Origin of the sequence: Roseovarius sp. SK2, assembly GCF_028807495.1 — a bacterium.
GTDB classification, from domain to species: Bacteria; Pseudomonadota; Alphaproteobacteria; order Rhodobacterales; family Rhodobacteraceae; genus Roseovarius; species Roseovarius confluentis.
The window spans coordinates 55,482-164,608 of the sequence record NZ_JARAMK010000005.1 but is presented as its reverse complement, the minus strand read 5'-3'; the positions used below and the strand labels follow the sequence as shown (position 1 = coordinate 164,608).

Below are 109,127 nucleotides of genomic sequence, written 5' to 3'. Positions count from 1 at the left end.
GTCTCGCCCATGTACCGCAGTTTCTGAACGGCTTGGGTTTTCTGGATCTCCAGCGCCCCGCCGAAATCCTGATCGGCAGGCACGAAGGCGGCGTTGGCCGCCCCATCATACGTGTCGGACCCCGGCGTGCCGTTCCCGCTCGACCAGACGTCCAGCCCGTTCGCATAGGCCGGCGGCATGAAGGTGATGCCATCGGTAATTGCCTTGTTCATGAATTTCCCTTTCCGCGCCAGGGGGCCGTCCCCAAGGCGTCACATGTTTGCCAGCCATAGGCGCGAACCGGAGCGCACCCGGGCTTCGGGAAATATCAACGGGGAGTTAACGGGACCTCAGGACACCGTGACGGTGCCCGACCTTTGGCGGCCTATGCCAATGGCGGTGTGAATTGTACCTAAAGTGGGTAAAAACCCACTATATCAGGCATTCTCATAGGCCGAATTGGGCCTACGCCATTCCGCCCTGCACCAGCCGATCCGCCAACCGCGCATAAGCCTCCGACACCGGACCGTACTCCAGCGCCACGGGCCGCCCGGCGTCGCCGCCCAGCCGTGTGTCGAGGTCGATCGGCAAGGCCCCCAACAGCGGCAACTCCAGCCTCTCGGCCTCCTGCGCCACGCCGCCATGGCCGAAAATCGCCGCCTCGTATCCGCATTGCGGGCAATGGAACATCGACATGTTCTCGATCAGCCCCAGCACCCGCGTCTTCAGCGTGTTGAACATGTCGATCGCCTTGCGCGCATCCAGAAGCGCCACATCCTGCGGCGTCGAGACCACCAGTGCACCGGTGGGCGCCGCCCTTTGGCACAGGGTCAACTGCACATCCCCCGTTCCCGGCGGAAGGTCCACCAGCAGCACGTCCAGCTCGCCCCAGTCCACTTGGCTTATCATCTGCTGCAAAGCCCCCATCAGCATCGGCCCTCGCCAGACAACGGCGCGGTCCTCTTCGATCATCAGTCCGATGGACATCATCTTGACGCCATGTGCCTCCAGCGGAGTCAGGATCTTGCCGTCCGGGCTGCTCGCCCGCTCGGTCACGCCCATCATGCGCGGCAGGCTCGGCCCGTGTATATCGGCGTCCAGCAAGCCCACGCGCCGTCCCGCCCGGGCGAGTGCCACTGCAAGGTTCGACGCCACGGTCGACTTGCCCACGCCGCCCTTCCCGGACGCCACCGCCAGAATCGACTTCACCCCGCCTGGGCGGATCGACGCGCTTCCGCCCTCGGGGTGCCGGCCCACCTTCAGTGACGGGGTCGGGGCCTCGGGCGCCTGTGCGGTCAACGCCACCTGCGCCGAAGTCACTCCTTCGACCGACAGCGCCGCGCGCTCGGCGGCTGCTCTCAAGGGCTCCATGTGGCGGGCCATCTCGGCAGTGGGCGCCTCCAGCACGAATCGCACTTCGCTGCCTTCGAGTCGCATCGCACGCACCATGTCGCGTGAAATCACGGTACCACCGTCCGGCAGTTCAAGCCGTTCCAGCTCCTGGCGCACTTTGTCGAGTATTTCCGTCATGCCCTGCCTCCATGCATCTGCGCCGCCAAAAGTCGCATTTCTGAAAGCAGGCACAACCCCCGTTTCAATCCCGCACAAAAAACCGGCAAATAGATGATATTGCACGCAAAAAATGAACTATTCTTCTATGCGCTTCCTGCATAGCCGCGTTGCAGCAAAATCTATTGTGCACGCGCAGCATATCGCTATCTTTAACTCAACAGCGAACGAAACGGCCACCGCGCCAAACGCTCGCTAAAACAATCAGGTGCTTCTCCTCCCGTTTGGCACCTGTTCGGGATACCGCCTCTCCTCCCTTGTGCGGTCCCGGCAAGACCTGGGCTCAGAACGAGCCCAACTGTAACGAACGGTCCCTTCCTCCTCCCTGGGACCCGACGTAAAGAACGGCGGCGCCTCTCCTCCTCCCTGGCGTCGCCGTTTTTTTTGCGCGACACCATCCATTCCTCTTCCGGACACCTGAACCGGATGCGCCCCGCCGCATGTGACAACGGGGCCAAATTCCGTAAGCTCAGTGCATGACCCGAGCCGCGCGCCCGCGCCGTCCGCGGGCCATCGGCGCCGCATGCCGCGCCTCTTCCAGGAAATCGACGAAGGCACACGCCGCAGCACTGCCCGGGTTCTGCACAACTGGCTCGGCCAGCGCCTCGCGCAACACGCGCGCCGTGACGGTCCCCGGATAGGCGAAAACCCATTCCAGGAATCCCAGTCGCGCCACGGCCTCGGCCTCCGCGCCGGTGGCGCCGCTGCGCTCCAGTCCATCCATGATCGGTGTCAGGTTCATGTTTTCTGCTCTTCCTCCGGCCACACCCCGGGCCGGACTGGGGCGAAGGAAAGCCGCGCGAGAACCGCTTTTCGGTCCACCGCCCGTACCGCCCCCCGCGGTTCGACGTTCACCCCAAGGGCTGGTTTCCGGGCTTGGCGGGGGTGCGGATACGCGCGCCTTCCCGGGGCATCTTGCCCCAGTGGCCCTCTGCGGTATCCCCCATCCTTACCGTTGCGGGGGCAGCGCCGGACTTGCACCGGCTTCCCAATTCTCCACGGCTTTCGTGGCACCTTCGGGACCATCATCTTGCCGCCAACCGGCCTCTGGCGCAACACGCGATTGCGACCTTGAAGGGCCTCCCGACGACACATGCGTCAAACCAGCCCTCAGGCCAGAACGTCGGCCCATTCGGGATGCCGTCGAAACTGCGCCGCGGCAAAGGGGCAAAGCGGCGTGATCTTGCGGCCCGCCGCCCGGGCATCCTCCACCGCGCGCGTGACCAGCGCCAAGCCCACACCATCGCCACGATATTCGTCCGGCACGCCGGTATGGTCGATAATCATTCCCGAGCTTCCCAACTTGGAATAGGTCAGCTCGGCCTCCGGTCCGTCACCGATGCGGGTGACATAGCGCCCCTTGCTCTCGCCGTCCTCGTGTTCGATCTGCATGTCTGTCTCCCATGGCCGAGCGCAGGATGCCGCACCGCCGACGAAAGGTCCATCACACTGTACATCGCGTGCCGTATGCACGACGCCGAACCAAACGCAAAACGGCGCCCCGAGGGGACGCCGCTCCATGGTCCGGGCCGGCAGGATCACTCCGCCGCCAACTGCTCCATCACCTCATCGCTGGCCTCGAAATTCGTCGTGACGTTCTGCACGTCATCGTCATCCTCCAGCGCGTCGATCAGCTTCATCAGCTTCTGCATCGCTTCCAGGTCCAGCTCAGTCGTGGTCGTGGGCCGCCAGACCAGCTTGGTTTCGTCACTCTCGCCCAGCTCCGCCTCCAGCGCGGTGCTGACGTCGTTCAGATCGGTATCCGCACACCACACGGTATGCCCGTCCTCGCCCGATTCCACGTCCTCGGCCCCGGCCTCTATCGCGGCCATCATCACCGTATCGGCGTCGCCCGCGCCCGCCGGGTAGGTGACCTGCCCCTTGCGTTCGAACATGAACCCGACAGAACCAGTCTCGCCCAGGTTCCCGCCATGCTTGGTGAAGGTCGAGCGGACCGTGCTGGCGGTACGGTTGCGGTTGTCGGTCATCGCCTCGACAATCACCGCCACGCCGTTGGGACCATAGCCCTCATAGCGAATTTCCTCGTAATCCTCGCCGTCGCCCGCGACCGATTTCTTGATCGCCCGGTCGATATTGTCATTCGGCATCGACTGCGACTTGGCCTGCTTGATCGCAAGGCGCAGGCGCGGGTTCTTGTCGGGGTCCGGATCGCCCATTTTGGCGGCAATCGTTATCTCCTTGGAAAATTTGGAGAAAAGCTTTGCCCGCTGGGCATCCTGACGCCCCTTACGGTGCTGAATATTCGCCCATTTTGAGTGGCCGGCCATGACGCGCCTCCGATGACATGTGTAAAGTTCACGCCTCTATAAATCAGGCGCGGGCCGCTGTGCAATCCCGGCAATCGACTGTTGCGCCGCCGCCCGTTGCCTCTAGGCTGGCCGGACGGGCCGCGCCCGTCAGACCGCTCCGGAAAGACCTCGCCCAGATGACCCAGGACCAGATCATACTCTTCGCGCTTTTCGGCGGCGTGTTCGCGCTACTGCTCTGGGGCCGCTACCGCTACGATATCGTCGCGTTCGGCGCGCTGATGCTGGGCGTGGTGCTGGGTGTCGTGCCCACCGAGCAGGCCTTTACCGGCTTCGGTCACCCGGCAACGATCATCGTGGCCCTCGTCCTCGTTGTCTCCGCCGGTCTGGTACGCTCGGGCGCGGTCTTTCTCATCACCCGGACGCTGGTCGACAGCTCGCGCAGCCTCGGCGCGCATATCACCATCATGGGCGGCATCGGCGGCGTGCTCTCGGCCTTCATGAACAACGTCGCGGCACTGGCCCTGCTGATGCCCGTCGACGTCCAGACCGCGCGCAAGGCCAAGCGCCCTCCGGGACTCAGTCTCATGCCGCTTTCCTTTGCCACGATCCTTGGCGGCATGGTCACACTTATCGGCACGCCCCCAAACATCATCATCGCCGGCATCCGCGAGGACGCCTTGGGGCAATCCTACTCCATGTTCGACTTTGCCCCCGTCGGCGCCGTCACCGCGCTTGCCGGTCTTGTCTTCGTCGCCCTCATCGGCTGGCGGCTCATTCCGGCCCGCGACGACAGCGGTCTGCACGCCGCCGAACTGGCCGATTACCTGGCCGAACTCACCATCCCCGAGGACAGCGCCCAGATCGGCAAGCGCCTCGCAGAGTTGCAGGAGGATGCCGACAGCAACGACGTCGCGCTTCTCGGCGTGGTGCGCGACGGCAAACGCCGCTATGGCCGTGCCCGCAACACCATTCTGCAAGCCGGCGACGCGCTCGTGATCGAGGCCACGCCCGACGCGCTGGATGAGTTCCGCTCCGCGCTGTCTCTCGCCTTTTCGGACTCCAAGCGCGAGGACAAGGTCCGCGCCGCCGGCGACGGGCTCGACATGATCGAGGTCGTGGTCCCCCGCGATGCACGCATCGCCGGCCGCACGGCCCAGTCCGTGGGCCTGAATTGGCGTCAGCGCTCGGTACTGATGGGTATCTCCCGCCGCGGCCGCCAGATCCGCGAGCAAGTGCGCAAGACAACGATTCAGCCGGGCGATATCCTCCTTCTGCTGGTCCCGCACGAAACCGGCTCGGACGTGACCGAGTGGCTGGGCTGCCTGCCGCTGGCCGAACGCGGGCTGAAAGTGACGCAGGACCGCAAGACTTGGGCTGCCATCGGCATCTTCGGCGCCGCCGTCGCCGCGGCCAGCTTTGGCCTGCTCTATCTGCCCATCGCGCTCGGGCTGGTGGTCATGGCCTATGTGCTGACGCGCATCGTCCCGCCGTCGGAGCTCTACACCCATATCGAGTGGCCCGTGGTGGTGCTGCTCGGCTCGATGATCCCCCTGGGTGCCGCATTCGAAGAGGCCGGCGGCACCGCCCTGCTCGCGGGCGGCCTCGTCGACCTGACGGCAGGCTTCCCCGCCTGGGCGATCCTGACCGTGCTGATGGTGGTCACGATGACGCTCTCCGACGTGCTCAACAACACCGCGACCACCATTGTCGCCGCCCCCGTCGGCATCCAGATGGCCAGCACGCTCGACGTCTCGCCCGACCCGTTCCTGATGGCCGTCGCGGTGGCCGCGTCCTCGGCCTATCTCACGCCGATCGGGCACAAGAACAACACGCTGATCCTCGGCCCCGGCGGCTACGCCTTCGGGGATTACTGGCGCATGGGTCTGCCGCTCGAAATCATCGTGGTTGCCGTGTCCGTGCCGGCGATCCTGGTGTTCTGGCCGCTTTAGACGCCCGGCTTCAGCGGCAGTGCCGCGCGATCTCGCGCTCGCGCAGGCCCGTCTCGACCAGCAGGCACTTGTCCCGCGCAGCATAGTAATAGCCCCGCGCGTACCACATTACCGCATCGGGCTCGCTGCCATCTGATACCAGCCACGCGCCGCGCAGGTATTTCACCGCGTATTTCAGGTTGGTCTCAGGATTCAGCAGGTCGCTCGCCTGACCCTGGAACCCCATGCCCCGTGCCGTGGCGGGCAGGATCTGCATCATCCCCCAATACGGACCATTGCGCGCCTTGGGGCGGTAATCACTCTCGCGCTGCACCACCCGGTGCACCAGAGACCGCGGCACCTCGTAGTTGTCGGCATACTGGTTGATCAGCGCCCGGATCTGCGGCGTCTCGTTGGGATAAAGCGGCGGGTTGTGCCGCGCTGGCGGCTCCGACGCCTCTTTAGCGCTGCATCCCGCAACCACGCACACCAGCATCAAGGCCATCAAACGCCGCATCAGAGAATCCCCCGGTTTTTCGGTCTTTTTCCCCAAGCCCCGGTCTCTGGCAAGCTTGCAGAATTCCGACGGGCGAGAATCCGCCATTTATATTTGGGCCGTCCTCTTGCAAACCACGCGGCCCATCCCATTTCACCGCCATCCGGGTGCGAGGCTCCGCCCGGCGGCTACGAAAGCGCGGAGTCGCGCCGAGAGTGCTTTCCTCCCCTTGGACCAACCCCATGCGCATCATAACCGCTGCAGTCGCGATCGCCGTCGCAACCCTCCCCGCCTTCGCAGATGAAACCGAGGGCCACGTCCTCGCCTTCGACCGCATCGACGGCATCATCGTTCTTACCGACAAGACCGTCTGGGAAGTGCCCACCGAGATCACCCTGCCCGAGGACCTCGGTCGCGGCGATCGCGTCCTCTTCGAGTACGACACCGCCGGCGAAGACGGCATGACAAAGCTTAACGCCGTCACGCGCCTGGCCACCGCGCTGCCCGAAGGCACCGACGGCGGCAGCTAAGCCTGGCATCCCGGGGCCGGCCTCACCCGGCCCTGGCTTGCGCAGACCGCGGTGGCCTCACGCCCACCCCACGGCGGCGCGATAGAGATGCCAGGTCGCATGACCCAGCACCGGCAGCACGACGATCAGCCCCAGGAATAGCGGCACCGTCCCGATCAGCATCAGGACAGCCACGATGGCACCCCACCTGGCCACTGTTGCCGGGTTCTTCTGCATCACCCGCAACGAGGTGGCGACCGCCACAGCCAGCCCGACCCGGCGGTCGATCAGCATCGGAAATGTCGTCAGGCTGACCGCCAGCACCATCACCGCAAAGACCGCGCCAACCGCCATTCCGACCGCGATCATCGTCCAGCCCGGCCCGGTCGTCAGCACATCCGTCACGAAACCCGACAGGCTCTGCGGGGGCTGTGGCCCCAGCGTCCAGTCATAGATCTTCATCGCCGCCAGCATCCAGATGATGAACACCCCCAGCAGGTACACCGCCATCACCAGCACCGGCCCGATATTCTCCGCCCGGATCACCGACAGCGCGGCGCTCCATCCCACGTCGTCGCGCTGCTCCGCCTGTCGGCTCATCTCGTATAGGCCGATCGCCACGATCGGCCCCAACAGCAGGAACCCCGCCGCCAGCGGAAACAGCATCGGTAACATCGCCCGGTGAAAGGCGAAGAACGACAGGCACAGCCCGATCGCCGGATAGATCATCACCAGGAACATCACGTCACTTCGAAAGCGGCTGAAATCGGCATAGCCCTTGCGCAGCGCCTCGCTCAGATCTCCGTGTGACAGCGACCTGGCCTTCGGCGTGGCGCCTGCCTCGCCGCTCAGCGCGACGGTGGCATCGCCCACCGACCGGCTCACGCCGGACACGCCCTGAAAGAACCATGAAAGTGGATTTCCGATAGTCTTGACCATGAGACACTCCCTTCCTCCATTCGGCCGGGCATCCCGGTCGGATTAGGTTCGGCGGGTCTCGTCACTTGGCGGAACACCCGCCTGTCTGGTCATCCTACCACAACCAAGGCGTGCAGGTGATCACTATTTAGGGACAGCGCCCGTCAGCGACGGCGCCCCTGACCTTTCACTGTTCCAGGAACACCCGAAGGTCCGGCAACCGCCTCACAGCGGCCAGATGAACGGGATCAGCGCACTGGCCAACACCCCCACGCTCAGGTTCAACGGCACGCCCACCTTCAGGAAATCGGTAAACTTGTAGCCTCCTGGCCCATAGACCAGCGTGTTGGTCTGGTACCCGATGGGCGTGGCGAAACTGGCCGAGGCCGCGACCATCACCGCCACCACAAGCGCCCGCGCGTCGATCCCCATCGCATCCGCCAGCCCGATGGCAATGGGCGTCACCACCACCGCTACCGCGTTGTTGCTCACCAGTTCCGTCAGGATCGAGGTCAGAAGGTAGATCGCCCAGACGATCAGGAAGGGCGGTAATGACGACAGCGCCGGCGCCACCGCATTCACGATCAGCTGCACCGCCCCCGACGCATCCAGCGCCGCCCCGATGGCCAGCATCGAAAAGATCAGCGCCAACAGCCGCCCCTCGACAAAGGAAAACGCCTCCTCCGCATCGATGCAGCGCGACAACAGCACCACAGCCAGCGCGATCACCGTCAGCGCCAGGATCGGCGCCACGCCCAGGGCGGCCAGGATCACGATCCCCGCCAGGGCCGCCAGCGCCACCGGCGCGTGCCCCCGCCGGAACGCCTTGGCCGACGGATGGCTGACGTCAACCAAGTCCATTTCGCCCGCCAGCCGCTTGATGTCCTCCGGCGCGCCTTCCAGCAGCAGCGTGTCGCCCACCCGCACGATCAGGTCGTCCAGTTGCCGCCCGATATTCTGGTTCCGCCGGTGCACCGCAAGCGGATAGACCCCGAACCGCCGCCTCAAGCGTAGCGATCCCAGGCTGCGCGCCACCATCTTGCACCCCGGCGTGATCAGGACCTCTACCGTTGTCGTCTCCACCTGCGACACCTGGTCGACGCGCTTCAGCTCCTTGTTGCGCTGCAGGCTCAGCAGCTCGGTCATCTGCGTGCGCAGCACCACCCGGTCGCCCACCTGCAACTCCACTCCCTGCAAGTTCCGCCTCAGCGAGATATCGCCCCGCACCACGTCCACCAGCCGCACGCCCTCGCGCTTGAACAGCTGCACGCCGGTCACTTCCCGGCCAATCAGGTTGCTCTCCGGCGGGATCACCGCCTCGGTGAAGAACTTCATCTTCGAGCGGTCCGACAGCATGTCCGCCATGCTCTCGCGCTCCGGCAACAGGCGCGGCGCGATCAAATACAGGTACACCGCGCCCCAGGCCACCAGGCACAGCGCCAGCGGCGTCACCTCGAAAATCCCGAAAGGCTCCATACCCTGCGACCGCGCCACGCCGTCGACCAGCAGGTTGGTCGAGGTCCCGATCAGCGTCAGCGTCCCGCCCAGAATGGCCGCGTAACTCAACGGGATCAGCATCTTCGAGGCCGTCACCCCCAACGTCCGCGCCAGTTGCACGAAGATCGGGATCATAACCACGACCACCGGCGTATTGTTCATGAAGGCCGAGCCGAAGACCACGAAGACCATCAGCAACCCGATCGCCAGCTTGGGGTTCACCTTGGCCTGCCGGTCCGCCACCGTCGTGAACGCGTCCAGCGCGCCCGTGCGCACCAGCGCCCCCATCACCACGAACATCCCGGCGATGGTCCAGGGCGCGGGATTGGACAGCACGTCGAGGCCCGCATCATAAGGCAGCACCCCCAGCGCCAGCAGCACCGCCGCCCCGCTCAGCGCGACCACCTCTGTAGGATAGACCTCGCGTATGAACAGCACGAACATCACCGCGACCACACCCAGCGCGACCAGCGGCTGGGCGCCCTGCGAAAGTTCAATGAATTGCATCAGCTCTGCCTGTCCCGGTCCGATGTCATGCCAGCTTCGGCATTCTCATCTATCACGCGCCCCGGCACAAGAACCCGTGCGGCCCGGGGCTGCACCAGGAACATCCCAAGCATCATCACCCCCAGCGCCAGCCAGACCCAGATCGAATAGCTTTCGCCCAAGAGCGTCATCGACCACAGCACCCCCGCCGCCGTCACCATGTACGATGTCTGCGCCGAGAAGACCGACCCGGCATGGCCCACCATCCACACGTAAGAGGCATAGACCAGCGCGTGCAGCGCCGCCGCCCCCAACAGCGCCAGCTCCGGCATACCCACGCCCTTCAGCGGGTTGATCCACTGCCCCGTACCCACCGCGACGGGCAGCGCCACGACCGCCCCGATCATTGATGCACCGATGATCACCTGCATCGGGTCCAGGCCCTGCGTGCCCCATTTCGCCACCAGGTTGCCTTCGGTCGCGTAAAGTGCCGGCGCACACAGCGCCACCAGAACGAACAGCGCCGAGGTTCCCGTGGGCAAGCTCGCCTCCGGCCCCACCAACAGGACGATGCCCCCCAGCCCCAGCATCACGCCCCAAAGCCGCTGCCACTCGAAGGTCTCGTTGCCCATCAGCACAGCGATCGGCAACGAGAACATGGCGACCGAGGCGATCACGATCGACATCACCCCGCCCGACAGCTGGGCCGCCGCTGTGTAAAAGAAGATATCCGGCAAGACCGCCCCGCACAGCGCCACCATCAGGAACAGCCGCAGATAGGCCCGTGCGAAGACAGGCCTGCGCCCCCGCAAAAGCGTCACCGCGCCCAGGCAAACCACCACGATGATCAGCTGCCAGAAGATCAGGCCGAAGGGCTGGTGCCCGGTGCTCACCGCAATCTTGCTCAGCGGAATCGACAGGCCCCACCCCAGCCCCATGGCAACCAGAGCGGCATAAAGCCCGAGGGTCCGCCTCATGGACCGCTGGCCGCCAGCCGCCCGCCCTCGCGGACCATTTCAACCCGGACCGCTTTTCCGGTGGCGTCGTCCGTCTCCACGTACAGCCCGCACAAGGTCACCTCGCCCATGGCCGGCGTGAATCGCTCCTTGCCCATCCCGGTCACGAAGCGCCGCATCGGCTCGGTCTTGTCCATGCCGATCACGCTCAGGTAATCGCCGCACATGCCCGCATCCGACTGAAAGGCCGTGCCGCCCGGCAGGATCTGCGCATCGGCGGTGGGCACATGGGTGTGGCTGCCCACGACGATGCTTGCGCGCCCATCGCAGTAATGCCCCATGCCCATCTTCTCGCTGGTGGCCTCGCAATGGATGTCGATCAGGCTGGCCTGCACCGCGCCGCCCGGCACATGCGTCCGCATCACCGTGTCCACGGCGCTGAACGGGTCGTCAAAGGCCCGTTTCATGAATACTTGCCCCAGCACCTGCGCCACCAGCACCTTGCGCCCCCGCGCATCGGAAAAGACGGCCGAACCGCGCCCCGGCGCGCCCTTGGCAAAGTTCAGGGGCCGCACGATCCGCGGCTCGCCCTCGATATATTGCAGCATGTCCTTCTGGTCGAACGCGTGATCGCCCAGCGTCAGGCAATCCGCGCCCGCCTCCAGCAACGCCTTGGCATGTGCCCCGCTCAGCCCCATCCCGCCGGTGGCGTTCTCGCCGTTGACCACGACGAAATCCACCTTCCACGCCTCGCGCAGGCCCGGCAAACGCTCCGCGACGGCCTGCCGCCCGGCCCGGCCCATCACGTCTCCAAGATACAAAATCTTCATGGCAAAACTGGTAGAGACACCGCTTCCAAAGGGCAAGGGCCAGCGATGCCCGACCGCCGTCCCGGGCTTGACCCGGGACCTCGCACCTCCTCGCGCCGCCCGACCTCAGCCCGACACAACCTCGTAGCGCGTCTCAAAGACAATAGGAAACGCCACCGACCGCGCCACGAAACAGACCTCGTGAATGCGCCCATGGATCGCATCCGCCGCCTCAAGGTCGGTGCCCTCCGGCACCGTGATCACCGGGCGCAGCACGGCCCGCGTGAACCGCCCCTTGCCCGAGCGCTCGACTTCCGCCTCTCCCAGCGGATCGTCAACATATCCCTGCACCGCGATCCCCGCGTCGCTGGCGAAGTGCAGGTACCACAGCATGTGGCACGCACTCACCGTCGCCAGCAACAGGTCTTCGGGATTGTGCAGGTTTGGGTCTCCGCCCAGCATCGGATCATTCGAACACGCCACCACCGGCTTGCCCGGTGTCTCGATGTTCCACTTTCTGTCATAGCCCTTGTAAGTCCGGGTGCCATCGCCCCGGTTGCCGGTCCAGACCACCTTGGCGGTGTAGTCGTGGGTGTCCATGTTCATCTCCTTCCGGCAGGCGCGAGAGGTTTGCCGCGCGAGCACCAGACCGCGGGATGGCGACCCAACAGTTGGTCAGGGCACTTTATCTCAACAACTTCCGCAAAACCTCAAATCAAATCGCCAGCGTCCCCCAATCGCCAGCCCGTCGCACCAAAGGTGCGCCGTACATAGTCGGCACGCCTTCGGCGTGACGGGCGGTCCCCCTATCGGCGATTGCGTGCAATCGCCTTTCGGTCAGCGGACGATCGCGCGGCGGCGCAGCAAGCTGCGCTTTGCTTCCGCGACTTTAACAACATCGACCGCCGTGGTGGAAAAAGCCGCCCCCATCAGAACGAAATCACTTCTTTCTCCGTCACCACCATGTCCAGCGGCTGGTCCGTGGGCTCCAGCGGCAGCCCCTCGGCCTCCTGCGCCGCAAAGGCAAAGCCGATGGCCAGCGTCGCCCGCTTGCCCCTCAACAGCTCCAGCGTCCGGTCGTAGAAGCCCCCACCATAACCCAGCCGACCGCCATTCCGGTCGAACGCCACCAAAGGCACGATCAGGATCTCAGGCTCGAAGAAATTGTCGACCTCAGGCACCTTTGCCCCGAACGGCCCATCGCGTAGCGCCCCGCCCGGCTCCCAGCGCGAGAACTTCAACGGCATCCCCTCGCCTTCGATCACCGGCACGCCAACGGCGCCATGCGCCGTCGCCTCGCTCATCGCCGGCAACGGGTCGATCTCGGTGCGAATGGGCATGTATCCGGCCAGCGGCACGCCGCGATACCCGGCAAGAACGCCAGACAACAGGCCCGCCCCGGCGCCTTCTGCCGCGTAAAACGCAGCCTTGCGCCGCGCGAACGCCGCCTTTCGCGCCGCCGCTTTCACCTCCGCCAGGTCGCTCACAGCAGCACCACCGCAGCCAGGCCCAGGAAGGCGAAAAAGCCCACCACGTCCGTCACCGTCGTCACGAACGCGCCCGAGGCCAACGCCGGATCAACGCCCACCCGGTCCAGCACCACCGGAATGACCGTGCCCGCCAGCCCGGCCATCACCAGGTTGATCACCATCGCAGCGCCTATGACGTAGCCCAGCTCTGGCCCGCCGAACCACAGCACGCCCACGATCCCCATAACCACGGCAAAGATCAGGCCATTGACCAGCCCCACCAGCACCTCGCGCCGGATGAACCGCCACACGTTTGACCCTGTAAGGTCCTTCGTCGCAATCGCCCGCACCGCCACGGTCAGGCTCTGCGTGCCCGCGTTGCCGCCCATCGACGCCACGATCGGCATCAAGACCGCCAGCGCCACGATCTGCGCAATCGCCGCCTCGAACTGCGCGATCACAAGGGACGCCATGATCGCCGTTAAAAGGTTCACCGCCAACCAGGGAAACCGCCGCTTGGTGGTGCTGATGACCCGGTCGCTCAACGATCCTTCCTCGCTCACACCGGCCAGCCTCAGGATGTCCTCCTCGTGTTCCTCGTCCAGAACGGCCATGGCGTCGTCGATGGTGATCACCCCCACCAGCCGCTCGTCCTCGTCCACCACCGGGGCGGAAATCAGGTGATACTGGTTGAACGCATAGGCCACGTCGCCCTCGTATTGCTCGGCGGGAATGACATGAAACGTCTCTTCCACCAGCGAACTCAGCATCACCTCCCGGCGCGACGCCATCAGCTTGCCCAGCGTCACGTTGCCCACCGGCTTCAGCCGCGGGTCCACCAGCACGATATGATAGAACTGGTCCGGCAGATCATCCTGGTCGCGCAAGTAATCGATCGCCTCGCCCACGTTCCAGTGCTCCGGCGCCATCACCACCTCGCGCTGCATCAGGCGCCCGGCGGAATATTCAGGGTAACTCAGTGACTGCTGCACCAGCGTCCGGTCACTGTCCTCCAGAACCCCCAGGATCTCCGCAGCGCGGCTTTCCTCCATGTCCTCGACAAGGTCGACCACATCGTCCGACTCAAGGTCACGCACCGCGTTGGTCAGAACCTCCGGCGACAGGATCGAGATCACCTCCTCGCGGATCGTCTCGTCCAGTTCCGTCAGCACGTCGCCGTCGAACTCGTGTCCGTAAAGCTCGATCAGCCGGCGGCGGTCGAAGGAATTGATCTGCTCCAGAAGGTCGGCGATGTCGGCGGGGTGGAACGGCTCCAGCTCCTGCCACAGCATCGCCTGGTCCCCGATATCCACGGCATACATGATCCGGCCCACGGCCTTCTGATCCAGCACATAGGCGCTGTCCTCGCGCTCAGGCTCCCGCTCGGGTTCGGGCACCTGCGCGGGCTCGCGTTCTTCGGTCACGTCGTCCTGCTGGTTTTCGGTCATCGCGCGCTCCCAGGTTCTGCGGCACATGTAGGACGAAGCGCGGGGAAATCACAACGCGATATGCAGCATTTACGCCGCCGTTCACGACTTCTATCCTTCTCACGACCAGCCCCGAGGAAACCATCCCGCATGACCACCCAGCGCATCCTGACCGGGCAAGTCCTCTGCTTCACCCGCTCACCGTTCGAAGGCGATCCCGCCGGCGCCGCCTGCCTCGACGAGGCTGTCCTGATCGAAAACGGCCTCATCTCCCGTACAGGGCCTTTGGCAGACCTGCGCGCCGCCGCTCCGGACGCCCGTATCGAGCGCTACGACGACCACCTCATCTCGCCCGGCTTCATCGACGCCCACGCGCATTATCCCCAGACCGCCATCATCGCCAGCTGGGGCAAACGCCTGCGCGATTGGCTGGAAACCTACACCTTCCCCGAGGAAATGCGCCTTTCCGATCCAGCCTATGCACGCGAGACAGCAAACCGCTACCTCGACCTGACGCTGGCCAATGGCACCACCACCGTCGCCACGTTCTGCACCTCCCACGCCCACAGCGCCGACGCCTTCTTTCAGGCCGCGCATATCCGCAACCTCCGCGCTGTCGCCGGCAAAACCTGCATGGATCGCAACGCCCCCGCCGCGTTGCTGGACACAGCCCGATCCGCCTATGACGACAGCGCCGCACTCATTGCCCGGTGGCACGGCACCGACCGGCTGACCTACGCCATCAGCCCGCGCTTCTCGCCCACCTCGACGCCAGATCAGCTCTCCGCCCTCGGTGCGCTCTGGGCCGAACACCCCACCTGCCTGATGCAAACGCATCTTTCCGAGCAGATCGAGGAAATCGACTGGGTCAAATCCCTCTTTCCCACGGCGCGCGATTATCTCGACACCTACGAGACCCACGGCCTCCTCGGCGCGCGCGGACTCTACGGCCACGCCATCCACCTCACCCACTTGGAACGCGCCCGCCTGTCCGAGGTCGGCACGGCGCTCATCCACTGCCCCACCTCCAACACTTTCATCGGCTCCGGCCTTTTCGATATCGCCGCGCGCTTCAATGACGACCACCGCATCGGCCTTGCCACCGACACCGGCGGCGGCTCGTCCTTCTCAATGCTGCGCACCATGGCGGCGGCCTACGAGATCGGCCAACTCACCGGCACCGCCCTGCATCCTGCCCAGCTCTGGTGGCTGGCGACGGCAGGCAGCGCCGACGCCCTGCACGTGTCCGACTGCATCGGCACCATCGCCCCGGGGATGGAGGCTGACCTCATCGCCATCGACCTCGCCTCGACGCCGGCAATCACCCAACGCGCGAACACGGCGAACGACATCTGGCAAGCTGTCTTCCCCACGATCATGATGGGCGACGACCGTGCAATCGCGCAGGTCTGGGTGATGGGAGAGCCGCAATCGTAGGGTGGGGTTAACCCCCACCATTCGAACCCCGCCACTCTGAGGCCAGTCGGTAAAGGAAAATGCCTGGCGCTGAACTGCCCCGGTTTCAGCGCTCCGCGCTTTCGCATAAGGGAAAATGGTGCGGGTGAAGGGACTGTGCTTTGCCGTGATTCCAATGGCCTACGGCCAACGTGGGGGATTTTTGAGGGAATGACATGAATTTGCACGCCTACACAAGGGCCGATCAGCGCTACCTGGAAGACGAACGGTATGACAGCGCGACATGCCTCTACCGCTACTACGACCCGAACGATCATCTGCTGTATGTGGGGATTTCAAACCAGCCAAAACGACGCGAAGAGCGCCATTGGCAGGAAGACAGGCATTGGCGGCAGCATGCTTTTTACATGACGGTTGAAATGTATCCGACGCGCAAGCTGGCCGAAATTGCTGAAAAGAAGGCAATAAAAAATGAAGATCCGGAATTTAACAAGTGCAGGTTGTCAGACTGCGGCGCAGAGCATGCCCCTCGCCACGCTTGGTATATGGAAAAGTGCGGCGGCGAACTAAAGGGCGAAGACTCGGCCATCTTTGACCTGTGCGGGTATGAAGTGCCCGAAGGTTACGCCCATACGTTTTGGACCGAGCCGACACTCAGGTCGCACTGCTCCAGCGGACAAAGGGAAAACGTATCGTGAAACTTGGAAACGCCCCATGCCGCGAACGGATGGTGAAAGTGGGATCGGTCAGAAAGGAGAGAGTGAAATGGTCAAGCTTCTCGCAAGGCTCTGCAAGGGCGCAAAACCGACGAAAAGCGCACAAGAGGTTTTGGAAAGTGAAAAAGCCGCGTCATGGAAGCGGCGCTGTGCCCGGCTTGAGGGCGAAATATCCGCCATTGGCCGCACGAAAGTTTTTGCGCGGGCCAAAGCGCACGGGTGGTCGCAGTTTGATACGCCGCCAATTTGGGTCTGGGAAGGCATATGCCGGGAAATGCGCGCCGAAGAACAGAACGTAAATGAAATGTGAAAGTGGGTTCGCCCGGAAAGGACTACCAATGAAATACATTGCAACAGCTACATCTGACGAGTTCGCCTCGCCGCTGCGCGAGAAAATAGAAAGCGCGGGCGGGACGGTACTGCGCCAATCCCCTGCCATGCCCGAGATAATCATCTTTGACGGCGGGGATCGGCCTGACGAGTTTTGGATTTACCGCTTTAAATCTCCAGGACTAAAGCAGGTTGTGCGCGATCAGAAGGTGAAGGCCCTTGAAGCCGATATTGACCAGCCGGAACGGCCCGTCGAGCGGCCTATCTCTGCTGCGGCTGATGACCTTGCGCCCGCAGGCTGGCACCTTTCGGCAATTAACAAGGGCGAGATATTTCCTGACATCCCGCAAGATCCGGCCCACGTCTACATTCTTGACACAGGCATTGCCTCGCACCCTGACATCCCCGCCTTTGATACCATCTTTACGGCGTTCGAAACGACCGCCGACGCATATGGCCACGGCACCCATGTCGCCGGATTGGCTGTGTCTGAAAAATACGGCGTCAATGAGCCGTCCGACCTTATCCATCTGCACTCGGTCAAGGTCTTGGGGGATGATGGCTCTGGCACAATGGCCGGGATCACCGAGGGCCTAATCGCCACGCTGGAGCATTACCTTGGTCACGACCGCCCCGGCATTGTGAATATGTCTTTGTCAGCCCGTGGCCAAATCGGCTCCATGCCTGCGCTTGATGTACTGCAACGGATGATGGATCACGGGATGCTGATCGTGGCCGCTGCTGGCAACAAAGGTGAAAGCCTCGACCATCACGGCGAATTGCCAAATTGGGAGGCTGGCATTGACACGTTTCCGGCAGAGGTTCCGGGCGTTCTCTGCGTAAGCGCCGCAAGGGTGGATGCGCTCGGAGCGTTCGGTCTCGCAACATTCTCAAATTACGGCGGAAACTCCCGCATCAACGCGCCGGGTCAGGAGGTGACGTCCACGTATCTCGGTGGCCAGTATGCCGTTATCTCGGGTACATCTATGGCGTCTCCAATCGCCGCTGGCCTGCTTGCGCTGCGCATGACTGCCGCCAAGACCCGTCCGCAGAGCCGTCAAGCTGTGGATAAAATCATGGCGTCTTTCGTAGATGCGTTCTCATCGCAGACATGCTCAAGCGCCGAGTACAAAATGCACACCGACAGGATGCTGGACATGTCGTTTATCAACCGCCCTCAAATTTGGAGCGGACCTGATGCCGAACCGGAGGAACCAGCCCTACCACCCAAGGACGAGCCGTGGATTGACGATCCGCCGTATATTGAGCCGCCGAAGGACTATTCCAAGCCAATCATGTTTGCGGCGGTTGCAGTGGGGCTGGCTGTGCTGGCGTGGGTGCTGGCGTAAACAGGAGTGAGAGATGCTTAAAATGCTGATGCTAGGCACAGCAATGGGTGTCGCAATCGGGATTTGGACAGTTTCGGTATTTGAAAAGCGCACCTTTCGATCTGGCCTGCTGTCTTTGGCGTGTGGCGTCGAGGGGCGCGCGGGAGTCGTGCTATACGACTATGAAGCCGACGAGGAAGCTTGGGTTTGCGTTGACGTTCGGGATGCCTATCCGCAGAGCGACGCGCTGGACAGGGTGATAAGGCGCATTGAGGCCGCGCACCAAGAACAAGAAGGATGAACAAAAAACCCCGCCGCGGCAAAAACCGGGCGGGGCTCATGGGTCGGGACAGACCTTGCTGGATCATGGCCTTTCTTCTGTTGTGATACATGCGCCTGGACGCCGACGCCGCGACCGCGTGACCCTGCGGCGGGGATAGCGTTCAACCGGACTTGCTTTTTAGAAATGCAACCGTTTTGGCTTGCTTAGATCAGCCAGATCAGCGCCAGAAGCACCACCACGCCAATGCAGAGCCACAGGCCGCGCTCGTCGGCTTTACGGCGCAGACCCCCCGACAACGAACGGTTCAGATGGAAAGGCCTCTGGAATGGCCCTGTTGGGCGAAGGGTGCAGCCGATATTCCGTGGTCAACACATAGGCACCCTCGGTAATTTCCGGTGAGACCGCCAAGCCCGACCACCACCTCATCGGATGGTAGGGGCAATACGCCTTGCCGAGTCTGTAATGGTTCGTCTGTGACCACTCGGTGATCTCGTAGACATTCCGGCCTGCCGTGGTGTTGCGCAGCTTGGTCCGGTACTCGCCGTGCACGTCGGCCAAAAACCATACGTCGGGCGCGACGAACAGCTCGTCACCGGCTTCGATCACCGGCTTTTCCTGCGCCTCTATCACGCACCCGGCCCCGTCTCGGACGATCGACCACGGCTCCAGCGCGACAACTCGGATGGAGCGCACGTCGATCAGATCCTCGACTGCCGGCTTGGTCAGCCACGCATATGCCGACAGGAGCCCGATCACTCCAAGGAATATCGGAAAGCGCCAGTCGTGCGGGATGCTATAGTGGCTCATTTCACTTGCCCTTTCCGAACGGCCAAAGCCGCTCGATGGTTTCGCGGTTCACGAATGTTCGCAGTGCCCATTCCCCGGCCCCGGCCCAGGCCGCCACGACAGCCGGACGATATGTTTCCGGCTCTAACCCCAACGCGGCAAGCGTCGGGTCGGTCCCAATGAAGGCCAAAAATACCCCGGTAAGCACCGACAGGGTGGAAATGCCCTGCATCTCTTTGCCGCCGATCACACGACGCAGAAGGATCGAGGACAGAAGCGCCACGATCCAGAACATGACGGGTTGCCCGGTCACGTCGAGAACCACCTGGCTAAAAGTCGCTGCGGTGGCAACGGATGCCACCCCTTGCACTGTCTCTGCTGTTACGCCTGCCTTGACCATCAAGGATTCAAACCTCTCCATGCACCTCTCCGCTAACTGTCCCCGCGCGGTGCGGGCCGGCGCTCAGGTCCAAGCCATCTTGCCGCCGGAATTGCGCCCCACTACGCAGGGGCATTCTCCTTACGCCACCAGCGGCGATACGTGCCGCCCGCAAGATGCGCCAAGCCCCAGGCCATGACGCCCGCTGCCGCGTCGATCTGTCCCGAGATGCCGCCACCAGAAGGCTCTGCCGAGAAGGTCAGCATCGGAAGCGCGAAGCCGTACCCGAAAAAGGCCGTATCCTCGACGGTATCCCATCCGCGCCAGCCCTGTATCCACAACTCGATGACGCCGAGATAGAGGCCGAACCCGAGCACGATTAGCGCCCACTTGACCGGTATCTCCCCGATCAACGCCACGAAGGCGATGCACAACACGTAGACCGTAAACGTTCCGGCTGCCGCATGGCCTACCTGCGTCAGAAAAAAGCCGCGAGGGTCGCGCGAGTGATCGTCGGGAGTGATCACCGCAGCTCTCCAATCCGACCCGCGCTGGCCTTTGTGTGAACGTCGCAAAGGTCTTTGCCGTAGATGCCGGCGCCGCACAGCCCCGCGATAGCGCTGTCAATGCGGTCCTGATCCTTCAGGGTTTTGCCCTGCGCGCCGGGCAAGTCAGTCCCCACCACTCGCGTCAGGCTGTCCACATTTGCCGGTAGCGAAGTCGTACACGCCCCCAAGGTCACGACAGCGGCGCAGAGCATCGCGGGCGTCGATAGCGTTGCCTTCCAGTTCATCGTTCAAATCCTCGATCTCGTTGATGGTGTCCTGTGCGCCCTTGTCATAGACGCTTTGGTACGCGCGGAAGCCGATTGCACCGACCGCAGCAACCGCCGCCAAGATCAGCCAGAATTTCCATTGCGGGCCCAGAAGGGAGACAAGGAACCTCATACTGGCTCCCCCTCTTTCTCGGGCTTGCACAGCCATCCGACTTGCGCCGGAATGCCCTCCATTGCGAGCGCGCGAAGGGTGCGATGCATCTCGACGTTGCCCGCTACCATGCACTTGCGCTCCGTCTCGTAGAGGTCCGGCAAAATGCTTTCGTTGCAGCCCCCGCCCATGCAGATGATGATCCAGAGTTCGATCATCGGCCCATCGCCTCTTTCAACGCTTTGCGGCTGGTGCTGTACCAGTACCAAAGCAGGGTCAGGGCGCCGAGCACCGCGCCCGCCACGGCTTCGATGATGTACGGATCACGGGCGATCTCGTCGGCCAGCACTGGATCAAGCCATCCGCCACGGGCCGCCATGCCTGCGATGATCAGCAGTGCGTATCGGATGAAGGGTGTGAGTTTGTGCAGCGTCATGGTCAGTCTCCTATCCGCAGAACCATCCGAACCATTCGCAGCCCTTCGCGGCCACAGCAGCGCCGCCAGAGGCCACCAGAGCGGCAATTCCGCCCCACAGGCCACCCTTGCCGCGCGATGGGGCTGTGGCGGGCTGTGAGGGGGCGTCTGGACGCACGAAGCGCCGAGGTTCTTTCCACCCGCCCGCCTTCAATGCCGCCTCGAAATCCAGCGCGTATTCCTCGATGCGGTCGCCCATGTCCAAGCCATCGCCCACCGGTCGACGTTCGTCGCCGTTTACCATTGAGCGTGCATCATCGTGGTCAAACGAACCGTCTGCTTCGTCGTGATCGCCCAGTTTCTCACCCGTGAAAATGCCGAGTTCCAACCCCTTGATCGCGATGCGGGCCGCAATGACCGGATCGAGCGTCTGATCAGGATGCGCTACCAAATCGACGCCAACATGCGGGGACAGCTTTCGATAGTTGCGCTCATGGGTGATCTGAATGCCGCCGCGCCCAAACATGCCATCGCGCCAGTATGGGGTCTTGACCCACGGCAATTGGCCCTTGGCCCACGCCCGGTCCAGCCGCGCGATGACCGTCGCATCTGAGGGGTTCTTGTTCTTGCTGTACGAGTAGACGGTTTCCTTGACCGGATACATGCCGCCGCCCGTTTCATGGTACACTTCGGCCAGAACGTGCGCCATGTGAGACAGCGAAAGGTGCTTGCCCTCATCCAGATACGGTTCGATTCCTTCGACCTGGCGCTGCGAAAGCGACGTGCCGAAGATGCTGACGTCACGCCTGCGCAGATGCGCAAAGAATGCCTTGCGGTCCATGTTTAACCTCACGATGTGATTGATTTTTCAGGGTGCCGTTGCTGTCCGCGCAGATGGGCCCAGGCCAGAACGGCGCGGCGCTTTACTTGAGTGCGTCCAGTCTTTCCAGCGTGTACCGAGCCCGCTCGACTTCTTTCGCCCAGTCCTCGGCGCAGTGATCGTCCTGCCAGAAAAACAGCGCGTTGATGATCGCCCTGCCCCGTGCCCATGCTTTTGAGTGCGGCGCTTCAAGGTGCGCACGGGCCGATGTTGTCTGCGCGGTCGATCCGCCTAGAAAAGTGGCGTTGAAGCCGCGGGAAAAGAGGCCGACGAAATCACTCGCCAGCCGCCACGGGATGTAGAGTGCCCGGTTCACGGCCAGTGCGTGTCAGCGGTAAAGTCCGAAGGAATACCGCCACTAAAGTCCCCTGTGCCGTCCTTCATTGCCCAGCTTGTCGCGTAGATAGCCGACGCCGCCTCTTTGGCCTTGCGCACCATCTCCGCGACCTGTTCGGGCGTCAGGTCGTGCATGGTGTTGACAGCATCCCGGAAGGGCACAACCGCCGCTGTTACCCCAGCGCCGATCAGTTCCTGCGCCGTGGACCCCAAGGCCAGCATGTTGATCTGGTCGCCGGGTCCGCCCTGCACGGGGATATCGCCATAGCCCGTCACGTTTACCGTGACACCAGCATTCAGCCTGCGGTCGCGTTCGCGGTTAACGTCCCCGCTGGTCGGGACCGGCTCCAAAGCCCACTCATCCCGCAAAGCCTGTTCCTCGGCGGCGCTCATTTCGACGCGCTCGCCATTCACGTTTTTATAGAGTGTCATGCGTTCACCATGCCGTACATTGTGATTGTGCCAGATGCGATATTTCCGGATGAACAAAGGAAGCGTACTGCATCCACATCGGCCTCGGACTGCCTCAGGCCACTACCAGTAAGCATTACCAAGTTACCGCTCGGATCGTAGAAGCTGGTGTTCCAAAGGAACTGTGTTTTCTTTGCCAGATGCGGACCCGGTACAAAAAGCCGACCACTCAATCCCGGATACCCGGAAGTATTGCCGATGGTGAGCGCTCCGGTGCCGGTTAGGGCAATTGATGCGGCATTGCCGCTATCCGTATCAAAGACAGTGCCGGATCGTAGAATTATGCAGCCAAAATCGTAGTCACCAGATGTGTTGTCCCATGTAGACCCGCCGTCCGTGCTGCTCAGGAAAGTAAAATCCACATCGTCGGTGGCCGGGATTATGTTCTGAAAAACGAATTCATAAGCATCGTACAGCCCCGCATCAAAAGCGGTGAAGTCCGACGTAGCGTCAGACGAAAGGTCAGACGAGGCAAGAAAAACCAGCCCGCCGCTGCTTTCGACCAACTCAAGCCAATTTGCGCCATTGGCGGGAGTGACGCCCGTGTTTTCGGTTTTCGCAATGTACTGAGTGCCGTTGTAAGTAACGCTCTCACCGACGGAATAGGTCGTTCCAGCGTCGTAATCTCCCTTGTAATTTGCAGCACCAACAGCAACCGTTTCGGCGCTCTCCGCCGCAGCCTGACTTGCCGCCGCAGCCGTAGCTTTTGAGTTTACGTCATCTTGAAGGGCGTTTGCCTCGGTCGCAAAGTCCGGCAACGCAGCAAGAAAAGCATCCGCATTGGTGGTAAAGGTCTCGCTGTCCTGATCTCGGGACGGCGGCGTAGGAAGTGGAGTGATTGCCATCAGACAAGCCCTTCGATTTCGAGTGTCATTTCGGAAGTGGTTGGCCCTGTGCGAACCGTTGAAAAGTCCCGGTAAAAGCCGATGATCACCGTTTCCGGCCTATCATCGTCCCCGACGTAGACCGTCGGCGTGGCCCGCTGCGCGGAGAGGGTTCGGAAGGCTGGGCCGATTTGCGCATTGCGCAGGTAAATGTCGTATTCTGCCAGCTTGGCAAAGCGCCGCTCGACAATCGTGAAGCGCCCGAAGCTGTCGCGCTCCTTGCGACTGAAGTCTTCGATCCCGAATGAAAACTCCTGCAGTGTCTCGCCAATCCTGACTTGCTGGCCAAGGACCAGCTCACCAATAGCAGTGTCATTTGAGCCATCGTCAACGATGACCCGAACCGAGGCGCCGATATAGGACGGCAGGTCGAGAAATATCGCATCCGTATCGCGCGTGATGGGCTCGAAAAAATAGCTGTACCAGTCGCTCACGCCGGAATTGTCCGCCAGGTCTCTCGTGGTGTTGTAAACCTCGCCCTCAGTGTCATCCGTCACAATGACTTGCACGGAAGCGCCGATCACTTCGAACAGCGCCACTGCGTTGATCAGGCCATCGTCTTCGACCGTCACGTCGATATCGCCGCCAGTCTGCTCGGTCGCATCGCCGATCAGAAAATCGAACATTTTGAAACGGTTGATTTCGCCGATCTCGATCCACGTGGCCGGGTCTGCCAGAACACCGGCTTCCGGGTCATCATCGGTATTAGGGTCAGCCACCACCTCATACAGCGTCGTGCCGACATACCGCTGATCCCCGAGGTCATAGGTGCCGGCGGTCCATTCGGTTTCCGTGATCGCAACATTCGTGTTGGTCAGTTCAGTCGGCGTAACCGTCAGAGGCGGGATGATCTTCATGCCGTCTCCCCTTGCAGTTCGATTTCCCTGAGCGCGCGCTCTTGCTTATTGTTGATCTTCACAAGCTGCCGCGTGTACTCGATCAGTTGGCGCATTTCGGCCCCCAGCGTCGTGCTGGGCTGCATGATCTCGCGGGTCTGACGTGCGGAATAAATCCGGCTTGGACCCGTGGCCTCCAACTCTGGCCCATTCTCACCGACAATCCGCAAGCCGCCAGCGTGCATACCGCCCATCGCGAAGGCCGGTGTATCGCCGTTGGCAATCGCACCATCGCGGAATGCGTTGATCAAATCTTCGCCCTGTAGGCCGGTGCTTTCCCAGAAGGCCCGACCGGCGGCGTCGGCCTCCCGGCCCAGCATGGAGCTATACAGCGCGTCAATCGTGTTGACGGGCTGAGCCGAACCGATCTCGCCGAAACCGGGCGTTACACCTGATTGCGCCTCTTGGGACGTGGCAAGATCAAAGCCAATACGCGCGGCATTCGCTTGGCCAGACTGAAGAAGTCCGCCATAAAATTCCAGCCCCGCGGCGTCCACATTCCGCCCAAGCGTATCGCGGTAAAGCCTGTTGATCGTCTCCGCAACGCCCGTAAATGTGCTGGTGGCCGCGTCGGAAAGGATCGCATTTGTCCGGTTCTCATCAAACTGGTCTATCCCGGCCATGCCAAGACCAGCAGCACCACCAGCACCGGCGATGCCAGAAATTGCCCCAAGCATGGAATTGGCGAGGCTCAGCATGGCCTGCTCAACGCGCATGGTCGCGTCCCGCACCTCTTGCATCGTCAGGTCAAGCTGGGCGATGGCTTCATTCAAGGTGGTCACGCCCTCGTTGATGCCCAGAAGCTCGGCGTACTGATCCTCAATCGCGTCCCGCTGCTCTTCCAGCAGAACAATCTGCTGCTCTGCCTCAGTCAGTTGTTCCCTGGCGATGTCACGCTGGGCCGCCATAGCGCCGCTGGTGATCGCAAAGTCGCGTGCGTAGTCGATCGCATTGCCGAAATACTGCTCCGACGGTGCGTTGAGAGTGCGGACAACATCCCGCAAGCGGTCTGGATCATTAATCCCCGCACGCAGTTCGTTCAGGGCCGTTTCGCGGCGCATCATCTCAGCGCGTTCGCTAAGCAGGCCGCGTGAGGCCAGTGCGTCATCCAGAATATCGAAGACACGGCGAATTTCAGCCGCAGCTTGTTCGGCGGCCCGGATTTGCTCTCCGAACAGCCGCATGACGTTCTGATACTCCTGCACCGCGCGGGCGCGGGCCGCCTCTAGGGCATCCTCGGCGCTGAATGTCGCCTCAATCACTGCCGTCGACAGGCTCGCCACCGTGTAGCCAAGGCTGCCAAGGGCGTCTTCGAGGGCCACAAATTCACCGGATAGCTGAATAAGCGTGGCGGCCACTTCACGACCGCGCTCGGTTGTCAGGTCTTGCGCCTCGACCATTTCGCGGTATGCCTCGGACGTTGCGGGCAGACCCACGCCCACAGCGCTCAGCGCCTCGACAAGCCGACGCTGGCGAACGATAAGCTGGCCTTGCTCGGAGAACATCGCCTGGATGTATCCGTTCATCGCCGCCTGCATGTTCTCCACGCCGCCGAACATGTCGGCAAACTGCGCGGCATACACACCGCCCTGCACGCTGATATCGAACAGAGCGACATTCAGATCGCGCAGATTTCGGTTCGCAACCGAGATTGCATTGCCCATGCGGATGAAGCCATCGGAAAGTTCTTCGCCTTCCCGCAGGACTTCATCCCGAATGACGGCAAACATACCGACGCCGGATTTATCCAGGCCATATGCTACAATGTCACTCGCGTACTGTTGAAAGAACTCTGAAACTTTTTGCTGGATCTCGTCTTCGCTCAGGCCTTTTGTCGAGATGTCCATGTTGTAGCCATCCCAGACGCTCAGAAAGTTCTCGCCCGCAAGGCCGAGTTGCTCCGCTGCGCTGCCGAGCGCACCTGTTATGCCCGACAAGGTGTTATCCCACGCTCTCTGAAATTCCTCTGGCACCTCCGAGAAGTTTCGGCTGTTGCTTTTCGACAGGCCCCAGTATTTCTTCTTTTGGATATCCTGGAACTGCCGGATTGACGTGACCGAATCCTCAACCTCGACGCGTAGCCCCTCGTTCAGCAGCTTCGTCGTGGTCTTGAAGAAGCTGGAAATGAGGGCAATACCGCCAGCGACAAGACCAACGGCAGGGAGCGCTGCGCCAATCGTAGACGCCAGTGAGCCCGCCCCGGTCGCAGCGCTGGCGACGGCTGCATTCGCACCGATGTTGAAAATGCCGGCAGAAGAAAAACCGCCCAGCCCAAGGGCAGCCTGAGCGCCGCCCATGACGCCACCCAAAAGGCCGCCCGTGCCGCCCAGAAGGTTGCCAAGAAGACCACCACCGCCAAGCACGTTGCCGAGGATGCCCCCGCCCCCGGCAAGCCCTCCTACGCCGCCAGCCGCGCTTGCAGCAGTACCCGCCAATCCACCACCACCAGCAACCCCGAGACCGATCAGGATTTTGTTGCGGGCCGCCGTGGCGATCATCTGCGCGATCATGCTTTTGAAGCTGCCGAGAACGCTGTCCACGAAGCCCTTGAAGTCGTTAAACCCGTTTACGACGAAATCGGCCCATGCTTCCGAAATTCCCTCAACGCCACTGATTACAGCTTGCGCCTTTGCTTTGCCAAAGTCCTCGGCTGTATAAGCTGCATCAGCCATGGCTTTCTCAAAGGCCTCGGCCTCCGAGGTCACCTTTTCGACTTCTTTTCCCAGATCCTTGGCGGCCTTTCCTGCCGTTTTGGCTGACCCTCCCGCGCGGTCTATCTGATCCGCCAAGTCCTTGGCTTGATCTATTGCCGTTTTGGTTTGGCTGTTAACCACAGGCTGTGTCATGACGATCTGCTCTGAAACGACCTGACGATCACGCATCGCTTGCTCTAGGCCCCGCTCTGCCTCAGCAAGATCTTTAACAGCCTGTTCCGCTTGATAGCTTAAGCTTCGTTGAACAGGACCGGGAGCAAAATTTGCAGCGGCGCCCTCAGCCATAGCTTTTCGCTTTGCAAGCTCAGCCTTTGCGGCTTCATAGGCGCTCGATGCCAACTTTCGGTTGTCGTTTGCGAGGGCGATGACAGCCGCTTGAGCTGCGGGCCCCGCATCACTCGCAAGAGCATCAAGTTCGCCCATGAGCGCCGCCGTAGCAGCAGCGGCATCGTATTGCGGCTGTTCCGTCGTCTCTACGTTGTCGCGGTAGGTGATAAAGGCAGCCGCTGCTGCTGTTGTCAGCCCGAGAACGACCCCGATAGGCCCACCCAAGAAGGCTATCGCACCCCGCGCCACTGCAGCCGCGGCGGCCATCCCACGCGCCGCCACTGCTCCGGCGATGAATTGAGCCTGCATCAGGGTCAAGCCTGCCGTTGCGGCCCGCAGGGACAGCACCAAGGCAGGCAGTCGCGTTGCCGCAAGAGATGCCACAGCGATGCCGAAAACCTCAAGATTATCTGCCACCAGAAGCGCTACCGCCGCGGTCGCCTCAAGCGCCGGAACAGCGACTGTCAAAAGCATGTTGCCGACAGTCAGGCCGATATCGGCAAGCGCGGACATGGCTCGGTTAAGCCTTTGATCCAACGTGCTGGCCATCTTGTTGTAGGCGTCCGCGGTTGCCCCGCTCTTGTTCGCCATGTCGGTAAGGATTACGCCCAGAGAGTTGCCCGCCTCCCCAGCCAAAGCCAAGGCAACCGTGGTCGCCTCCACGCTGCTGAACAGGGTTTGCATCGCCTCTGACGATCCGCCGGTCTTGGCAACGACTTCCTCCATGAAGCCCGCAAAACCAAGCGCCTCCAACCCAGCCGCGTTGAAGTTGATGCCCAGTTGTTCGGCTAGGTCCTGCGCCTGTTTCGACGGCCCGAGAATGGCCGTCATTGCGGCGCGTAGGCCGGTCACGGATTCCGCTGTGGAGATACCGCCCTTGGTCAGGGCCGCAACTGCCGCCGCTGTCTCATCGAAAGTCACACCCAGATTACTTGCCAGGGGCAGCACCTTTCCGAGCGAACCAGCGAGTTCGTCGATCGTCGTCTTGCCCGCCTTCATTGCAACAAAAAGGGCGTCTGATGCGTCCTCTGCAGTCAGGCCGGAAGCAGCATAAACGTTTGTGGCGGTGGTCAGAATATCGACAGCCGTGGTGACGTTGGTCACGCCACCAATGGCCAGCTTATTCGATGCCTCAAGCACCCGCGTTGCCTCAGCCACGTCACCTGCACCCGCAGAGATCGCCTGATAAAAGGCCTCAACCTGAGCCTTGGCCCCGGTGCCAAAAGTCACGCCAAGGCGTCGGGCCTCGGTTTCCATGAGGTCCATTTCTTCGCGCGTGCCCTGTAGGAGGGTGGAGGCCTCGCCCATGGCTGCCCCAAACTGACGGGCCTGTTGGACGGCTGTTCCGAGCGATATCGCCGCAGTTGCGGCAGCGGCAATACCAGCCGCCGCCCGTGCCATCGCCGCGCCCATTGCGTTGGTGGACTTTTCGACACCACGCGCCGCGCCATCGACGTCCTTGCCCGCCTTAACAAACCGCTGCATCTCTTCGCGCGTGAATTTCAGCGGGCGTCCGTCAACGTCCATGCCGAGTTCAACAATATCCATGCGGCTTTCCTTGATTGGTCGGGGGAACGAGCTTAACCTTGCAGCCCGAAACCATTGGAGATTTTCAAATGATCAGATTTGCCTTTATGGCCATTTCCGCACTTGCCCTCGCAGCCTGTGCATCCACGCCGGCCAGCCCCATTCAAGACAGAGCCTTAATCAAGCGCGCTGAATCCGACATTCGGGAGAGGTTGCGTCAGCCTTCTGCCGGTAAGTTCCGAAGCCCAAATGCTTACCAACTGGCAAACGGGGAGAGGGCCGTTTGTTTTGATGTCAACACCACGAACGCCATGGGCGGCTGGACTGGCTTCTCACCCATGCTGGCAATTTATCCAACCACGGGACGCGCGCCACTTGTGTATGAGGGCGGCCCTGCGATCGCAGAATGCCGCGGACTGATGAGCGGCCAATCCATGAGGCTCTAAAAGGCCTCGCCCGCCTCCGCTTGCTCCATCGGCTCAATCCCGAACAGTTTGCAGCCGGTTTGATATCCAGCGAGATAGGCTGTTGCCATGTCGCGGATTTGCTCGACCTCCCAGGGCTCCGAGATACGCCGCGTGCCTTGAGCGAAGGCCATGATTTCCGGCCAGTCTACAGCGCGAACGCCGCCCATTCCCTCTGATCGTGTCGGCCCAAGGCGCTGCATCGCCTCAAAGAGGTATTCCCCGCGCGACAGGTCCGGCATTCGCGGGCGCTTGCCCTGCTTTTCCAGCGCTTGCATCCGCGTGCAGTTCCACTGGATTTTCCAGTCCACATGCTCCGGGACGCCGTGCCAAAAACCGTATTGCCGCGCGGCGAGCTTCAGTCTTTCGAGGTTTTGCCGAAAAAACGGCTACCGTCCTCCGCCGCCTTGATCATTTGCTGCGCGAACGGCTCGTTTGCCATTTCGAACTTCGGCACTTCAAGCTTTTCGCCGTCGTCGGTCTTCACTTCGTGCGTGACCGGGTTGCCGTCCGCATCCTTCACGACGCGCATTTCGGGGAACGTGCCGTCGAGAACCTTGCGGATCAGGTCTGGGTTGGCACCCACCGGCTCGCCGTTGATCGTCATGTCGTCGTCGGCCCGAATGATGTATTTCATGGCACCGTCGATCAGGCGCTCGTGCAGGCGCTCCATTGCGGCTTCTTGGCTTTCCTCGTCCTTCGCCGCGTCCTTGGCCTCTTTTTGCATCTCAGCAAGGCGGGATTGCACGCTACGGGCCGAGACCCCGCGAACGTAAAAGCCGGGGGCGCCTTCGCCCTTGGCAAAGGGCTTGCCGGTGTACGGGTGGCGCAAAGGCTCGAAGACGCCTTCTTCGGCTTGCTTGCGACCGTCGAATGCACTCATATCCATGTCTGGTGTTCCTTTGGTTTCCGGTTTCAAAATCGGGGCGGCAGGTGCGAAACCACCTCACCCACCGCCCCTAGCCCCAGAAGGGATTAGGCTCCGCCGTCCACCTTGGTAAACAGCGTGATCGAGCGGAATTCGAAGCTCTCGCCCTTGTAGGCGTCCGGTTCACGCGCGGCCTGCATCACAGAACCAATGACGCCCTGGATGTAATAAACATCCCCGTCCGGATCTGTGATTTCGAGCGTGCATTCGGTGGTGCCGTTTTCGTTTGCCCGCACAATTGCCTGGCCTGCGTCATCGAGGTCATAGACATACGGAATGGTGAAAGGCGCCACGACCTTCGATCCGTTGTAGTGCTGCGTCACGCCATTTTTCAGCAGCGTTACGGTGCCCGCGTTGCTGGTGTTGCCGGTCTCTGGGACGGACAGCACCTTGCCGATTTCGGTGGTGCTGATCGCGCCATAAGCACTGGCGTCTTCGGTTGCCGGGACGCTCGCCGCAATAGCGACGGTGACGCCCACGAGCGTGGTGGGTGCATCTGCCATAATGGCCTCCTATGCTTGGGGTTGTTGTCCGGGCCATAACCCTCAGCGGGGAAGGCAGCCGCCCGGAAGCCGCCTATTCTGGTGTCAGTCAGCCGTGGCGCGGTAAGAGACCACGACAGGCACGCGGTAATCCGCATTCGTGGGGTATCCGCCCCGGATTTCAGCAGGCCGACGAATGACGATCTCACCGCCCGTTATTGTGATCCGTTGCCCCTCGGGAAACAGTGCGTGCACGGCGTCGGCATAATCCAGTGCGTCATCTTCACCGCCGCCTTGATCGACCACGACAACGGCATTGAATTGCCCCGTCTCGGACAGGATTTCATTGCCCTTCAAGGTTCCGCCTTCCCGCACGATCCCGGCAAAAGAGGTATCGAAAAACGGCAGCGCGCCGGTATATTCGACGTTCGGCCATGCTCCGCTCGGGCCAATAGAACCACCGGCAAGGCGGGATTTCAGGGCGTTTCTTACGTCAGATGTTTTCATGTGGAATGTCAGGACGGGGCGGCATTTTCGCCGCCCCTGATCGGAAGCCTTAACAGGCCGCGCCTTACCCGGCGATGCCTCGACTTGCCGTGCCTTGACCCTTTCATATTTTCAGAACCGGACAGATAAATCAAGGCGCTTAAGGTATCTGCGCCTTCGCCCTGATCGTTGCCGCCCTGACATAACCTTGCCACTTCGCCGCGGCCTCATCGCGCCAGAAGGTGCCGGGGACGCCATTCGCGCCGTAGTGCACCTCTTGCGCATATGGGGCCAGCGTGCCGCCCCATGCGAACCGGGCCCGGTCCCCCGCCTGCAATTGCCCCACGACCATGACGTAGCTGTCTTCGCCGGTGAGTGCGGTAGACCCGAACAGCGTGGATTGCAGCGAGGATGCCAGTGCACCCAGGTCACGCGGGATTGTCCCTCGTCTCCGCGACCCGCCCCGGGTGATTCCCGGAACGATCCGAATATCCTTGAGCATGTCGTTTACCGACTGCTTTAAAATTGCGGTCTGGCGGCGCTCAACCTTTGCAGCCCATCTATCCAGCTGGGCGAAGGTGTACTTTGTCATGCGAAGGCCAGTTCATCCTGCGCCGCCTGTGCGATCCAGTCGATGTCAGGCCGCTTCACGCAACGGCACTGGATGATTTCGCTTGCAGGCGCCCCAAGCGATCGGTCACCGGGGTAGCGAAGCTGGTATCCGGCCCCTGTCACAAATGGTTCGCCCTGAGCCCTTACCTGCCCGTCCATCGCCCGATGGCTATCTCGGGTCGCGCTATCCTCTGAGGAATCCCATTCGGCCTTGACGTTCTGACGCGAAACCTTCCCGTCCTCGATAAGCTGTTCCATCCCCTCATCCTGCGCCGCGTGGACGCTGCCAAGCAATTCCGTTCGGGCGATCATCTGGCCACGCTGCCGCAAGAGCTTCTGGCGATACCGGGCCGTGATCTGCCGTGCTTCCGCCGCAGATACCGGCTTTTCGTCACGAATGGCCCGCTTAACGATGCTGTCAAACCGGCGATCCCTGGCCTTTCGGTCAAGGTAGTTTCGCATTTGGGCCGGGTCGCCGCTGGTCAGCTCATCGAAGGCACTTGCCGCCCACCTTTCCCGCTGACCGCCAAGGCCAATGATGCCGCCCTCGCGCCGCCCGGTTGCCCGATTGATGCGCCCCACGATGTCAAGCGCCGTTGTGCGTGGCGCGGTGCCCTTTTCCAAGTTGCGGGCCAAAAGGCTTTGCACCGCATCGCGCGCGTCGTCAGTGATTTCCCGAATGAGCCGCGACGACTGCGCCTTTAGCCATTCCTCGGCCCGTAGGTTGCGGGCGTCGAAAACCGCCCTGACCTGTGCGCCGGCAGCCTTGGCCTGCGCCATCCATTGCGCCATGACCGCCTCGCCAGCTTGGGCGTATGCGTCCGTCAGCCCTCTATCCAGTGGCGCGAAATACCCACGCTCCATATTCAGCAAGCGCAGCACGCGGGTCGTGTCGCGCGCCTCTATGGCCTCGATCAGAAGGCTTAGCTGCACGTCGCTGGTGAAGCGGTTGATGCTTTCGAGAAAAGCATCCCTGACACCGCCTTCCAGCCTGTCTGCGATTTGCAGCAGGGTTTCGCGTTTTGCCATGTCGGTTTGCCTATCGTTTCAGGCCGTTCGCCCATGCGGTCCAAGCCGCAAGCCAGATCAGCATGTGCCAAGCACCAAGGGCGTAAGCCCGATCCATCGCGGCGGCGCTTTCCTCGGGGTAGTCGTCAAGGATGGTTCGACTGGTCATCAGCGATCAAGCGTTACCGAAACTTCCGTGGCAGCATAAGTGCTCTTAAAGGCCATGGCTGCAATATGATCGTATTGACCATCTTCGGCCCTAAGGCAAATATCCGACGGCTGACCGAGGCCAATGGGCCAATGAAAAACCACGTGCGCCTTGTTGAACGCCCGTTGAATCTGCGTTGAGCCAGGAAAAGGCGTGGTTCGCCTGACAGTAACCCCGCAATCCTCGCCCTCAAAGATGGACGGGCCTCGCTCAATATCCAGCGCACGAATTTGAACCGGAGCCTTGTTGACGGTTAGCCTCGGACTGCTCATGTCACCAAATCCACTTCCCAAAATACGTCAACACCACCCGGAGACAATGGCCGCACCTCGTCAATCTCGTGGATCGCCTCGGATTGCTGTTGCTCAGTCAGTGCCGCCACCGCGTCTTTGTCCAGCCCCACGAATACCTTGTCGCCCTTTTCCGGGGCAATGCCCGCGCTTGTCGAAACGTAGAGCGTGCGCCGCGTCTGACCTACCAAGGTTCCGGAATTGTCGCGCACCTGCTCATTAAGGTCAACGGCGGTGATCGTCGTGTCCGTCTCGGTCTGCGTGGGTGCCCACTCTGTCCCGCTGTTCGTGATCTTGCGCAGGGTGGCGGATTGCCCGAAGCGAGCGATGAGGCGCTCGGCGGTCCGGCGTGACCTGGCGTAGTCGAAGGCCATATCAGAGGTCCGAGAACATCAGCCGCGCTGCGATGGTGCGCAAGCCGTCCTCGCCGTCTTTGTCTTCGACCGTGATGTCCTTGAAGTCATCTTCGGTCACGTCGTCTGGATAGTGCGCAAGAATGGCGTCCAGCAACTCGGCACGGTTCATCTTGGCCACGTCAGCGCGGGTCAGCCCCTTGGGTTCCGGCTCGTCATAGGCCACGGTCAGGGTTTCCGCGCGAATATGCCGGGCGATGAACGGCTCAGCCGAGATCCGCGCAAGGGTTGCCTGGGAAACACTCAGTTCGCCATTTGCGGGGATCGTGTGGCCGGTGGTGGCGGTGATGGGTTGGTCAGTTCGGTTCGTAAGTTTAGGCATGTTCGGTCTCCTTGGTTTCAATCTCGGGCTTCCCTAAAAGCACCGCCGTCCATCCGCTCATGGACCTCATGCGGTCCCGATATTCCTCTGGCAGGGCCAGCCATTGGCGGCGAAAATCACTCGCTGACCTCCACGGCTCGCGCTTGGCGTCCCAGAAATGCGGCGTCTGCGTCAGCGGCACACCGCAAAACACCACGCGATCAAAGCCCAAGTCGATTAGGGCTACCTTGGCGGCAAACAGGCCCGACGATCCGCTGTGCGTCTGGCCGGGGAAAGCGTATTCGGTGAACTCCACGTTTGCGGGCAGCCGTGCCCTGCGATGCGGTTGTGCGGCTGCCGGGTGCGCAATCAGCCGCTTGGCTGGAGGGCCTTGCCGTTTATCCAGCCAGCCTTTGCGGGTGAAGTGTTCAGGATGCAGAGACACCCATGCGTCCAGATCACCCGGCCACTCGATCCCGGCTTCGTTGCACGCGACAACACCGTCGCGCGGAAGGTTGCGGGCTGCGTGCACATCCTCGAAAAGACAATCAGCGCCGCCCAGAACGAGGCACGTCTTCACGCGATGATCTCCCGCACGATCCGCCAGGCATCATGATGCTCCTTCACCCACACCCGGAACGCCTCGGGCGCTGTCTCCATCTGCCATTCCGCGCTGGCAATCACGTCATCCAGTGACGGGCTCGCCTTGCCGCCCCTTCCCGAGTAGTTCTGTGGCATCTGTTCGGACAGCGAGCCGCCCAGCATCGGCGCCTGATACGTTGCCCGGTGGTCATAGATCACGACCCGTGCCCCGCAGGCCATTGCCTCCAAAGCGGCCCGGCCCGAGGCGAACACCAGCACAGCGCCCTGTAGCGCGTCACGGGCTGTCTCATAGTCCACGCCGCCCACTTGGCGGCAATCCATGCCCAACGCCTGCGCAGCGGCCTTACAGTGCGTCTCAGTTCGCCTGTAGGAGTATCGCACCGCCCCGATGCGCGTTCGCCCGGCGTCGTGCCAGAAATCAAGGTCAATCGGTTGGCGGATGATGTCGCCGTCCATGCCCCAGCGGTCCCGCGTGCTTTCGCTCACGAACACCAGCCGCCCGAGCGTGCCGTTGGGCTGATCGCCGGACAGGAACCCGTGACAGACCTCCGTGACGCAGACGCAGTGCCTTGCCACCGGCGCGGTTAGGCGCGCGTTGGCGATAATGCCGAGGTCGAAGGGTGCTCCTGCTAAGCGCATCCCCGGCTGCCATTCCGTGACCGTGTGGCCCAGCCGCTCAAGTTCGCGGCGGATCGTCCAGCACCACGAGACGACGCCACCCATGGGCTTCGGGCCGAACGGAACGCGCTCTGCGGCCAGAAGCACTCTCACAGCCGATGCCCTACGCCGATGCCGGGACGCCCCGGCCAGCCCTTGATGCCAGTCACGCCCCGCGGCTCTGGCCGGTAAAGGCGCTTGCTGCCGGTGAAGTCGCGCCACAGGCGCAAGTCAATGCCCTTGGGGCCCTGCTCACAGGCCCGGCGCAGCGCATCCACCGCAGGCCCTTTCATTGCTGTGCTGCACAGGCTGGCATGGTTGCCGTTGCCCATGTCCTGCGTCCGGCCAGAAACGCGGTTCTGGTAGAGGCTGTGGCTTTCCCCGATCAGGTCGGCCTCGTTCAACCGTTCCGCGCAGCGTGTCAGCCACCACGGGGCGTACTGATCATCATCCTCGACGATCACCACCCGATCCGTGCAGTGCGGCAGGCCCGCGAAGATGTTGCGCGCCAAGGTGTTCTGTCTCGGCTGCCAGAACGGTTCGGGGCGGATGTGCAACACACCGCGCATCCCTAAATTCGGGGTCGGCATAGCCTCGGGACCATCGTCCACCACGACCCAAAGCACCGCACCGATGTAATCCTGCGCCCGCATCATCTCGACGCAGGCCGCAAAAGCTTCAGGACGGGCGCCGGTGGGCGTCAGGACGGTAAGGGTCAAGACACCTTGCCAATGCTTTGAAGGTAAAGCTTCGGCCCCTTCAAGTCAGGAATAAGAATTGCGGCCAGAAGATCGCTGATCACTGTCAGCATCGGGCGGTAATCCCATGCCGTTCCGGTGCTGCCATCTTGGTAGGTCACCGACAAGGGGCCAACCTTTTCCTGCTTGATGACTTCGCTCGGCGTGATCTGCGAGTGCAGAGTTCCGGGATTGTTGAGTTCGTACCAAGCAGCCTCGGCAACTGCGTCCGCCACCGCTGCCGGTATGGTGGCGTCGTTTATTGCCAGACCATCAACGTCCTTGGCCCCCGACCGCGGCCACAGACGGCGCTGTGAGGCGCTCGCCTTCTTTCCGGGCCATTGGGTCGAAAGATCGGCGGTCGGGCCGCCCACGCCTTCCACAAATACCGTCCCGACGCGAATTGCGGGTTCGATCGCTGTCTCATCATCAAAGCTGGAATAATCCCAGTTCCGCGCATCAGCGTAAGACTTGAACGCAGCAAGCGTCAGCAGCGCATCATCGGACGCGCCGCCGGGGGTGACGGTGAGGGTCATCGGATCAGCCTTCCACCGCCTCGCGGCCCGCCTTCACGGCTTCGGCGATGCCCGGCCAAAGCTGATCCCGCTCGCCAGCCGAAAACTTTTTCGCACCCTCGGGCAAGTTCTCGTTGACCTTCCGCACGTCCGGCACGCCCTCGTCGTTAAAATCATCATCCCCCAGATCGTTCACGGATATTTCCCCGAGGATCTGCTGACGCTCCTGTGCGCTCGGCTCGGCCATGCTTTGTTGCACGGCATCCTTGGCCGGATTGGTGACGGCAGTCTTGCCGCCAACAGGCCGGCACTTACCGACAAGATACCCCGGCAGATCGCCCTCGATCTCAACTGTATCGCCCTTTTCGATCCGGCCCTCGGGGCCGTTGACGCCTTTTTCGGTGACTTCGTATTTCATGGTGGTTTCTCCTTGCTGCATGATCTCAGTAAACGGGCCGAGCCGGTTTCAATTCCCGGCCCGTCGCTCAGATCACGACGAGTGTGCGAGACCGCACTGGTCTTCTGCGTCGAATTTGATCTCCAGCGCAGCGGCTGCCATCGTGACGAAGTTGTAATCGTCCTCCGGGTTGGCGCGGAACTGGGCCCGGTTGGTCATCGGCATCGCGTTGAGCACCTGGACAACGCGGCGGTTTTTCACCACTGCGATGATCTCGTCGGCATTGACCTTGGACGACGGCACGACCTCCGCAACGCCTTCCATCTCCCGAACACGCTGCGCGATGGTCTTGTTCGGATACTGCGTCGAGAAATCAGTATTCCCGGCATAGTACCAGTCATCCCAGTTCACGTAGATCGTGGCCGGTACGCGGAAGTTGTTGTCGTGCAGCAGCTTCACAGTCGCGTTGATGTCGGCCAGCCACTCGGCACCAGTCGCGCCATTCAGCGTATTGGTGGTCGAGCGGGTTTCGCGCTTGGGATGGTTGCGCAGGCCATAAAGCTGATCGCCGCCCACGACAATCGAAGCATCGCCGTCGAGGGTCTGCGTTTCCAGCCGCTCCGCAACCTTGTACATCGCGTTGGCCCGACCGCCGGAATCCAGCGCGAAGCCTTCGGTGCGTGCCGCCTCCATTTGACGCCAGCCGTAGCTGAACGTGCTGTCGAGGATCGGAACCGGCGTGCCATGGTAGGCGATCGTCGGCTGATCGGTACGCGCCTTCGAGCGACCGTCGAGCGAGACGTTCACCGAGCCGCTGTCGCTGATCTGCTGGAAGTAGTGGATCAGCTTGCCGATCGGCATGGGCATGGCAACGGAAGCCGCCAGGTCGTTGAAGACCGAAAGCACTTCGCGCTGGATTTCCACCGCCTCGCGATCCCACTCGCCCCAAACGTCCTTGGGGAGGGTGGTCGCGTTCCCGGTCAGGGCCGGTGCGCCGTTGTTGAGGCCATGGGTTTCCGCCATGGCCGTTTGCCGTGCGTTGAACACACGACGGTTATGCAGGACTGCCGCCTGCTGGTCTTGAGTGAACCGAAGCATGGGGCCCTCCTTAGCTCGTCGGCATGGTGAATGCGGACGCCCAAATGACGTCAGCAAGATCGCCGGCGCTGAAGGCGCCAGCCGTGTCGTCGAAGTACGCATAAACGACGTCGCCGGCTGGGCTGTCGACCGCCTTGGCCAGATACCCGGAAGCATCCAGCGTCAGCTTGTCGCCCTTGGCGTAGGTATCGGCGGCAAGCCGAACCTGGAACACGTCGTTCGCCTGCGGCTCATATGCGATGCCGGTGTCACCGGACGCATAGGCCGTCTCGACGGGTGCGGTCGAAACAGACCAGTCACCGTAGAAGTCACGATCCGACAGTACATAGACCTTTTCGCCCATGTCAGATGCCGTCGAAACAGTGAGCGCGGAGCCATCGTCTGTCACGAGAACGCCGGGCAGGTAGGCCCCGGCCACGGTGCGGTCGCTGATCGTGCGCGGCGAGGGCCGCTGGTCGATCGGGCCGCGATAGATGCGGTTGCCAGCCATCAGTGCATCTCCTTGTTCTTGTCGGCGTCATTGATCGCCGAGTTCAGATCAACGTCCTGAAACTCGTCATCGTCGCCACCACCACCGAAAGCCCCATTCAGAGCCGCCGCTTTGCCGGGCTTGGATTTCTCCACCAGCTTATTCAGCGCCGCCATGGGCATTTCCTTCAGGTCGTCTTCGGACCAATGGCCGGTTTTCACCAAGGCATTGACCGCGGTAGCGCGCTTGGCGTCTTCCTCGGCCTTCTGGTTCGCGGCGATCTGATCGACGTGATCCTTGATCGGCTTCACCGCGTCCTGAATTGCGTTGGCGATGGTTTCCCCGATATTCTCGAGGGGTTTCATTTGCTCTCCGAGGGCGTTCACCTTCGCGGAAAGCGCGTCGAGCTGCTTATCATCAGCCATTTCTGCTTCTCCTTTTTCGTTTGCAGAGGTTTCCCGCCCTTCGGAACCCGAAACGGCCTCCTTGATTGCGGTTTTTATGCGGTCGATGAGTGGTTTGCGCTCTTTTGCGCGCTCCATCTCCTGCGCCGCACGCGCGGCCATATCGACCGCCCAGTCGAATTCATTCTCGGTCGCTTCGAGCGTCGAGTTGATGACTTCGATCTGTTCTTCTTCACCCTTGGAGTTGACCATCATGCCGACGCCTTGCTGAGGCGTGGCGGCACCTTCTTCGCCAATGAGAATGGCGTCGTGGTCAAACATCATGTTTCGGGCGATGTACTTGTAATCGACATTGCCATTCGCGGCCTCAAGATCCAGCAGGAGGCCGGTCGAAGTGTGGACCGGCTCGCCCTTCTCGACGGCTTCCAAAACGGCTTTGCCCTTCTCGGTCTGATTGGCGCGCTCAATGTCGATGATCTTGTCCAGCAGAACGCGACCGCCTTCACGGCGGCAGTTTTCATTCCAGGCGCCGATCCATCCGATGTTGATGCCCTCGGGGTCACGGGCGGAAATGAAATTGCCGTTGATCAGCGGGTGACCAGCCGGGGCGGGCGTGCGCTCGAGCGTCTTGTATGCGCTTTCGATCTCGTCGGACGGGTACATGATATCGTTCATGACAACGTTGTCCGGCAGCGTGGCGGACGGCACGATCATGACGTCTCGGCCATTACGGACCTCGCGGCGCGCAGCCTTCGTGTTGGCCAACGTGCGGACGTTGACCCTGACTTTCTTTGGCATGGGATGCCCCCTATTCGTCTTCGGATTGGTCCGGGTCGTCGTTCGGCTCGTCTTCGCCGAATGGGTCGTCTTCGCGGTACTTGTCCGCATTGCTCAAAGGCTCCAGATCGACTGCGGCGCGAATTTCTTCAGGTGTGAAAACCAATTCTCCGCCCTTCGCCATCTTCTGGTTGACGTCGGCCATCTTGCCGGCCCGCTCGATTTTCTCGCCCATGCCGCTCTCGGTCAGGTCCGTCCAGACCAGAAACCAATCCCGCTCGGGCAAGACACCGAAAGCCTCAAGACGGTTCACGAATGTCATGATGTTGGGGATCACCATATCGGAGCGGCGGCCATTGCAGGTTTGCGCCCACTCGTTCGCATCCTCGGTCGAAGCCCGTTCGCCTGTCTGCATTCCGACAAGGATTTTCTTTGGAATTTCCACTGAGGCGCAGAAATTTTCCAGGGCCCCGGCCCGGAAGTGCTCGGGGATGGGGAGTGTGACGCCGAGGGTCTTGGCCTCCATGCCTTGCAACATCAGCATCTTGTCGAAGCCTTTCTGCCAGTCTTCGACCTGCGTATTCATCGCATCGACAAGATCGTCTTTGGAAACGTCCATAGCCTGCGCCATGGCGTCAAGCTGCGCATCTTTATTAACCTCGATCACCGGCGCGCTCTTGGCGTTTTTCCAAAAGCCCTCGCCGCCTGCGCCCGTGATCTTTTCAAGCGTCAGGAGGTCGTTGTAACCGGCCTCTAGGGAGGGGCGATTGTGCACGGTCCCGTCTTCGGACCAGATGATGACGCGATCCGGGTGAACCTCGAAGCTTCGGTTCTTGCCTTGGTGCTCGTTCCCAACCTGCGCTTCGTTAAAATTGAACATCGTGGGCTGGCCATAGGTCTCTGACGTCTCGTCAGTGTCCCAGTCGGCCACCATCAATTGACCTTCCCATGCCGGGATAACCTCGACCAGTCCGTCAATGCCGCCCGGCACTGTGTCCACCGGCTCGCGGAAAAGCCTGCTGTCAGCAAACCGCAAGATCACACCAGAATAGCAGCCCACCATCGAGCGACGATCCGCCTCGGCAAAGCGCTGCCAAAGCCGGAGGTCAGAAAACTTCTGTCGGATCGCCTTTTCGATTTCGGTTTCATCGTGCTTTTCCTCTCGCTCAGCGAGAAACGGAATATCCTCCCAGCACTTCCGAACAGTTTTCCTGACCGCGGCGCGGGCCAGCCCGTTGCGGCAATAGGTTTGGTAATATTGGTCAAACGTCAGATTTTCCGGCCATCCGAAATCTGCGTAGTGGTTGTGCTTGTATCCCTCGAAGTAACCGGGAAACATGCTGGATACTCGACGCGTAGCGGCGTTTGCCATGTACGCCAAGGCGTTCACGATGCTGGCGCGGTCTATATTTTTTGTCGTCATGCGCGCCTCTTCTTGCGAAGGAACATCTGGGCTTGCGGGCCAACCTCTACTGGCGCGAACGCCATAACGAATGCGTCAGCCTTGTTCGGCGAAGCGATGTCCCGCTTTGCCAAATCTTTCTTGCTCTCAACCTTGGATCGTCCGCTGTTATCCACGTCCTTGCGCGGCGTAGACAGCTCGTCGATCAACGTGTCGAGATGCTCCATATCGCTGCTGATTGCGATCAGGTCGGTGTCGGCAAAGGCATCGCCCTTCTCGACTGCGTTGAAGGTGTTGCGGAAGCGCCGGGCAACCTCCCACCATGTCTGCGCCTTCAGATTTGCGTAGAAGTCCTTGTTCGTCGGCGACTTCGGATCGTTCGGGTCCACGCGACCGGTCGGGTTGAGCACCGCACCGCCAGCGTTGAAGCCGCGGTACACGATGGACGTCTCGTGCTCTTCGTTAAGAGCCTTGAAGTGCGCCCCCGCAAAAGCCCCTACCCCGATGCTGTCAAAATCCACCTCGGCACCAAGGGATCGGGCCAATGCGTGTGCCCTTCCCGCCGACTTGAGCAACTCATCCTCGCGCGCCTTCCACTCGTCGCAATGCGTGGCCTTGAAGCCATGAGCCGCCACAGTTGCACAGAGGTCGTCGCCTGTGTCTGCCACGTCGAACCCGACGCGTTTCTTGCCGGTGGCCTCGATCCCAAGCTTCTTGTCTGCGTCGATTGCGGCCTTGATCCACGACCGCTTGATGATAACGCTATCGTCGTCTTCGCGCGGCTCACCCAGGTAGATGTGCCGAAACTCGGCCTCGTCTTCTCGCTTCTTTCGCTCGATCACCTTGATGATCGTGTCGGACAGGAACGGGTTCTCGTCAAAATTGATCAGGCGCTTGATCGTGCCGCCGATTTCACCCTTGATCTTGCCTTCGATGACCTTCGACGGCGTTCCACTGATGAATTTCCGGTAAACGAAGTCAGTCACCAGCCTGGGGTTGAAGATCACCCAGAATTGCGAGCCTTCCCCGCGAAGCGTCGGCTCAAGGATCTCCCATTGCTCCTCGGTGAGGTTGTGCGCCTCTTCGATCCAGCAGATGTCGATGCCTTCGAGCGATTTGATCTCATCAATGTGCCGCCAGAGGCCGTAGAACATGAACTCCGAGCCGGTGACGCGATGCCGGATGGAATTTTCCGTGATGATGAAGTCGCCGCGCAGACCGAACCGCTCGATCTGTATTTTCAGCAGTGTGTAGACCGACTCCGCGATCTTATTCTGGAACTGGCGAGCGCACAGCACACGGATCTTGCATTGCGTGGCCAGGAATATCGCGAACCCTGCAGCGTCCCATGATTTCGAACTGGACCGACCGCCGTAAAGGATGCGCTCGCGTGCAGGTGTCAGCCAGAATTTCTTAAGCGCCGGGTTTAGGGTTGGCGCGTCAGTCTCCTGTGTCTGTTTCACCGTAGAACTGGGCAAGTGTCCTGACCTCGTGCTGCATGGGGCCGCCATTTGGTCCGGTTATTGCCTGCGGTGCTTTCCCGTACCCGCGATCAAGAATAGCGTTGGCCGCCGACACGCGGGCCGCTGCTGGCTCCTGATCGTTCGTCATGATCCTGCGCAGTGTCTCCAAGGCTTCCGGCGCATGGTCCTTGGCCATGTCCTGAAGCTCTCGCTTCGCCTTCCCGACCTTACCGGGCTTGCGACCGGCGCCGGGGCGTTTACCTCCGTGCCCGGTTGCCATCTTGAATTCCTCGATTGTTTTTCAATGCCGCGCCCACTCTCATTCCCCGCAATTCACACCCTGACGAGCCCACTGCACGGAGTTGACGCTTTCGCGCATGAGAGATGTTCCGAGCGGCGCGGTGCCCGTGAAAGGGATGCAGTGGATGAATTCTGGAAATGCTTACGCAGCCCACAGATCGCCGGTTTTGATGCCATCAATCACTGATGCAGGAACGCCTGTTTCCAAGGCGATGATCTTGCAAAGCCGCTTATCTTCTCTGATACGATCAAGCACGGACTGATCCATGCCCGACATGAATTTTCTCTGCTCGTTATGGCTTACCCTGTCTCGGGCGTTCGTGTGGGCGTTGCCCCAAGCTAAATGCTTTGGATTAACGCACGACATATGACCATTTCCGCAAGTGTGCGTTGCCATACTTTGCTCTGGATCGCCCGGCAGTCCTTGCGTCATCAACAGCATACACCGGGCCGCCGCCATGCTCTTGAAATTATACCTGACCTGTGTCGGCCTGCGGATCACGAAGCTCGGAAAGAATAGACATTCGTCTTGGTCGAAATTCGCTCGCGTCCTTAGCCATCCCGCCTTGTAGCAATGCGCCTTGCCGCGGTGGACCATTTCCGCCGCTTTCCTTTGGCGGCGATATTCCCTCGTATCCTTTTGGCACCTTACAAACGCTGCATCCATTAGAGCGATGTCAGACGGGTAGCATTCCTCGATAGACAATTCGTAATTCAGAACCGCCTGCTTGCTTTTGAACTGAAGTTTTCCATCTACCACCGCACCGTCTAGGCGCTCAAACCGAACGCGAGATTTACCCCTCCGGGATGACTTGGTTAGCGGAACGATTTCTTCAGACATAGGTATCCGTTTTTCACTTAGGGCTGGCTAAGTGACGCTGAGCGCCGCCAGCATATTGCTGTTCATCGGTCGCGCTCTTCCCGCCTATATGGCAGGATTGGGCCGAATGTACGACATGTTGACCTATCGCGCAAGGGTTGAGGTTCATTCCGCAGCCTTCAGATCTTCAAGCGGGATATCGACCGGAACAGGCCAGCCGTGGATGTTGATCCGTCCATATTCTCGACCTGCCCTGCGGATCACTCGCTGGAATGCCGCCAAGCGGTCCACGAACGCACCATCGAGAATATCGACGGTCTGCCCCGGCTCGTACGTGACAGCCGGTGCCCTCTGCCGTTCGATGCGGCGTTTCTCTGAATGAAGCTCGTCATCCAGGCGCGCAGCCGCTCTCAAAAGGATGCGCTTCTCAGTTGGGTGAAGCTGAAGCTTGGTCGGATGAAGTCCCTTGATGTTGCGAGCCTCGAAGAAGTGCTCTGCGCCAAGCTGTGCAAACACGTATCCCGGCCACATGGGACGCTCTGACCAGTCGCGCTTTCTGGACTTGCCCACGCGGATCGGCTCAAGCCGTTTGGCCACCCAGACCCAAGGCGCTATTTCCGCCAGTTCCTCTGCGACTTGCGTTTCCTGCCCGACGCGTGCGGCACACGCATAATACGGCAAATCGTCTGTCGCCATTTTCGCCTCGTTTTTCATTTCGCTCGCCTTCCCCATCTCTACCTCTCTAGCGTTGCTCTCTACTGCTCAGCGGCTTTCGTATCTGGCGTTGGATTGAAGTTGCGCGTACGCCATGGCATCGGGATAAAAGGACAGGCGCATCGACCCGCACTCGAAGCCGTAAAGCTGCGTGTCGCGGACTTTCCACGTGGTGATGCGAACCCAACGCTCGCCCTGGTCTTCGTCCTCCTCCTGATGGACGCTGAACCCGAGCGACGGCTTGTTGAAGAATGCCGCGCTATCGGCAATGTCATAACCCGTGGGGCTTCTCGGCTTGCCTTCCGTTCCCATCTTCCGGGGGTGCGCGATAAGGCAGATATGGCAGTCGTACCGCTCCGCCCATGTCCTGATTTGCTGTAGCGCCCAGTTGATGTAGGCAGTCATGGATTCACCCGGCTCCGGCAGGTGTTCCAACTCATTCCACGGATCCACGAGGATCAGCTTGCAATTATCCCTAACCGCCAGCGTGTAGATCATCTGGCGCAGCCATTCGATGTTGTGTTCGCGCTTCTCGAACGTGCGATGAACAATCCGAAACTGGCGGTCCAGGTTTGCGGCCAGTTCGGACCTCTGGTCGGCTGCCAGCCGATCCCAAGGCTGTTTTGCCCGCAGGCGGCTCAGATGGTCCCTGATGCGGTATGGGTGCGTCTCAAAGGCCAACATACCCACACGAGCATTCTCATGCTCTGCAACGTGGTGCGCCACGAATGTCGAGAATGTGGACTTCCCCGATCCCGGCGTGCCTGTCCCGACCGACATGGCTCCAACCTCGAACGCCAGCCCGTTATCGTAAGGCATAAGTCCCGTGCGCAGCACCCGGCGCTCCGGCATAGGCGGAAGGTCCGATATGCCGGTGATGAACCCTCCTTCAGGGTCAATCCGCTTGGCTTCCGTCAGGCACCGCGCCAGTTCGCCCTCGCCATAGGTGCAAAGAACCTCGTTAGCGTCCTTGCAACCATCTGGCCACGTCACGAACCGAACGTCATGACCGGCGAGAATATTTGCCACGACCTTCGGCAGGGATTGCCCGGCCTCGTCATTATCCCCCGCCACGATGACATACGGGCTTTCCCTAAGCCTCGCTTCCTCTTTCAGAAGGCAGTCACGCTTTTCGCCGTCCGCCGTCCACCCATCGGGGAGGGAGACAGCCCGAGAATGGCCGGCCTGCATGATCGAAAGGCAATCAATCTCGCCCTCGGTAATGACGATCGGTCCATCGCCAAGCTTCAGTGCATCCTCGTTGTATAGGCCACGAGACACATCCCGCGTTGACCGCCAGTCCTTTTTCTCGACGGATCTGAATTTAGCTGCGTAGGGCTTGCCGTCCTGACGATACGGGAATGCCGCGGTTGCGCCGAGGCCCGGAATATCCTTCTGCACGACGCCCATGTGATCCAGAACGGCGCGATCCAGCTTCCGTACCTCTTGCAGCCACTCCATCACGTCCTTGGTCAAAGTATTCTCCCCCGCTATACCCGCAGTGCCAGCAATGCCAAACGATCCCGTCCGGCTTGAACGTCACGCTCAGGCATGGGTCGCGCTTCTTCTTTCGATGTGGGCTGCATTCCGGGCATATCGTGCGCTGCGTCCCCGCCTGCCGCCTGACCTCGATCCCGTTGTCCGCCAGAATTTCGCTTGCTGATTTCATTGACTGCCTCCCATCTCTGGTAGCCTTGGCGGCGAGCGGCTTCCGTTTCCGCCTGGAACCGGCTCATGCCGTCGCAGTATTCGAGCCACGCCGCCGTGTTTTCGTATTGGTCGATATCAAGCATATTCCTGCACCCATCCGTCGTAGTGGTTAACGTAGACCTGCTTCCGCCCGTCCGGTGTGGTGCGGGTTTGTCCGATTTCCGGTCGCGCCTTCTTGGCTTGGAATTTCAGGCACCCTTCGATAAATGCCACTGGCTCAATCGCTCCTTCGCGCTGCGCTCTGCCCAGTGCGGTGATAACTGCCTCAGTCCCGTGGGCACCCCGCCACTTACCCAGCAAGCTGCGAGCCTGTTTTTCTGGAATGCCGGAGTGTGTGAGAATTTGAACGCCGCTCTGAAAAAGAACTTTGTCCGGATCGGGCGCATCAGCGCCCCCTACGGGAATATTGTTTACTTGTTCTTCTTTGTCGCTCTTTTGTTTCTCTCTTGTTTCCGTTTTGTCGCTCACCTGCTGATATTTGTCGTAATTACAAAGGTTTATTTGTGTCCGTTTTGTCTTCGTTCCTGTCCCGGTCTTTGCCACGCTGACTTGCACAATTCCGTGGGCTTCAAGTTGTGACAGGAACGTCTGAACCGCCTTGACGCTCCACCGCCATTTTTGAGCGAGAAAGCGAAGGGCGAAACACATGCCGCCGCGGGGAACCGTGTAGGGCTTTCCCCCGATGTCGATAGGCGTTTCTTTGTAGGCGGCGTTTTCAACGATCCAGACCCACGCCTCTCGCTTTGTGTAGGGCTGCTTGGACTCGAATATCTCGTGGTCCATCCATCCACGCTTCATGGCATACCATCCGCTCATTGGCGCGCCCTCCTGTTGAAATGCTCGACCTCGATCAGCCATGCGTGGTAGGCTTCCGCCACCTCGGACTGCCCGAAGTTCATTGCCTCGATGCACTTGGCCTTGAGGTAGTTTTCACTGATCGCCCGTATCTCGTTCACTTGCCCGATCCCCTCACCATATTCGCAACGATGCCGCCTACGTGCCGCCAGTTGTCGGCACCCTCCGCGCCTACCTCCACCAGCACAGCGCCGCCCTTGACCGGATCGCCCTTCTCGGACACCACAGGCCACCAGCGACCATCATCGACGCCTATGGCCTCTGCTACGGCGTCCCATCCCTGCTTTGCCCGGTTGGCTAGGTTGTCCCAATCCACGCGCCCCCGCGTCGGCGGGTGGTAGGTGATGCGAACCGGGATATTGCCCTCGGCCTCAATGGGGCGAACGCACTGCGCCATGCACTCCAAAGCGCAGGTCGCCTTGTAGGACTTTGCGGCCTTTGCCTTGCCTCGAAAGTCGCCTTGAGAACCGTTGGCGCTGGTTTTGGGTGGGGGCCAGGGAAGGCGGATAAGGACTTGCTTCGTCATGCAGCCTCCGGTTCTTGCGGAAGCCGGTTGCGGTGGTCTGTCACCGCGCCCATCATGGTGAAGTCGTCAGGTCGCTCACTGGCCGAGAAGCGATAGGCATTTGGCGTGGCAGACATATCGACCACGGACCCGGAAAACGGCTTGATGCACTCAATCAGGTCGGAGGTAAGGCACAGAAAGTCGATACATCCATCATCGCACCGAACCGTTGCCTTGGCGTCGATGTGCTGGGCCGGCCACTTCTCGCCTGTCAGCGTGGCGGCCCCTTCTGCGACTTGAATGAACAGGTGGTGCGCCCGCCCAAGGGATGCACGGTCAACAGCCGCCATCATTTCATCCGCGTCGAAGGAGCAAATGGGCTTCCGCTCGATCACAATCCGCCGCCACGGGGGAAACTTGGTCTCGACCAGCTTGCCGGCCAGCGCCATGTTTTCGGCCTCCACGCGCCATGTCCGCTCGCCCGCGAACAGACGCGCGCCTGGCTTCATGGCCTTGCATATCGCGGCGATAGCCATGCCAGGGATAACCTGACCTTTGCCGCCAGTGATGCCGAACCGGGCCAGCCGTTTGCCCGTGGTGGAAACCGCGTTACCATCGTCCAGACAGACGCCGCCCATGGCGTTTGTGTCGTCCTTCATCATGAACGGCGTCAGGCCACGAAAAGCCCGCTCTGCGCCCTCGATTTCCTCGTGGTCCTCGGGCTTCTTGAGGCGCGGAAACTCCTGATCGAGGATCGGCAAAGCCACGTTCGATCCGGTGGATTCGAGGCGAAGGTAGATATCGTCGATATGGGCGGAGATGACGCCGCTGGACGACTTGACCACGCGCGCCAAATCGGCGGCGTTGACGTTGCAGCTGCCTTCCTCGGAGACAGACGCTTCGCACGTCGCCTGCGCCTCCACGTCCATGTTGGTGCCGATGAAGCGCAAGCGCCCATTTTCGGCAATGACGTGCAGGCAATCGAGGATTGGCACATGCCCACGGCGGAGCGGGATTGATGCGGCCTCGACGGCAGCACGGATTTGCGGGGCTTCGACTTGGAGCCTCATGACAGGATTTCCTTGGCGCTGGCCGCGATCAGTTGATCAACCAGCCATTCCTTGGTCATGACCTCCGCATCATCGGTCAACTTCTCGATCCAACGGTCCAGTTCTTCTTCGCACCGGTCGAACTCTTCACTGATGGCATCATCGACTTCCGCCGCGCCCTCCTCGTAGCCTTCGTCGCGCTCATTCGACGCCCAGCCAGACATGGCGGAGATGGTCGCCCATATGCGATCCCGGTCGGGGTGCGCGTCGATCTCGCTTACGGTCATGGGGTCGTGGCGAAGGCTTCCGACTGACGGACTACATCCGATGATATCCAGCATGGTTCTCTCCTGTGGTTAGGGTTGCGAGTGGTGTGGGTCACTCCGCGGCAAGCGAAAGCAGGTCACCGGAACCATCCGAGATGAAATCAGATTTCGCTTTGGCGATGTTCTTTGCGGCCTGCCGGTAGTAGCTTTGCTTAAGCTCCACCCCGATGCCGCGGCGGCCAAGGTAGACCGGCGAATAGACTTCTGATCCGACACCCATAAATGGCGTAAGGACCGTCTCGCCGGGGTTGGTGTAAAGCTCGACACAGCGGTGAATGATATCGAGCATGAGCGGGTGAACGTGCTTCACGTCATCCGGTTCGCGCGCCTCACCATCATCGACCACAGCGCGCGCAGTCAGTCCGCACCCGGTCTTTTGCTTGTTGGACGCCCTGATATCCATCCAGGCGCTAGAGGCATATCGACGCCAGACAAAGTGCGAGAACTTGTTTTGCTTTTGGTCGCCATCAAAACCGCGATACTGGCGAACCTCGTCGGGCATGTGTTCCTCGCCAAAGTAGCGGGTGAAGCCGCGCTCATGTGTGACGGGGGCCTTGTTTTCACCCCTTTTGCGAAAGAAGAGGATGTAGTCTGCGTTCGCGATGCTCGACTTGGCGCTATCCTCACAAATGGTCTGGTGCGCGAGACCTCGAACCATCGTCCGAAGGCGCACAGAAAGCGGCTCATTCCACTTCAGCCGCCGGCCCATGAACTGAAACCCGGCTTGCTCATGCAGGCGAATGATGTTGCCCGGCAGGTCATGTACCGTGCCGATTGCATCCTCGCCGATATCCATGCAGTGAACGCAGTTGATCCGGCCCGGCTTTGTCACGCGGGCCATTTGCTGGACCAGAAACCCATACTGCTGATAGAACTCGTCGTAATTGTAGCAGTTGGACATATCCCGCTCGTCGCCGGAATATTGAAACAACCCGGCGAAAGGTGGCGAGTAGACCGACATGTCTACGATACCGTCCGGCAGGTCCGAAATGACCTCAACGCAATCGCCGTTGTAGATCGCGTAGTCGTCGGTAATGATCTGGTCAGAAACGGTCATTCTTATTCTCCTATCCATGCGGGAAATTCCGGCTTGTCGCCGTTCCCAAAAATCTTGCGGTGCGACTGAGCGTCGACCATGTGGCGCATCATTTCCTGGAACATCTTGTCCGCAGCCTCGGCCTTCCGCTTTCTGGATTTGGCGACATTGCTGAGGCTGGTCGTGCCGATTTGGTGAACGGTCACTGGGCGTTCTTGACCGAAGCGCCAGAAGCGGCGAACGGCCTGATAGTACTGCTCATAGCTGTAGTCATCGAAGTAGGTGCAGGCGGCGCAGTGCTGCCAGTTCACGCCAAGCGCCGCGATCTTCGGCTTCGTGACGAGGTACTTGATTTCACCATCACGGAACGCGCGGAATTTTTCTTCCTTGGCCTCATCCCTGTCGGACCCCGAAAGGTTAACAGCGCCCGGAACGATATCCGCCAGCAAGTCGGCTTCGGCGTTGAACTGACACCACATCACGCCGCTGTCGTGACCCTGGATCAATTCTGCCGCGAGTTCGCACCGCTCATTGATCGTGGCTTTTTTTTCTTCCCGCTCCATCGGAAGCCCTTTGACGGGCATGGCGAAAAGATTGCCGTCGAGAGGCTTGCTTTCGATCTCGTGATGGATTTCCTTGAGTTCCGGCAGAACCCATCCATCATCCGAATAGCCAATGTCCGAGGGCCTGCGAATGGCCCGCGCCCAGCTTGCGACCCAACGCCAGAAATGCGGCTCGGCGTGGCCTTTGAAGCGCCAATTCTGGCCAATGTGCGCCGGGTGAAGCGTGTCGTCGTTGCTTTTGAAGAAGGTCGCCAGCATGTCCATGTAGGCCATATCGCCCAAGGCTTCAGACGAGGTTCCGAGTTCGGTATAATCGTTCGGGCTTGGTGTCGCGGTGTACATGCCGCGATACTCAACCTTGCGCATCGCCCGTGTGATCGAGGCGCGTATTGCCCCGTCGAAGTTTTTAAGTATCGAGCTTTCATCACAGACAATGCCGGAAAAGTCCGACAAGTCGAAGTGATGTAGGCGCTCGTAGTTGGTAGTGATGATGCCCTTCCCTGATGGCCAAGTGCCGTCTGTCGATCGGTAGGCTTCGATATCGAACTTTGCGGCTTCCTCGACTGTCTGAGACGACACCGACAATGGCGCTAGGATCAGCACGGGCCGATTGGTCTTGCGATGGATATTCTCTGCCCACACAAGCTGCATAAGCGTCTTTCCAAGACCGCAATCTGCAAATGTCGCAGCGCGACCCTGCCGCAACGCCCATCCAATTAGATCCGACTGAAAGTCGAAGCAGTTCGGGTTTTCGTAAACGGGTTCAAATCCAAACTCACCGGCAAGGTGGGTCTTGCTTTCCACGAACGCGCGATAATCTTGCAGGCTCATCTACCTCACCTCCAGCCGCATAGCCGCGAGACGTGCGGCTCTGAGGGCTATCCATGCCGAATGCATGGCGCGGGTGTCCTTGCGGGCGCAGGCGGTGTTGTAGGTGTCCTGTGCTTCGTCTGCGGCTTGAAGGGCGCGGCGGTGGCGGAGGCGGCGGAATATGGTCATGACAGTTTCGCACCCTTGAGTGTCCGGGCTTCGCGCGACTTTGGCGCGACCACATGTGCGATAAGTTCAGAGTTGCGGAGACGGTCGATAACGCGGCGCGCGTAGTCGGCGCTGGCGATGCCTTGGACTTGCATGTCCTCGACGCCGAGGCCGTCTTTCAGGGCGTGGATTACAGCGACCGTGGTCTGATGGTCCTCGCCCGCGTGGGGTGATTCAGGTGCGTTCATACCGCCCCCTCTCCCGTTTTCGCCCGCAGGCGCTTGCCGTCAATTCGGCCGGCACGGTAGGCGTCGGAAATGAAATACGGGTCCATGCCAGCCAAATCGCAGACGAAGCGGAAGTTGCTGCCGCAGTCCCTGATCCAGGTGTCGGCCCGCTCACGTTCTCTGTTCAGTGTGTTGTGAAGAATGCGAGCGCTTTCGGTTTTCGCGCCTTTCTGAATGCCCTGAGTTGCGTCCATGAGGGCCTGCATCACCACGCCCTGCCAAAGCTTCTGCTGGCCTGTCATGGGCTGGGAAAAGTCCTCGTCAACCGCAAGAGAACCGGCGAATGACTTAGTGGTCAGGGAATTCCCGGCTTGGCCTGTGCGGCCTCCGGCTGGGAGGTGGATTGAACTTGTGCTGGTCATGACGCGGCACCCCGCATCTGGACGGTGTTGGTCTCGGGGCGCTGTTCGGCTGCTTTAATATCGGCATGAAGGCGATCGCGGAGCGCTTCCCACGCATTCACCGCTTCGTCCGCTTCGGCATAGGCTTTGGCGAGGTCTTGGTCGGACAGCGCCGCCTCTATACCCTCGCCGCTTTCCTTGGCGGCACGGGCCGCGAGAATGTGAACGCTATCGGCTGCGCCGGTGTTCTCACTGTCTCGGCTGTTGATGGCCTGCACGACGCGCTGCGAGCCAGTGATAGAGGTCAGTGCGAGAAAGTCGTTGATAGACCACTCGCGAGAGCCACGCATCTTGCGGGAAAATCCGCCGTAATCGACTTCGCTGTCTTCGAGGCCGCGCCCCGCCCAAAATTCGGCAATCTCACGAGCGGCACAATTCTGCTTGGGATAGTGCTTGACCACCATCCCGCGCATGAGGCTGTGGAAGTATGCTCTTTCGTCGGCCATCTAAGGCAACCTCATTGTTTTGCTTCTTGCGGTGGCCCCTGCCAATTTGCTGTCATGGCAGAGGGATGGATCAGTGTTGGACCAACTTCACGCAGTGCTGTCTGCGGTGCGGTTTGCCGTTTGCTTACCGCCGGAAGCCCCGTGCCACTTGAAAAGGTGGTCTGGCGCAGCAAAGCCTCGTGCGGCGCAGTAGTCGCGAACGGCGATGTACCAGCGCGGGGGCATGGCTTCGTCGGCAAGCGCACGGGTCACGACCTGCGTTTTGACGCCGATCTCTTTTTCAAAGGTTTGCCGGTCACTGAGACCGATCAAATCCGGGATCGTTTTGGGGGCGGGTTTCTGTTTCATGCCCGCCATACTACGCAATATGCTTAGCAATGCAATACGCAAAATGCGCAGTGCGCCCTGTGGAGAAATCTTTATTGTCTCCGATATGTTGGAAGAGCTTGAAGATAGCCGCGAAGCAGTGGCCGCACGACTGGAAGCCGCGCGAAAAGCGCTAGGGCTTGAAAAGAAAGAGTTTGCCGAGCGGGCTGGCCTGTCGATGCAGGTCTACGGCCCGTTTGAAAACGGCAAGCGCGACCTAACTCTGTCTGCTGCGAAAAAGCTACGCAAGACCTACAAGCTTCCGCTCGAATTTCTGTATTTCGGAAATATCGAAGACCTGCCCACCAGGATTTCGAGCAATCTCTGATCCATCCCGTCAGTGAACTCATCCCAAAAGTCCAGAGACATACCAGAATTCTTGCGCGCCTCTTTCAATAACTTGAGCCGAGTCTTCTCTTCCATATAACACCTCCACGAATCGTTTCAGCATAACGTGTTCCCGTTGCGTTCCAACTGCCGATTTTTAGGCACTACGCAATTTGTTTATTTTTGGGCTTGTCACTAAGCAAAACGCGTAGTAACTTCCTCCCATAGCCAAACACGGCGAAGGGAGTAAACGACATGACCACCACCATCCCCGAAGCACTTCCCCGCATCCGCGCTGCTATCGACGCGGGTATCCTGACCTCCGGCACATGGGGCGACGGTGATAGCGCCGTCTGCATGATGAGCGCCGCAGTACCACAGGCAAAATGCACCGCTGAATGCGTAACTGCCGGTTGGCCTGAATGGCTGGCGAAATTGAACGTCACATTGTTTGACGCTGACGTAGGTGCGGACGACGAAGAAAAGGCACGTCAACACTTTGCCCTGTCAGTGGCCGAAGCGGTCTCGAAGCCGGTCGATTTCGACAAGGCGCGCGACCTGTTCTTGATCCGTCAACTGGATACCGGAGAGTATTCCGCACTCAAGACGCTGCACAGCCTTGACGGTGAGTGGTCACAGCAAATCGAGGCGGTGCAAGGTGTTGTTGCGTTGCTGCACCGACGCGCGATTGGTGAGGACGTTGCGGGAGAAATGAACGCCGCCGCCTATGCCGCCGCCCGTGCCGCCGCCCGTGCCGCCGATACCGCCGATACCGCCGATACCGCCGCCCGTGCCGCCGCCCGTGCCGCCGCCCGTGCCGCCCGTGCCGCCGCCCGTGCCGCCCGTGCCGCCGCCCGTGCCGCCGATACCGCCGATACCGCCGCCCGTGCCGCCGCCCGTGCCGCCCGTGCCGCCGCCCGTGATGATTTGATCTCGGCGCTTAACGAGGCGGGAGAAACGACATGAACATGCCAGCCCACCAGATCGCAGCCTTCGAAGCTGCAACCGACGCCGGGGACATTCTTCCCGCACTTGGCAACACCCACGCTGACACCGTTCGCCGCATTCAAGCCGTCTGCACCGTGATCGACATGGCCAAGGCCATCTGGACCCGCCGTGGCCCGCATCACTGCGAGACCTTTGAGCAACTGGCCATGTACGGCACCCGCCCCCACCGCAACGCCATCGCATCGGACTGGTATCAGGCCGCGCTGGACTTTCTCGGGGCCTTCGTACCCGGCGGGCGTGAAGGCCGTGTTGACGCCATGACCGAGGCAGAGCGCCGCGCCGCAATGACGGCCTGCCGTGAAGCCGCAAAGCGGATGGAAGGGCGTTACCGCGCCCGCATCCTCGAAATTCGTCAGAAAGGAATTTGAACCCATGAAAACGATTACTGAAATTCAGGACGCGCTGGCCGATCTGGTCAAGGCCATGAGCGATAAGGGTGTTGTCGCGCCGAAAGCAGATCTTAAGGTGACGACTGGTCGGTTTGTGGCTTGCATTGAAAGCGACATAAAGGCGAGGTCGCTCTCCGGTGATTGGCTTAAGTCCTTTTACTGTGACGCGCCAGAAGAAGGCCTTTCCAAAGCCCGCGACTTCATTGCTAGCCTGCCCAGCCCCGAAGAGGCGGTAACGAACGAATACCTCAAGCGCGTTGCCAGCGCCGTGGACTACGCCACCGAGAACAGCATTGACGACGAGTACGTTGCCCCGCTGCGCGGCGTGACCTGCGCCATGACGGACAACCTTTTGACCAAAGTTGACGCATGATCCGCGAAATCCTCGAAGGCGTTATCGGCCTCACATCCTTCATCGCCGCCATATGGGGCGCTTGGGTAATCCTCCACGGTTTCGGCTTCTGAGCCGCCACTCACGGAAAGGAATGAAGCATGACTGCACAACAGAAGATCGACAAGGAAAAGGCCGCAACGGTCGAGAAGCCCAAGCAGGGCCTCGATCTGCTGCGCGAGCCCTTCCCGCCGCATCACATTTCCAAACTACCAAAGCCGACCAAACGCCAGACCGAAGAAGTCCGCAACGACTTCAAGAAGGGCATCCGCTGTCAGCAATGTGGCCAGTGGCACCACCCGCAAGTCGTTCACTTGGATTATGTGGGCCACGCCGCCCTGACCGATCGGCTGCTGGACTGCGACCCGAATTGGAACTGGGAGCCTGTGGCGTTCAGCGAGGTCGGAACGCCGCTCATGGACGACAACGGCGGCATGTGGATCAAGCTGACCGTCTGTGGCCAGACCCGCCTTGGCTATGGCCACCCGGACGGCAAGCGCGGCGGTGACGCCATCAAGGAAGTGATCGGGGATGCCCTGCGGAACGCTGCCATGCGCTTCGGTGCGGCCCTCGACCTTTGGCACAAGGGGGACCTGCACGGCCCCGAGGATGAGCCGGAGGACAAGGGCGACGAAGGCAGGAAGCAGAGCGACAACGCGCCTTCGCAAGATGCTGTAGACAACGCCAAGGACAGCTTGGCGAATGCCGACACGCTCGAACGCCTGCGCGCCATCTGGTCCGACCTGCCCAAGCCCGTTCAGCACGTCGCCTCAGTGATCGAGGCGAAGGACAAGCGCAAAGCCGCGCTGGAAAAGACTGCCGACGACACCGAAAGCGTCACCGACACAGTTGACGACGAAATTCCCCACCAGTGAGAGACACCATGGAAAAGACCGTATTCCTCGACATTGAAACCATCCCTTCGCAGTCAGACGAAGTGCGCGAGTTCTTCCGCGACGAAGTTAAGGCACCCGGCAACATCAAGAAGCCCGAGAGCATCGAGGCATGGCTTGCCGAGAACCGTGACGCCGCCGCCGCCGAGGCGCTGGCCAAAACCAGCTTTGACCCGGCACTTGGCCATATCTGCACCATCGGCTGGGCCATTGACGACGAAGACCCTGTGACCGCGCACGCCTACGAGGTCGAGCAAGAGGCCGACATTCTTCGCGCGTTCTTCGCCAGTTTCCACAGTTTCCACCGGCTGACCTTCGTCGGACACAACGTGGGCGCCTTTGACCTGCGCTTCATTCTGTGCCGGGCCGTTGTGCTTGGCGTGAAGGTGCCGGCATCCCTGCCCCGTGATCCGAAGCCGTGGGACAAAACGATCTTCGACACAATGCTGGCATGGGCCGGCACGCGCGGGACCGTCAGCATGGACAAGCTGTGCCAGGCGCTTGCCCTGCCCGGCAAGGACGGCTTCGACGGCTCAATGGTGGCCGAGGCATGGGCCAACGGCGAGCACGAGCGGATCGCGGAATACTGCGCCGATGATGTTCGGAAAACCCGCGAGGTCTGGAAGCGTTTTGAAGCAGTGGGGCTTGCAGCCTGATGCCCGCCGGACGCCCACGCAACCCGATATACGACACCGAGGAATTTACCCGCCTTTGGTACTCCCGCCTCACGCTCAAGGAGATAGCGCACCAGCTTGGCGTGTCTGCCAACAGCGTTCATTCCGCTGGTCGCCATCGCGGGCTGCCCAAGCGGTCCACGATGCGCCCCGGCGATGAGGTGGCGGCATGACCGAAGCTGAAAAATTCGCCGCTGAATACCTTCGCCGCGAACGCGCCGCCCACTCCACCAAGCAAGGCGCGGACTGCAAGGCTATCCTCGCTGACCTCGCCCAGGAATGGGAGTGGGACTACGAGGACGCCCGCGCCGCGGTTCTGGACCACACTGTCATTCTGGGGGCCGGGTGATGCGCAGCGACGTCGTAGATATCACCGTCCACCTTCACCACGAAACGGGAAAGGCCGTTCTGGTCAGCGACACGGGAGACAAAGCCGATGCGGTTTGGCTTCCTCTGTCGCAAGTCGAGATCGAGCCAGAGGGAGCGACGCACGTTGTCACGCTGCCGGAATGGCTTGCAATAGAACGAGGTCTCCTATGAAGACTTGTAGTGTTTCGGGCTGCAATGGGCCGCATTACGCAAAGGGATTTTGCAACAAGCACTGGAGCAGGATGCGGCGCAACGGTTGCCTGTCTCTAAAGGCAGACCCGGCGAAAACATGTCGCGTATCTAACTGCGGTGGAAAGCACTTAGCAAAGGGGCTGTGTCGAAAACACTACCTCAGAAAATACCGAACTGGATCACTGAACACTTCAGTTCTGTATGGTGAAACCGCCCTAAACAGGGTGCTGTCCAAGGTCGTCAAAACTCAATCTGGATGCTGGGAGTACACCGGCAAACTTACCCCTAAGGGGTATGCGCACGTAAAGTCAGACGATGGCAAAATGCGATTTGCGCACCGAATTGTATTTGAGGCCTATATCGGTCCAGTTCCAGAAGGAAAAGAAGTCGATCACCTTTGCAGGAACAGGTCTTGCTGCAATCCAGATCATCTTGAGGCCGTCACGCATCAAGAGAATTGCCGTCGCGGAAACGCCGGTCACGACCACGCCAAAAGGCCGCGAAACCACTTGGGCCAGTTTTCTTCCGAAAAGGGGCTGATCTGATGCAGACCAAACCGATACTTTTCAGCGCGCCGATGATCCGGGCTCTACTCGCCAGCCGCAAGACGCAGACGCGGCGGCTTATCAAAGATCGAGGCGTAATGCCGGAGTTCTGCGGCGGTCGATACGACGACCGAAACGACCCGTCATGCTGGGGCTGGCAAGACTTCGACCGGGGCGATTGGGTGACGCTGGACGAATTTCCGCACTATCGGTTTGTTCCCTACGCCGTCGGCGATCTGCTTTGGGTGCGGGAGGCGCACTATCTGACGGATGACGGCGAAAGCGAGTACGCAGTTTTTGCAGCGGACCAAAGCGACGTTGATGAGCATTTGGCCGACATGCAGGCCACTATGGCCAGCCACCCATCTATAGACTGGTCCAAGCATCTTCGCCTACGCCCCTCGATCCACATGCCCCGCTGGGCCAGCCGCCTGACGCTCCGGGTGACGGACGTGCGGGTGCAGCGGTTGCAGGAGATTAGCGATAGGGATGCTCTTGCAGAGGGCGTCGACTGCGCGGTTAATCCTGTGGCGGGACAAGACGTTTGCATTGACGGCGAGTTTTGGCCGGGTGGTCCATCCCGAATGTTTCGCAGCCTCTGGGACAGCCTCAACGCCGCTCGCGCGCCTTGGGCGGATAACCCGTGGGTGGCCGCTTACACCTTCGAGGTCCACCAGCGCAACGTCGACCAGATGGAGACGCAATAGTGGCTTCCCGCATTCTCCGCACCACCGAAGACGTTGACGCATTCGTGCGCCTGCTCTGCGAGGTCAAGCTGCCCGTCACCGTGACATGGCAGAAAGGCGCAGACCGGAGCCACGAGCAGAACCGTCTTGCTTGGCTCTGGGCGAACGAGGTTGCGGAGCAGCTGGGCGACCGAGAGGCGCCAGACGTGCACGCCGAATGGAAGCTGACCGTCGGCATTCCGATACTTCGGGGCGATGATCCCGAGTTTCGAGACACCTACGACGCCACGGTCAAGCACCTCACATACGAGGACAAGATCCGGGTGATGCGCGATCTGGACTTCCCCGTTACGCGTCTGATGCGGGTCCGCCAGATGTGCCGGTTTCTCGACCAGATTGAGCGGCGCTGCATGGAAATGGGGCTCAGCCTGACGCAGCCGCCCGACGATCTGGCCCGCTACAACGAGCGGTATGGGAGGGCAGCATGAGCCGTGCTGCATATTACAACGAGAACGACCCAAAGGCGGCCGCATGGCTGCGCGAACTCATCCTTCGCGGTCACCTGCCCGAGGGGGATGTCGATGACAGATCCATTGCAGATGTCGCTGTTTCAGATCTTAGAGGATACGGGCAATGCCACTTCTTCGCAGGAATCGGCGGGTGGCCACACGCCCTGCGCCTCGCCGGATGGCCAGACGAAAAGCCCGTCTGGACCGGAAGTGCTCCCTGCCAGCCATTCAGCCAGGCAGGACAGCGAAAAGGATACGACGACGAGCGACACCTCGCCCCTGTCTGGCTCGGTCTTATCGAACAGTGCCGGCCTGCAACGATCTTTGGCGAACAGGTTGCAAGCGCGGCTGGGCGAAATTGGCTCTCTGATCTACGGCTTGAAATGGAAAGATTGGGATACGCAGTCGGGGCCGCCGATCTGTGCGCTGCGGGCGCGGGCGCACCCCACATCCGTCAGCGTCTCTTTTTTGGCGCTGTGCTCGGCGCTGGGGCCTGCGTGGCCTCTCCCGCAGGTGGGGCAGTTGAGCGGTTGGCCGACGGCGCACACGTCAGCTTCGACCGGGGCCGGGACGCAGGGCCGAGCGGGCGGTCTGAACATTCAGACGGCTGCGGCAATGGCAGGCTGGCCGACGGCGACGACGCGGGACCACAAGGACGGGGCGTCGGAGGGCACGGCACCGATCAACGGACTGCTGGGGCGAACGGTGTGGCTGGCGGGCTGGCCGACGGCCAATGCGGGGCCACAGAACGACACGGACACGAAATGGCGGGAACGCCGGGAAGAGTGCAAGAAAAAGCACGGGAACAACGGATTTGGCCTGACGCTTGGGATGGCGGTGCAGGAAGTAGGCCCCATGCGCCTGACGAGTTCTGGCGAGACGCGGACTGGCTCTTTTGCCGAGATGCCAAGTGGAGGCCAGTTGAACCCGGCACATTCCCGTTGGATCATGGGATACCCGCCCGAGTGGGACGCCTGCGCGGTTACGGCAATGCCATCGTCCCGCAAATCGCGCAAGTTTTCATAGAGGAATTCAGCGGCGCAGTGATCGAGGCCGCAGCATGACACGCGCCGAATTCACCATGAAGACCAAGAGGGCTGCATGGGACCGCGCCGGCGGGGTTTGCGAATGCGGCTGCGGCCAGCCCTTCGGCAAGCATCCCAAAGAACGGCCCGAATACCATCACCGCGTTGAGGCGGCAATCGGCGGAGACAACAGCCTAGATAACTGCTGGTGCATCCGCTCCGACTGCCACCGCGCCATTACGTCGAATGTCAGCGCGCCGCGGGCCGCAAAGGTTCGGCGCGAGGACAAGCGCCAACGCGGGCTATCCAAGCCGAAACAAAAGATTTCTTACCGTCGCTTCGACGGAACGCCGGTGCGGAACAATGACTGAGGGAAAACCAATGACTGACCTGATTGAACAACTTCGCAAGCTTGAGGGGCAGACGACTGAGGGGCCTTGGCGCATCCACGACTGCGAAAGCTACGGGGATCGGTGCAAGACCTTTTACCAAGAAATCTGGAACGACGAAACAGACATTCTTGTGACCACCGAAGTGACCCGAGCGCAAAACGATGGCGGCACGTACAACATGCGCCTCATAGCACTAGCCCCGTCTATGGCGAAAAAGCTGCTGGCGGCGGAGGCGGTGGTGCGGGCGATGCACGACCTATCGGAGTGGCAATCCTACGACAGCGCCCGAGCCGTTTTCGACCCTCCGATGCCCGAGAAGTACGAATGCACCAACGATGCCAAGGCCGCGATGGTGTCTGCTCTGGATGCATACGAAGCACTTTGAACCCCGCGCACTCCTCCCGCGCGGACAGCGCCGGGGCCGATCCTCCTCCCCGGTCCCGGCGCACATTAACGAAAGGAATGAGAGATGCAGACTTACGACGCATGGAAACTCGCCTCACCGGATGACGAACGGCACGAGGTTGGCACCGAGGATGGTCAGCCGTGCCTGCGATACCACGAGCCGGACGAAGACGCACCACGCGGCTACAAGCCCAAGCCGTGCCCCGGCGTGATGGAGCCGCACCTTGACTGTCGAACCGGCGAAACATGGATCGAGTGCGACACCTGCGGGGAAACCCCATGATCGCCCGCGCCTTTCATCAACTCCCCCGCAGCCAGTGGACGTGGCGCACCCGCGTACCTGCGGTCACAGCAAAGGAACTTATGTGGAACAGCATGGCCGGGGCCTTGGGAACGCTGCCGGTCACACACAAGGAGATGAGAGATGAAAGGAATTGAGAGCATTGCCGCCGAACGTAAACGGCAGATCGAGCAAGAGGGTTGGACACCAGAGCATGACGACACGCACGTAGCCGGTGAAATGGCTGATGCTGCTGCGTGTTATGCCCGGAACAGCGTTGACCCAGAGGATTGCCCAAAACCAATTTGGCCTTGGTCAAAAGATTGGTGGAAGCCAAAGACGCCACGCGAAGATCTAGTTCGCGCAGGCGCTCTGATCGCCGCCGAGATTGATCGCATTGACCGGCGGAAGGACCAACCCCATGACCAGTAACACCGAAGCACCGGAAAAAGCAATCGCCAAGGCCGCACTCGGCGTCGAATGGGAAGACACAGAAAGTGCTGCCCGTCGAGTGGCAGAATACGCCGCCGACCTCGCCACCCGCCAGCAGGCCGAGGCCGTGGCAGCAGCGTATGAGGCGGCGGCATGGACGCTAGAGGAAAACGTCCCAGCTACAGCAGCGGAGTTCGGCCCCAAGTCTTTGGAGGTACGCCTTCTGGACGCTCAGGCCAAGGCCATCCGCGCCCTCACCCCCTCCGACGCCACCGCCGCGATGGAAGCCCGTGACGCGAGGGTGTGGAACGAGGCGATTGAGGCTGGAAAAGCTGCGATAGATGAGGACTGCAAGGACAAGTGCGGAAGACCTGATGACGACCGCTGTGTCAACTGTCTTGTTCACGTTCTTGATGCCCTCAAGAAGCCCGAAGGAGACAAAGTCGATGGATGATCTGACAAACCCGGAGCATGCGGAGCGGTTGGCGCTGACGCATGATCAGTTCACAATCGCAGACAACGGCGTGGACGGTGAAGCCTATCCAATGCGCATGGCAACCCACGAAAAGACCGCCGCCACCCTCCGCGCCCTCTCCGCAGCACTGGAACAGGCGCGGGCGGCCTTAGGGCTGTGCTTGAGCAACATGACCGCGCCGCACGCTTCTTTTGAAACCGGCTGCTGTATGTGCGGGACTGACATGGACGCAGGGGTGTGGGCGCATGGGGGGCATACGCCGACCGATAGCGGCTTGTATAACGCAGATCAGGCTATTGAGGACGCCCGCCGCGTCCTATCAATGCTGGATATGGGGGACGGGTGATGCGCTGCACCTATGAACAGCCGCAATGCTGGCACCGCGTGATGGAATGGGGCTGCACCTGCTCGCTGCCCAGGTCGCGCAAATGCCCGACTTGCGGCCAGCCGATGCCAAAGGACACCTAACTCATGCTCCTGGCCGTGAAAGACACGACTGCCGCCCGGATGGAGGTAAGCAATGACTGAACGAACCATGTTTCTGGTAGAACCCGAGGCGCTGGAAAGCCTGCTGGCCCGCCTTGACGCCATCGACGCCAAGCTGGACGCAGTGCAGATGCAGCCCGCGCCGGAATGGCTCACAGTGAAGGAGTACGCCAAGCGCGTTGGCCGGGATGTCTCGACCGTTCGTCGCTATGTCGCATCCGGCAAGCTGGAAACCCGCGAAGAATGCGGGGCCACCATGATCCGCGTTCAATCCAACCGCTGAGCCAGTTGCTCGGCGGTAGCATTGTAATAGGTCATAAGCTGAGAGATATTCCGATGCCCGACCATCCGCGCCAGATCCAGAACATCCAGCTTCCGCGCAAGCTGCGTAATAGCCGCGTGACGGCTGTCATGGTACGTCAGGTTGTCCACCCCTGCCCGGTTGCGCAGCTTGGCCCACAGGGCGCTGATAGACGCGCTGGTGAGGCCGAACACGGTATCCCCCATGTCGGGTAGCACTCGCAACAGCCGAACGGCCTCAGTGGACAGAGGAACGTCCCGAGACGTTCCGTTTTTCGTCATGGTCAGCCGCAACGTCCTGCGTTCTAGGTCAACATCGCCCCACGTCAGCCCCGCCACTTCACCGGCCCGCAACGCGGTTTCGATGGAAAACAACCACGCATGGAATACCCGCGCCGTCGCGTTGTTTAAATCCTCGCCAGCCGATAACCTCAGTCGCTCAATTTCATCCGCTGTCGGCAATCTGTCGCGCGATTTCCCCTGTGGGGGCCTGCGAACGTCCCGCAATGGGTTGTGCGAGATAACACCCCACTCCTTGCGGGCCACGGTCAGCACCGCCGATAGCTGCTCCATTTCCCGGCGTACGGACGATCCCTTGACCTCCTTCAAGCGTCGATCCCGCCAGTCTGCGAAATCCGCCGCCGTCAGTTCGCCAATCGGCACCTTGGCCACCTTGTCCCGCCGCAGCCGCTCAATGCGCACGATTTCCTCGCGCCCGCCACGCTTCTTTGACGAGACCTCGCGCCCGTATTTGTCCAGCAGATCCCCGAAGGGCATGGCCGAACGGGTTTCGTCCTCGTGCAAGATCAGGTATTCTTGCCGCGCGGCCCAGTTCTTCGCTTCGGTGCGGGTTTCGCAAACCTTGGACATGCGCTTGCCGCGCCGATCGACCTGCGCCCGCCACTTTTTCCCGTGCTTTGAGATGCTCGCCATAAATCCCCCACGCCTGCGGGCTGTATGGGGGATACCATGCACAAACATGCGCGATTCTGGCAAGTGGGGGAATTTTCGGGGGATAATCTTTCCCCATTTTTCACGCATTTTCGTGCATACGCGTGCAAAATATGCTATTCGTGGTGCGGGTGAAGGGACTTGAACCCCCACGCCTTGCGGCGCCAGAACCTAAATCTGGTGCGTCTACCAATTCCGCCACACCCGCATCGAGCCGCGTCTTAGCAAAGCCTTCGGATGGATGCGAGGACAATTTCCCCCGCAACACATCCACCAAATTTGCCCAGCCCTTGAACAAAACGCGCGACATTAACGAAATCTTGACGTATGGTGATAAAAAATCTGAGGCAGAAAACAGAGCGAGATAGCCCATGGAACCGAAAACGGTCGGGGGCACAGGCGGGATAAATCCGTCCGGGGCCAAAGCGCAGGCCAGCGGCTTTGCCGCCGGTGCAGTTATCATGACATTGGACGGCGAGAAAACGGTGGAAGATCTCCGCCCCGGGGACCGCGTGATCACGCGCGACACCGGCATGGCCATCCTGAAGGACATCCCGGTTCAAACCCTGCGCACCCGGGCGATCCGAGTTCAGGCTGGATCGCTCGGTCACACCCGCCCCGTGCGCGACGTCCTGCTTCCCGCAGGCCAATCCCTGCTGATCCGCGATTGGCGGGCAGAGGCGATGTTCGGCTCGAAGCGCGCCGTGGTACAGATCTCGCAGCTTGTCGACGGCGAATTCATCACCGACGAGGGCGAGGCGGACCTGACACTCTATACTCTCGATTTCGACACGCCCCACATCGTCTATGTCGACGGGCTCGAAGTGGCCAGCACCACCGATATCGAAGCGCTGTCCAAAGCCGCGTGACCCTGTCCCGGGCCTGACCCGGGACCTCACACACTCAATACGCGCAACACCTTCGGCAACTCTTCCGGCAGATCCTCGGCGATCAGGCCCGGACCGAAAGAGCGGGCGCATTCCACATGTAACCATGCCCCTGTCTCCGCGGCCTGCATCGGCGCAAAGCCTCGCGCCAACAGCCCGGCAATGAACCCGGCCAGCACGTCCCCTGCCCCCGCCGTCGCCAGCCAGGGTGCAGACCGTTCATACTGGGCAGAGGTGATCGAACAGCGACCATCGGGATCGGCGATCACCGTATCCGGCCCTTTGAACAACACGACACATCCTGCCCTGTTCGCCGCCGCGCGCGTCGCATCCACCTTGGAATAGGCCGGGCCACTGGTGGGCGCCGCGTTCAGCTTCTCGGCAATATCCGGGAACAGCCGCGCGAACTCTCCGGCATGCGGGGTCAGAACACTTTGCTCATGCAACATGCCGAACAGCGTTTCCGGCTGCTCTGCAAACGCCGTCAGCGCATCCGCATCCAGCACCACCGACCGTGTAGGGTGGGTTTCCAACCCACCCCCCGCAAGCGCCGCCGGCACCAACTCGCGCGCCCGCTCGACGCCCAGCCCCGGCCCCAGGCAGACCGCATTCAACCGCCCGTCCTCCAGCACCGCTGCCAGCCCGTCGCCACCCTCGACCCGACGCAGCATGATCGACGTCACGTGACACGCCACCTCCTGTTGCGCATTCGGCGGTACGCCCAGTGTTACCAGCCCCGCCCCGATCCTCAGCGCCCCGCGCGCCGCCAGCCGTGCGGCCCCGGTGCGCCCCGCGCCTCCTGACAGAACCAGCGCATGTCCGTGGCCATATTTGTGCGACGTCGCCGCCTTGCGCAGTCGCCCACCGGGCACCCGGTCCACCAACCGCACAACCCCGTCCGGCGCGGCATCTTGGGAGAGCCCGATGCTCTTGACCACCACCTTGCCCGCCTGTTGCGCCCCGCGTGACAGATAATGCCCCAGCTTGGCCTCATGGAAACTTACCGTCAGATCTGCGGTCGCAAAGGTACCCATTGCGCGACCGCTGTCGGCGCAAAGCCCTGAGGGTATGTCCACAGCCACGGTGCGAACATGTCTCGACTCTCGAAATCCATCGAACGCCACCAAAACCTGCGCAAGTCCCCCTTCCACGGGCCGGGAGAGTCCTGTTCCGAACACGGCATCCACGAAAAGGTCGGATTTTTCCCGATGCTCAATGTCGCGGCTCATGTCGCCAACCTTCCCCATCGCCGACCACCGCTGGTAATTCACACGTGCGTCCGGAGGCAGCTTGGCGGGGTCTCCATAGAGAATCACCTCCACGTCCCAGCCCCACTCCTTCAACAACCGCGCCACGACGAACCCATCGCCGCCATTGTTCCCCGGCCCGCACAGTACCACCGCCCGGTGCGGTGCCGCGGCCAACTCTGGCCACTCTTCGAATACTGCTGCGACCACGCCGCGCCCGGCGCGTTCCATCAGGTCCAGCCCGGTCGCCTCGCCCGACGCAATCGCGGCTTCTTCGATGGCGCGCATCTGGGCCGCGGTAAGCAATTCGGTCATTCCCGCTCCTTTTCGATTCAATTCCGCGCAAAAATAAGTCAACACGCCTAAATTTTAATCACTCAAAGGGTTCGCCCTGCCACAACTCCGCCCGAGCCTCCTATCCGATTGTGCCGCGTTAACAGAAATGATCTGCAAAGTCCGCAAGTCAGTCGGAGGAGTCGACCCATGAAAAAAATCGAGGCGATCATCAAGCCTTTCAAGCTCGATGAAGTGAAAGAAGCGCTTCAAGAGGTGGGTGTACAAGGCCTCTCGGTGATCGAAGTCAAGGGCTTCGGCCGCCAGAAGGGCCACACCGAGCTCTATCGCGGTGCGGAATATGTCGTCGATTTCCTGCCCAAAGTGAAAATCGACGTCGTGCTGGACGACGATCAGGTCGACGCCGCCATCGAGGCCATCGTCGATGCCGCCAAGACCGACAAGATCGGTGACGGCAAGATCTTCGTCAGCCCCGTCGAACAAGCCATCCGCATCCGCACCGGCGAGTCCGGTTCGGACGCGCTGTAAACTACACCTGGAACCACAACGAAGGGATCAATGGACATGAGCGCAAAAGATCTGCTCAAGACGATCAAGGACGAGGAAGTCGAGTATGTCGACATCCGTTTCACCGACCCGCGCGGCAAGCTGCAGCACGTGACGGTCATCGCCGACGAGGTCGACGAGGACTTCCTGGAGGAAGGCTTCATGTTCGACGGCTCGTCGATCGCCGGCTGGAAATCGATCGAAGCCTCGGACATGAAACTGATGCCCGACACCACCAGCGGCTACATCGACCCCTTCTATGCCGAGAAAACCATCTGCGTGCACTGCTCGATCGTCGAGCCGGACACCGGCGAAGCCTACGAGCGTGACCCGCGCGGCACCGCCGAAAAGGCCGAGGCCTACCTGAAGTCCAGCGGCATCGGCGACAGCGCTTTCATGGGCCCCGAAGCGGAATTCTTCCTCTTCGACGACGTACGCTTCTCCAACTCGATCAACAAGGTCTCCTACGAGGTCGACGCGATCGACGCGTCCTGGAATACCGACACCGAGTACGAGATGGGCAACATGGGCCACCGTCCGGGCGTCAAGGGCGGGTATTTCCCGGTCAACCCCACGGACGAATCCCAGGACATCCGCTCCGAGATGCTCTCGACCATGAAGCGCCTGGGCATGAAGGTCGACAAGCACCACCACGAGGTGGCCTCGTGCCAGCACGAGCTTGGCCTGATCTTCGGCACCGTCACCAAGCAGGCGGACGAGCTGCAGAAATACAAGTACGTCATCCACAACGTCGCCGCCGCCTACGGCAAGTCGGCCACGTTCATGCCCAAGCCCATCGCGGGCGACAACGGCACGGGCATGCACGTCAACATGTCGATCTGGAAAGACGGCAAGCCGCTTTTCGCCGGTGACAAGTATGCCGACCTTTCGGACGAGGCCCTGTGGTACATCGGCGGCATCCTGAAGCACGCCAAGTCGCTCAACGCCTTCACCAACCCGTCGACCAACAGCTACAAGCGCCTGATCCCGGGCTTTGAAGCTCCCGTGCTGCGCGCCTACTCGGCCCGCAACCGCTCGGGCTGCGTCCGGATCCCGTGGACCGAGTCGCCGAAAGCCAAGCGCGTCGAGGCCCGCTTCCCCGATCCGTCGGCAAACCCTTACCTGTGCTTTGCTGCGCTTCTGATGGCCGGTCTCGACGGCATCAAGAACAAGATCGACCCGGGCGAGGCGATGGACAAGAACCTCTACGACCTACCGGCCGAAGAGCTCGAAGGCATCCCGACCGTCTGCGGCAGCCTGCGCGAAGCCATGCAGGAGCTTCAGGCCGATCACGAGTACCTTCTGGCCGGTGACGTGTTCACCAAGGACCAGATCGAAGGCTATATCGAACTCAAGATGGAAGAGATCGAGACTTACGAACACACGCCGCACCCGGTGGAGTTCGGCCTGTACTACAGCTGCTGATCTCTCAGCCAATCTGAAACGACGCGGGCGCCTTTTCCGGAAGGCGCCCGTTTTTTTCATCCTGTCCTTCAAAAAACACGCGAGGCAGTTGCTGGAAAATGGCGGATTCCCGCTCGTCCGCGAACAGTGCCCAATTGTTTTCATATTTGAAACGCACTGTGTTCACTAACTTTTTGGATGATCTAAATTCGATCGCGAACAACCAGGACTTGAAAAATGGCTCATACCGATAAACGCGTCACGGCAGGTCTGATCTTCATGGAAGAAAAAACAATCGACCTTCTGGATGCGGTCACGCGCACCGCCGAGGCCTTGACCGGTCTCTGCGAGGACGGCCGGTCGCTCGGCTTCCTGTCCGACCTGGACGCCGGGGTAGAGACCGAACATTACCGGATCGGCCTGACACTCAGCGACAATGTCGTGCTGCCGGGTCTGGAGCTGAAGGTCGGCACCCTGCTGCAGATCGACGTCTCCCGACGGGACCAAGCGGCGGGCGAACCCGCCACCGCGATGGATGCCGTGCTGGCCCGCGTGGCAATTGCCCTCAGCGATCAGCTACGTCCAGAGCACCTGCAATGGGTCGAGCCAAAGGCGATCCTGTCAGCTGAAGACGTCATGATGGCGCGCAAGCCTGCCGAGCATGAAACGCCCGAAACCGACAGGTTGCCGGACCAGACCGTGCGCGCCCGCGCCGCCCTGACCGAGATCGACGAGCTGCACACCAAGCTGGACGAGCGGTTGGAAAACACGCCGCCTCCGGTTTTGCCGATCCTGCCCTCGAAGGCGTTCTTCGGCGTGTCCGAAGGCATCATCGAAGACACGCCGGACACGCTCGCTCCAGCCATCGAGAACATTGCCGAGGAGACCGATCGCCTGCGCCTGGCGGCCTGGCTTTTGTCCTTGGCGGTGGCCTGCATCGCGCTGCCGGTCGGGCTGGCGCTGGTGATCATCAACCTGATCAAAGGTGAAAACCTGCGCCTCGTCTCACAGGCGGCGGCCCTGTCGGGGCTCTTCGTCTCGTTGCAGGCCAACGGCGCCACCGCCACCGCTGTGGAGGTCGTCCAGAGCGTGTTGCTTTGAGCTCCGCCCGGCACTCCGGCAGTCATCGGGTCGGCGTCTTCTCCGGCCCCGAGAATTGACTTTGTTCCCCGTTCCCCCTCGGCTAAGCTTGGACGGTCTGACCTGGAGTTGCCAATGTACCCGAAACTGAAATCCCGCATTTTCACGCTCGCCCTTGCCCTTGCCGCCTCCGCCACAACCGGAACGGCCGCGCTCGCGCAATGTGGCAATAACGCCAACGGATTCGAACAATGGAAGGCCGGCTTCGCCCAGCAGGCCCAGGCTTCCGGTGTCGGTCAGCGTGGTCTTCAGGCGCTGGCCCAGACCCGCTACGCCTCCAGCACCATCGCCGCCGACCGCAACCAGAAGAGCTTTCGTTACTCGCTCGACAAGTTCATGCAGGTGCGCGGCGCCAACACGATCATCGCCCAGGGCCGCAAGCGCAAGGCGCAGAACCCTGGCTTCTACAACTGGATCGAACAGAACTACGGCGTGCCCGCCGGGGTCATCATCGCGATTCACGGCATGGAAACCGGCTTTGGCGGCTTCATGGGCGACAGCTCGGTCGTCTCGGCCATCGTGACCCTGACCTATGACTGCCGTCGCTCGGACTTCTTCCGTCCGCACGCCATCGGCGCGCTGAAACTGGTGGATCGCGGCTCGATCACCATCAACACACGCGGCGCCAAGCATGGCGAACTCGGCCATACCCAGTTCCTGCCGGGCAACGCGCTGACCTACGGCGTTGACGGCAACGGCGACGGCCGCGTGGATTTCTACAACCAGGCCGATGCGCTTGTGTCGACGGCGAATTTCCTGCGCCGCAAGGGGTGGCAGCCGGGCGCAGGTTACCAGCAGGGCCAGCCCAATTTCCGCGTCATCAAGCAATGGAACGCAGCCACAGTCTATCAACAGGCCATCGCCATCATGGGCGCCAAGATCGACGGCTGACGGCGCGGGGCTTGACGCAGAACCGCCGGCTGCCTATCTGCCGGACTTACGGGGCGTCAGGCCCCCGCCGCCCGCAAGCCGTTCGGCCATGGTGAAGCCCTGACAGTGACATTGCATCGACCCGGGGCACAGACCGGGCAGCAACGCGGGCCCTGCCGATCTATCTGCCCCTTATGGGATCACTGCAATGACACAGACCACGCTTCCCCCGCGCGACGTGCTGAAAGGTCACGCGCGCAATCTTCGCCAGACCCTCAGCTACGCCGGAACGCCCATCAGCCACTCCATGGCGCTCGAACATGTGGCTCATCAATGGGGCTACCGTGACTGGAACACCCTGTCCGACGCCATCGCGGCTCCGGCTCCCCGCGTCTGGGCGCTGGGTCAACGGGTGTCTGGGCACTATCTCGGCCATGCGTTCACCGGCACCATCCGCTCGGCTCGCCGTCGCGGACCGAACCACGTGGAACTGGGCATCGACTTCGACACGCCCGTCGACGTGGTTGCCTCGACCCGCTTCAGCGCACTGCGGAAACGGGTGACCTGCACGGTCGGCGCCACCGGGCGCACGGTCGAGAAAACCTCTGACGGACAGCCGCACGTTGCCCTTGACCTGACCTGACACCTCTGGCGTGTCGCACCTTCAAAAAGCGCGGCACGCCCCTTCAAATCAAGGCGCTCGGTCCGCTATCCGGGAGCGCCTTCTTGAACTTGCCACAATCTTTTCCAACGCCCGTCCCAGTTGCAGCATAGGTCTGGAAATTCCTAGACCCTTCGAAGGCAGAGTATGTACGACTCCCTACAGACCTCCATCGCGACTTTCGGATATCGCCGCGCGCCAGTGGCGCAGGCCGGCGATATCGTTCACGCGATCGACGAGATGCTGCAAAACTCCGACGCCCAGCCGCGCCGGATTCACTGGGTCAGCGACTCCATCGCGATGATAGACCGGATCGGCGTGCGAATCGCCGTCGCTCTTTTGCCTCCCAGCCACGAGGATCGTTACACGCATCTCGTGCTTGCCATCGGGCGCAGTCCCGACGAACCGAACGGCGACGACCTTCTGGATGTCTCCTTCGCGCATCTTGCCGACCGATTGATCTATCGCATCAAGGACGACATGCCCTATGACACGATCATGCGCGGCGAAACGCCCGAAATGGTTGACCACGACCTGATCCTGTCGCTCTACGATTTTTTGCGCCAGTCGCCCCCCGCGTCCGGCCCCTCCGCTCCGGCCAATCTCGACGCACAGCCCGCCGCACGCCAACGCCGGACCACCACTGTCTTAACTACCGAAGAGTATTTCGACGTGATCCTGTCCGAAGAGGTGCCCGATACCGTCACGGCCGTGCCAAGCTGGCTTGAAAAACGCGCCGTGCCTACGAAGCCGCTGCGCCTGACAGTGCACACGATGGCGCTGTCGATCATGTTGTACACTGCCCCGCTCGGTGCATTTCTCTTCACGTATTCGATGCTGCGCGACATCACGGGTGATCGTTGATCGTCTCCACAAGGTCCTTGCAAAGGTGAAACGGGCGACACCCCTGGGTGCCGCCCTGCCTGTATGAAGCCTGTTTTTGTCCGGCTTTTCTGTTTCTGCACCTGGGTCAGGGATCGCACCCGCCCGGCTTTCCTTTTGCTATTGTCTCTTATGGCGAAACAATTTGACCGAATTAAGGCGGGCTGTTCACCTCTCCCACCGAGGGGGCATAACGGCTGACCATTCGGTAGGCCTTGCGCGGCCCCGACACGGCCCAGGTTGCGCGCCACTGAGGCCAGCCCGCAAAATCGTACTGCACATCATACATATCCGGATCGCACCAGTGCTGCGCCTCGCCGTCCTCGGTAATGCTGTGAAAGAACCGGCCATCCTCGAACATCACATCGATCCCGCCGCTCTTTCCGGCCCGCCACAGATACGCCCGTTCGGCCCGCATCGGCGCCTGCCCGGCCACGGTCAGCACGCCCGCCTCGCGATAGACCAACCCGCCCTGCCCGGGATTAAGCCGCGCCTCACCCTCGAACCGCGCGGGCGGCGCGCCCTCGTGCACCACGTCGCGCTCCAGCCGCCACGTTCCCTCGAATTCTGCCAGTTCCGGTACCAATCGCCACGCCCGTCTTGCCGCCACCCGTTCCTCCGTCTAAACCGCGCCCGACAGCCATTCAATCCAAAGGTCCGTTCGCATGATCCCTCGCTATTCCCGCCCCGACATGGTCGCCATCTGGGAACCCGCCACCAAATTCCGCATCTGGTACGAGATCGAGGCCCATGCCTGCGACGCGATGGCCGACCTTGGCGTGATCCCGCGCGAAAATGCCGAGGCCGTCTGGAAAGCCAAGGATGTCGAATTCGACGTCGCCCGGATCGACGAGATCGAGGCCGTGACCAAGCATGATGTCATCGCCTTCCTCACCCACCTGGCCGAGCATGTGGGCTCCGAGGAAGCCCGCTTCGTCCACCAGGGCATGACCTCCTCGGACGTGCTGGATACCTGCCTCAACGTGCAGCTCGTCAGCGCCGCCGACCTGCTGATCGCAGACATGGAAGACCTTCTCGCCGCCCTCAAGCGCCGCGCGTTCGAGCACAAGATGACCCTGCGCGTTGGTCGCTCCCACGGCATCCACGCCGAACCCACCACCATGGGCCTCACCTTCGCGCGCTTCTATGCCGAGATGGACCGCAACCTTACCCGCCTGCGCACCGCCCGCGCCGAGGTCGCCACCGGCGCCATTTCCGGCGCCGTCGGCACCTTCGCCAATATCGACCCCCGCGTCGAAGAACATGTCTGCAAGCAACTGGGCCTCGAACCCGAGCCCATCAGCACGCAAGTCATCCCCCGCGACCGCCACGCCGCCTTCTTCGCAACGCTTGGCGTTATTGCCTCGTCCATCGAGAACGTCGCGATCGAAATCCGCCACATGCAGCGCACCGAGGTTCTGGAAGGCGCCGAGTTCTTCTCGATGGGCCAGAAGGGCTCCAGTGCCATGCCGCACAAGAAAAACCCGGTCCTGACCGAGAACCTCACCGGCCTCGCGCGCCTCGTGCGCATGTCGGTGATCCCGGCGATGGAAAACGTGGCCCTCTGGCACGAACGCGACATCTCGCACAGCTCGGTCGAGCGGATGATCGGCCCCGACGCCACCGTGACGCTCGATTTCGCCCTCGCCCGCCTGACCGGCGTGGTCGACAAGATGATAATCTTCCCCGAGAACATGCTGGGAAACATGAACAAGTTCCCGGGCCTCGTGATGTCCCAACGCGTCCTTCTGGCCCTGACGCAAGCGGGCGTCAGCCGCGAGGACGCCTACGCCATGGTCCAGCGCAACGCGCTCAAAGTCTGGGAGCAGCGCACGGATTTCAAAGAGGAATTGCTGGCCGATGCCGATGTCGTCGCCGCGTTGGGCACGGAACAGATCGAAGAGAAATTCGACATGGATTACCACACCAAGCATGTCGACACGATCTTCACCCGCGTCTTCGGGGAAAGCTGAATTTCCGGGCAGATCGGGCCACGAGCCGCGCAAGTTCGGGCTGAAACACTGGTCAGAGACCAATTCCGTGTTACCATCGGGGTCTTAGTGCAAAGGAGTTCAATCCATGAAGTCCAAGACCAAGACCATTCTGACGTCGTTCGCCCTCGTTCTGGGCACCACCGTTTCGGCCGCCGCGATGTGCCCCGGCAAATCGCAACAGGCCGCTTCCTGCGCCGAAGGCATGGTGTGGGACAAGAATACCGGCACCTGCGTCGAACAGACCATGAGCTGACCGGCGGGCCATATCCCGAAAAGAAGCGGCGCTCCCGGGTCCGGGCAGCGCCGTTTTCAAAGCGTTTCGTCTTTTACCTGAGCCATCAGCGAAAGGCGAAACGCGTGCAACGATTGTATGTTTTGCTGCGTTTCGCGGGTAAGCGGTGTGTCAGGTTTATCGCGAAACGCTTTAATCTTACCTTTAGCGGTTTCTTCACCACTCCCGCCCTAGTTTGCCGGAACGTCATCCGGGGACTGGAATGAGCAGCAGAAATTTTGGGCAACTGGCGCTTTCAGGGCCGTCCGCAAACGCGGCGGCCCAGCTGACTCGCCGGCAGAAGGCCGCGATCATCGTCCGTTTTCTCATCAACGAAGGCGCGGATGTTCCCTTGCAGGACCTGCCCGACGAATTGCAGCACCGCCTGACCCAGCAAATGGGCACGATGCGCTATGTCGACCGCGCGACCCTGGCCGATGTCGTGGCCGAATTCGCCTCCGAGGTCGAGGCGATGGGCCTGACCTTCCCGCGCGGCGTCGCCGGCGCGCTCACCGCGCTCGACGGGCGCATCAGCCCGCAAACCGCCTCGCGCCTGCGCAAGGAGGCCGGCGTGCGCCAGTTCGGCGAACCGTGGGAACAGGTGCGCACCGCCCAAACCGGCGACCTGCTCGATATCCTGCAATCCGAAAGCACCGAGGTCGCCGCTGTCCTGCTGTCCAAGCTCGAAGTGACCCGCGCCGCCGAACTCTTGGGAAAAATGCCGGGCGACGCCGCGCGACGCATCGCCGTCGCCATGTCCCAGACCGGCGCGGTCACCCCCGATGCCGTCGACCGGATTGGCCTGTCGCTTGCCGCACAACTGCACAGCGTGCCCGAAACGGCCTTTGCCGATGGCCCGGTCGAACGTGTCGGCGCCATCCTCAACTATTCCCCCGCCGCCACCCGCGACGACGTTCTCATGGGCCTCGACGAAAGCGACCAAGGCTTTGCGGCCAAAGTCCGCAAGGCCATCTTCACCTTCGTCAACATTTCCGAACGCCTCAATCCCATCGATGTGCCCAAGATCACCCGCGATGTCGAACAGGCCGCTCTGGTGCAGGCGCTGGCCCATGCCCAAACCAGCGAAGACACCAAGGAATCCGCCGATTTCATATTGGAAAACATGTCGAAACGCATGTCCGACGCCCTGCGAGAGGAAGTCGAGGCATTGGGCAAGTTCAAACCCAAGGACGGCGAGGCTGCCATGACCGACGTGATCAATGTCATCCGCACGCTGGAGGCCAGCGGCGAATTGCAGCTTATCGTGCCGGACGACGATGAAGAGGAAAACGCCTGAGGCTCAGCTTACCGGAAAGATGAAGCACTTGTCGCGCCGGATGGTCAGCCACATCGGCGTGCCGTTCCTGGGCAGGAACACCGCCGGCACCGTCACCTTGAAGCGTGGCCCGCCAAACGCCATTTCGAACTCGACCAGGCTTTCGCCCCCCATGAATCGCGCCCGACGCACTTCGCCGCGCACCGCCGTGCCGTCGCTGATCGTCGGCGCCGGGCCCTTGCCCGCGCGGTCGAAATCCAGCTTCACGTGCTGCGGGCGCACCACGATCTCCACCGCCTGCCCGTCCGGCACCCCCGGCGCCAGGAACTGGCCGAAAGGCGTCTGCGCCAGCGCGCCATGCACCTCTCCCTTCACCACGTTCACGTCGCTGAAGAAGGACACCGCCGCGCGGTCGGCGGGCGCGTTGTAGATGTTATACGGCGCGCCCTGCTGCACGATCCGCCCGTCGCGCATCAGCGCGATCGTGTCGGCCATGCGCATCGCCTCCTCGGGCTCGTGCGTGACCAGCAGCACCGCGGTGTCCTGCTCGCGCAGGATCTCCAGCGTCTCGTCCCGGATACCGTCGCGCAGCCGGTTGTCGAGCCCCGAAAACGGCTCGTCCATCAGCATGATCGAAGGCCGGGGAGCCAAGGCGCGGGCCAGCGCCACCCGCTGCTGCTCGCCCCCCGACAACTCGTGCGGAAAGTTGCGGTCATAGCCCTCCAGCCCCACGCGTTCCAGCAATTCGCCAACGCGTGCGGCCTTCTCATCGGCCGTTCCACCCAGCCCGAAGGCCACATTTTCGCCCACGCGCAGATGCGGGAACAGGGCGAAATCCTGGAACATAAGGCCGATATGCCGCCGTTCGGGCGGCACGCGAAACACCGTATCGCAGACCAGCTTGCCATCGACCCAGATCTCGCCCGCGTCCTGCATCTCGACGCCCGCGATCATCCGCAGCGTCGTCGACTTGCCACAGCCCGACGGCCCCAGAAGGCACGTCACCTGCCCGGGCAGCACCGACAGCGACACGTCATCCACCACGATGCGCCCGTCATAACGGCGCACGAGATTGCGTGTCTCAAGGCGCGGGGTGGTGTCCTGCACGTCAGCCTCTTCGCTTTTCCGATCGAATATGTCGGGCTTGCCGTCGCAGATAGCAATCCCGCCCGCCCCGCGCAAGATGCCGCCGCTCGCACGGGAAACACGCAAATGTGCGCCGAGGTCAGAATTTTCCGACTATCGCGACGCGACGGTTGTGCCTATCTGAATCGTACGAACGAGCAGCAAAAACAAAAACACGACGGAACCTATCGATGCGAAAATTCCTGATCTCCCTGCAGGTCGCCTTGATCGCCCTTCTGGCGATCACCGGCGCTCTGGCCAGCCCTGACACACCCCCAGCCTGCCCTCTCGGCGACACAGTGCACGTCGAAGAGTGCAAGAAATAACAGGTCTCAGCCGCCCCGCGCTTTCTCGATCGCGGGGCGGATCTGGCCTTCCAATACGCGCTCGGTGATCGGCCCCGGAAACCGCAGCACGACCCGCCCTTCGCCGTCGATGACATAGGTCTCCGGTACGCCGTAAAGCCCCCAGTCCAGCGCCATGCGCCCGTTCGGATCGGCCCCGATGGCCGTATAGGGATCACCCAGTTCCTCCAGGAAACCCAGCGCATTGCCCGGCTGATCCTTGTAGTTCACGCCGTAGATGGTGACGCCTTCCTCGGCCAGCGCCTCCAGGTGCGGATGCTCCACCCGGCACGGTGCGCACCAGCTGGCCCAGTAGTTCACCAGCTTCACGCCGCCACTGCGCAACTCCGCGTCGGTGAACGGCGTTTTACCCTCCAGTGGGGTCAGCGCCACGGCAGGCGCCGGCTTGCCCTTAATGGCCGACGGCAGCGCATCGGGGTCCTCGCGCTGCATCCCGATATAGAACACCGCGGCCAGTGCGGCGAAGATCACCGGCGGCAGCACCATGAGGAACGAGGTCTTAGGCATCCGATTTCCGCTTTTTTTCAATATCTTTCAGCGCGTTCTTCACCCGCACCGATCGCCGCCAGCTGAACAGTACCAGCGCGATCAACAGCACCAGCGACACCGCATAGGACGACAGCACCGCCTCGGCGTATTTTCCAAGCTCCGGCATCACGCCTCCATCCTGTCACGTGCCAGGAGCGCCCGCATGCGCCGCGCCCGGATCTCGGTTTGCGTGCGCAGGAAGACCAGCGCGATGAACAGGAACACGAATCCCGCGATACACACCAACAGCGGGAAATAGAACACGTCCGCCACGTTCTCCTCCTTGTCGAGGCTCAGCGACGCCCCTTGGTGCAGCCCCTGGTTCCAGAACAGCACCGCATAGCGGCTCAGCAGGGCAAAGACCGACCCCACGATGCACAGGATCGAAGTGAGATCGGCCGCCGTGTCGTCATTCTCGATGGCTTCCCATAGGGCGATGTAGCCGAGGTAGAACAGGAACAGGATCAGGAACGACGTCAGCCGCGGATCCCACGCCCACCACGTTCCCCACATTGGCTGGCCCCAGATCGCCCCGGTCGCCAGCGCTATCACCGTCATCACCACGCCCACGGGTGCGGCCGCGCGGGCCGCCAGCGCGCTGACGTGGTGCCGCCGCACCACCCAGATCAAGGACGCCAGCAGCATCATGATCCACGCGTTGATCGCCATCAGCGCGCTCGGCACGTGCAGATATATGATCTTGACTGTCGAGCCTTGCCGGAAATCGTCCGGCGTGAAGAAAAAGCCCCAGATGAGCCCGGTCGCCAGGCAAAACACGGCCAGCACCGACACCCACGGCAGAACCTTGTCCGTCGTGTCGATGAACTTCTTCGGGTTGGCGTATTCCCACAATGATGCCACGCGTGTGACTCCTCCGTTAACGCAGGTTGACCCTCAATACCGCAGCCGACGCGAAAGGCAAAAGCGCGATGGTGCCGCAGGTGATCCCCGCCAGCATCAGCATCGGCGTCGTGTAGTCCTGCCCGTCCACGCCCCGCCGCGCCATCTCGGCGCCAAAGATCAATGTTGGCACGTAAAGTGGCAGCACAAGCAGGCTCAGCAGCAGCCCGCCCCGGCGCAGCCCCACTGTCAGCGCCGCGCCGAACGCACCGATCATGCTTAAGCCAGGCGTGCCCAGGAGCAGCGACAGCACCAATGGCCCATAGCCCTGCGCCGGCAGGCTCAACAGCACGCCCAGCACAGGGGCGGCCAGCACCAGCGGCAATCCCGTCGTGATCCAGTGCGCCAGCCCCTTGATGGCGGCCACCGCCTCCATCGGCAGCGGCGCCGTGGCCAGCAAATCAAGGCTGCCATCTTCCCAGTCCAGCGCGAAGATCCGGTCGAGCGACACAAGACAGGCCAGCAGCGCGCCGATCCAAACGATCCCCGCCGCGATCCGCGACAACAGTTCTGATTGCGGCCCCACGCCGAACGGAACCAGCACCACGACGATCAGGAAGAACGCCAGCCCAAGGCCGAACCCACCCCCGGCCCGCACGGCCAGCCGTATGTCCCGCAGCAGAAGCGCCTTCACAGGAAGGCCTCGTCGAAATCATCCAGTTCCTGCCGCACCGCGCGAAAGGGCGCCACGTCCAGCACGGTCGCTTCGTCAAGGCCAAGGTCGATATGCGTGGCCAGCACCGCGATCCCACCTTCGGCCAGATGCGCCCGCACCACGGCGGCGAACATCGCAACCGCACGGGCGTCCAGCGACACGGTCGGCTCGTCCAGGATCCAGATCGCGCGGCCCGTCACCAACAGCCGCGCCAGCCCCAGCCGCCGCTTCTGCCCGGCAGACAGAAACCCTGCCGGCCGATCCGCCAAACTTTCCAGTTCATAAGCTGCCAAGGCGTGAGAAATCTCTTTGCGGCCAAAGACCTGCGCCCAGAAGCTCAGGTTCTCGACCACGCTCAGCGCGGGCTTGATCCCGTCCGCGTGTCCCGCGTAAACCACGCTGTCGGCGGGATAGTCCACCGTGCCCGAGACCGGCGGCTGCAACCCCGCCAACGTGCGCAAAAGGGTCGTCTTGCCCGCCCCGTTCGGCCCGCGCAGCACCAGCGCCTCGCCCGCCGCGACGGCGAAACTCAGACCGTCCAGCACCCGCACGCCGCCGCGTGCCACGCAAAGGTCCCGGACCGTCAGGCGCATCGCCGGCCCACCGCTCTCAGACCGGCAACAGGGCCGCGGCCACGCGCCGCCCTTCCGAGATCAGCACATTATAGGTCCGCGCCGCCGCCGGCGAATTCATCGCCTCCACCCCGATGCCCGCCTCCTCCAGCGCGGTGCGGAAATCGCCCGGCACATGCGCGGTCTCGGCGCCCGTGCCGATAAACAGCACGTCAACCTTGTCCATCAGGTCCATCAGCGACGCGCTGTCCTCGTACCCGCCCCAGGCCTTTACCCCGTCCGGCCCCACGCAGACCGCGCCCTCGATCGCCTCTCCGCCGACGCGGAAAAAGCCCGGCCCATAACCGTCGATCGGTTTCACATCGGAAAATGTTACCTCGTTCAGGCGCATCGCGTCCTCCTCAGTCCCACAGCGGCAAGCCCGAAACGACCGCCAGCGCGATCACCCCGTAGGCGGCCCAGCGATACAGCCGCTCGAGCGTGGGGTCAAACAGGGCTTGCCCGATCAGCGTGGTGATCAGGTAGGGCACCGACATCACGACGGCCAGCATGGCAAGCTCCGCCGTCACCGCACCCTGCCACAGCAGGTTGGCGATCAGCACCACGTCGAGAGCAGCCAGGAACAGGATGGTGTTGCCCCGCACCGACTGCACCGCCGCCTGCCCGGACAGGTAAAACAGGATCACAACCGGGCCTGTCAGGCCGGTCAGCCCGCCGACAACCCCCGCCGCCGCCCCGATGGCCAAGAGCCCCGGCCGGGTGATGGTCTGTGTATAACGCCACCCGGCGATCAGCGCCGCCAGCATGCCCGCCGCAACGCCGGTGATGATCCAGCGCACCGTGTCGTTGTCCAGAAGGTCCAGCAGCATCAGGCCGACCGGCACCGTCACCAGGGCCGCCAGCACCAGGACACCGACCTCTTTCGGCTCCCCCTGCCGCCAGGCCCCGCGCAGGATCGCCGCGTTGCTGGCGATGCCCGTCAGCATGATCACCACGATCACTTCCTTGGGCGACAGGAAAATATTGGCCACCGGCACCACGATCAGCGCCGTGCCGAACCCGGTGAACCCGCGCACCAGGCCCGCGACCCCGATGGCGAAACACAGCCAGACCAGACCCGGGGTGGCCAGCACCCCGCTCAGGATATCAGGCATCTATGTTCGCGAATTGCGTCCCGGCATTGGCGTCAGGCTTGGTCCAGTCGCGCTTGACCCCCAGCCACAGCAGAACCGTGCTGGCCACGAAGACCGAGCTGTAGGTGCCCACGATCACGCCCCAGATCATCGCGAAGACGAACCCGCGGATGACGTCGCCGCCCAGCACGAAGAGGGCCAGCAGCGCCAGAAGCGTGGTGACAGAGGTCATCATCGTCCGGCTCAGCGTCTCGTTGATCGAAATGTTCAGTACTTCTTTCAGCGGCTTCTTCTTGTATTTCCGCAGGTTCTCGCGCACCCGGTCAAAGACGACCACGGTATCGTTCAGCGAATAGCCCACGATGGTCAGAAGCGCCGCGATGATCGCAAGGTCGAACTGGATCTGCACTTCCGAGAATATGCCGATGGTCAGCACCACGTCATGCACCAAGGCGATGACCGCGCCCAGTGCGAACTGCCACTCGAACCTCAGCCAGATGTAGACAAGCACCGCTCCGATCGCCAAGAGCACCGCGATCACGGCGGTCTGGATCAACTCGCCCGACACTTTCGGCCCCACGCTCTCGACCGAGGTAAAGGTCAGGTCGGGCACCACTTCCTGCAACGCCGCCTCGACCTCCGCGATGGTATCCTGCGACACGCTTTCCTGCCCATCCTGCGCCTGGATGCGGATCATGGTCACGTTCTCGTCCGGGCCGAAGGTCGGGTCAAAGACTTCGGTGATGCTCACGTCGCCCAACTCCAGCGGCGTGATGGCGTCACGGTACTGCCCCACGTCCACCGTCTGCGCGCTTTCCGTCCGGATCGTCGTGCCGCCGCGGAAGTCGATGCCGTAATTCAGCCCCTGCAACAGGAACGACCCCAGCGCGATCACGATCAGGAAGCCCGACAAGCCCAGCGACAGCTTCCAGCGCTTGAAGAAATCAAGGTTCGTAACCGACGGCACCAGCTTCAGCGACCGCCCTTGCAAGACCGCCTTCGGCCGCTTGCGCTCGAACCACATCACCACGATCAGGCGGGTGACGAATATCGCCGTGAAGACCGACGTGATGATCCCCAGCCCCAGCGTGATGGCAAAGCCCCGCACCGGGCCCGAACCCATGGCATAAAGGATCAGCGCCGTGATGAAGGTGGTGATGTTGGCGTCCGTAATGGCGCTCAGCGCCTTCTCGTAGCCCAACTGGATCGCTCGCGACGCGCCCTTGGCCGTCTTCATCTCTTCGCGGATGCGCTCGAAGACCAGCACATTGGCGTCCACCGCCATACCGATCGTCAGCACGATCCCCGCGATCCCCGGCAATGTCAGCGTCGCCCCGATCATGCTCAGCAGTCCGAATATCAGACCGACGTTAATGATGAGGGCGATATTGGCAAACAGACCGAACACGCCGTAACTCGCCCACATGAAGGCCAGCACCAGCACGAAGGCCACGATACAGGCGATCTGCCCCGCCGCGATGCTGTCCGCACCCAGTTCCGGCCCGATGGTGCGCTCTTCGAGGAATTCAAGCTCGGCCGGCAGCGCGCCCGCCCGCAGCAATACGGCAAGATTCGTGCTGTCCTCGACAGTGAACTGCCCTGTGATGATTCCCGTGCCACCGGGGATATGCGCCTGGATCACCGGCGCGCTGATCACCTCGTTGTCCAGCACGATGGCAAAGGGATTCCCCACGTTCTCGGCCGTGTAATCCCCGAACTGCCGCGCCCCCGTCGGGTTGAACCGGAACGACACCGCCGGCTGCCCGTTCTGGTCGAAATCGGGCTGCGCATCCACCAGTTGCTCGCCCGTCACCACTGGCGCGCGCTCCAGGATGTAGAACACACCCTCTTCATCCACCGATGGCAGGATCTCGTTGCCGCCACCCGGAGTCTCGTTGCCGTTCGTCGTGCGACTCACCACGGGCTGAAAGGTCAGCTGCGCCGTAGTGCCGATGATGTCCTTCAGCTCCGCGGCACTGCCCACGCCCGGCACCTGGATCAGGATGCGGTCGGCACCCTGCCGCTGGATCGTGGGCTCGCGCGTGCCCATTTCGTTGATCCGGCGCTCGATGATCTCGCGCGCGGTACGCACGGTCTGCTCGTCGCTGGCCTGCCGTTCGGCCTCGCTCAGCGTGACCACGACCTCGTCGCCATCCACAGTCACCGCGATATCGTTCTGTCCCGCGCCCGCGACACTGGCCACCGGCCGCGCCAGCCCGCGCACAAGGCTCGCCGCATATTCAGCCTCGCTGGCATTCTCGACCAGCCGCACGCGCAGCTCCGGCGCGTCGGTGTCCTGCAACCGGATCGGCCCGACCCGGTCACGCTCTTCCCGCAACAGGTCGCGGATCTCCGGCCACATCGCCTCGATCCGCGCGTCATAGACATCCTCGACCTGCACCTCTGCCAGCAGGTGCGCCCCGCCCCGCAGGTCGAGACCAAGGTTCACCAGCCCCGAGGGCAGCCAATCGGGCCACATCTCGGCCTGTTCCTGCAACCCTTCGGCCTCTCCACCCATTTCCAGCGCCATGGTGGCGTCGTTATGGGTCTCGACGCGGGTGTAGAACCCGTTGGGCATCGCCAACAGCAGGCCCAAGGCCACACAGCCCCAAATCACCACGCGTTTCCAAAGGTCGATCTGAAGCATTCGAAGTGCCTTTTATGTCTCTATTGATTTTATCGGAAGGGCATCGCGCCCCGGATATCAGGCGGCGGGTTCGGTCTTCGACAGAACCTGCGCCACGGTGTTGCGCACGACGCGCACTTTAACACCCTCGGCGATTTCCACCTCGATCTCCTCGCCTTCCTTGACGCGGGTCACCTTGCCCACGATGCCGCCCTGCGTGACGATCTGGTCACCCTTGCGCAGCGCCGCGACCATCGCCTGGTGCTCTTTCAACTTCTTTTGCTGCGGACGAATGAGCAGGAACCACATGATCACGAAGATCAGGATGAGCGGGATGAACTGGCCAATGGCTTCCATGCGAATCTGTTTCCTTTTCGGGCTTTGCAGCCCCCGGGGCCGCGTTTGCGCGAACCTAAGTCCGGCTTTGGCGTTTTGCAAGGCGCGAACCGGACCGCCTGCGGCAATGTCGCAGGGGCGCGTCAAACGCCCCGATAAGGCATAAATCGACTGTCATCCGTCGCAGGTTACTTGCTACAACCCACCCCACGACTCAACCTGACCCGAGGACCAAGACGATGCACGACATCCGCGCCATCCGCGAAAACCCCGCCCAGTTCGACGCCGCCATGGCCCGTCGCGGGGTGTCGAACGCGTCGTCCGAGATCCTCGCGCTGGACGAAGAGCGCCGCGCCAAGATCCAGGCCGCCGAGACCGCGCAGGCCGATCAGAACAAGGCCTCCAAGGAGGTGGGTGCCGCCAAGGCCAAGGGCGACGAGGCCGAGTTCGAGCGCCTGCGCGCACTCGTGTCCGAGAAGAAGGCCGAGGTCGCCGCCATGCAATCCGAGGCCAAGGCACTCGACCAGAAGCTGACCGACCTGCTGATGACCCTGCCCAACCTCGCGCTCGACGACGTGCCCGAGGGCGAGGACGAAGACGACAATGTCGAGCTGAAACGCTGGGGCACCCCCCGCGAATTCGATTTCACCCCGGTCGAGCACTTCGACCTCGCCGGCGTCAAACCAGGCATGGATTTCGAACTGGCCGCGAAACTCTCCGGCTCCCGTTTCGTGGTGCTGTCGGGCGCTGTCGCGCGCATCCACCGGGCACTGGCGCAGTTCATGATCGACACCCACGTCGAGGAAAACGGCCTGTCCGAGACCTGGACCCCCGTGCTGGTCCGCCCCGAGATGATGTACGGCACCGGACAACTGCCCAAGTTCGGCGAGGACAGCTACGAGACCACCAATGGCTGGTGGCTGGTGCCCACCGCCGAGGTGACGCTGACCAATATCGTCAATGGCCTCGTGGTAGACCAGGATTACCTCCCCCGCCGCTATGTTGCCCATACCCAGTGCTTCCGCTCCGAGGCGGGCAGCGCGGGCAAGGACACCGCCGGCATGCTGCGCCAGCACCAGTTCGAGAAGGTCGAGATGGTCTCTGTAACGCATCCCGAGAAATCCCTCGAAGAGCACGACCGCATGACCGGCTGCGCCGAAGGCATCCTCGAACGTCTCGGCCTGCCCTACCGCACCATCGTGCTCTGCACCGGCGACATGGGCTTCGGCGCGCGCAAGACCCATGACATCGAGGTCTGGCTACCTGGTCAGAACACCTATCGCGAGATCAGCTCGGTCTCCGTCTGCGGCGATTTCCAGGCAAGACGCATGAATGGCCGCTTCAAGCCCGCCGATGGCGGCAAGCCGCAATTCGTGCACACGCTCAACGGTTCGGGCCTCGCGGTCGGTCGCTGCCTCATCGCGGTGCTGGAAAACGGCCAGCAGGCCGACGGCTCGGTCGACCTGCCCGAGGCGCTGCACCCCTATCTGCGCGGCAAAACCCGGCTTCTGGCGGACGGCTCGCTGGGATAGGACACTTCGCGCGGAACCAAGGTGCGGCTCTGTCGCGCGATTGCCAGACCGCGGGATGGCGACCCACGGGCCTACTGTGCACTTTATTTCAGCAACATCCGCAAGACCTCGAATCGAAGTGCTAACCTCCCCCAATCGCCAGCCCGGGGGGCGGTCTGGCGATCGCGCGGCGGCGCGGCCCTGCCGCGCCTTGATTCCGCGCGATACGATACAATACCGCCGTCCCGGGCTTGACCCGGGACCTTTTTGGCTACCCGCGCCCCCGGCATTGACCAATCCTTAATCATCGCGCGGCATCCTTACCGCCATGAAACATTTTTTGTATATACGCTGTATTGACGCGGAATATACGCGCGTCATAAATTCGTTACATGAAAAATGAAAAGCACACCCTGGCGGCGGCGGCTTTTCTGATAACGAGCACGCTGGCCGCCCCTTTGAGCGCCCTCAGCCTTGCAGAGCAGGCAGAGGCCTTCGCCACCTGCGCCGGGCGCTACTCCGCCATGGCCACGCGCCAAAGCGCGACCCACAACCCCGAAAGCGACGCCACAAGGGCTATGCAGACCAGCTTCGAATCCCTTTTGGAAGCCACCTTGCCCCATGCCGCCGAGGCTGGCATCGACCCGCGCCGCGCCCGAAGCTGGCAGGCCTCGGGCTGGTCCGAAATGGCACAGCTCATGCGCCTGCAACAGCGCAGCGCCGACGCCACCCATGCCGACCGCGCCACCCGCGACATGCATCGCCGCCTCTCCACCTGCCGCCAACTCATCCTCTGACGCGGCATTTTCCGCGCCGCGCCCACTGGTCATTCTGCGCTGGTCAGCCTAGGTTGCATCCCTGAAACCGCAGCGTGACAGGGCCCCGCAGAATGGCGCAATCCGACAACCCCGCCGATCCCTTCAAAAAGGCGCTGGCCGAGGCCACCAAGGTGCTGGCCGACGACCCGGAGCTGAACGTCTCCTACTCGGTCGACCCCGCCGGGGTCTCGGGCGATTCCATGCGCCTGCCCCAGATCAGCCGTCGCATGACCAAGGACGAGGTGCTGCAGGCCCGCGGCACCGCCGACGCGCTGGCCCTGCGTCACAAATATCACGACGCGGGCACACACAGCCGCTACTGCCCGCCCGGAGACATGGCCCGCGACCTGTACGAGGCGATGGAAACCGCCCGCTGCGAAGCGATGGGCGCGCGCCACATGCCCGGCACCGCCGGCAATATCGACGCCAAGATCGGCGCCGAGGCCCGCCGCCGCGGCTATGACCAGATCACCGACCCCGCCGAGGCGCCGCTGGCCAATGCCGCGGGCTACCTCATCCGCCACCTCGCCACCGGGCGCGAGTTGCCGGACGGCGCGCGCAACGTCATGGAGCTCTGGAAAGGCTTCATCGAGGAACAGGCCGGCGGCACGCTCGAGGACCTTCAGGCCAAGCTCTCCGACCAGTCCGAATTCGCCCGTTTCGCGCGCCAGATCATCGACGATCTGGGCTATGGCGACCAGCTTGGAGACGACCCCGACGCCCTCGACGACGACGAGCAGGAGCAGGAGGCCGAAACGGACCAGGAGGAAGAGGAACAGCCCGACAGCACCGGCGAGGATGACAGCGACGAGGCCGAGGCCGACGCCGATCCCGAGCAATCCCAGGAACAACAGCAGGACGAGGCGCAGGCTCAGGTCAGCATGGACGACATGGCCGACCAGGAGCAGGGCGACGAGACCGAAATGCCCGAAGGCGAGGCCCCGCTCGATCCCCCCGCGCCGCAACCCATCTCGGACGCCGACCCGAACTATGCCGTCTACAATTCCGCCTTCGACGAGGAAATCCACGCCGAAGATCTCGCCGAGCCCATCGAGCTCGAACGCCTCCGCGCCTTCCTCGACCAACAGCTCGAACCGCTCAAGGGTGCGGTCAGCCGTCTTGCCAACAAGCTGCAGCGCCGCCTACAGGCGCAACAGAACCGCTCGTGGGAATTCGACCGCGAAGAAGGCATTCTCGATGCCGGCCGCCTCGCCCGCGTCGTGGCCAACCCCACCACTCCGCTCAGCTTCAAGGTCGAAAAGGACACCGAGTTCCGCGACACCGTGGTGACGCTGCTGCTGGACAACTCCGGTTCCATGCGAGGGCGGCCTATTTCCATCGCCGCCATCTGCGCAGACGTGCTGGCCCGCACGCTGGAACGCTGCAACGTCAAGGTCGAGATCCTCGGCTTCACCACCCGCGCCTGGAAAGGCGGCCAAAGCCGCGAGACCTGGCTGAACGAAGGCCGCCCGCAATTGCCCGGGCGCCTTAACGACCTGCGCCACATCGTCTACAAGTCCGCCGACGCCCCCATGCGCCGCACCCGCGCCAACCTGGGCCTGATGATGAAAGAAGGTCTCCTGAAGGAAAACATCGACGGCGAGGCCCTGGAATGGGCGCATCGCCGCCTTGCGGGTCGCCGTGAGGCGCGCAAGATCCTGATGGTCATCTCCGACGGCGCGCCGGTCGATGATTCCACCTTGTCGGTGAACCCGGCCAACTACCTCGAAAAACACCTGCGCGACGTGATCGCCATGGTCGAGCGCCGCAAACAGGTGGAACTCCTGGCCATCGGCATCGGCCATGACGTGACACGCTACTACAACCGCGCCGTCACGATCACCGACGCCGACCAGCTGGCCGGGGTGATGACCGAACAGCTGGCCGCCCTTTTCGACAGCGACCCGCGCGCCCGCGCCCGCGTCATGGGCATGAAGCGCGCCAGCTAAGCACCTGAAACAGCTACGGCTTCCCTACGCCGCGCAGGCGGAATTTTGCAAAATTCCGCGCTGGAAAATTCCAATTTTCCAACCCGATTTCTTGCAAGAAATCGGCCCCTGCCCGCGCCCACACTTGCACTTCGCCCCGCGCGGCCCTAGCACTTTGCCCATGACAGATTTGCCCGACACCGTCTTCCAGTCCTTTTCCGAATCCGCCTCTCCCGAACAAGGCCCGCCGCGCCTGAAACTCCTGCGCGCGGAGCTGGAGCGTGACGGCGTCGATGGCTTCATGATCCCCCGCGCCGACGCGCACCAGGGCGAATACGTCGCCCCCGGCGACGAGCGGCTGGCCTGGCTCACCGGCTTCACCGGCTCTGCGGGCTTCTGCATCGTGCTGCGGGAGATCGCCGGCGTCTTCGTCGACGGCCGCTACCGCGGCCAGGTCCGCGCCCAGGTCGACACTGACCACTTCACCCCCGTCGACTGGCCAGCCACGCGCCCCGCAGGCTGGCTGAAAACCCACCTGCCTACGGGCGGCACAGTGGCCTATGACCCGTGGCTCTACACGCCCGAGCAGATCGCGGCGATCGAGGACGGCCTCAAGGGCACCCGGATCACGCTGAAGGCCACCGACAACCTCGTCGACCGCACCTGGCCCGACCGTCCCGCCCCGCCCACGGGCGCCGTGCGCGTCTATCCCGACGATCTGGCGGGCAAATCCCACGCCGACAAGCGCCGCGAGCTTGCCGCAACCCTGCGAGAGGACGGCCATCGCGCCGCCATCCTCACCCTGCCCGATTCCATCGCGTGGCTTCTGAACATCCGCGGCAGCGACATCCCCCGCAACCCGATCCCGCACGCGTTCGCCATCCTGCACGACGACGCGAAAGTCGACCTCTACATCGACCCCGCCAAGCTCGATGACGCCGTGCGCACCCATCTGGGCGACGATGTCACCCTCGCCATGCCGCAGGATTTCACCCCGGCCATCAGCGCCCTTGCCGGCCCGGTCCGGCTCGACCGCGGATCAGTGCCACTGCGCATCGTCAGCCTGCTTGAAGACGCCGGCACCGATATCGCCTATGCCGGCGACCCCTGCATCCTGCCCAAGGCCTGCAAGACCGACGCCGAGATCGCCGCCACCACCGAGGCGCATCTGCGCGATGCCGCCGCCATGTGCGCCTTCCTTGCGTGGTTCGACGCCCAAGCCCCCGGCACGATCACCGAGATCGACGTGGTGAAAAAGCTAGAGGCCTGCCGCCGCGACACCGGCGCGCTGCTCGATATCTCCTTCGACACCATCGCCGGGTCCGGCCCGCACGGCGCCCTGCCGCATTACCGCGTCTCGGAGGCGACCAATCGCACGCTTCAGGACGGCGACTTGCTCGTCCTCGACAGCGGCGGACAATATCAGGACGGCACCACAGACATCACACGTACCCTGCCCGTGGGCACGCCCGGCGACACCGAGCGCGCCGCCTTCACCCGCGTCTTGCAAGGCATGATCGCCATGAGCCGCGCCCGCTGGCCCAAGGGGCTTGCGGGGCGCGACCTCGACGCCATCGCGCGCATGCCCCTCTGGCGTGCCGGGCAGGATTACGATCACGGCACCGGCCATGGCGTCGGCGTGCATCTCTGCGTCCACGAAGGCCCGCAGCGACTGTCGCGCGCCTCGACCGAGCCTTTGCAACCCGGCATGATCCTGTCGAACGAACCGGGATACTACCGCGAGGGCGCCTTCGGTATCCGCATTGAGAACCTCGTGGTGGTCACCCCCGCCCCCACCCTGCCCGACGGCGACGACACGCGCCAAATGCTGCATTTCACCACGCTCAATTACGTGCCCATCGACCGCCGCCTGATCGACGCGACCGCGCTCACCGGCGACGAACGCGACTGGCTGAACGACTACCACGCCACCTGCCGCGACCGGATCGGCCCGCGGCTCGACGATGCGACGCGCGACTGGCTGGACACGGCGACCGCGCCGCTCTGACACGATCCTGTCACACGGACGGGCCACAGAAGGACATGTCAACGGGTTGACACCGGGCGGCGTCCCGGTGCCTATGACATTGCACGAGGGAAGGACAAGAAAAATGGCAAAGATCACGATCCACAAGGCAGACGGCACATGGACGGTCCGCGCAGGCGGCGCGGTACTGGTCGAAAGCAGGAACGCGCTGGTTCTGGCCGAGGAAGGCCTGAACGATGTGATCTATTTCCCGCGCGAAGACATCGCCATGGCGTTCCTCGACGAAAGCGATCACCGCACCACCTGCCCGCACAAGGGCGAGGCCAGCTACTTCTCGATCGTCACCAAGAGCAAGACCCTGGAAAACGCGGCCTGGAGCTATGAAGAGCCCAAGTCCGACGTGGCCCGCATCAAGGACCACCTCGCCTTCTATTCCTCCGACGACGTCACCGTCGAAAAGGTCTGACGCACCAGATTATTCGTACGAATAATCTCACCTGAAATTCTTCGTAGGAAGAATTTCAGGCCCCCGCCGCTGCACGACGCAGGCTGCGCCGGCGCGGAAACGGCACAAGCTTGCCGCTCTCTTCATCCCACAGCTTCCGCCGGAAACTGGCCAGCGCCTCGGGCCAGCGGATCTCGTCATGCACCCGCAACCCGTCGGGCAGGTTCTTCTGCGCCCGGCGCAGGTTATAGGACGGGATCTGCGGGTTGTAGTGATGCAGATCGTGATAGGCGATGTTGCCCGTCCCGATATCCCACCAATGTCCCAAATCCAGGCTCGACGAGCCTTTCAGCGTCGCCTTGCGGAAATCCAGGTCCGGCTTGCGGTCCCAGTAGGTGTCCTCGAAATTGTGCTGCAAATAGACCAGGAACACGCCGATCACACCCGCCAGCACCGCACTTGCGCCCAGCACCACCAGTCCCGGCACGCCCAAAAGCGCCCAGACAATGGCGACATAGGCCGCGACGGCGATGTTATGCGCCACCACGCCCCACGGACCGACCCGCCGCGTGTTCGCCGGCCAGCGATAGACAATGAAATAGGCATAGATCCCGCCCAGGCTCAGCATCACGACCGGGTTGCGATAGATCCGGTACCAGGTCCGCGTCGCCCGTCCTGCCGCGTTCCACTCCTGTAATGTCATCGTGTAAACCTCGGTGGTCTCGCGATGCTCCAGGTTGCCGAGATAGGCATGATGCTGGTTGTGATTGAACTGCATCACCCGGTAAGGCGTCAGCGAAAACACCGACAGGACATGCCCCGCCACGTCGTTCCACCGCCGGGTGGCAAACAGCGAATAATGCCCGCAATCATGCTGCAGCACGTAGAGCCGCACAGATGCGAAGGCGAGCACGACCACGCAAGGCAGCACCGCCCACCACGCGGGCCAGGCCCGGGCCCCCAGCCCAAGTGCCGCGAAGTAAACCGCGAATGTGGCGCCAAGGCTCAGCGCGCCCATGGCGTCGGACTTGCCGGTATAGTCTTTCAGATAATCGCGGATGGTCATGGTCCAGCGCCCCCACAGGCCGAAAACATCTTGAACGAACGCACGCAATACTACCATTGACGTCTCTAATTTGGAACTATTTCAGTCGTTTGCAAGAACAACATGACAGCCGACACATCGTGTTCCCGAAATCGCCGAAAGGGCCCCCATGCACAAGGTCAAGGCCGTCTTCGCACTCGTTGCCGCCATCCTCTTCGCGCTGTCCCCGGTCTACAGTTCCGGCTTCAACGGGTTCAGCGCCGGGCAATTCCCGATCCCGCAGGACAATCCCCCGGTACAGCCGGCGGGCTTTGCGTTCTCGATCTGGGGACTGATCTATATCTGGCTTCTGGCCGGAGCGCTGTTCGGGCTTCTCAACCGCTACGACGACCCAGCCTGGGACGCGATGCGCTGGCCCTATATCACCAGCCTCGTCATAGGGGCCGCGTGGATTCCGGTGGCCAATATCAATCCCGCCTGGGCAACCGTTCTCATCTGGATCATGTGGGCCAGCGCCGCTCTGGCTTTCCTGCGCATGGGGCGACGCGACCGGATCTGGCTGCGCACGCCGATCGCGCTCTATACCGGCTGGCTGACGGCGGCGTCCTGCGTGGCGCTCGGCCTGCTGCTGGCAGGCTACGGCTATGTCTCGGAACAGACCGCGGCCATCGCCATGATCGTGCTGGCTCTCATCCTCGCGGCCGCCCTGCTGACGCTGCGCCCCGACACACCGGAATACGCCGCCGCTGTCATCTGGGCACTGGTCGGCATCGCTTTCGCCAATGCCGATCCCGTCAACTCGCCGGTGCTGGTCCTCTGCGGCGCGGGGGTCGTGGCCCTCGCGATCCTCGCCCTGCGCAAGCGGCCCGACCGCCTCAGCTAGACCCGCGCCCCTTGATGTGCTTGCGCAGCTTCGACGGACCGGCTTTCTTCTTCGCCTTGTACGGGTTCTTGTCCGATTGCGACCGCAGGGTCAGGCGAATGGGCGTGCCCGGCATGTCGAAATCGTCCCGCAACCCGTTGACAAGATAGCGCGAATAGCTCGCCGGCATCTTGTCGGGATGGCTGCACATTACCACGAAACCCGGCGGCCGCGTCTTGGCCTGCGTCATGTAGCGCAGCTTGATCCGCCGCCCGCCCGGCGCGGGGGGCGGATGCGCCTCCAGCACCCCTGTCAGCCAGCGGTTGAGCCGCGCGGTGCTGACCCGCCGGTTCCACACGTCATAGGCCTTCTCGACGGCGCCGTGCAGCCGGTCCAGCCCCTTGCCCGTCTTGGCCGAAACCGTGACCAGCGGCGCGCCGCGCAGCTGCGGCAACAGCCGCTCGAACGCCTCGCGCAGGTCGCGCAGCTTGCCCTGCTTGTCGTCCTCGATGTCCCACTTGTTCACCGCGACCACCACCGCACGCCCCTCGCGCTCGGCCAGGTCCGCGATGCGCAGGTCCTGCTGCTCGAACGGAATCGCCGCGTCCAATAGCACCACCACGACCTCGGCGAACTTCACCGCCCGCAGGCCGTCGCTCACCGACAGTTTTTCCAGCTTCGCCTGCACCTTGGCCTTCTTGCGCATCCCCGCCGTGTCGAAAATCCGCACGGGCAGCCCGTCCCAGTCCATCTGGACCGAAATGGCATCGCGCGTGATCCCCGCCTCGGGTCCGGTCAACAGCCGATCCTCGCCCAGGATCTTGTTGATCAGCGTGGACTTGCCCGCATTGGGCCGCCCTACCACGGCCACCTGCAGGGGCCGCGCCTTGGTGGGCTTGCGCACGCCCTCGGGGTCCGCCTCGCCGTCCTCGTCAACGATCACGTCCACCTCTGGCGCTTCCGCCTCGGCCCTCTCGGCATAGCCGTCGGCCAGCGGCAACAGCGCCGTGTAAAGGTCGTGCATCCCCTCGCCATGTTCGGCCGACATGCGGATCGGCTCGCCGAGCCCCAGCGAATAGGCCTCCAGCACCCCGGCATCGGCAGCACTGCCCTCGGACTTGTTGGCGGCGACAAAGACGTGATCCGCCCGCTTGCGCAGGATCTCGGCGAACATTTCGTCAAGCGCCGTCACCCCGGCCCGCGCGTCGATCAGGAACAGGCACACATCGGCCATGTCCACCGCCCGCTCGGTCAGCTTGCGCATCCGGCCCTCGAGGCTGTCGTCGGTGGCATCCTCCAGCCCCGCGGTGTCGATCACCGTGAATCGCAGGTCGGCCAGCCGCGCATCGCCTTCCCGCAGGTCGCGCGTCACGCCCGGCTGGTCGTCGACCAGCGCCAGCCGCTTGCCCACAAGCCGGTTGAACAGCGTGGATTTGCCCACGTTGGGGCGGCCCACGATTGCCAGTGTGAAACTCATCTTGTCAGGCTCCGGATCGGATGAACCGCGCGGACCCTGCGTATCAGGGCCGCCACGAAAGCGCCCTGTTACACCATGTCCGGCTTAACGGAAAGCCATCAACTGGCCCTTGGACGACACGACATAAAGCGTGCCTCCGGCCACCACCGGGTTGGTCGTCGCCCCGCCCGGCATCTGCACCTGTCCCAGCGATGCGCCATTCGTGGGGTCATAGAACCGCATCAAACCGTCGCTTGACGCGATGATCAGGCGGCCCCCGGCAATGATCGGCCCGTAATGGGCAAAGATCCGCGCCTGTTTCCTAGGCTTCGACTTGGTGAAGAACGGCAACTTCACGTCCCACAGGCGGCGCCCGTCGGACTTGGCCAGCCGCAGCAGTTCGTTCCGATCAGACACCATGAAGATGGAATCACCCGCCGGCCACACCCGGTTCAGCGGCCCGTCGGCGGCGGTCCACAGACGCTCGCCATTGCCAAGGTTCAGCGCCACGGTGCGCCCGGTGTGATTGCCCGCGAATATCGTGTTGCCGTCGATCACCGGCTCGCCGGTCGTGTCCGCGATCTGGCCACTGGAATAGCCCTGCCGCCTACCCGCGATCTGGGTGGTCCAGCGCCGCAGCCCGCCTTTCAGGAACGCGCCCTGAACCTCGCCCGAACCAAAGCCGAAGACCACGTACTTGTCCGAGATCGCCGGCGACGGCGCGCCCAGCACGTTCTGGATGTCGGGTCGCGCCTCCAACTGCCAAGCGATGCGCCCGTCGGTGCGGTCCAGCGCCCAAGCCAGTTCGTCGCCCGCCACCACATAGACCAGGTCCCCCGCCACGGTGGGGCTGCCTGATCCGGTGGCGCGCAGGTTCTGCTGCCACTGCTCGGCGCCGGTCGAGGCGTCCAGCGCGGTCAGAAGGCCAAAGCCCGACGAGACGAAAAGCTGCCCGTTATCATAGGCCAGACCGCCGCCGCTGCCGTCGATGCTGTTGTCGTTCTCGGGCACCAGGTCACGGGTCCAGACCTGCTGACCCGCCGTGGTAAAGGCCGACACCTGCGCTCGTGCATCCAGCGTGTAGACCATGCCGCCGCCCACGACCGGATCGGCGGTAATGCGCGACTTGCGCCCGTCACCCTGGCCGATATTCGCCGTCCAGGCCAGCTGGGGCGTGCCGCGCAGGGCCGGGTGCGCCACGCGGGTGCGGGCGTTGGAAATGCTCTGGGTCCAGCTGGCGTTGCTGCGCGCCGCCGGAAGGGCAAGCCGCGGCACGCTGCCCGACACTGTCTGCGGGGCCAGGTCCGGTTCGCCCTGCTCGGTCTGCAGGATCTCGCTGACCTCCAGCCGTTCGCCGGTCAGGATGTTTTCCTTCTTGGCACAGGCCGCAACAAGGCACAGCGCACTCAGGCCAATCACTCCCGCTAACGTCTTCACCGCTGTCGCCCCCGTACTGTCCTCAGGCGTCGCCCCCTCAGGGGTGCCGCAAACCTTAGTTGCCGTCGGCCGTGCCGCCCGGCTCTTCTTCAATGTCACCGTCCAGCGCAACAATCAACTGCTCGGCGCGTCGACGCAAGCCCGCTGTGGCTTCCGCGCTTTCGTAAATACCCCGCAAACGCTCCAGCGCGGCATCCCGGTCGCCCGTTTCCAGGTCGACCAGCGCCAGCTGCTCCTCGGCCAGCAAGCGCACGATTCCGCTGCTCGCGGCCATGCCCTCCAGCCGGCTGCGCTTATCCTCGGCGCTCAGGCCGGAGCCCGGCAGCGCCACCGCCTTCAGGGTCGCAATCTGGCGGTAAACCAGCGGGACCTCGGCGGAATCGGCCAGGCTCAACAGCTGTTCGGCCGTCTCGGGCGCCATCTCCGCACCGCCCTCGCCCGCCGCCAGCAGGCCGACAATCGCCCGCGCGCCGCCGGTCTCTGTCTGGATCGCGTCAAGCGCCGCATTGCGGGCCGCACGCTCTTCCTCGCCCAGCGCGGCGATGATCGCATCGCCCAGCGCCTGCGCCTCGGCGCGCTCCTGCGCCTTGCGCCACTCGTTATAGGCCGCGCCCCCCACCAACAGCAGCACCGCCAGGATGCCGATCCAGCCATAGCGCCTGAAATTGCGGTACAGACGGTCGCGGCGGACTTCCTCGGTCACCTCGTCGATGAAACTGTCAGACTGGCTCACTGCGCACTGCCCTTCTCCAAAAGTTCGCCCCTCTTACCGCGTCGTCCCGGCGCTGCCAAGGGGCGCGCGGATACATCCCCGCCACATCCCTCGGCCGTGCGCCACCCGGCGCATCACGGCGGGTTGAACAGTTCGCGCAAAAGGACTAATCTGAACCGGATAGTTCAGCGTATTACACCACAAAGATGCATGGCCTCCCAGGTCACGTCCCTGTAAACTAAATTAGACAACGTCCGGAAAGCCTTTTCATGCGACTTTTCCCCATCCTCGCCGCCATCCTCGTCAGCGCGGCAATCTATGCCCTCGTGATGGAGCGTGACCGCATGTCCGCCCTGCTCGCCCCGGTCGAGGACTCCCAGCCGGCTCCGGCGGTCGCGCAAGAGACCGAAGCGGGCGACCCTCTGACCGAAACCGGGCAAGAGCGCGACGGCACCGTGGGTGTCGTGGCCTTGAAATCCACCGCCCGCACCATCGACAGCGCCGTCACAGTAAGGGGCCAGACCGAGGCCGACCGCCAGGTCGAGCTGCGCGCCGAAACCGCCGGACAGATCGTTTCGGACCCGATCCGCAAGGGCGCCTTCGTCGAACAGGGGCAAACCCTCTGCCAATTGGACCCCGGCACGCGCGAGGCCAACCTGGCCGAGGCGCTGGCCCGCCTGGCCGAGGCCAAGTCCCGCATCCCCGAGGCCGAGGCCGCCGTGCCCGAGGCCGAGGCCCGCATCCAGGAGAGCCGCGCCCGCCTGGTCGAGGCCCGCGCGGTGCTCAACGAGGCCGAGATCAACGCCAACGCCGCTGAAACACTCTCGACCGACGGCTTCGCCTCGCAAACCCGCGTCGCGCAAACCCGCGCCGCCGTCGAAGGCGCCAAGGCCCAGATCACCAGCGCCGAGGCCGCGCTCAAGGCCGCCCAATCGGGCGAGGAAACCGCCGCCGCGGGCATCGAGGCGGCACGCTCCGGCGTGCAAAGCGCCGAGGCCGCCGTGGCCTCGGCCCGCAAGGATATCGACCGGCTGACCATCAAGGCGCCCTTCTCGGGCCTGCTGGAATCGGATACAGCCGAGCTTGGCAGCTTCCTTCAGGCCGGCACGCTCTGCGCCACGGTGATCCAGCTCGATCCGATCATGCTGGTGGGCTTCATCCCCGAAACCGAGATCGCCAAGGTCTCCCTCGGCGCGCCCGCCACCGCGCGGCTCGCCTCGGGCGGCACCGTCGAAGGCGAAGTCACCTTCATCTCCCGCGCTGCCGACCCCACCACCCGCACCTTCCGCGTCGACATCCGCGTCCCGAACGAGGATCTCGCCCTGCGCGACGGCCAGACCGCCGAGATCAACATCGACTCCGAAGGGCTGCAAGCGCATCTTTTGCCGCAGTCCGCCCTCACGCTCGACGATGACGGCGCGCTCGGGGTCCGCATCGTGACCCCCGGCAAGACGGCACAGTTCAAGCCCGTGACCCTACTGCGCGACAGCCCCACGGGCGTTTTCGTCACCGGCCTCGCCGACACCGAGAACGTCATCATCATCGGTCAGGAATTCGTGGCCGACGGCGTGCCCGTCAAGCCCACCTACAGGGAGACGATCCAATGACGGGCATCGTCGACTGGGCCTCGCAACGCGCCCGGATGGTGATCGCCTTCATCATCCTGTCGATCGTCGCAGGCACCACCGCCTATATCTCCCTGCCCAAGGAAGGCGAGCCGGATATCGAGATCCCGGCGCTCTTCGTGTCGGTGAACTTCCCCGGCATCTCGGCCGAGGATTCCGAGAAACTGCTGGTCAAGGTCATGGAAACCGAGCTGTCGGATCTCGACGGCTTGAAGGAAATGACCGGCACGGCGGCCGAAAACTATGCCGGCGTGGCGCTGGAGTTCGAGTTCGGCTGGGACAAGTCCCAGATCATGGCCGACGTGCGCGACGCCATGAACGCCGCCGAGGCCGACTTTCCCGAAGGCGCCGAGCAGTACACGATCAACGAGATCAACTTCTCCGAGTTTCCCATCATCATCGTGTCGCTTTCCGGCCCCGTGCCCGAACGCACGCTGGCCCGCATCGCCAAGGACCTGCAGGACCGGCTCGAAGGGCTGGAACCCGTGCTCGAGGCCGGCATAGCCGGCAACCGCGACGAAATGGTCGAGGTCGTGATCGACCCGCTGCGGCTCGAGGCCTACAACGTCACCGCGAACGAGCTGCTGACCGTCGTCCAGAACAACAACCAGCTGATCGCGGCGGGCGAGGTCGACAGCGCCCAGGGCGCCTTCTCGGTCAAGATACCCTCGTCCTTCGACGATACAGGCGACATCTACGACCTGCCGATCAAGACCAATGGGGACCGCGTGGTCACCCTGGGGGATCTGGCCCGCATCAACCTCACCTTCGAGGACCGCGTCGGCACCGCGCGCTTCAACGGCGAGACGGCGATCGCCCTGCAGGTGGTCAAGCGCAAGGGCTTCAACATCATCGACACGGCCGCGCTGGTGCGCGAGGTCGTGGCCGAGGCCGAGAACAACTGGCCGTCCGAACTTCAGGTCGCGGTACAGGTCGACAGCTCCAACGACCAATCCCGCATCATCGCCTCGATGGTCTCGCAACTCGAAGGCTCGGTGCTGACCGCCATCGCGCTGGTGATGATCGTCACGCTGGCGGCCTTGGGCATCCGCCCCGCCCTGCTGGTGGGCTTCGCCATCCCCACCTCGTTCCTGCTGTGCTTCGCGCTCTTGGCCGTGATGGGCGTGCCGGTCTCGAACATCGTCATGTTCGGCCTGATCCTCGCCGTGGGGATGCTGGTGGACGGCGCCATCGTGGTGGTCGAATACGCCGACAAGCAGATCGCCGAGGGCGAAGGCCCGATGCACGCCTACGTGGCCGCCGCCAAGCGCATGTTCTGGCCGGTGGTCAGTTCCACCGCCACCACGCTCTGCGCCTTCCTGCCGATGCTCTTCTGGCCCGGCGTGCCGGGACAGTTCATGATGATGCTGCCCGTCACGCTCATCTTCGTGCTGTCGGCCTCGCTGCTGGTGGCGCTCGTCTACCTGCCCGTCATGGGCGGCGTCACGGGCCGCATCGAGCGCTGGTTCACCCAGCGGATCGAATCCATCGCCACCACCCGATGGTACCTGCATATCGCACTGGCGGTGCTGGCGGTCGGCGGTCTGCTGCTGGCCGGGCAGGCCATACCGCCGCTGGCCGCCCAGGCTGGCGCGCAGTTTGCGGGCATGGACGGCGGCGATATCCTCGGCTCGGTCATCCCGTCGCTGCTCACCGCCTTCGGCCTCGGGCTCGGCATGGTCATCGCGGGCGGCGTGGCCCTCGCCGGCGCGCTGACCGCGCTTCTGTGCGTGCTGGCGCTCTTCCGCCGCCTGTCGCTGCTGTGGGACAGCCTCGACACCTGGCAGGCGCGCAAGCTGCCCTTCCCGGTGGCCCGTGGCCTGATCTTCGCGGCTGCGGCCATCGGCGTCGCATGGGGCTTGGGGCTGGACTGGGCCGCCGCCATCGTCCTCGCGCTCATCGTCTTCGCCGCCATCGCGATCCGGCAATACACCCGCCTGCACCGCGCCCAGCGGATCGACGCAGGCTATCGCCGCTCGCCCTTCGGGTGGATCATCCATTCCATCGCCGCCAACCCGATCATGCCGCTTGTGGCCTTCTGCGCCATCTTCGTCTTCGTCGGCTCGGTGCTGATGTATTACGTCAACAACAACAACGGCACCGAGTTCTTCGTGGAATCAGAGCCCGAGAACGCCATCGTCTATGTCCGCGCCCGCGGCAACCTCTCGATCGGGCAGAAAGACGCCCTGGTCCGCGAGGCCGAAGAGGTCGTGTTGCAACATCCCAACGTGCTCAGCGCCTTCTCCTTTGCCGGCGATGGCGGGCTCAACAACAACACCGGTGGCGCGCAGCCCCCGCTCGACACGATCGGCCAGGTCCAGTTCGAGCTGGTCAAGTGGGAGGACCGCCCGACCACTTACGAGACGTGGTTCACCATCCCCTTCCTCGACTACGATGTGCGGCGCCGTGTCAACGACCCCACGGCCGGCGGCGAACGCACCATCGACCAGCTGACCGCGCAGCTGGAACAGATCCCCGGCATGAAGGTCGAGATCCTGTCGCTGGAACAGGGCCCCGCCTCGGCCAAGCCCGTGCACCTGCGCCTCAAGGGCGACAACTGGGAAGAGCTTCAGGCTTTCACCGCCCGTGCCCGCGAAAAATTCGAAGAGACCCGCGGACTCGAACTGATCGAGGATACGCTCCCCCTGCCCGGCATCGACTGGCAGATCGACGTCGACGTGGAAAAGGCCGGCCGCTTCGGCGCGGACGTCGCCACCGTGGGCGCGATGGTCCAGTTGGTGACGCGCGGCATCCTGCTCGACACCATGCGCGTGCCCTCCTCGGACGAAGAAATCGACATCCGCGTCCGCCTGCCCGCCGAGGACCGCGTGCTGTCCACCCTCGACACGCTCAAGGTCCGCACCAATGACGGTCTCGTGCCGCTGTCGAACTTCATCACCCGCCGGCCTGTGCCGAAACTGGCCCAGATCGACCGCGTCGACCAGACCCGCTATTTCGACGTCAAGGCCGCCGTGGTGGACGGCCTGACCGTGACGACGACCGGCGAGAACGGCGAGGAAACGCAAGTCCCCCTCACCGCCAACGAGCGGATTGCAACCCTGACCGAATGGCTGGACTCATCGGACATTCCGCGCAGCATTTCGTATGAATGGACCGGCGACGCCGAGGACCAGGAAGAATCCGGCGCCTTCCTGCAACAGGCCTTTCTCGGGGCACTCGGGCTGATGTTCATCATCCTGCTGGCGCAGTTCAACTCGGTCTACAACGCCGTCCTCGTGCTGCTGGCGGTGATCCTGTCCACCACCGGCGTCCTCATCGGGATGCTGGTAATGAACCAGCCGTTTTCGATCATCATGACTGGCACCGGCATCGTGGCGCTCGCGGGCATCGTGGTGAACAACAACATCGTGCTGATCGACACCTACCAGGAATATTCCCGCTACATGCCGCGGATCGAGGCAATCACGCGCACGGCCGAGGCGCGCATCCGCCCCGTCCTGCTGACCACCATCACCACGATGGCGGGCCTTGCACCGATGATGTTCGGCCTCAGCCTCGATTTCTTCGGCGGCGGCTACACCTTCAACAGTCCCACCGCGCTGTGGTGGAAGCAGCTGGCCACCGCGGTCGTCTTCGGCCTCGGCATCGCCACCGTTCTGACGCTGGTCTTCACGCCCTCCATGCTGGCGCTGCGCATCTGGGCCACGACCTACGTCCTCTGGGGGGCGCAGCTTCTGGCCAAGCTGTCATTCGGCCGCACCAGCCGCGCCGCCCGCGACTGGGCACTGTCGCGTCAGGCCGGCCGCGTCCGCGCGCCCGAGATCATCTGGACCGAAACCATCCCCGACGGCGCCCACGAGGATGACGACACCCCGCCCAGAGAAAAATCCCTCCGCGCCGCCGAGTAGGCCCGCGTAGGGTCGGTGATACCCCACGCGCCCCGCGTCCCTCGTGCCCGGCGCTCACGCGTCGCCGTCCGGCGCCAGGTCGAGCGTCTCGGCCCATTGTCTGTCCCCGGTCTTGCCGTGAAAGACCACATTCGTGCCAACCTGCAGCCCCGGCCAAAGCTCGGGAAAATCGGCCTCACGCGCCCGGACCAGGGGATTGCCGGCCTTCGCGCACCAGATATGCGCGACACTTCCATCGTCTGAAAAATACAGAATTGTCCCGTGGTACATGTCGCCTCTTGCTTTGCGCGTCGTTAGCGTCGGTCTTTCGCACCAAAACCAGAAGAAACTTGTAAACAGGAGCCAAGAAGCCTCGCTCTAACGCAGTCCCCCAACCACGTGAAGAGCAAATTAGCCGCGTGAAGCGACGTATCAATAAGACAAAGTCAAGGCTTTGAGAAAAATGGAAAAATTTCCAAGATAGCGCAGGTGCGCCCCAAGGTTTTGAAACCTTGGACCGGCCGTTTCAGCGTTAGCGCCGTGTCTCACCGGCCCGGTAGCAACGCCGGGCCAATCCCCCCGAACCATGGTTTATCAACTCCAAGGGGTCATAACCGGCCTCAGGCCGCCCGCTCCCGCTCGCTGGCCTGCCGCGCCCACAGGCCAGCATAGCGCCCCTCCCGCGCCAGCAGATCGGCATGGGTGCCTTCCTCGACGATCCGCCCGTCTTCAAGAACCACGATCCGGTCCGCATCGGCCACCGTCGACAAACGGTGCGCGATGGTGATCACCGTGCGGCCCTCGCCCGCCCGGCGCAGCGCATCCTGGATCTCGCGCTCGGTCTCGGTGTCCAGCGCAGACGTGGCCTCGTCCAGCAGCAGGATCGGCGGGTCCTTCAACAGCGTACGCGCGATACCCACGCGCTGCTTCTCGCCACCCGACAGTTTCAGCCCGCGCTCCCCCACCTGCGTGTCATACCCCTTGGGCAAGCCCTCGATAAACTCGTGGATCTGCGCCGCCTTCGCCGCCGCCTCGATCTCGCCTTGAGTGGCTCCGTCGCGGCCATAGCCGATGTTGTACCCGATCGTGTCGTTGAAAAGCACCGTGTCCTGCGGCACCACGCCGATGGCCGCGTGCAGGCTCTCCTGCGTCACACCGCGCACGTCCTGCCCGTCGATTTCCAGCGCCCCGCCGCTCACGTCGTAGAACCGGAACAGCAGCCGCCCGATGGTGGACTTGCCCGACCCCGACGGGCCCACCAGCGCCACGGTCTCGCCCGCCGCCACGGTCAGCGAAATACCGTGCAGGATCGGTCGCTCGGGGTCATACCCAAAGGAAACGTCCCGAAACCGCACCGACCCACCTTCAACTTCCAGACCTTTTGCGTCCTTATCGTCGGTCACATCCGGGTTTTTCTCCAACAAATCGAACATTTCCGCCATATCAACCAGGCTCTGGCGAATCTCGCGGTACACGGTGCCCAGAAAGTTCAACGGCATGGTGATCTGTATCATGTAGGCGTTGACCATCACGAAATCGCCCACCGTCAACGCGCCGCTCTGCACGCCCATTGCTGCCATCACCATCACCGCCACCAGCCCGCCGGTGATCAAAAAGCTTTGCCCGACATTCAGAAAGGCCAGCGAATACGATGTCTGCAGCGCCGCCGTCTCGTAGCCTTCCATCGCCCGGTCATATCGCGCCGCCTCGCGCCCCTCGGCGCCGAAATATTTCACCGTCTCGAAATTCAGCAGGCTGTCGATCGCCTTCTGGTTGGCGTCGGTGTCCTGCTCGTTCATCCGGCGGCGCAGCTTCACCCGCCACTCCGTCACTTTGAAGGTAAACACCGTGTAGGCCGCGATCACCCCTACCACCACGGCAAGGTACGAGAAATCGAACAGCGTCCACAGTACCACGCCGATCATCAGAAGTTCCAGGATCAGCGGCCCGACGGAAAAGAGCAGAAAGCGCAGCAGGAACTCCACGCTTTTCACGCCCCGCTCGATGATCCGACTCAGCCCCCCGGTCTTGCGCGTCATGTGAAAGCGCATCGACATGTGGTGAATGTGCTGAAACGTCTCCAGCGCCAGCCGTCGCAGACCCCGCTGCGCCACGGGCGCAAAGATCGCGTCGCGCAACTGCTGGAAGCCGACGTTCATCAGCCGCGCCATGCCATAGGCCACTGTCAGCCCGATCGCGCCCGCGCCCAGCATCCACGCCGCCTCCTGGCCTTCCCCGGCCAGCTGATCCACCGCCGCCTTGTAGAAAAACGGCGTCCCCACGGCCACGACCTTGGCCAGCACCAGCGCGATCATCGCCAGCACCACCTTGCGCTTGGCCCAGGTCTGTCCCTCCGGCCACAGGTATGGCGCCACCCGCCGGATCACTTGCAGGCCGTTTTCCGGCATTTCCGTCGCTGTCGTGGGTCTGCGCCGCATCTGATCTCCTTCATCCCTCCGGTGACATAGGCCAAGCCCGCCGCCAAGGCCAGACGCACCACCGCACAGTTGTGTCGCAGTTTTCCGGGTTTGCTTTGGAACCAATCCCGCCCTGCCAGAGTTACCCGCGTAAGAGCAGGCAACGGGCCTGACTAACAGGAGAAAGACATGCGTTTCATCGCAGCACTTACCGCCCTTTTCGCCCTCGCCGCATGCGAGACGACCGAAGGGTTCGGGCGCGACCTGTCCAACCTCGGTAACGATATCGAGGAAGAGGCCGAAGAAAACGATTGAGCCCTCTTTCGAGCGGCGGCGTGATCCCCCGATCCAACATTGATCACGGCGCTTGCCAAGGAAAGTTACAAGGCCCCGGCGCATCCCGCGTCGGGGTTTTCCTTTGCCCGGGCTATTCCGCCACCACCTGGTCGGGGATGGAAAACACCTGCCCCGGGTAAATCAGGTCGGGGTCGCGGATCCGGTCGCGATTGGCCTCGAAAATGCGCACATACTCGATCCCCTCGCCGTAATTGCGCCGCGAAATCCCCCACAGCGTATAGCCCGGCTGCACCGTCACCGCCTGCACCAGCTTGCCCGCCTGGGTGGCCTCGGCCAGCAGCGTCTCGTCCTCGCGCTTGAAGGGCGTCTCGACCCGGCTGGTGACATTGCCCTCCGCATCCACCTCGTCGATCCGCAGGGTATAGACGCCGGTATCCACCTCCGGCAGGTCCGTGCCCCAGCTTCCATCCGCCTCGATCCGCGAGGTCGTGACCGGCTTGTTGTCCAGGTAGACGCGCACGAACCCGTCGCTGGTGCCCCGGCCCGACAATTCCACTTTGCCGCTGTCCGAATAGCTGATCGCGTCCAGCGCCACGATAGACATCACCTCCGGGCTGGCGTCTCCCGGCGCGGGCTGGATCACCCGCACGCCGTCCGCGTCGGACATCAGCACCGCCGCCCCCGGGGCGGGATCGCGGCTTTCGTCCGCGTCAGTGCCGGCGCGGACAGGGCTGTTGACGGACTGCGCGCCGTTGGCGGTGTCGTCGCCCTGCCCGGTTCCGTCCTGCCCGGTCCCGGCCTCGCCCGCCGTCGCGGTCGTCGCCGTGTCATCGCCTTCGCTCCCGGTGGCCCCCGCTCGCTCAGCTCCAGTCTCGCCCGTCGTCGCCGTCTCATCGCCTTCGGTCGCGGTGGCAGACCTGGTTCCTGCCCCAGCTGCACTGTCCGCCGCCGTCTCGGGCACCGTCCCGGACTGCACCGCATCGGTGCCGTCCCCGGCCTCGCTCTCCGGTGCCGCCTCCGGCGTCCCACCGTCACCATCGGGTGCTGCCGGATCCGACAACATCGCCGTCTCGAGTCCGGGCGCCGTCTCCTCCGACGCGGCCTCCGCCACTGTCGCTGCCGGCTGAACGGTCTCGTCCGACTCCGTTGCCTGCGTCGTCGCGGTATCGGTCGGACCGGCGGGCTGCCCCTCTTCGTCGAGGCTCACGTCTTCCGCACCACCCGACGCCGGCGCCTCCAGCGCCGCGACCGTGTCCCCCGACGTCGGCTCGGGCGCCGCCGCGTCCGGCTGCTTTGCCGCGCGCAGCGGTGCGATGATGATTTGCCCTTCGCTTTCAACGTCTTCGCCGGTCTCGGGCGAACGCATGCTCAGCGACAGAACACGCGGCTCCTCGCTCGGATCAACCGTCACGAACTCCACGAATTCGCCGTTGCCCTCGGGCACGAAACTGCGCAGCACATCGCGGTCCAGCCGGATCGAGGTCTCCCAGCCCGGCTCGGCCCGCCCGGCCACCAGCATCTGGCCATCCGGGTCCAGCCGGAAGGTGTTGACCTTCGGCGGCCCCGGCATCTCGGGTGCGGGTTCAGTGGGTTGGGTCTCGGCCTTTTCCGTGACCGCTTCGCTTTCTGCGTCGCCAGCGTCGGTCGTCACCTGTTCCGCCTCAGTCTCCGGCGCGGCCTCTGCGGTCTCGCCGCTCTGGCCGTCGGGCTGCGCCTCGGGCGCGCTCAGGCCCGCCGGCTGCGGCGCATCCTCGTCCGGGCCGAACATCTCGGCCGCGATCAACCCACCCACGACGACCGCCGCTCCGACCGCCCCGGCGATCCAGATCCCTTGCCTCCCTGTCATGCCAGACAGCTTGCTCATGTACATTTCCCCCAACCGCGCGACAGCTCTGCGGTTGCGAGAGTTTAGCAACACGGGCTAGAACGGTCAAAACAAGCCCCTTCAGCCTTTGGTGATTTCATGTCCAAGCGTTCCGTCTGTGTCTTTTGTGGCTCACGCAAGGGACGCAGCCCGGCCTACGAGGCCGCCGCTACGGACCTCGGCACCGCACTTGCGAACCATGATATGCGGCTGGTCTATGGCGCGGGCGACGTGGGCCTGATGGGCGCCGTGGCGCGCGCGGCCCAGGCGGCGGGGGGCGAAACCTTCGGCGTCATCCCCGATCACTTGGTGAAATGGGAAGTCGGCAAGACCGACCTCACCCGCTATATCGTCACTGAGACCATGCACGAGCGCAAGAAAGTCATGTTCATGAACTGCGACGCCGTGGTGGTCCTGCCGGGTGGCGCAGGGTCATTGGACGAGTATTTCGAGGTTCTCACCTGGCGCCAGATCGGCCTGCATGAAAAGCCGGTTTTTCTACTGAATACAGAAGACTACTGGACAAAGCTCATCCAACTTATCGACCATGTCATCGACGAGGGTTTCGCCGACGCCTCCCTGCGCGACTACACGAACGTCGTCGACACGGTTCAGGACCTGATGGACGGCCTCGGCGCGACGGGCCGGTAACGCCAGCGCGCCAGGCTGTAAAGCGCCAGTGCGGCCCAGATCATGGCAAAGGCAATCATGTGCCAGCCTGTGAAAGGCTCGGCAAATATCACGACCGCCACGGCGAATTGCAGGCTGGGATTGAGGTAGGACAGCACGCCCACGCTCGCCAGGTCGATGCGCCGCGCGCCATAGCTGAACAGGATCAGCGGCGTCGCCGTCATCGGCCCCGCCAGCATCAGTGTCAGCGCCAGCGGCAATGACCCGCCCATCACCGCCCCGCTCTGTGCTGCCGACCACGCCAGCCATGCCAGCGCCGGGGCCACCAGCAACAGCGACTCCGCCGTGACTGACACCACCGGCCCCATGTCCAGCCGCTTCTTCACCGCGCCATAGGCCCCGAAGCTCAGCGCGATGCCCAACGAGATCCACGGCGCCACGCCAAGCCCGGCCGTCAGCACGATCACCGCCAGCGCCACCAGAAGCACCGCCAGCGTCTCGCCCCGGCCCAGCCGTTCGCCAAAGAGCATCAGCCCGAACAGCACCACGACCAGCGGGAAGATGTAATAACCCAGCGAGGCCTCCAGCGCCTGGTCCGATTTGATGGCCCAGACGAACAGCATCCAGTTGAACCCGATCAGCAGCGACGCCGCCGCCAGCACACGCAGAGTGCGCCCCGAACGCAACGCCCGAAACGGCACCGCCACCCGGCCCTGCGCGCTCAGGACCAACAAGAAGAAAACCGCGCCCCAGATCGTGCGATGCGCCAGCACGTCCAGCACCGGCAACCCGGCCAGCAACTTGTAGAACAGGCCCGACAGCCCCCAGATCATGCAGGCCAGGATGATGGCGGCGACGCCCTTGGCGGTTTCGGTCATGCGGGATGGCTCCGACGAGAAAACCCCCGGCCGTCCGGCCGGGGGCTAAAATCAGGATACTTCATTTGTCGCCCGCGCTTACATGCGGCTTGCGACGTTTTCCCAATTGACGAGGTTGTCGAGGAAGTTCGCCAGGTAATCGGGGCGCTTGTTGCGGAAGTCGATGTAGTAGGAATGCTCCCACACATCACAGCCCAGCAGCGCGGTCTGATTGAAGCAAACGGGGTTCACGCCGTTCTCGGTCTTGGTGACCTTCAGGCTGCCGTCGGTGTCCTTGACCAGCCACGCCCAGCCCGAGCCGAACTGACCGCCACCGGCGGCCTTGAACTCGTCCTTGAACTTGTCGACCGAGCCAAAGCTGTCGTTGATCGCCTTCTCAAGCTCACCCGGCATCTTGCTGTCGTTCGGGGTCATCATTTCCCAGAACTGGTTGTGATTCCACAGCTGGCTGATGTTGTTGAAGATGCCCGACTGCGCCACGGCCTTGGGATCATAGGTGCCCTTGATGATCTCTTCCATGGACTTGCCGTCCCACTCGGTTCCCTCGATCGCCTTGTTGCCGTTGTTGACATAGGCGTTGTGGTGAATGTCGTGGTGGTATTCCAGCGTCTCCTTCGACATGCCTTTGCCGGCAAGCGCGTCATGTGCGTAAGGAAGGTCGGGAAGTTCAAAAGCCATTTCGGGCCCCCTTTTCTTTGAGGTGATATTTCGCGACTACATGGTAGCGTTAGGGGATCAACGTCAAGGCTGTTGTTTTGTTCCTGCGCTGCGGATGGGCTGTGCGTCGGCGCAGAAGTGCACACGCCGCGCACGTGCCAGACCGCAGATTGGCGAACGCGCAGTCTGCGTAGGGTGGGTTTTAAACCCACCACACCGAACCTCGGAAACCCCACGCGCCCCGTCACCCGGGACGCGTGACCGCTTACGCGAAAAGCCCCGTCTCGCCGCCCGGCTCCGCCGCGTCCTTGAGCAGGTTAAACGCATACTCCGCGACCGACCGGAAGCAGACCACCCGGATCGTATCGGCATCCTGCATCCAGAACGCCGCCGCGATCTGCGCCATGCGCGTCCGCCGGATCATACCCGGCTCGAACGCGCCGGGTGTCATGTCCACCGGGCACAGCTTGGCGATGATCTCGCGCGCCGCTTTGCCCTTCAGCTGGAACACAGCCCGCGCGTCCGACACGTTCACGGCCAGGAAGTGCTCGCCGCTCAGCGCCTTCTCGACTGCCGCCAGCGCATCCCCGACGCCCTCATAGGGCACCATCAACAACAACTCGTCCGGCGACATCCACGCCGCGCCCTTGTCGCCCGACACCGCGATCTCGCGCTGCCCCGGCAGGTCCACGCCGCAAGCCTCCTTGACAGCTTTCTTCATCTTGGCCGAGGACAGATCCCCGCGCAGCGTGATCATGCCCACCAGGCCCATCTCGCGAACCTCGACGTAGCCTTGATAAACTGCGCCTTGCAAAGCACTGACAGCCTTAGACATTCTGCTTCTCCCCTTCAGGGTCGTAAAAGACCGCGCTGACGATCCGGGTGGGCACCGTGGTGCCGTCGACCTTGGCGAACTCGATCACCTCGTCCATCCGCTCGGTCCCGTGTTTCACCAGGCCCATGGCAATGCCACGATCCAGCGTCGGCGAATAATAGGTCGAGGTCACCCGCCCCTGCACGTTGCGCTGCCCGTTGGCGTTGTCGCCCTCGGCCACGCAATAGGCGCCATCGGGCAGGACCGATCCGTCGACCGTCTGCAAGCCCACCAACTGCCACCGCTCGGGGTCGGCCATATGACTGCGCTGTTGCGCCCGCTTGCCGATATAGTCGTCCTTCTTCTTCGAGATGGCCCACTGCATGCCAAGGTCCTGCGGAATCACCGTGCCATCCGTCTCGTCCCCGATCATGATGAACCCCTTCTCGGCCCGCATC

General features: G+C 62.6%; 133 protein-coding genes, 1 tRNA gene and 1 riboswitch (2 of these 135 cut by a window edge). Of the genes, 48 read left to right on the top strand and 86 right to left on the bottom strand.

The window, feature by feature from the left end; translation table 11 throughout:
- The 5 genes from PVV74_RS11980 to PVV74_RS11960 all read right to left on the bottom strand — a co-directional run.
- Window positions 1-212, bottom strand: partial view of a glycosyl hydrolase family 28-related protein gene (locus PVV74_RS11980; protein WP_274593371.1) — the start only. The gene continues 2,083 nt to the left of window position 1, outside the view; the window shows 212 of its 2,295 coding nt (coding positions 1-212); its start codon is at window positions 210-212; its stop codon lies beyond the left edge, outside the window.
- Window positions 213-444: 232 nt separating this feature from the next.
- The gene (locus PVV74_RS11975) at window positions 445-1,509 is read right to left on the bottom strand and encodes an Mrp/NBP35 family ATP-binding protein (protein ID WP_274593370.1); all 1,065 of its coding nucleotides are present in this window, start codon (window positions 1,507-1,509) and stop codon (window positions 445-447) included.
- Window positions 1,510-2,017: 508 nt separating this feature from the next.
- Window positions 2,018-2,290, bottom strand: coding sequence for a hypothetical protein (locus PVV74_RS11970; protein WP_274593369.1), 273 nt, complete (start codon window positions 2,288-2,290; stop codon window positions 2,018-2,020).
- 102 nt (window positions 2,291-2,392) lie between these two features.
- Window positions 2,393-2,581: riboswitch (cobalamin riboswitch) on the bottom strand.
- Between the two features lie 77 nt (window positions 2,582-2,658).
- On the bottom strand, window positions 2,659-2,940 hold the full coding sequence (locus tag PVV74_RS11965) for a GNAT family N-acetyltransferase (RefSeq protein ID WP_103763992.1): 282 nt from the start codon (window positions 2,938-2,940) through the stop codon (window positions 2,659-2,661).
- 146 nt (window positions 2,941-3,086) lie between these two features.
- Entirely contained in the window at window positions 3,087-3,836 is a 750-nt protein-coding gene (locus PVV74_RS11960; RefSeq protein ID WP_103763993.1) for a YebC/PmpR family DNA-binding transcriptional regulator, read from the bottom strand.
- A 158-nt stretch (window positions 3,837-3,994) separates the two neighbouring features.
- Here PVV74_RS11960 and PVV74_RS11955 point away from each other — a divergent pair, with 158 nt between their 5' ends.
- Window positions 3,995-5,767 (top strand): SLC13 family permease, encoded by a 1,773-nt coding sequence (locus PVV74_RS11955; RefSeq protein ID WP_274593368.1) that lies wholly within the window; start codon window positions 3,995-3,997, stop codon window positions 5,765-5,767.
- A gap of 10 nt (window positions 5,768-5,777) precedes the next feature.
- On the opposite strand, the gene PVV74_RS11950 is transcribed toward PVV74_RS11955, so the two are convergent.
- Window positions 5,778-6,263 (bottom strand): lytic transglycosylase domain-containing protein, encoded by a 486-nt coding sequence (locus tag PVV74_RS11950; RefSeq protein WP_245890510.1) that lies wholly within the window; start codon window positions 6,261-6,263, stop codon window positions 5,778-5,780.
- Window positions 6,264-6,484: 221 nt separating this feature from the next.
- On the opposite strand from PVV74_RS11950, the gene PVV74_RS11945 reads away from it, so the two are divergent.
- Entirely contained in the window at window positions 6,485-6,772 is a 288-nt protein-coding gene (locus PVV74_RS11945) for a hypothetical protein (protein ID WP_103763995.1), read from the top strand.
- A 57-nt stretch (window positions 6,773-6,829) separates the two neighbouring features.
- Here the strand turns inward: PVV74_RS11945 and PVV74_RS11940 are convergent, their stop codons facing one another.
- The 7 genes from PVV74_RS11940 to mgtE form a co-directional block, all read right to left on the bottom strand.
- Complete coding sequence (locus PVV74_RS11940) at window positions 6,830-7,690, bottom strand: DUF2189 domain-containing protein (protein ID WP_274593367.1); 861 nt, start codon at window positions 7,688-7,690, stop codon at window positions 6,830-6,832.
- A gap of 204 nt (window positions 7,691-7,894) precedes the next feature.
- On the bottom strand, window positions 7,895-9,673 hold the full coding sequence (locus PVV74_RS11935; RefSeq protein WP_103763997.1) for an SLC13 family permease: 1,779 nt from the start codon (window positions 9,671-9,673) through the stop codon (window positions 7,895-7,897).
- Window positions 9,673-10,629, bottom strand: coding sequence for a DMT family transporter (locus PVV74_RS11930; protein WP_274593366.1), 957 nt, complete (start codon window positions 10,627-10,629; stop codon window positions 9,673-9,675). Before PVV74_RS11930 ends, PVV74_RS11935 begins: the two co-directional genes overlap by 1 nt.
- Entirely contained in the window at window positions 10,626-11,438 is an 813-nt protein-coding gene (locus PVV74_RS11925) for a TIGR00282 family metallophosphoesterase (protein ID WP_103763999.1), read from the bottom strand. Before PVV74_RS11925 ends, PVV74_RS11930 begins: the two co-directional genes overlap by 4 nt.
- Window positions 11,439-11,543: 105 nt before the next feature.
- Window positions 11,544-12,017, bottom strand: a complete 474-nt coding sequence (locus PVV74_RS11920; protein WP_274593365.1) for an OsmC family protein — start codon at window positions 12,015-12,017, stop codon at window positions 11,544-11,546.
- A gap of 329 nt (window positions 12,018-12,346) precedes the next feature.
- Window positions 12,347-12,904 carry a 5-formyltetrahydrofolate cyclo-ligase gene (locus tag PVV74_RS11915; RefSeq protein WP_274593364.1) on the bottom strand — a complete coding sequence of 186 codons (558 nt, stop codon included), beginning with the start codon at window positions 12,902-12,904 and terminating at the stop codon, window positions 12,347-12,349.
- Window positions 12,901-14,334, bottom strand: coding sequence for a magnesium transporter (mgtE, locus tag PVV74_RS11910; RefSeq protein WP_274593363.1), 1,434 nt, complete (start codon window positions 14,332-14,334; stop codon window positions 12,901-12,903). Before mgtE ends, PVV74_RS11915 begins: the two co-directional genes overlap by 4 nt.
- A gap of 129 nt (window positions 14,335-14,463) precedes the next feature.
- Between mgtE and guaD the strand changes: the two genes are divergently transcribed.
- The 5 genes from guaD (at window position 14,464) to PVV74_RS11885 (ending at window position 18,404) form a co-directional block, all read left to right on the top strand.
- Entirely contained in the window at window positions 14,464-15,750 is a 1,287-nt protein-coding gene (gene guaD / locus PVV74_RS11905; RefSeq protein WP_274593362.1) for a guanine deaminase, read from the top strand.
- 194 nt (window positions 15,751-15,944) lie between these two features.
- Window positions 15,945-16,427, top strand: a complete 483-nt coding sequence (locus PVV74_RS11900) for a GIY-YIG nuclease family protein (protein ID WP_274593361.1) — start codon at window positions 15,945-15,947, stop codon at window positions 16,425-16,427.
- 67 nt (window positions 16,428-16,494) lie between these two features.
- Window positions 16,495-16,755 (top strand): hypothetical protein, encoded by a 261-nt coding sequence (locus PVV74_RS11895; protein ID WP_274593360.1) that lies wholly within the window; start codon window positions 16,495-16,497, stop codon window positions 16,753-16,755.
- Window positions 16,756-16,783: 28 nt separating this feature from the next.
- Window positions 16,784-18,124, top strand: coding sequence for a S8 family serine peptidase (locus PVV74_RS11890; RefSeq protein ID WP_274593359.1), 1,341 nt, complete (start codon window positions 16,784-16,786; stop codon window positions 18,122-18,124).
- A 13-nt stretch (window positions 18,125-18,137) separates the two neighbouring features.
- On the top strand, window positions 18,138-18,404 hold the full coding sequence (locus PVV74_RS11885) for a hypothetical protein (protein WP_274593358.1): 267 nt from the start codon (window positions 18,138-18,140) through the stop codon (window positions 18,402-18,404).
- Window positions 18,405-18,659: 255 nt separating this feature from the next.
- On the opposite strand, the gene PVV74_RS11880 is transcribed toward PVV74_RS11885, so the two are convergent.
- The 12 genes from PVV74_RS11880 to PVV74_RS11825 all read right to left on the bottom strand — a co-directional run bounded on the left by PVV74_RS11880 (window position 18,660) and on the right by PVV74_RS11825 (window position 28,948).
- A complete protein-coding gene (locus tag PVV74_RS11880; protein ID WP_274593357.1) occupies window positions 18,660-19,193 on the bottom strand; it encodes a hypothetical protein in 534 nt (177 codons plus the stop codon).
- Between the two features lies 1 nt (window position 19,194).
- Window positions 19,195-19,593 carry a hypothetical protein gene (locus tag PVV74_RS11875; protein WP_274593356.1) on the bottom strand — a complete coding sequence of 133 codons (399 nt, stop codon included), beginning with the start codon at window positions 19,591-19,593 and terminating at the stop codon, window positions 19,195-19,197.
- Window positions 19,594-19,673: 80 nt separating this feature from the next.
- Complete coding sequence (locus PVV74_RS11870) at window positions 19,674-20,078, bottom strand: hypothetical protein (protein ID WP_274593355.1); 405 nt, start codon at window positions 20,076-20,078, stop codon at window positions 19,674-19,676.
- A 144-nt stretch (window positions 20,079-20,222) separates the two neighbouring features.
- A complete protein-coding gene (locus tag PVV74_RS11865) occupies window positions 20,223-20,498 on the bottom strand; it encodes a hypothetical protein (RefSeq protein WP_274593354.1) in 276 nt (91 codons plus the stop codon).
- On the bottom strand, window positions 20,495-20,695 hold the full coding sequence (locus PVV74_RS11860) for a hypothetical protein (protein WP_274593353.1): 201 nt from the start codon (window positions 20,693-20,695) through the stop codon (window positions 20,495-20,497). Before PVV74_RS11860 ends, PVV74_RS11865 begins: the two co-directional genes overlap by 4 nt.
- Complete coding sequence (locus PVV74_RS11855; RefSeq protein ID WP_274593352.1) at window positions 20,692-20,913, bottom strand: Pam3-gp28 family putative phage holin; 222 nt, start codon at window positions 20,911-20,913, stop codon at window positions 20,692-20,694. The genes PVV74_RS11860 and PVV74_RS11855 overlap by 4 nt, the downstream gene beginning before the upstream one ends.
- A 10-nt stretch (window positions 20,914-20,923) precedes the next feature.
- Entirely contained in the window at window positions 20,924-21,733 is an 810-nt protein-coding gene (locus PVV74_RS11850) for a glycoside hydrolase family 19 protein (protein WP_274593351.1), read from the bottom strand.
- An 82-nt stretch (window positions 21,734-21,815) separates the two neighbouring features.
- The gene (locus tag PVV74_RS11845) at window positions 21,816-22,088 is read right to left on the bottom strand and encodes a hypothetical protein (RefSeq protein WP_274593350.1); all 273 of its coding nucleotides are present in this window, start codon (window positions 22,086-22,088) and stop codon (window positions 21,816-21,818) included.
- A complete protein-coding gene (locus tag PVV74_RS11840) occupies window positions 22,085-22,540 on the bottom strand; it encodes a DUF4376 domain-containing protein (protein WP_274593349.1) in 456 nt (151 codons plus the stop codon). Before PVV74_RS11840 ends, PVV74_RS11845 begins: the two co-directional genes overlap by 4 nt.
- Window positions 22,537-23,424, bottom strand: a complete 888-nt coding sequence (locus PVV74_RS11835) for a hypothetical protein (RefSeq protein ID WP_274593348.1) — start codon at window positions 23,422-23,424, stop codon at window positions 22,537-22,539. Before PVV74_RS11835 ends, PVV74_RS11840 begins: the two co-directional genes overlap by 4 nt.
- Window positions 23,424-24,320: a hypothetical protein gene (locus PVV74_RS11830; RefSeq protein WP_274593347.1), complete on the bottom strand. Its 897-nt coding sequence runs from the start codon at window positions 24,318-24,320 to the stop codon at window positions 23,424-23,426. Before PVV74_RS11830 ends, PVV74_RS11835 begins: the two co-directional genes overlap by 1 nt.
- Window positions 24,317-28,948 (bottom strand): phage tail tape measure protein, encoded by a 4,632-nt coding sequence (locus PVV74_RS11825; protein WP_274593346.1) that lies wholly within the window; start codon window positions 28,946-28,948, stop codon window positions 24,317-24,319. Before PVV74_RS11825 ends, PVV74_RS11830 begins: the two co-directional genes overlap by 4 nt.
- A gap of 38 nt (window positions 28,949-28,986) precedes the next feature.
- Between PVV74_RS11825 and PVV74_RS11820 the strand changes: the two genes are divergently transcribed.
- The gene (locus tag PVV74_RS11820; RefSeq protein WP_274593345.1) at window positions 28,987-29,373 is read left to right on the top strand and encodes a hypothetical protein; all 387 of its coding nucleotides are present in this window, start codon (window positions 28,987-28,989) and stop codon (window positions 29,371-29,373) included.
- Here PVV74_RS11820 and PVV74_RS11815 read toward each other — a convergent pair.
- From PVV74_RS11815 to PVV74_RS11640, 36 genes are all read right to left on the bottom strand, one after another.
- Window positions 29,370-29,702: a hypothetical protein gene (locus PVV74_RS11815; protein ID WP_274593344.1), complete on the bottom strand. Its 333-nt coding sequence runs from the start codon at window positions 29,700-29,702 to the stop codon at window positions 29,370-29,372. The genes PVV74_RS11820 and PVV74_RS11815 overlap by 4 nt on opposite strands.
- A gap of 47 nt (window positions 29,703-29,749) precedes the next feature.
- Window positions 29,750-30,280, bottom strand: a complete 531-nt coding sequence (locus PVV74_RS11810; RefSeq protein WP_274593343.1) for a hypothetical protein — start codon at window positions 30,278-30,280, stop codon at window positions 29,750-29,752.
- Window positions 30,281-30,366: 86 nt separating this feature from the next.
- Window positions 30,367-30,822: a hypothetical protein gene (locus tag PVV74_RS11805; RefSeq protein ID WP_274593342.1), complete on the bottom strand. Its 456-nt coding sequence runs from the start codon at window positions 30,820-30,822 to the stop codon at window positions 30,367-30,369.
- Between the two features lie 84 nt (window positions 30,823-30,906).
- Window positions 30,907-31,308 carry a phage tail terminator-like protein gene (locus PVV74_RS11800; protein WP_274593341.1) on the bottom strand — a complete coding sequence of 134 codons (402 nt, stop codon included), beginning with the start codon at window positions 31,306-31,308 and terminating at the stop codon, window positions 30,907-30,909.
- Between the two features lie 139 nt (window positions 31,309-31,447).
- Entirely contained in the window at window positions 31,448-31,789 is a 342-nt protein-coding gene (locus PVV74_RS11795; RefSeq protein WP_274593340.1) for a hypothetical protein, read from the bottom strand.
- Window positions 31,790-31,875: 86 nt separating this feature from the next.
- The gene (locus tag PVV74_RS11790) at window positions 31,876-32,928 is read right to left on the bottom strand and encodes a phage minor head protein (RefSeq protein ID WP_274593339.1); all 1,053 of its coding nucleotides are present in this window, start codon (window positions 32,926-32,928) and stop codon (window positions 31,876-31,878) included.
- Between the two features lie 10 nt (window positions 32,929-32,938).
- Window positions 32,939-33,076 (bottom strand): hypothetical protein, encoded by a 138-nt coding sequence (locus PVV74_RS11785; protein ID WP_274593338.1) that lies wholly within the window; start codon window positions 33,074-33,076, stop codon window positions 32,939-32,941.
- Window positions 33,076-33,387 (bottom strand): hypothetical protein, encoded by a 312-nt coding sequence (locus PVV74_RS11780; protein WP_274593337.1) that lies wholly within the window; start codon window positions 33,385-33,387, stop codon window positions 33,076-33,078. The genes PVV74_RS11785 and PVV74_RS11780 overlap by 1 nt, the downstream gene beginning before the upstream one ends.
- The gene (locus tag PVV74_RS11775; RefSeq protein ID WP_274593336.1) at window positions 33,384-33,779 is read right to left on the bottom strand and encodes a hypothetical protein; all 396 of its coding nucleotides are present in this window, start codon (window positions 33,777-33,779) and stop codon (window positions 33,384-33,386) included. Before PVV74_RS11775 ends, PVV74_RS11780 begins: the two co-directional genes overlap by 4 nt.
- Before the next feature lies 1 nt (window position 33,780).
- A complete protein-coding gene (locus tag PVV74_RS11770; protein ID WP_274593335.1) occupies window positions 33,781-34,140 on the bottom strand; it encodes a hypothetical protein in 360 nt (119 codons plus the stop codon).
- Window positions 34,133-34,699, bottom strand: a complete 567-nt coding sequence (locus tag PVV74_RS11765) for a hypothetical protein (RefSeq protein WP_274593334.1) — start codon at window positions 34,697-34,699, stop codon at window positions 34,133-34,135. Before PVV74_RS11765 ends, PVV74_RS11770 begins: the two co-directional genes overlap by 8 nt.
- Window positions 34,696-35,493 carry a glycosyltransferase gene (locus tag PVV74_RS11760; protein ID WP_274593333.1) on the bottom strand — a complete coding sequence of 266 codons (798 nt, stop codon included), beginning with the start codon at window positions 35,491-35,493 and terminating at the stop codon, window positions 34,696-34,698. The genes PVV74_RS11765 and PVV74_RS11760 overlap by 4 nt, the downstream gene beginning before the upstream one ends.
- Window positions 35,490-36,098: a glycosyltransferase family A protein gene (locus PVV74_RS11755; protein ID WP_274593332.1), complete on the bottom strand. Its 609-nt coding sequence runs from the start codon at window positions 36,096-36,098 to the stop codon at window positions 35,490-35,492. Before PVV74_RS11755 ends, PVV74_RS11760 begins: the two co-directional genes overlap by 4 nt.
- Window positions 36,095-36,652: a DnaT-like ssDNA-binding protein gene (locus tag PVV74_RS11750; protein WP_274593331.1), complete on the bottom strand. Its 558-nt coding sequence runs from the start codon at window positions 36,650-36,652 to the stop codon at window positions 36,095-36,097. Before PVV74_RS11750 ends, PVV74_RS11755 begins: the two co-directional genes overlap by 4 nt.
- Before the next feature lie 4 nt (window positions 36,653-36,656).
- A complete protein-coding gene (locus PVV74_RS11745; RefSeq protein WP_274593330.1) occupies window positions 36,657-37,049 on the bottom strand; it encodes a hypothetical protein in 393 nt (130 codons plus the stop codon).
- Window positions 37,050-37,121: 72 nt separating this feature from the next.
- Entirely contained in the window at window positions 37,122-38,126 is a 1,005-nt protein-coding gene (locus PVV74_RS11740) for a major capsid protein (RefSeq protein ID WP_274593329.1), read from the bottom strand.
- Between the two features lie 10 nt (window positions 38,127-38,136).
- A complete protein-coding gene (locus PVV74_RS11735; protein ID WP_274593328.1) occupies window positions 38,137-38,616 on the bottom strand; it encodes a hypothetical protein in 480 nt (159 codons plus the stop codon).
- Window positions 38,616-39,797: a hypothetical protein gene (locus PVV74_RS11730; protein ID WP_274593327.1), complete on the bottom strand. Its 1,182-nt coding sequence runs from the start codon at window positions 39,795-39,797 to the stop codon at window positions 38,616-38,618. Before PVV74_RS11730 ends, PVV74_RS11735 begins: the two co-directional genes overlap by 1 nt.
- A 10-nt stretch (window positions 39,798-39,807) precedes the next feature.
- Window positions 39,808-41,166 (bottom strand): anti-CBASS protein Acb1 family protein, encoded by a 1,359-nt coding sequence (locus tag PVV74_RS11725; RefSeq protein WP_274593326.1) that lies wholly within the window; start codon window positions 41,164-41,166, stop codon window positions 39,808-39,810.
- 29 nt (window positions 41,167-41,195) lie between these two features.
- On the bottom strand, window positions 41,196-42,641 hold the full coding sequence (locus PVV74_RS11720) for a PBSX family phage terminase large subunit (RefSeq protein WP_274593325.1): 1,446 nt from the start codon (window positions 42,639-42,641) through the stop codon (window positions 41,196-41,198).
- On the bottom strand, window positions 42,619-42,921 hold the full coding sequence (locus PVV74_RS11715) for a hypothetical protein (RefSeq protein WP_274593324.1): 303 nt from the start codon (window positions 42,919-42,921) through the stop codon (window positions 42,619-42,621). The genes PVV74_RS11720 and PVV74_RS11715 overlap by 23 nt, the downstream gene beginning before the upstream one ends.
- A 162-nt stretch (window positions 42,922-43,083) precedes the next feature.
- Window positions 43,084-43,782: a hypothetical protein gene (locus PVV74_RS11710; protein ID WP_274593323.1), complete on the bottom strand. Its 699-nt coding sequence runs from the start codon at window positions 43,780-43,782 to the stop codon at window positions 43,084-43,086.
- A 144-nt stretch (window positions 43,783-43,926) separates the two neighbouring features.
- Window positions 43,927-44,475 (bottom strand): transcription termination/antitermination protein NusG, encoded by a 549-nt coding sequence (gene nusG / locus PVV74_RS11705; protein WP_274593322.1) that lies wholly within the window; start codon window positions 44,473-44,475, stop codon window positions 43,927-43,929.
- A gap of 48 nt (window positions 44,476-44,523) precedes the next feature.
- On the bottom strand, window positions 44,524-45,951 hold the full coding sequence (locus PVV74_RS11700) for an AAA family ATPase (protein WP_274593321.1): 1,428 nt from the start codon (window positions 45,949-45,951) through the stop codon (window positions 44,524-44,526).
- A 14-nt stretch (window positions 45,952-45,965) separates the two neighbouring features.
- Window positions 45,966-46,268 carry a hypothetical protein gene (locus PVV74_RS11695; protein ID WP_274593320.1) on the bottom strand — a complete coding sequence of 101 codons (303 nt, stop codon included), beginning with the start codon at window positions 46,266-46,268 and terminating at the stop codon, window positions 45,966-45,968.
- Complete coding sequence (locus tag PVV74_RS11690) at window positions 46,261-47,001, bottom strand: hypothetical protein (RefSeq protein WP_274593319.1); 741 nt, start codon at window positions 46,999-47,001, stop codon at window positions 46,261-46,263. The genes PVV74_RS11695 and PVV74_RS11690 overlap by 8 nt, the downstream gene beginning before the upstream one ends.
- Window positions 46,998-47,141 (bottom strand): hypothetical protein, encoded by a 144-nt coding sequence (locus tag PVV74_RS11685; protein ID WP_274593318.1) that lies wholly within the window; start codon window positions 47,139-47,141, stop codon window positions 46,998-47,000. Before PVV74_RS11685 ends, PVV74_RS11690 begins: the two co-directional genes overlap by 4 nt.
- A complete protein-coding gene (locus tag PVV74_RS11680) occupies window positions 47,138-47,566 on the bottom strand; it encodes a hypothetical protein (protein WP_274593317.1) in 429 nt (142 codons plus the stop codon). Before PVV74_RS11680 ends, PVV74_RS11685 begins: the two co-directional genes overlap by 4 nt.
- Window positions 47,563-48,615, bottom strand: coding sequence for a hypothetical protein (locus PVV74_RS11675; protein WP_274593316.1), 1,053 nt, complete (start codon window positions 48,613-48,615; stop codon window positions 47,563-47,565). The genes PVV74_RS11680 and PVV74_RS11675 overlap by 4 nt, the downstream gene beginning before the upstream one ends.
- Entirely contained in the window at window positions 48,612-48,935 is a 324-nt protein-coding gene (locus tag PVV74_RS11670; RefSeq protein WP_274593315.1) for a hypothetical protein, read from the bottom strand. The genes PVV74_RS11675 and PVV74_RS11670 overlap by 4 nt, the downstream gene beginning before the upstream one ends.
- A gap of 37 nt (window positions 48,936-48,972) precedes the next feature.
- On the bottom strand, window positions 48,973-49,977 hold the full coding sequence (locus PVV74_RS11665; RefSeq protein WP_274593314.1) for a DNA-methyltransferase: 1,005 nt from the start codon (window positions 49,975-49,977) through the stop codon (window positions 48,973-48,975).
- 2 nt (window positions 49,978-49,979) lie between these two features.
- On the bottom strand, window positions 49,980-51,350 hold the full coding sequence (locus PVV74_RS11660) for a DEAD/DEAH box helicase (protein ID WP_274593313.1): 1,371 nt from the start codon (window positions 51,348-51,350) through the stop codon (window positions 49,980-49,982).
- A 164-nt stretch (window positions 51,351-51,514) separates the two neighbouring features.
- Window positions 51,515-51,745 (bottom strand): hypothetical protein, encoded by a 231-nt coding sequence (locus tag PVV74_RS11655; RefSeq protein ID WP_274593312.1) that lies wholly within the window; start codon window positions 51,743-51,745, stop codon window positions 51,515-51,517.
- Entirely contained in the window at window positions 51,742-52,026 is a 285-nt protein-coding gene (locus PVV74_RS11650) for a hypothetical protein (protein ID WP_274593311.1), read from the bottom strand. The genes PVV74_RS11655 and PVV74_RS11650 overlap by 4 nt, the downstream gene beginning before the upstream one ends.
- Window positions 52,027-52,142: 116 nt before the next feature.
- Entirely contained in the window at window positions 52,143-52,631 is a 489-nt protein-coding gene (locus PVV74_RS11645; RefSeq protein ID WP_274593310.1) for a hypothetical protein, read from the bottom strand.
- A gap of 87 nt (window positions 52,632-52,718) precedes the next feature.
- A complete protein-coding gene (locus tag PVV74_RS11640; RefSeq protein ID WP_274593309.1) occupies window positions 52,719-52,979 on the bottom strand; it encodes a hypothetical protein in 261 nt (86 codons plus the stop codon).
- Between the two features lie 43 nt (window positions 52,980-53,022).
- On the opposite strand from PVV74_RS11640, the gene PVV74_RS11635 reads away from it, so the two are divergent.
- From PVV74_RS11635 to PVV74_RS11545, 19 genes are all read left to right on the top strand, one after another.
- Complete coding sequence (locus PVV74_RS11635; RefSeq protein WP_274593308.1) at window positions 53,023-53,325, top strand: helix-turn-helix transcriptional regulator; 303 nt, start codon at window positions 53,023-53,025, stop codon at window positions 53,323-53,325.
- 254 nt (window positions 53,326-53,579) lie between these two features.
- Window positions 53,580-54,290, top strand: a complete 711-nt coding sequence (locus PVV74_RS11630; RefSeq protein WP_274593307.1) for a hypothetical protein — start codon at window positions 53,580-53,582, stop codon at window positions 54,288-54,290.
- The gene (locus PVV74_RS11625) at window positions 54,287-54,700 is read left to right on the top strand and encodes a hypothetical protein (RefSeq protein ID WP_274593306.1); all 414 of its coding nucleotides are present in this window, start codon (window positions 54,287-54,289) and stop codon (window positions 54,698-54,700) included. The genes PVV74_RS11630 and PVV74_RS11625 overlap by 4 nt, the downstream gene beginning before the upstream one ends.
- A 4-nt stretch (window positions 54,701-54,704) precedes the next feature.
- Complete coding sequence (locus PVV74_RS11620; protein WP_274593305.1) at window positions 54,705-55,094, top strand: hypothetical protein; 390 nt, start codon at window positions 54,705-54,707, stop codon at window positions 55,092-55,094.
- A gap of 119 nt (window positions 55,095-55,213) precedes the next feature.
- Complete coding sequence (locus tag PVV74_RS11615; RefSeq protein WP_274593304.1) at window positions 55,214-55,987, top strand: hypothetical protein; 774 nt, start codon at window positions 55,214-55,216, stop codon at window positions 55,985-55,987.
- A gap of 8 nt (window positions 55,988-55,995) precedes the next feature.
- A complete protein-coding gene (locus PVV74_RS11610; protein ID WP_274593303.1) occupies window positions 55,996-56,661 on the top strand; it encodes a 3'-5' exonuclease in 666 nt (221 codons plus the stop codon).
- Entirely contained in the window at window positions 56,661-56,852 is a 192-nt protein-coding gene (locus tag PVV74_RS11605) for a hypothetical protein (RefSeq protein WP_274593302.1), read from the top strand. Before PVV74_RS11610 ends, PVV74_RS11605 begins: the two co-directional genes overlap by 1 nt.
- The gene (locus PVV74_RS11600) at window positions 56,849-57,028 is read left to right on the top strand and encodes a hypothetical protein (RefSeq protein ID WP_274593301.1); all 180 of its coding nucleotides are present in this window, start codon (window positions 56,849-56,851) and stop codon (window positions 57,026-57,028) included. The genes PVV74_RS11605 and PVV74_RS11600 overlap by 4 nt, the downstream gene beginning before the upstream one ends.
- 160 nt (window positions 57,029-57,188) lie before the next feature.
- Window positions 57,189-57,785 (top strand): HNH endonuclease signature motif containing protein, encoded by a 597-nt coding sequence (locus tag PVV74_RS22880; protein ID WP_425061836.1) that lies wholly within the window; start codon window positions 57,189-57,191, stop codon window positions 57,783-57,785.
- Entirely contained in the window at window positions 57,785-58,492 is a 708-nt protein-coding gene (locus PVV74_RS11590) for a hypothetical protein (RefSeq protein WP_274593299.1), read from the top strand. The genes PVV74_RS22880 and PVV74_RS11590 overlap by 1 nt, the downstream gene beginning before the upstream one ends.
- Window positions 58,492-58,959 (top strand): hypothetical protein, encoded by a 468-nt coding sequence (locus PVV74_RS11585; RefSeq protein WP_274593298.1) that lies wholly within the window; start codon window positions 58,492-58,494, stop codon window positions 58,957-58,959. Before PVV74_RS11590 ends, PVV74_RS11585 begins: the two co-directional genes overlap by 1 nt.
- Window positions 58,956-60,044 (top strand): DNA cytosine methyltransferase, encoded by a 1,089-nt coding sequence (locus PVV74_RS11580; RefSeq protein ID WP_425061835.1) that lies wholly within the window; start codon window positions 58,956-58,958, stop codon window positions 60,042-60,044. The genes PVV74_RS11585 and PVV74_RS11580 overlap by 4 nt, the downstream gene beginning before the upstream one ends.
- Window positions 60,041-60,376, top strand: a complete 336-nt coding sequence (locus PVV74_RS11575; protein WP_274593296.1) for an HNH endonuclease — start codon at window positions 60,041-60,043, stop codon at window positions 60,374-60,376. The genes PVV74_RS11580 and PVV74_RS11575 overlap by 4 nt, the downstream gene beginning before the upstream one ends.
- A gap of 10 nt (window positions 60,377-60,386) precedes the next feature.
- Entirely contained in the window at window positions 60,387-60,782 is a 396-nt protein-coding gene (locus PVV74_RS11570) for a hypothetical protein (protein WP_274593295.1), read from the top strand.
- An 84-nt stretch (window positions 60,783-60,866) separates the two neighbouring features.
- Window positions 60,867-61,085 carry a hypothetical protein gene (locus PVV74_RS11565; protein ID WP_274593294.1) on the top strand — a complete coding sequence of 73 codons (219 nt, stop codon included), beginning with the start codon at window positions 60,867-60,869 and terminating at the stop codon, window positions 61,083-61,085.
- 141 nt (window positions 61,086-61,226) lie between these two features.
- Complete coding sequence (locus PVV74_RS11560; protein WP_274593293.1) at window positions 61,227-61,514, top strand: hypothetical protein; 288 nt, start codon at window positions 61,227-61,229, stop codon at window positions 61,512-61,514.
- Window positions 61,504-61,968, top strand: a complete 465-nt coding sequence (locus PVV74_RS11555) for a hypothetical protein (RefSeq protein WP_274593292.1) — start codon at window positions 61,504-61,506, stop codon at window positions 61,966-61,968. Before PVV74_RS11560 ends, PVV74_RS11555 begins: the two co-directional genes overlap by 11 nt.
- Complete coding sequence (locus PVV74_RS11550) at window positions 61,961-62,335, top strand: hypothetical protein (protein ID WP_274593291.1); 375 nt, start codon at window positions 61,961-61,963, stop codon at window positions 62,333-62,335. Before PVV74_RS11555 ends, PVV74_RS11550 begins: the two co-directional genes overlap by 8 nt.
- Window positions 62,336-62,509: 174 nt before the next feature.
- Complete coding sequence (locus PVV74_RS11545; protein ID WP_274593290.1) at window positions 62,510-62,758, top strand: hypothetical protein; 249 nt, start codon at window positions 62,510-62,512, stop codon at window positions 62,756-62,758.
- Here the strand turns inward: PVV74_RS11545 and PVV74_RS11540 are convergent.
- Both PVV74_RS11540 and PVV74_RS11535 read right to left on the bottom strand, forming a co-directional pair.
- The gene (locus PVV74_RS11540; RefSeq protein WP_274593289.1) at window positions 62,743-63,816 is read right to left on the bottom strand and encodes a tyrosine-type recombinase/integrase; all 1,074 of its coding nucleotides are present in this window, start codon (window positions 63,814-63,816) and stop codon (window positions 62,743-62,745) included. The genes PVV74_RS11545 and PVV74_RS11540 overlap by 16 nt on opposite strands.
- Before the next feature lie 33 nt (window positions 63,817-63,849).
- Window positions 63,850-63,934: transfer RNA gene (locus PVV74_RS11535), tRNA-Leu, on the bottom strand.
- Between the two features lie 163 nt (window positions 63,935-64,097).
- Here PVV74_RS11535 and PVV74_RS11530 point away from each other — a divergent pair.
- Window positions 64,098-64,595, top strand: coding sequence for a Hint domain-containing protein (locus tag PVV74_RS11530; RefSeq protein WP_103764003.1), 498 nt, complete (start codon window positions 64,098-64,100; stop codon window positions 64,593-64,595).
- Window positions 64,596-64,621: 26 nt separating this feature from the next.
- On the opposite strand, the gene PVV74_RS11525 is transcribed toward PVV74_RS11530, so the two are convergent.
- Complete coding sequence (locus tag PVV74_RS11525; protein ID WP_274593288.1) at window positions 64,622-66,175, bottom strand: NAD(P)H-hydrate dehydratase; 1,554 nt, start codon at window positions 66,173-66,175, stop codon at window positions 64,622-64,624.
- Window positions 66,176-66,343: 168 nt separating this feature from the next.
- Between PVV74_RS11525 and PVV74_RS11520 the strand changes: the two genes are divergently transcribed.
- The 6 genes from PVV74_RS11520 to PVV74_RS11495 all read left to right on the top strand — a co-directional run bounded on the left by PVV74_RS11520 (window position 66,344) and on the right by PVV74_RS11495 (window position 71,639).
- The gene (locus PVV74_RS11520) at window positions 66,344-66,682 is read left to right on the top strand and encodes a P-II family nitrogen regulator (RefSeq protein WP_103764005.1); all 339 of its coding nucleotides are present in this window, start codon (window positions 66,344-66,346) and stop codon (window positions 66,680-66,682) included.
- Window positions 66,683-66,718: 36 nt separating this feature from the next.
- The gene (gene glnA, locus PVV74_RS11515; RefSeq protein WP_274593287.1) at window positions 66,719-68,125 is read left to right on the top strand and encodes a type I glutamate--ammonia ligase; all 1,407 of its coding nucleotides are present in this window, start codon (window positions 66,719-66,721) and stop codon (window positions 68,123-68,125) included.
- 216 nt (window positions 68,126-68,341) lie between these two features.
- Window positions 68,342-69,205, top strand: a complete 864-nt coding sequence (locus tag PVV74_RS11510) for a hypothetical protein (RefSeq protein ID WP_274593286.1) — start codon at window positions 68,342-68,344, stop codon at window positions 69,203-69,205.
- A gap of 114 nt (window positions 69,206-69,319) precedes the next feature.
- On the top strand, window positions 69,320-70,135 hold the full coding sequence (locus PVV74_RS11505; RefSeq protein WP_274593285.1) for a lytic murein transglycosylase: 816 nt from the start codon (window positions 69,320-69,322) through the stop codon (window positions 70,133-70,135).
- Between the two features lie 187 nt (window positions 70,136-70,322).
- Window positions 70,323-70,757 carry a glyoxalase superfamily protein gene (locus tag PVV74_RS11500; RefSeq protein WP_274593284.1) on the top strand — a complete coding sequence of 145 codons (435 nt, stop codon included), beginning with the start codon at window positions 70,323-70,325 and terminating at the stop codon, window positions 70,755-70,757.
- 165 nt (window positions 70,758-70,922) lie between these two features.
- Window positions 70,923-71,639 carry a hypothetical protein gene (locus PVV74_RS11495; RefSeq protein WP_274593283.1) on the top strand — a complete coding sequence of 239 codons (717 nt, stop codon included), beginning with the start codon at window positions 70,923-70,925 and terminating at the stop codon, window positions 71,637-71,639.
- A 172-nt stretch (window positions 71,640-71,811) separates the two neighbouring features.
- On the opposite strand, the gene PVV74_RS11490 is transcribed toward PVV74_RS11495, so the two are convergent.
- Entirely contained in the window at window positions 71,812-72,267 is a 456-nt protein-coding gene (locus PVV74_RS11490; RefSeq protein WP_274593282.1) for a DUF6314 family protein, read from the bottom strand.
- Window positions 72,268-72,322: 55 nt separating this feature from the next.
- Here PVV74_RS11490 and purB point away from each other — a divergent pair, with 55 nt between their 5' ends.
- From purB to PVV74_RS11475, 3 genes are all read left to right on the top strand, one after another.
- Window positions 72,323-73,630 (top strand): adenylosuccinate lyase, encoded by a 1,308-nt coding sequence (gene purB, locus PVV74_RS11485; protein ID WP_274593281.1) that lies wholly within the window; start codon window positions 72,323-72,325, stop codon window positions 73,628-73,630.
- Between the two features lie 106 nt (window positions 73,631-73,736).
- Window positions 73,737-73,904: a hypothetical protein gene (locus tag PVV74_RS11480; protein ID WP_170067234.1), complete on the top strand. Its 168-nt coding sequence runs from the start codon at window positions 73,737-73,739 to the stop codon at window positions 73,902-73,904.
- Between the two features lie 241 nt (window positions 73,905-74,145).
- Window positions 74,146-75,219: a flagellar motor switch protein FliG gene (locus tag PVV74_RS11475; RefSeq protein WP_274593280.1), complete on the top strand. Its 1,074-nt coding sequence runs from the start codon at window positions 74,146-74,148 to the stop codon at window positions 75,217-75,219.
- Between the two features lie 3 nt (window positions 75,220-75,222).
- On the opposite strand, the gene PVV74_RS11470 is transcribed toward PVV74_RS11475, so the two are convergent.
- A complete protein-coding gene (locus PVV74_RS11470; RefSeq protein ID WP_103764098.1) occupies window positions 75,223-76,305 on the bottom strand; it encodes an ABC transporter ATP-binding protein in 1,083 nt (360 codons plus the stop codon).
- A gap of 209 nt (window positions 76,306-76,514) precedes the next feature.
- On the opposite strand from PVV74_RS11470, the gene PVV74_RS11465 reads away from it, so the two are divergent.
- Window positions 76,515-76,649, top strand: a complete 135-nt coding sequence (locus tag PVV74_RS11465; RefSeq protein ID WP_274593279.1) for a hypothetical protein — start codon at window positions 76,515-76,517, stop codon at window positions 76,647-76,649.
- Between the two features lie 6 nt (window positions 76,650-76,655).
- Here PVV74_RS11465 and PVV74_RS11460 read toward each other — a convergent pair whose 3' ends face one another.
- Genes PVV74_RS11460 through yajC form a run of 9 tightly spaced genes read right to left on the bottom strand, consistent with a single transcriptional unit; the run spans window position 76,656 to window position 83,459 of the window.
- On the bottom strand, window positions 76,656-77,195 hold the full coding sequence (locus PVV74_RS11460; RefSeq protein WP_274593278.1) for a DsbE family thiol:disulfide interchange protein: 540 nt from the start codon (window positions 77,193-77,195) through the stop codon (window positions 76,656-76,658).
- The gene (gene ccmD, locus PVV74_RS11455) at window positions 77,188-77,346 is read right to left on the bottom strand and encodes a heme exporter protein CcmD (protein ID WP_274593277.1); all 159 of its coding nucleotides are present in this window, start codon (window positions 77,344-77,346) and stop codon (window positions 77,188-77,190) included. The genes PVV74_RS11460 and ccmD overlap by 8 nt, the downstream gene beginning before the upstream one ends.
- The gene (locus PVV74_RS11450) at window positions 77,343-78,077 is read right to left on the bottom strand and encodes a heme ABC transporter permease (RefSeq protein WP_274593276.1); all 735 of its coding nucleotides are present in this window, start codon (window positions 78,075-78,077) and stop codon (window positions 77,343-77,345) included. Before PVV74_RS11450 ends, ccmD begins: the two co-directional genes overlap by 4 nt.
- A 16-nt stretch (window positions 78,078-78,093) precedes the next feature.
- Window positions 78,094-78,750, bottom strand: coding sequence for a heme exporter protein CcmB (ccmB, locus tag PVV74_RS11445; RefSeq protein WP_274593275.1), 657 nt, complete (start codon window positions 78,748-78,750; stop codon window positions 78,094-78,096).
- Window positions 78,747-79,364 (bottom strand): heme ABC exporter ATP-binding protein CcmA, encoded by a 618-nt coding sequence (ccmA, locus tag PVV74_RS11440; RefSeq protein ID WP_103764016.1) that lies wholly within the window; start codon window positions 79,362-79,364, stop codon window positions 78,747-78,749. Before ccmA ends, ccmB begins: the two co-directional genes overlap by 4 nt.
- Before the next feature lie 16 nt (window positions 79,365-79,380).
- Window positions 79,381-79,734: an Mth938-like domain-containing protein gene (locus PVV74_RS11435; RefSeq protein WP_103764017.1), complete on the bottom strand. Its 354-nt coding sequence runs from the start codon at window positions 79,732-79,734 to the stop codon at window positions 79,381-79,383.
- 10 nt (window positions 79,735-79,744) lie between these two features.
- Window positions 79,745-80,497 carry a sulfite exporter TauE/SafE family protein gene (locus tag PVV74_RS11430; protein ID WP_274593274.1) on the bottom strand — a complete coding sequence of 251 codons (753 nt, stop codon included), beginning with the start codon at window positions 80,495-80,497 and terminating at the stop codon, window positions 79,745-79,747.
- Complete coding sequence (gene secD / locus PVV74_RS11425; RefSeq protein WP_274593273.1) at window positions 80,490-83,123, bottom strand: protein translocase subunit SecD; 2,634 nt, start codon at window positions 83,121-83,123, stop codon at window positions 80,490-80,492. The genes PVV74_RS11430 and secD overlap by 8 nt, the downstream gene beginning before the upstream one ends.
- 57 nt (window positions 83,124-83,180) lie before the next feature.
- Complete coding sequence (gene yajC, locus PVV74_RS11420) at window positions 83,181-83,459, bottom strand: preprotein translocase subunit YajC (RefSeq protein WP_103764020.1); 279 nt, start codon at window positions 83,457-83,459, stop codon at window positions 83,181-83,183.
- A 218-nt stretch (window positions 83,460-83,677) separates the two neighbouring features.
- Here yajC and serS point away from each other — a divergent pair, with 218 nt between their 5' ends.
- From serS to PVV74_RS11395, 5 genes are all read left to right on the top strand, one after another.
- Window positions 83,678-84,970, top strand: a complete 1,293-nt coding sequence (serS, locus tag PVV74_RS11415; RefSeq protein WP_274593272.1) for a serine--tRNA ligase — start codon at window positions 83,678-83,680, stop codon at window positions 84,968-84,970.
- Between the two features lie 371 nt (window positions 84,971-85,341).
- On the top strand, window positions 85,342-85,746 hold the full coding sequence (locus PVV74_RS11410; protein ID WP_103764022.1) for a hypothetical protein: 405 nt from the start codon (window positions 85,342-85,344) through the stop codon (window positions 85,744-85,746).
- Between the two features lie 92 nt (window positions 85,747-85,838).
- The gene (gene cobT / locus PVV74_RS11405) at window positions 85,839-87,716 is read left to right on the top strand and encodes a cobaltochelatase subunit CobT (protein WP_274593271.1); all 1,878 of its coding nucleotides are present in this window, start codon (window positions 85,839-85,841) and stop codon (window positions 87,714-87,716) included.
- Window positions 87,717-87,876: 160 nt separating this feature from the next.
- The gene (locus tag PVV74_RS11400) at window positions 87,877-89,703 is read left to right on the top strand and encodes an aminopeptidase P family protein (protein ID WP_274593270.1); all 1,827 of its coding nucleotides are present in this window, start codon (window positions 87,877-87,879) and stop codon (window positions 89,701-89,703) included.
- 103 nt (window positions 89,704-89,806) lie between these two features.
- Window positions 89,807-90,148, top strand: a complete 342-nt coding sequence (locus PVV74_RS11395) for a DUF427 domain-containing protein (RefSeq protein WP_274593269.1) — start codon at window positions 89,807-89,809, stop codon at window positions 90,146-90,148.
- A 55-nt stretch (window positions 90,149-90,203) separates the two neighbouring features.
- On the opposite strand, the gene PVV74_RS11390 is transcribed toward PVV74_RS11395, so the two are convergent.
- Window positions 90,204-91,193 carry a fatty acid desaturase gene (locus PVV74_RS11390; protein ID WP_274593268.1) on the bottom strand — a complete coding sequence of 330 codons (990 nt, stop codon included), beginning with the start codon at window positions 91,191-91,193 and terminating at the stop codon, window positions 90,204-90,206.
- Window positions 91,194-91,341: 148 nt separating this feature from the next.
- Between PVV74_RS11390 and PVV74_RS11385 the strand changes: the two genes are divergently transcribed.
- Entirely contained in the window at window positions 91,342-92,055 is a 714-nt protein-coding gene (locus PVV74_RS11385; RefSeq protein ID WP_103764027.1) for a hypothetical protein, read from the top strand.
- Here the strand turns inward: PVV74_RS11385 and der are convergent.
- From der to PVV74_RS11370, 3 genes are all read right to left on the bottom strand, one after another.
- The gene (der, locus tag PVV74_RS11380; protein WP_274593267.1) at window positions 92,048-93,511 is read right to left on the bottom strand and encodes a ribosome biogenesis GTPase Der; all 1,464 of its coding nucleotides are present in this window, start codon (window positions 93,509-93,511) and stop codon (window positions 92,048-92,050) included. The two genes, PVV74_RS11385 and der, sit on opposite strands and share 8 nt — an antisense overlap.
- Before the next feature lie 84 nt (window positions 93,512-93,595).
- Window positions 93,596-94,927, bottom strand: coding sequence for a PQQ-like beta-propeller repeat protein (locus tag PVV74_RS11375; protein ID WP_245890513.1), 1,332 nt, complete (start codon window positions 94,925-94,927; stop codon window positions 93,596-93,598).
- Window positions 94,928-94,982: 55 nt separating this feature from the next.
- Complete coding sequence (locus PVV74_RS11370; RefSeq protein ID WP_274593266.1) at window positions 94,983-95,660, bottom strand: hypothetical protein; 678 nt, start codon at window positions 95,658-95,660, stop codon at window positions 94,983-94,985.
- Between the two features lie 248 nt (window positions 95,661-95,908).
- Between PVV74_RS11370 and PVV74_RS11365 the strand changes: the two genes are divergently transcribed.
- Both PVV74_RS11365 and PVV74_RS11360 read left to right on the top strand, forming a co-directional pair.
- On the top strand, window positions 95,909-97,246 hold the full coding sequence (locus PVV74_RS11365) for an efflux RND transporter periplasmic adaptor subunit (protein WP_274593265.1): 1,338 nt from the start codon (window positions 95,909-95,911) through the stop codon (window positions 97,244-97,246).
- A complete protein-coding gene (locus PVV74_RS11360; RefSeq protein ID WP_274593264.1) occupies window positions 97,243-101,133 on the top strand; it encodes an efflux RND transporter permease subunit in 3,891 nt (1,296 codons plus the stop codon). Before PVV74_RS11365 ends, PVV74_RS11360 begins: the two co-directional genes overlap by 4 nt.
- Window positions 101,134-101,187: 54 nt before the next feature.
- Here the strand turns inward: PVV74_RS11360 and PVV74_RS11355 are convergent, their stop codons facing one another.
- Window positions 101,188-101,403 carry a hypothetical protein gene (locus PVV74_RS11355; RefSeq protein ID WP_274593263.1) on the bottom strand — a complete coding sequence of 72 codons (216 nt, stop codon included), beginning with the start codon at window positions 101,401-101,403 and terminating at the stop codon, window positions 101,188-101,190.
- Between the two features lie 329 nt (window positions 101,404-101,732).
- Window positions 101,733-103,550, bottom strand: coding sequence for an ABCB family ABC transporter ATP-binding protein/permease (locus PVV74_RS11350; protein ID WP_274593262.1), 1,818 nt, complete (start codon window positions 103,548-103,550; stop codon window positions 101,733-101,735).
- A gap of 168 nt (window positions 103,551-103,718) precedes the next feature.
- On the opposite strand from PVV74_RS11350, the gene PVV74_RS11345 reads away from it, so the two are divergent.
- Window positions 103,719-103,844 carry an entericidin A/B family lipoprotein gene (locus PVV74_RS11345; RefSeq protein WP_103764034.1) on the top strand — a complete coding sequence of 42 codons (126 nt, stop codon included), beginning with the start codon at window positions 103,719-103,721 and terminating at the stop codon, window positions 103,842-103,844.
- Window positions 103,845-103,956: 112 nt separating this feature from the next.
- Here the strand turns inward: PVV74_RS11345 and PVV74_RS11340 are convergent, their stop codons facing one another.
- A complete protein-coding gene (locus PVV74_RS11340) occupies window positions 103,957-105,690 on the bottom strand; it encodes a LysM peptidoglycan-binding domain-containing protein (RefSeq protein ID WP_274593261.1) in 1,734 nt (577 codons plus the stop codon).
- A 99-nt stretch (window positions 105,691-105,789) separates the two neighbouring features.
- Here PVV74_RS11340 and PVV74_RS11335 point away from each other — a divergent pair, with 99 nt between their 5' ends.
- Window positions 105,790-106,341, top strand: a complete 552-nt coding sequence (locus PVV74_RS11335) for a TIGR00730 family Rossman fold protein (RefSeq protein ID WP_274593260.1) — start codon at window positions 105,790-105,792, stop codon at window positions 106,339-106,341.
- On the opposite strand, the gene rarD is transcribed toward PVV74_RS11335, so the two are convergent.
- From rarD to PVV74_RS11315, 4 genes are all read right to left on the bottom strand, one after another.
- Entirely contained in the window at window positions 106,302-107,198 is an 897-nt protein-coding gene (gene rarD, locus PVV74_RS11330; RefSeq protein ID WP_274593259.1) for an EamA family transporter RarD, read from the bottom strand. The two genes, PVV74_RS11335 and rarD, sit on opposite strands and share 40 nt — an antisense overlap.
- A 78-nt stretch (window positions 107,199-107,276) precedes the next feature.
- Window positions 107,277-107,876 (bottom strand): superoxide dismutase, encoded by a 600-nt coding sequence (locus PVV74_RS11325; RefSeq protein WP_103764037.1) that lies wholly within the window; start codon window positions 107,874-107,876, stop codon window positions 107,277-107,279.
- 244 nt (window positions 107,877-108,120) lie between these two features.
- Window positions 108,121-108,690, bottom strand: coding sequence for a sarcosine oxidase subunit gamma (locus PVV74_RS11320; RefSeq protein ID WP_274593258.1), 570 nt, complete (start codon window positions 108,688-108,690; stop codon window positions 108,121-108,123).
- Window positions 108,683-109,127, bottom strand: partial view of a sarcosine oxidase subunit alpha family protein gene (locus PVV74_RS11315; protein ID WP_274593257.1) — the final stretch only. It continues 2,582 nt past the right edge of the window; 445 of the gene's 3,027 nt are visible here — the last part of the coding sequence; the start codon falls outside the window, past its right edge; its stop codon occupies window positions 108,683-108,685. The genes PVV74_RS11320 and PVV74_RS11315 overlap by 8 nt, the downstream gene beginning before the upstream one ends.

Bases quoted from the DNA above. Each gene is read 5' to 3' on its own strand.
- PVV74_RS11975 (WP_274593370.1), bottom strand. From the start codon at position 1,509: ATGACGGAAATACTCGACAAAGTGCGCCAGGAGCTGGAACGGCTTGAA.
- PVV74_RS11970 (WP_274593369.1), bottom strand. From the start codon at position 2,290: ATGAACCTGACACCGATCATGGATGGACTGGAGCGCAGCGGCGCCACC.
- PVV74_RS11965 (WP_103763992.1), bottom strand. From the start codon at position 2,940: ATGCAGATCGAACACGAGGACGGCGAGAGCAAGGGGCGCTATGTCACC.
- PVV74_RS11960 (WP_103763993.1), bottom strand. From the start codon at position 3,836: ATGGCCGGCCACTCAAAATGGGCGAATATTCAGCACCGTAAGGGGCGT.
- PVV74_RS11955 (WP_274593368.1), top strand. From the start codon at position 3,995: ATGACCCAGGACCAGATCATACTCTTCGCGCTTTTCGGCGGCGTGTTC.
- PVV74_RS11950 (WP_245890510.1), bottom strand. From the start codon at position 6,263: ATGCGGCGTTTGATGGCCTTGATGCTGGTGTGCGTGGTTGCGGGATGC.
- PVV74_RS11945 (WP_103763995.1), top strand. From the start codon at position 6,485: ATGCGCATCATAACCGCTGCAGTCGCGATCGCCGTCGCAACCCTCCCC.
- PVV74_RS11940 (WP_274593367.1), bottom strand. From the start codon at position 7,690: ATGGTCAAGACTATCGGAAATCCACTTTCATGGTTCTTTCAGGGCGTG.
- PVV74_RS11935 (WP_103763997.1), bottom strand. From the start codon at position 9,673: ATGCAATTCATTGAACTTTCGCAGGGCGCCCAGCCGCTGGTCGCGCTG.
- PVV74_RS11930 (WP_274593366.1), bottom strand. From the start codon at position 10,629: ATGAGGCGGACCCTCGGGCTTTATGCCGCTCTGGTTGCCATGGGGCTG.
- PVV74_RS11925 (WP_103763999.1), bottom strand. From the start codon at position 11,438: ATGAAGATTTTGTATCTTGGAGACGTGATGGGCCGGGCCGGGCGGCAG.
- PVV74_RS11920 (WP_274593365.1), bottom strand. From the start codon at position 12,017: ATGGACACCCACGACTACACCGCCAAGGTGGTCTGGACCGGCAACCGG.
- mgtE (WP_274593363.1), bottom strand. From the start codon at position 14,334: ATGACCGAAAACCAGCAGGACGACGTGACCGAAGAACGCGAGCCCGCG.
- guaD (WP_274593362.1), top strand. From the start codon at position 14,464: ATGACCACCCAGCGCATCCTGACCGGGCAAGTCCTCTGCTTCACCCGC.
- PVV74_RS11900 (WP_274593361.1), top strand. From the start codon at position 15,945: ATGAATTTGCACGCCTACACAAGGGCCGATCAGCGCTACCTGGAAGAC.
- PVV74_RS11895 (WP_274593360.1), top strand. From the start codon at position 16,495: ATGGTCAAGCTTCTCGCAAGGCTCTGCAAGGGCGCAAAACCGACGAAA.
- PVV74_RS11890 (WP_274593359.1), top strand. From the start codon at position 16,784: ATGAAATACATTGCAACAGCTACATCTGACGAGTTCGCCTCGCCGCTG.
- PVV74_RS11885 (WP_274593358.1), top strand. From the start codon at position 18,138: ATGCTTAAAATGCTGATGCTAGGCACAGCAATGGGTGTCGCAATCGGG.
- PVV74_RS11880 (WP_274593357.1), bottom strand. From the start codon at position 19,193: ATGAGCCACTATAGCATCCCGCACGACTGGCGCTTTCCGATATTCCTT.
- PVV74_RS11875 (WP_274593356.1), bottom strand. From the start codon at position 19,593: ATGGAGAGGTTTGAATCCTTGATGGTCAAGGCAGGCGTAACAGCAGAG.
- PVV74_RS11865 (WP_274593354.1), bottom strand. From the start codon at position 20,498: ATGAGGTTCCTTGTCTCCCTTCTGGGCCCGCAATGGAAATTCTGGCTG.
- PVV74_RS11860 (WP_274593353.1), bottom strand. From the start codon at position 20,695: ATGATCGAACTCTGGATCATCATCTGCATGGGCGGGGGCTGCAACGAA.
- PVV74_RS11855 (WP_274593352.1), bottom strand. From the start codon at position 20,913: ATGACGCTGCACAAACTCACACCCTTCATCCGATACGCACTGCTGATC.
- PVV74_RS11850 (WP_274593351.1), bottom strand. From the start codon at position 21,733: ATGGACCGCAAGGCATTCTTTGCGCATCTGCGCAGGCGTGACGTCAGC.
- PVV74_RS11840 (WP_274593349.1), bottom strand. From the start codon at position 22,540: ATGACACTCTATAAAAACGTGAATGGCGAGCGCGTCGAAATGAGCGCC.
- PVV74_RS11835 (WP_274593348.1), bottom strand. From the start codon at position 23,424: ATGGCAATCACTCCACTTCCTACGCCGCCGTCCCGAGATCAGGACAGC.
- PVV74_RS11830 (WP_274593347.1), bottom strand. From the start codon at position 24,320: ATGAAGATCATCCCGCCTCTGACGGTTACGCCGACTGAACTGACCAAC.
- PVV74_RS11825 (WP_274593346.1), bottom strand. From the start codon at position 28,948: ATGGATATTGTTGAACTCGGCATGGACGTTGACGGACGCCCGCTGAAA.
- PVV74_RS11810 (WP_274593343.1), bottom strand. From the start codon at position 30,280: ATGGATATGAGTGCATTCGACGGTCGCAAGCAAGCCGAAGAAGGCGTC.
- PVV74_RS11805 (WP_274593342.1), bottom strand. From the start codon at position 30,822: ATGGCAGATGCACCCACCACGCTCGTGGGCGTCACCGTCGCTATTGCG.
- PVV74_RS11800 (WP_274593341.1), bottom strand. From the start codon at position 31,308: ATGAAAACATCTGACGTAAGAAACGCCCTGAAATCCCGCCTTGCCGGT.
- PVV74_RS11795 (WP_274593340.1), bottom strand. From the start codon at position 31,789: ATGCTCAAGGATATTCGGATCGTTCCGGGAATCACCCGGGGCGGGTCG.
- PVV74_RS11790 (WP_274593339.1), bottom strand. From the start codon at position 32,928: ATGGCAAAACGCGAAACCCTGCTGCAAATCGCAGACAGGCTGGAAGGC.
- PVV74_RS11785 (WP_274593338.1), bottom strand. From the start codon at position 33,076: ATGACCAGTCGAACCATCCTTGACGACTACCCCGAGGAAAGCGCCGCC.
- PVV74_RS11780 (WP_274593337.1), bottom strand. From the start codon at position 33,387: ATGAGCAGTCCGAGGCTAACCGTCAACAAGGCTCCGGTTCAAATTCGT.
- PVV74_RS11775 (WP_274593336.1), bottom strand. From the start codon at position 33,779: ATGGCCTTCGACTACGCCAGGTCACGCCGGACCGCCGAGCGCCTCATC.
- PVV74_RS11770 (WP_274593335.1), bottom strand. From the start codon at position 34,140: ATGCCTAAACTTACGAACCGAACTGACCAACCCATCACCGCCACCACC.
- PVV74_RS11750 (WP_274593331.1), bottom strand. From the start codon at position 36,652: ATGACCCTCACCGTCACCCCCGGCGGCGCGTCCGATGATGCGCTGCTG.
- PVV74_RS11745 (WP_274593330.1), bottom strand. From the start codon at position 37,049: ATGAAATACGAAGTCACCGAAAAAGGCGTCAACGGCCCCGAGGGCCGG.
- PVV74_RS11740 (WP_274593329.1), bottom strand. From the start codon at position 38,126: ATGCTTCGGTTCACTCAAGACCAGCAGGCGGCAGTCCTGCATAACCGT.
- PVV74_RS11735 (WP_274593328.1), bottom strand. From the start codon at position 38,616: ATGGCTGGCAACCGCATCTATCGCGGCCCGATCGACCAGCGGCCCTCG.
- PVV74_RS11730 (WP_274593327.1), bottom strand. From the start codon at position 39,797: ATGCCAAAGAAAGTCAGGGTCAACGTCCGCACGTTGGCCAACACGAAG.
- PVV74_RS11715 (WP_274593324.1), bottom strand. From the start codon at position 42,921: ATGGCAACCGGGCACGGAGGTAAACGCCCCGGCGCCGGTCGCAAGCCC.
- PVV74_RS11710 (WP_274593323.1), bottom strand. From the start codon at position 43,782: ATGTCTGAAGAAATCGTTCCGCTAACCAAGTCATCCCGGAGGGGTAAA.
- nusG (WP_274593322.1), bottom strand. From the start codon at position 44,475: ATGAAAAACGAGGCGAAAATGGCGACAGACGATTTGCCGTATTATGCG.
- PVV74_RS11695 (WP_274593320.1), bottom strand. From the start codon at position 46,268: ATGCTTGATATCGACCAATACGAAAACACGGCGGCGTGGCTCGAATAC.
- PVV74_RS11690 (WP_274593319.1), bottom strand. From the start codon at position 47,001: ATGAGCGGATGGTATGCCATGAAGCGTGGATGGATGGACCACGAGATA.
- PVV74_RS11680 (WP_274593317.1), bottom strand. From the start codon at position 47,566: ATGACGAAGCAAGTCCTTATCCGCCTTCCCTGGCCCCCACCCAAAACC.
- PVV74_RS11675 (WP_274593316.1), bottom strand. From the start codon at position 48,615: ATGAGGCTCCAAGTCGAAGCCCCGCAAATCCGTGCTGCCGTCGAGGCC.
- PVV74_RS11670 (WP_274593315.1), bottom strand. From the start codon at position 48,935: ATGCTGGATATCATCGGATGTAGTCCGTCAGTCGGAAGCCTTCGCCAC.
- PVV74_RS11665 (WP_274593314.1), bottom strand. From the start codon at position 49,977: ATGACCGTTTCTGACCAGATCATTACCGACGACTACGCGATCTACAAC.
- PVV74_RS11660 (WP_274593313.1), bottom strand. From the start codon at position 51,350: ATGAGCCTGCAAGATTATCGCGCGTTCGTGGAAAGCAAGACCCACCTT.
- PVV74_RS11655 (WP_274593312.1), bottom strand. From the start codon at position 51,745: ATGAACGCACCTGAATCACCCCACGCGGGCGAGGACCATCAGACCACG.
- PVV74_RS11650 (WP_274593311.1), bottom strand. From the start codon at position 52,026: ATGACAGGCCAGCAGAAGCTTTGGCAGGGCGTGGTGATGCAGGCCCTC.
- PVV74_RS11645 (WP_274593310.1), bottom strand. From the start codon at position 52,631: ATGGCCGACGAAAGAGCATACTTCCACAGCCTCATGCGCGGGATGGTG.
- PVV74_RS11640 (WP_274593309.1), bottom strand. From the start codon at position 52,979: ATGAAACAGAAACCCGCCCCCAAAACGATCCCGGATTTGATCGGTCTC.
- PVV74_RS11635 (WP_274593308.1), top strand. From the start codon at position 53,023: ATGCGCAGTGCGCCCTGTGGAGAAATCTTTATTGTCTCCGATATGTTG.
- PVV74_RS11630 (WP_274593307.1), top strand. From the start codon at position 53,580: ATGACCACCACCATCCCCGAAGCACTTCCCCGCATCCGCGCTGCTATC.
- PVV74_RS11625 (WP_274593306.1), top strand. From the start codon at position 54,287: ATGAACATGCCAGCCCACCAGATCGCAGCCTTCGAAGCTGCAACCGAC.
- PVV74_RS11620 (WP_274593305.1), top strand. From the start codon at position 54,705: ATGAAAACGATTACTGAAATTCAGGACGCGCTGGCCGATCTGGTCAAG.
- PVV74_RS11615 (WP_274593304.1), top strand. From the start codon at position 55,214: ATGACTGCACAACAGAAGATCGACAAGGAAAAGGCCGCAACGGTCGAG.
- PVV74_RS11610 (WP_274593303.1), top strand. From the start codon at position 55,996: ATGGAAAAGACCGTATTCCTCGACATTGAAACCATCCCTTCGCAGTCA.
- PVV74_RS11605 (WP_274593302.1), top strand. From the start codon at position 56,661: ATGCCCGCCGGACGCCCACGCAACCCGATATACGACACCGAGGAATTT.
- PVV74_RS11600 (WP_274593301.1), top strand. From the start codon at position 56,849: ATGACCGAAGCTGAAAAATTCGCCGCTGAATACCTTCGCCGCGAACGC.
- PVV74_RS22880 (WP_425061836.1), top strand. From the start codon at position 57,189: ATGGCTTGCAATAGAACGAGGTCTCCTATGAAGACTTGTAGTGTTTCG.
- PVV74_RS11590 (WP_274593299.1), top strand. From the start codon at position 57,785: ATGCAGACCAAACCGATACTTTTCAGCGCGCCGATGATCCGGGCTCTA.
- PVV74_RS11580 (WP_425061835.1), top strand. From the start codon at position 58,956: ATGAGCCGTGCTGCATATTACAACGAGAACGACCCAAAGGCGGCCGCA.
- PVV74_RS11575 (WP_274593296.1), top strand. From the start codon at position 60,041: ATGACACGCGCCGAATTCACCATGAAGACCAAGAGGGCTGCATGGGAC.
- PVV74_RS11570 (WP_274593295.1), top strand. From the start codon at position 60,387: ATGACTGACCTGATTGAACAACTTCGCAAGCTTGAGGGGCAGACGACT.
- PVV74_RS11565 (WP_274593294.1), top strand. From the start codon at position 60,867: ATGCAGACTTACGACGCATGGAAACTCGCCTCACCGGATGACGAACGG.
- PVV74_RS11560 (WP_274593293.1), top strand. From the start codon at position 61,227: ATGAAAGGAATTGAGAGCATTGCCGCCGAACGTAAACGGCAGATCGAG.
- PVV74_RS11555 (WP_274593292.1), top strand. From the start codon at position 61,504: ATGACCAGTAACACCGAAGCACCGGAAAAAGCAATCGCCAAGGCCGCA.
- PVV74_RS11550 (WP_274593291.1), top strand. From the start codon at position 61,961: ATGGATGATCTGACAAACCCGGAGCATGCGGAGCGGTTGGCGCTGACG.
- PVV74_RS11545 (WP_274593290.1), top strand. From the start codon at position 62,510: ATGACTGAACGAACCATGTTTCTGGTAGAACCCGAGGCGCTGGAAAGC.
- PVV74_RS11540 (WP_274593289.1), bottom strand. From the start codon at position 63,816: ATGCGTGAAAAATGGGGAAAGATTATCCCCCGAAAATTCCCCCACTTG.
- PVV74_RS11530 (WP_103764003.1), top strand. From the start codon at position 64,098: ATGGAACCGAAAACGGTCGGGGGCACAGGCGGGATAAATCCGTCCGGG.
- PVV74_RS11525 (WP_274593288.1), bottom strand. From the start codon at position 66,175: ATGACCGAATTGCTTACCGCGGCCCAGATGCGCGCCATCGAAGAAGCC.
- PVV74_RS11520 (WP_103764005.1), top strand. From the start codon at position 66,344: ATGAAAAAAATCGAGGCGATCATCAAGCCTTTCAAGCTCGATGAAGTG.
- glnA (WP_274593287.1), top strand. From the start codon at position 66,719: ATGAGCGCAAAAGATCTGCTCAAGACGATCAAGGACGAGGAAGTCGAG.
- PVV74_RS11510 (WP_274593286.1), top strand. From the start codon at position 68,342: ATGGCTCATACCGATAAACGCGTCACGGCAGGTCTGATCTTCATGGAA.
- PVV74_RS11505 (WP_274593285.1), top strand. From the start codon at position 69,320: ATGTACCCGAAACTGAAATCCCGCATTTTCACGCTCGCCCTTGCCCTT.
- PVV74_RS11500 (WP_274593284.1), top strand. From the start codon at position 70,323: ATGACACAGACCACGCTTCCCCCGCGCGACGTGCTGAAAGGTCACGCG.
- PVV74_RS11495 (WP_274593283.1), top strand. From the start codon at position 70,923: ATGTACGACTCCCTACAGACCTCCATCGCGACTTTCGGATATCGCCGC.
- purB (WP_274593281.1), top strand. From the start codon at position 72,323: ATGATCCCTCGCTATTCCCGCCCCGACATGGTCGCCATCTGGGAACCC.
- PVV74_RS11480 (WP_170067234.1), top strand. From the start codon at position 73,737: ATGAAGTCCAAGACCAAGACCATTCTGACGTCGTTCGCCCTCGTTCTG.
- PVV74_RS11475 (WP_274593280.1), top strand. From the start codon at position 74,146: ATGAGCAGCAGAAATTTTGGGCAACTGGCGCTTTCAGGGCCGTCCGCA.
- PVV74_RS11465 (WP_274593279.1), top strand. From the start codon at position 76,515: ATGCGAAAATTCCTGATCTCCCTGCAGGTCGCCTTGATCGCCCTTCTG.
- PVV74_RS11460 (WP_274593278.1), bottom strand. From the start codon at position 77,195: ATGCCTAAGACCTCGTTCCTCATGGTGCTGCCGCCGGTGATCTTCGCC.
- ccmA (WP_103764016.1), bottom strand. From the start codon at position 79,364: ATGCGCCTGACGGTCCGGGACCTTTGCGTGGCACGCGGCGGCGTGCGG.
- PVV74_RS11435 (WP_103764017.1), bottom strand. From the start codon at position 79,734: ATGCGCCTGAACGAGGTAACATTTTCCGATGTGAAACCGATCGACGGT.
- PVV74_RS11430 (WP_274593274.1), bottom strand. From the start codon at position 80,497: ATGCCTGATATCCTGAGCGGGGTGCTGGCCACCCCGGGTCTGGTCTGG.
- secD (WP_274593273.1), bottom strand. From the start codon at position 83,123: ATGCTTCAGATCGACCTTTGGAAACGCGTGGTGATTTGGGGCTGTGTG.
- yajC (WP_103764020.1), bottom strand. From the start codon at position 83,459: ATGGAAGCCATTGGCCAGTTCATCCCGCTCATCCTGATCTTCGTGATC.
- serS (WP_274593272.1), top strand. From the start codon at position 83,678: ATGCACGACATCCGCGCCATCCGCGAAAACCCCGCCCAGTTCGACGCC.
- PVV74_RS11410 (WP_103764022.1), top strand. From the start codon at position 85,342: ATGAAAAATGAAAAGCACACCCTGGCGGCGGCGGCTTTTCTGATAACG.
- cobT (WP_274593271.1), top strand. From the start codon at position 85,839: ATGGCGCAATCCGACAACCCCGCCGATCCCTTCAAAAAGGCGCTGGCC.
- PVV74_RS11400 (WP_274593270.1), top strand. From the start codon at position 87,877: ATGACAGATTTGCCCGACACCGTCTTCCAGTCCTTTTCCGAATCCGCC.
- PVV74_RS11395 (WP_274593269.1), top strand. From the start codon at position 89,807: ATGGCAAAGATCACGATCCACAAGGCAGACGGCACATGGACGGTCCGC.
- PVV74_RS11390 (WP_274593268.1), bottom strand. From the start codon at position 91,193: ATGACCATCCGCGATTATCTGAAAGACTATACCGGCAAGTCCGACGCC.
- PVV74_RS11385 (WP_103764027.1), top strand. From the start codon at position 91,342: ATGCACAAGGTCAAGGCCGTCTTCGCACTCGTTGCCGCCATCCTCTTC.
- der (WP_274593267.1), bottom strand. From the start codon at position 93,511: ATGAGTTTCACACTGGCAATCGTGGGCCGCCCCAACGTGGGCAAATCC.
- PVV74_RS11365 (WP_274593265.1), top strand. From the start codon at position 95,909: ATGCGACTTTTCCCCATCCTCGCCGCCATCCTCGTCAGCGCGGCAATC.
- PVV74_RS11360 (WP_274593264.1), top strand. From the start codon at position 97,243: ATGACGGGCATCGTCGACTGGGCCTCGCAACGCGCCCGGATGGTGATC.
- PVV74_RS11355 (WP_274593263.1), bottom strand. From the start codon at position 101,403: ATGTACCACGGGACAATTCTGTATTTTTCAGACGATGGAAGTGTCGCG.
- PVV74_RS11350 (WP_274593262.1), bottom strand. From the start codon at position 103,550: ATGCGGCGCAGACCCACGACAGCGACGGAAATGCCGGAAAACGGCCTG.
- PVV74_RS11345 (WP_103764034.1), top strand. From the start codon at position 103,719: ATGCGTTTCATCGCAGCACTTACCGCCCTTTTCGCCCTCGCCGCATGC.
- PVV74_RS11340 (WP_274593261.1), bottom strand. From the start codon at position 105,690: ATGAGCAAGCTGTCTGGCATGACAGGGAGGCAAGGGATCTGGATCGCC.
- PVV74_RS11335 (WP_274593260.1), top strand. From the start codon at position 105,790: ATGTCCAAGCGTTCCGTCTGTGTCTTTTGTGGCTCACGCAAGGGACGC.
- rarD (WP_274593259.1), bottom strand. From the start codon at position 107,198: ATGACCGAAACCGCCAAGGGCGTCGCCGCCATCATCCTGGCCTGCATG.
- PVV74_RS11325 (WP_103764037.1), bottom strand. From the start codon at position 107,876: ATGGCTTTTGAACTTCCCGACCTTCCTTACGCACATGACGCGCTTGCC.
- PVV74_RS11320 (WP_274593258.1), bottom strand. From the start codon at position 108,690: ATGTCTAAGGCTGTCAGTGCTTTGCAAGGCGCAGTTTATCAAGGCTAC.